The sequence below is a fragment of the Paenibacillus sp. NRS-1760 genome, from assembly GCF_050467785.1.
Taxonomy (GTDB): domain Bacteria; phylum Bacillota; class Bacilli; order Paenibacillales; family Paenibacillaceae; genus Pristimantibacillus.
This window is the reverse complement of sequence record NZ_JBITPK010000008.1, coordinates 519043-628693: the sequence shown is the minus strand read 5'-3', so window position 1 is coordinate 628693 and position 109651 is coordinate 519043. Positions and strand designations below refer to the sequence as shown.

Genomic DNA, 109651 nt, shown 5'->3' with positions numbered 1-109651 from the left:
AATTGGTGTTTGACTTGCTCAATACTTAACTAGCTATTTTAAAACATTATCGGATCGACGTGATCCATTTGTTCAGTTTTCAAAGAACTTGTTTGTCACATTTTGTCGTGACAAGAAATGATATTATCATCTTCGTCCAACGTTGTCAACCGTTTGTTTCACAAATGTTTGTGAGTCATTCAATTGTTTGTCCGTGTCTCAGAAGCGACAAGAAATAATATATCACTTACGCAAACAGAATACAAGTTGAAAAAAATGACAATTACAATTTATTTTAACGCACTCATTATTCTGGTTTATGGATAGTAATCCATCATCATTTAACTAAAAACAAAAGGAGCTATGCCTCAAGGTCTGTAACCTTAAGAGACAGCTCCTTCTTATTAAAGCATTCAAAACAATGCTTTGAATGACGTCTTATTACTATACGGTTTCACCCAAAAGTCGCAATAACTCAGTTTCTTCTTCTATAACCGTAATACCAAGCTCACGAGCTTTCGTCAGCTTGCTTCCTGCGCTTTCGCCAGCTACAACAAAATCTGTTTTCTTAGATACGCTGCCTGAGATTTTGGCTCCGCAAGCTTCGAGCAGCTTCGCAGCTTCATCCCTAGACATCGTCGGCAGCGTACCTGTAAGTACGACTGTCTTCCCGCTGAATACACTATCATTTCTCGCAACCAGCTGCTGTTCCGCTTCAGCTTTCACACCAAGCTCGCGCATTCTGGCAATACTCGCAATAATAATGGGATCTTGAAAAAATCCAACGATGCTCTCAGCAACAATACCGCCAACATCCGGAAGCGTAATAAGCTCGGCAGCTTCCGCTTGCATAATAGCATCTAAATTTCCATAATGATCAGCCAGCATTTTCGTTGTTGCTTTGCCCGTGTTCGGAATGCCAAGAGCAAATAAGAATGACGCAAGCTCTCTATCCTTGGACTTTTCAAATGCGGCAAGCAGCTTGAGCGCCTTCTTCTCACCGAATCGTTCGAGTCCAATCAGATCATCGTAAGCAAGAGCGTACAAATCAGCAGGATCACGTACTCCGCAATCTTTGTATAGCTGTTCTGCTGTCATGACGCTGAACGTATCGATATCCATTGCATCCCGAGACGCGAAATGAGTGATCCGACCGATAATTTGCGGCTGGCAGCCCAGCTTATTATTGCAGAATAGGTGAGCTCCCCGCTGCTCGAGCTCCGTTCCGCATGATGGACATACGGTTGGAAACACAATTTCTTCACCAGGCACATCATCGGCCTTGCCCAATATTTCTGGAATAACATCATTTGAGCGGCGAATCGTAACGAGTGTCCCTAGTGCGAACTTGAGGTTTTTGCGTTCAATATCGCCAATATTATTGAGGGTACAGTTTTGTACAGTAACACCAGCGAGCTCAACAGCCTCGACACGCGCGACTGGGGTTATTTTGCCGGTACGGCCAACCTCCCAAGACACGGCTTCGAGTACTGTTGCTGCTTCCTCCGCTTCGAACTTAAAGGCAACCGCCCAGCGAGGGAATTTATCCGTATAACCGAGTGCTTCCCGCGTCCGCATATCTACAACCTTGATTACAGCACCATCAATGAGGAAATCCAGCTGCTCCCGTTTTTCTGTTACACGCAGCAGCTCTTCTTGAACCTCTTCGATCGTGTTTTGATATGTTACATATGGATTCACCTTAAAGCGGTTGTCGTTAAGAAACTTCTGCATTTCATGATGATCTGCAAAAGAAACTCCGTCAGCGTAGCCGACATTATAGAAAAATGCGTTCAGCTTCCGCTCGGCTGTAACCCGCGGATTAAGATTGCGCAGTGCGCCTGCTGCGGCATTCCGTGCATTTTTGAGCGGTTCAGCTGCCGTTTCATTATATTTTGCCAGCACGGAAAGCTGCATAATGCCTTCTCCCTGCACTTCAACAATACCATCAGCCCATGGAATTGTGAGTGGAACAGAACGTATCGTTCGAACCTGCTGCAATATCCCTTCGCCAACTGCACCGTTACCGCGCGTAGCTGCTTGAACCAGCTGTCCATCCTCGTAGGTCAGATTCAGGGTTAAGCCGTCGAACTTCAGCTCAACGACATAAGTAGGCTGCGGCAAAGGCTCTTCTTCCGGATGTTTTGCATTATAATCAGCGACTGCTTTAAGCAATCTTGTATTCCACGAAAGCAGGTCTTCCGTATTTTGAGCTTTGTCCAAACTCCATAAACGAGCACGGTGTTTGTACGGCTCAAAACCTTTGAGCAAATCGCCGCCTACTCGCTGTGTCGGCGACTCAGGCAAAAGCACGCCCGTCTCCTTCTCCAAAGCGACAAGCTCATCATAGAGCTTGTCATAATCCGTATCATTTATTGTAGGCTGATCAAGCGTGTAGTAGCGATAATTATGCTCTGCAATGATCGCAACAAGCTGCTGCATTCTCTCTAATTGAGCGTTCACGGAAGGCTCCTCCTTCTAATCGTCAAAAATGGCTGATCAACCTTATACTTTTGTTATCGGGGCAAAGCCGGCAAGCAATCGCTTGATGCCAACCGGAGCTGGGAATGCGATGTTAAGCTCCATATCCTTGCCCGTCCCTTTGACGGAGACGATAACGCCAATTCCCCATTTGCCATGCGACACGCGATCGCCTGACGCAAATGTTCCAGGCGCGGCATCGCCCGCCGCGCTGCTGCCCTGAGCCGCCCGAGCGGCTTCCTGCAGCGGCGTGCTGACACGCACGCCGCCTCCTCTGCCGCCCATCGCGGCTGGGCCCGTTCCCCCCATACCTGGGGAACGGCTGCCTGCACCGGGCGCACCGCCAGCTGGCGCGCGACCGGCAAACCCGCGGCTCGCGCCTTGCGCAGCCGCACCAGTACCGCCCGTGACGCTAACGCCGCTGCGAGTGCCCACGCTTCCACGTGAATAACCGCCGCTGCCGCTAGAAGCGCCTTCTCTTACGCTCTCTGGTATTTCCTGCAGGAAACGCGAAGGCATGTTGCTGCTCGTACGGCCAAACAAAGTCCGCATCCGCGCACATGTCAGATAAAGCCGTTTCTCCGCGCGGGTAATCCCTACATATGCAAGACGCCGCTCCTCTTCAAGCTCTTCATTATCAGCAAGAGCACGGCTATGCGGAAATACGCTCTCCTCCATGCCGATAATGAAAACGACAGGGAACTCAAGTCCCTTAGCACTATGCATAGTCATCAGTGTAATCGCATCTTTGTTCTTCTCTGCTTCTTCTTCATCCTTGTTCAAGGAATCGATGTCGGCTATGAGTGCCAAATCAGTTAGGAACGCCACGAGCGTCCGATCCTCATTGCGCTTCTCAAAATCCATCGTCACCGACAGAAACTCATCGATATTCTCAAGACGCGCCTTCGACTCCAGCGTGTTCTCTTGGTGCAGCTCCATCCGGTACTGCGACAGCTCGAGCACCTTCTCTGTAAGCTCCGTTACCGATAGATATTCAACCATCCGTGTAAGATTGTCGATAATCTCATAAAACTCGCGCAATAGCGTCCGTGTCCGAGCATTCACCTCAACCTCGCCGAGGTTGTTCAATACACGGTAAATGGAAGTGCCTCTTCTCGCAGCTTCATCCGCAAGCTTGCCAACCGTTGTATCCCCGATCCCCCGCTTCGGCACATTAATGATACGCACCAAGCTTATATCGTCATCCGGGTTGGAAACGAGCTTCAAATATCCGAGCAAATCCTTAATCTCTTTGCGATCATAGAACTTAATGCCGCCAACGATTTGATAAGGAATATCCGATTTAATCAAAATTTCCTCTATAACCCGCGACTGAGCATTGGTACGGTATAATATCGCATGATTGGCAAATTTATAGCCGTTATTCACATTTTTGCGAATTTCCCCAGTTACAAAATATCCTTCATCATGTTCAGTATCTGCTTGATAGAGTGCAATGAGATCGCCCGCGCCTTGATCCGTCCACAGCTTCTTCGGCTTGCGCCCTGTATTCAGCTTAATAACCGCGTTTGCTGCATCGAGAATATTTGCTGTTGAACGATAGTTTTGCTCCAGCATGATCGTCCGCGCCTCTGGATAATCGCCCTCAAAATTCAAGATGTTCGTAATGTCAGCTCCACGCCAGCGGTAGATGGACTGATCGCTGTCACCTACTACGCATATATTATGATGTTTATCCGCAAGCATGCGGGTCAGCATATATTGTGCTCTGTTCGTATCCTGATACTCATCCACATGAATGTATCTGAACTTGTTCTGATAAAATTCAAGCACCTCTGGAACATCTTTAAACAGCTGAATCGTCATCATAATAAGATCATCAAAATCAAGTGAGTTATTGCTTCTCAGCTTTTTCTGGTATTTCGTAAACACTTGGGCAACGATGCCCTCAAAATAGTCGCCGACCTTTTGCTCGAATTGCTCCGGCGTAATCAGCTCATTTTTCGCTCCGCTTATTGCAGCTTGAACCGCCTTCGGCTCAACCTTCTTCGTATCGATGTTCATGTCCTTCATACAGCCGCGGATAACCGACAACTGGTCCGAAGAGTCCAAAATAGAGAAGCTGGATGTAAAACCGATCCGATCGATATCTCTTCTGAGGATACGCACGCACATCGAGTGGAAGGTAGATACCCAAATGTCCCGCCCTGATGGTCCAACAAGCGCACTGACCCGGTCCTGCATCTCCCTTGATGCTTTATTCGTAAAGGTGATGGCCAAAATACTCCATGGCGCCACACGCTTCTTTTCTATTAAGTAAGCAATTCGATGTGTCAGAACGCGAGTCTTGCCGCTGCCCGCTCCCGCCATAATCAAAAGCGGCCCGTCAGTCGCTTGAACAGCATCACGCTGCGGCGGGTTCAGCTTCTGTACCGCCTGCTCGATACTCATATAATTCAACATGCTCAGACTCCTTTGTTCGCATATGTTCGCCTCTCACCAGTGTAGACAACGGCTACCGCTGTGTCAATTTGAGAATATAGGAATTAGCTTGAATTATGACAGAAAGTATGTCAACGCTATAAACAAATAAAAGCATCAGCCGTTCTGTCCCATAGTCAATTAAGTGCAACAGGATCAGATACAGCGAATGCTTTTTTTCATTGAGACCATGGCTATAGGCAAAACAGGAACAAATCAGACATTCTTAACAGCTGCCACTGTCGATAACGCTGCTTCAAGATCGCTGTAAATAATGTTTCCTACAACGACGGTATGAGCAGCTTCAGCCGCTTGACGAGCTTTGTCTGCATTGTCAATTCCGCCGCCATAAAATACCCGTGCTTGCGTGGCTGTCATTCTTGCCCGTTTCACCAGCTGCATATCGCCGAATCGTCCGCTATATTCCAAGTAAACAACCGGCAGGCGCATCAGCCGATCAGCCATTCGCACATGTGCGGTGAGCTCTGCTTCTGTCAGCTCCGTTTGCGCACCCGTAACTTTTGCAGCAGTAGCCTCTTCATTCAAAATAATATACCCTTGCGCCGCCGTTTCCTCCCAAGGAACGAAGGAGCCATATTCTATTAGCCCCTCGGTTTGCCGTCCGGTAATCCACTCTGCTCTGCTCGTATTAAGGACAAGCGGTACAAAATAGCCGTCGAAGCCGGGAACCGCTCCCTCTAAAGTAGAAACCTCTAATGCACAGTCCACCGCATACCTGCGAATTCGTGCCATAAGATCCACTGTATTCTCAAAAGTAACGCCGCTGGAGCCTCCGACAATAATTGCGTCTGTACCCGAGGTACAAATCGCGTCAAGCTGCTCATCGGAAATTTCTCGATCAGGGTCGAGCTTAAACACATGCCTCCAGCTTGAAAACCAAACCTCATTCATGAATGATCACGCCTCGCTTTGTCATAAATCAATTGTCGCATAATTACTTTCCTTCTATGCTATGTCAGCGAGAAATCCGTGTCAAACAGTTACTTTCCTTCAAGCTCCTCTTTCATATGCTTCATCAGGTTCTTGTCGCTAGCATTGGGGACTCTTACCCGCTCTAAATAAGTCAAGGCTTCCGCAGGATCGCCGTCTGCCTTCGTAATGCCGTAATAAATCAGTCTAGCTAGCGGACGCAATGCGTCATCGTTATCCCCTTCTAACTTGTAAGACGCGATGGCTTCCTCATATTCCCCTTTAATGACCAGCCTGTCTCCAGCAAGCATCCCTTCCTCTGGCATCGTGAAAAACGGGGGTTTCTGGATTAGAGCCGTGTAATAGCCGCTAGAGCTCGATATTTTGCGCCCGCCCGCATCATAAGCATCAACTGACCATATGAAATCTCCCCCGGGATAAACCGCGCCAAGCACTCCGATATTAGACAAAGCAACATTTCCTCCCGAGTCCATGCTTTTGCCAAATCCCAGCGTATTTCCTCTCAATTCCTTCAAGCTGTACTCCGCTGTTGTTCCTTTAAAGCGCTCATCTGAAAGCTGTACCGTATTAGCGCCAACAGTATTCCCATCTTTAATGCGGAAAATGGACGTTATCGAAAGCGTATAGTAATCCGCACCCGGATAGGCATTCCATTCGAATTGCAATTTATCCCCGGTTAGCTGTTCTTTATTAACTGGTGATATAACACTTACTTGCGGTACAAATTGAAAATCGTATGTTTCTGTTTTGCCTTCTAGAGCGCTCACATACTCTCGGTCAGACTGCGTTAAGTAATATCCATTTACCTCAGCAGGGGTGACACCGACTCCAACCTCATACTCATTAGCATCGACGTCATAAAAACGATAAACACCATGCTCATCTGTAATGGCTACCGGGTAATGAAGATAAGGCGGCGTGCTCCATCCGCTTGCATCCTTGCGGTGCAATATAACAAACACATTCGCAGCCGGTTTTTCACCAACCTTAACTTTCCCTGTTATAGTAGCCTGCTTATCAGGTATCTCCGTTCTTGTACTTAAAATCGCTAGATAGGTTCGCAGCTCCTCATCCGCATGGAATGTACCGGTATTCACATTTGCGTCAAGCTCTGCAAAAAGCCGTTCTGCTTTATCCCACTCCTTGTTCCACATATAAAGCTTGCCCAAATTAAATTTAACCCCATAAATATATGACGACGTTGAATATTGCTCCACCAAATGTTCGAGTCGGTTTATCTCGCGCATACGTTCCTCTGCCGTTCGTTCTCCTCCGCTGGAGGAGCTGCTGCTCGGGAAAATAAATATACGATCGTCGCCGCTCGAATCCGTAACCAGCTCAGACGCCTCAGACGCTAATAAAAGTGCAGATTCCGCGCTCTCGGTTCTAGGAAACCACTTCCACAAAACTTCGTATTTCTCCGTATGAAAAAGGAAAAAGGGAATTAGAAAATAGCAACTTCCCGCTACAATCATAAGAAAAGCGAGCAGCATAGCCATCGTTTTCACTTTCATTCGTATCATTTTTCCTTCGGCCACCCTTCAAGCAGCTCTGATTCATAATAAACGCCGCCTGCAATCATAATTAACCGATCGCTGCTTTCAGGCTGGGGCTTGGCATCCATCGTTTGCGGAGAATATACAGATGACGTTAAACGCTGCCAGCCGATTACGGGTACAGCGATACACATGCATAGGACTAAAACGACAGCAATCCCAGGTATACGCAGCTCCCGATTCCAAAATGAAGGAGGGCATGCTCGGTCTAAAACAGTCTTTTGAAGCTGTTCAGTGAACTGAACGCCCGCCAGCTCTATATCCAAATTTTCACGAATGCTTTTTGTATCATGCTCTTGTTTCATCCTGCCAGTCTCCTTCCTCTAATTGCTGCCTGAGCTGTCGCCGTCCTCGCAGCAGCTTACTCTTAATGGTACTTTCCGGCTCACCGAGCACCTGCGCGATTTCTTTAATGGTCAGCTCTTGATAATAATAAAGAACGATGACCTCACGATATTTGAATGGCATAACTTCAATGGATTCACGAAGCGATGAGGCCAGCAGCCATTGTTCAACTCCCGTATCACTCGGCGCTTTAAACATCATGTTATGTACGCTCAATTCTTCTCCTGTTTCCGCTCGAAACAGCAGCCTTTTCCATGAAGCGAGCCTCATCTTGCTGCGGCAGCGATTAATTGTCATTTGCAGCAGCCAGCCGCGCAGGCTTCCATCGCCGCGGTATTGTTTTATTTTTTGAAAAGCAGTTATAAATACCTCCTGGCTCACATCCTCTGCCAAGTGATGATCCTTCAGCAGCAAGGCGGCTGTCCGCAAAATATCGTTGCCGTACTGCTCCATCAGCCACTTCAGGGCGGAGCCGTCACCGCCTTTCAGTCGTTCAATCGCTTGTTGCTCCGCACTCATCCATTCACCTGCTCTCTCTATAAGTAAAGATGCGGTTTGAAACGCAAAAGGTTGCAAATCCGTCTTTTTAAAATTTCACAGCAAAAAATACCGCCCTCCCATTCGCAGAGAAGACGGTATCGCTTGTAATTTCGTTAGATTTATTTGACCAGTTGACCACGCGTAACGCCAAGCTGGTTAATGGCTTTCAGGCTGCGCCATACTTGCGTGCCGCTAATGCGGCCATCAAGCGCATCACGGTAAAGAGACAACACTTCAAGCACTTTCTCCGGCGTTTCTTCTAGAAACTCGACACGGAAATTGGATACGCCCATTCCTACAAAATTGCGAATGTACTCAGCACCCGATTGCTCGATTGCATTGTACACGGTGTTGCGGCAGCCTTCGTCTACGCGAACAGGATGCGCCATGCCAATACGATCCTGCAGGGAAGCACGCTTCTCCTCACAAGGACGTCCGCAGTTTGTGAAGTCAGTTCCTTCACTCATAAAGGTGCAATATACGCAATGCTCCGTGTGGAACATCGGCAAATGCTGATGGATAACCATTTCCAGCATCGAAGTATCTGAGCTTTCCAGCAAATCAACCATCTGCTGAATGTTCAAATCATACGACGGTGTTATCAGATCAAGACCAACCTCGGTAAACAGCTTCACTGCCTTATGATTGGCTACGTTCAGTGAGAAATCGCCAATCAGCTTAGGAAATGGCTTGTCCGGATTAGCTGCACGAGCGCGCAAGTAGTAATAAAGCGCTCCAGTGTTCCGAACAAGTACGGCATCGGGCTGCAGCTTCAATATATTCGCATGGTAGCCATTTTCGCCAGGCATGTGAATGCGTGGCGTAGCCAGAGCAATCGGCTTGCCTGCTTCACGGGCAGCGGCTACCGCTGCTGGAAATTGTTTGATAAACTCAAAATCGGCGTATACATAAGCGACATCGGTTTTGACTGCTGCCTGCACCTGCTCCAAGGTGCGGCATAGTGCGATCAAGTTTGCATCTTTTCCGCTCTGAGGAGCCAAAATATCTTTTTTCGCCACATCAGCCAAAACAGCATCCTCGCTTGCGTAAATTGCATTCTTCACATAGACAGGCGGCTTCGGACGCTCGCCTGCAAGCAGCTCTACCGCTTCACGGCGCAGTCTGTTCAGCTCACGAATCGGTACGATCAAATCACCTTGCAGCTCTACCTCCAGCTTCTCAAGCTGATAAACCGTGCCGCCCAGACGGCCCAGTTGATCCTCAAGCAGCGCTGCATCCATCGGACGCTTCTGTGCCTGCTCCAAATCGATCTCTGACGCGACTTCAACCGTCGTCCCTTTCTGTACATCTGTCCACCAGGTACGCATCGGCTGACCAAGCGCGCCCGTCACTCGAACATGAAGCGGGAATACGCGATATGGCTTTTCTGTTTCAAAAGAAGCTCTGAGGCGTCTGTCCAGCGCCGGATCATTCGTTTTCCACACACGGTCGCCTACATGAACCTTGCGCAAATCAACATCATTGCGTCCAGCTACCAGCTCGATCAATATGCCTTCCTGCGCTTCGCCCTCGATTTTCACGCCTTGACGGCGAATATCGTAAACGCGGCCTCCCTCTTCCTTTTTCGTCGGGTCGCCTGCGTCAAACACAATGCCATCTCCGCGCTTAAGCGGCGCTTCGATCTTCAGCGTAACTGCATCGCGCATAATGCGCTCTACTCGGCCGAGGTAGACACCGCGGCTTTTCGGGAACGTACCCTCAACAAGCATCTTGTTGTTTGTTCCCGACAGGAAACCATGCGTGAAGCCGCGCGAGAAGCTTTGCTGCAGCTCACGCACATCCTCCACAGACGGCTTCGACAAGTCGCCGTCAAAATATTTATCGATCGCGCGTCGATATTTGCTCACGACATTCGCAACATACTCTGGGCTCTTAAGCCGCCCTTCGATTTTAAATGACGTTACGCCCGCTTGGATGAGCTCCGGCACAATATCAATCGCCGCCAAATCCTTCGGCGACAGCAAATACGCAATGTCTCCCATCGGCTGTACCTCGCCGTCGACCATCAAATCATACGGCAGCCGGCAAGCCTGCGCACATTCACCGCGATTGGCCGAGCGTCCTCCCCACATCTCGGACGTGAGACACTGACCCGAATACGATACACATAGCGCACCGTGCACGAACACCTCCATTGGCAGCTTCGCTTGCTCGCCAATGGTACGAATTTGCTTCAAATTATTTTCGCGGCCTAGCACGACCCGCTCAAGACCAAACGGCTTCGTAAACTCGACAGCCTCTGGCGATGTGATCGTCATCTGAGTAGAGCCGTGAATTGGAAAGTCTGGCGACAGCTCGCGAATCAGCTTCACTAGTCCCAAATCCTGTACGATTACCGCGTCCACGCCTGCATCGATACACATTTCGATTAACTTCTGCGCGTCTCTCAGCTCATCCTCGAATACGAGAATATTAAATGTGAGAAAACCCTTTACCCCGTACGTATGCAAAAATGCCATAATTTCCGGCAGTTCCTCACTGCGAAAATTGTTCGCGCGTGCGCGGGCATTAAATTTCTCCACGCCAAAAAATATCGCATCCGCGCCATTTGCTACGGCCGCTCTCATGCAATCCCAATCGCCAGCCGGAGCCAGCAGCTCTATGTCCGATCTCATTATTGTATCTGTCATTTTAACTATCAATCCCTCTCATTCTTGAAACCTGCTTCCACTATCTTAACAAACCACGGACATCTATACCACTACACAATACTGGCATCGCGCAAGCTTTCACGGTTGACGCCTCATTTAAATGAAAAAAAGACCGATTCCCCAATAAGGGAACCGGCCTTCTACTAATTAAAACGAATCGATTGCACTGCGTCGTTGATGATTTTGAGGTTGCTGTCTGAAGCACGCACATCGTAATAGTTTAAGCTAAATACTATCGTTCCTTGTGCAGAGTCAAAAATATAAAACTCTTCTGTATACGGAATATCATCTTGTGGCTTGGATGTATGGATAACGACATGCTGTGCCGTTTTTCCATTAATCGTAACCGTATTGGATTGCTTCGTCGTACTTCCCTGCGCGCTGCCTTCAGTTGAGTTCACATATTGCAAAAGCGAATTTACAACGGTAGCCGCTGGTGTATCCGACTCAAAAATATTTATGCTGCCTGCACTAAACGTATACAAAACATCATCTTCGTTAAAGTTTTTCTGAATACCATACCAGTAGGTTGGGAGTTCAATAGAATAACCATAAGTAGAGCTGCGTTTTGTTGTTTTTGTGCTGCGATCAGCCAAATCATAACTTTCCTCTACATTGCCAAATGTTTTCTCAATTAAAGCAGTATCAATATCGACCGAAGCCAAAACTTGGTTGTACGTAAGCTTGCTCTTCGCGCTATTAGCGGTAGGATACATATAAACTAATGAATAGCGGTAATTTCCTGAAAATAAAGCAATCTCATTATACGTAAACCATGCGTCCTCACCTAACGAAAGCTCATAGCTTAACGCTACCGCCTTGCCATCAATCAAAGTTACTGGTGTTGTAACGAAGTTGCGAACACTGGAGTTAACAAAATCCTCACGAATTCTCGCTTCCCTCTTTTGTGCCCAATTGTCCATCGTAACGCCTGCTGTTAATGAAGTGAGAGAAAAGAAGAAAAGTTCCTTATCGTTTTGGAACGATGGTGTCGTGCTCTCATAATCTTTGTTCCAATCCGTTGGAAGCTTAACCGTTAGCCCATAATCCTCGTCTTTGAAGGTGATTACGCCATCTTTTACCTTCGTAACATCCTTAAGCGATTTATCTGCTGTATTAAAGGAAGGAGTAAAGCTATTTAAGAATGTATCATAGCTAGTCAAAACGGACTTATTCGCACCCTTAGCGCCTACAATAACAATGTAATACTTATCGCCTTTTTGAATACCGCGATACTCGTAGTTCATTTTTGTTTGTTTAGCGTAGCTTATCACCTTCTCGAAGGTTAAACCGCCTACTGTAATCGTGCGTTTGTCTACTGTAATCTCATCTTGATCATAATAGGAAATCATAAGCTCTCTCTGCTCTTCGACAGACAGCTTGTCATCGCCTACACGTTCCGTAATCACATTCACTTGCGCAGCAACCTTGGAATCATCGGCAGTATCTGCCCAAGTAATAAATTCGCCGTTATCGCTTTGATCCACTTGAATCAAGCCTGCTGGATAATTTAATGACCAGCCATGGTAGCTGTCACCAATTTTTGTTTTACCAAATTCGGAATCAATAGATGTGCCGCCAGTACCAGACGATTGTGCACGTACACCAATAATTATGGTTTCTTTAGTTGCATTGTCAGCTGTAATTTTTGCGCCAAAAGCTTCTACAATAACGCGCAGCGGCACCATTGTTGAGCCTTTAACTGCAACTGGAGCAACTGCTACTGCTTTGGCTGCACCGTTCACTTTTACTGTTTTGCTGCCAAAAGTTAAAACAATCTTGCGGTCATTGTAAGTAAGTGTGATCACATTGCCGTTTTCCAATTTAAGTCCTGCGCCAAAAGCATTTGTAATGACTTTTAGCGGAACCATCGTTGTTCCGTTGCTTACAAAAGGAGCCTCTACCGTAGTAGCTTTCCCATTAATTTTGACCGTTTTGCTGCCCGCCTTCAAGCGTACTTCAACCTTATTGTCTGCCTCTGCTGCGAATGCAGCTACCGGCAGCATCGCTAAAACAAGCAAAACCGGCAAAAGCATGGTTAACATTCTTTTAAACATATTTAATCTCATAATCTATATCCCCTTATAATTAAATGATAACTTTGATCTTAATTTAACTTTGCCGCCTAACCTTCTACTAATGTCAGCTTGCGGGTAACAAGGTCACCGTCGATCTGCAGCATTACCTCCACTTGTTGACCCGGCAAATAACTTTTTAGCAGCTCATTAAGCTCCACCTTTGCGGATACTTGCTTGCCTGCAACTTTATAAAGCAAATCGCCAGGTTGGATACCTGCTTTTTTTGCGGCTGCCGATGTCACCGATTTGACTGTTAACGGGTCGGAGGTCGGGATTCCGATGAGCGCAGACCAGCTTTCCTCAAGTCCAAGGCCAAGCGAGGCGCGTTTCACATGTCCGTATTTGAAAAAATGACTCGTTACGTACTGCACGGTATCCGCAGGAATAGAGAATCCGAGATTATCGACTCCTACCTCTACAAATTTTAAAGAATTAATGCCGATGACCTCGCCTTTCATGTTAACAAGCGGCCCACCGCTGTTGCCTGGATTTATCGATGCATCCGTTTGGAGCAGGTTGTATGCCGAAGAAACACTCCGATTCATGCCGCTCAGGATACCGCTTGTTGCCGTATTGCGAAGGGAGAACGATACGGGTGTGCCGATGGCTACTACCGTCTCGCCTACTTGAACCTTAAGCGGTGACGGGGCAAGCTTCGCGATTGGGAGCTTCGATGCCTTAATCTTAACTAATGCAAGATCACTCGCCTCATCGTGATGCGTGCGTTCTGCATCGTATTTCTTGCCGTCTGCTGTAACGACAACCAGATTGGTCATATCCTCAACAACATGCGCATTCGTCACGATCCAGCCATCTGTGCGAATAATAACGCCGGTTCCATGCGCCAATGCATACCTTGGATCTGCCGAGCCGATATCCTTCGGCTTACCGATAATCGCGACAACGGAAGGCGATACCTTCTTTACAACCGATGGGATATCGACTGGCGTATACGCATACGTGTTTGTCTTGGAATCAAACGTACCTGTTCCGCCTAGCGCGCTTGTTAATGAGCTTGCTTTGACATAAACCTCGCCATTAATTTTCGCAGCATTCAGCGTATGTGTAGCTGTGTTGCCTGCACCAGCACCCCATACCGTTCCTGCTGCAACAATCGCTCCTAATACAATGAAGCTGCAGACACGTAGCAAGCTGCTTTTCATGAAGCCACTCTCCTAGTTTTTGTTCATGCATACCAATCTCTTAATGAAGAAACTATGATGCATGAAATAGTAGTAATCCGTTGTAATATAGCATAATTTCCCATATACAACAATGAAAATCGATAGAATTGTTCTCCCAAAAAAATACTAATTATTAATCTCGATTCCTCGTACTGCGCTAGTTTTGTTTAGTTATTATGCGATTTTGTCAAATATGATTTCGGTTATGTGTTCTGAGAATAGAAGTGTTATACTAGACGGGACTACTAAATCAATCCATATCGATGGATTCGGGAGGTAAATGAACAAATGAAATTAGGAGTATTTAGCGTACTTTTTGCACAAAAGCCGTTCGAGGAAGCACTTGACTACATCGCATCCAAAGGACTTGATGCCATTGAAATCGGAACTGGCGGATACCCTGGAAACGCACACTGCGACCTTGATGGTTTGCTTGCGGATGAAGGAAAACTGAAAGCGTTTAAACATGCGGTAGAATCACGTGGTTTGATGATCAGCGCACTTAGCTGCCACGGTAACCCATTGCACCCTCAGAAAGCCATTTCGTCAGAGCATGATGAAGTTATTCGTAAAACGATTGAACTTGCTAACCGTCTTGAAGTTTCCGTTGTAAATACTTTCTCTGGCTGCCCTGGCGATCACGAGGATGCAAAATATCCGAACTGGCCGGTTGCTCCTTGGCCAAACGATTTCCAAGAAATTTTGAACTGGCAATGGGAAGCAAAAGTTATTCCATATTGGTCTGAGATCGGCAAGCTTGCTACAGCTAGCGGTGTGAAGATGGGCCTTGAGCTGCATGGCGGTTTCTCCGTTCACAGCCCGGCTACTATGCTTCGCCTTCGCGAAGCGGCTGGCAATGCAATCGGCGCCAACCTAGATCCAAGCCACATGTGGTGGCAAGGAATTGACCCTGTTCAAGCGGTACATATCCTTGGACGCGCTGGAGCTATCCATCACTTCCATGCTAAGGATACGACAATCGATCCGATTAACGTAAATCACCACGGCGTAACGGACATGCAATCGTATGCTCTTATGCTTGACCGTGCTTGGCAGTTCCGTACAGTTGGTTATGGCCATGACCTCAAAACATGGGCAGACATCCTTAGCGCGCTTCGTCTAGTCGGCTACGACTATGTTGTGAGCATCGAGCATGAAGACGGCTTAATGTCCGTTGATGAAGGCTTCACAAAAGCTGTTCAAAATCTTCAACAAATTCTTATCCGCGAGCCGCTTGGCGAGATGTGGTGGGTTTAATTTCTAGCAACAAAGAAAAAGGTCTGCCGGACAAGTCCGGCAGACCTTTTTTCTATGTATGCTGTTACGCCATCCAAACCTTTGTGATCATAATGAAATCAATCAACAAAAACAATGCGAGTGAAACGGTTGTAAAACCGATTGCAAAAATGTTTTTCTTCGGACGAGCGGTCAGTAGTCGAACCAGTCCGATTGCGATCAATACGGTAAAGGCCAACATAAACCAATCGAAAGTTCCAATTTTACTTGCTGTTTGAGCTGCTGCTTCTGCCAAAAACATGAAGGGACCTCCTTTTTTTCGCACGTAACCTATTTTACTATATGTTAGCTTTTTGTGGCTCAAGGCGCAAGTCCGAATCTTCATTCGTAACAAGTTTGTCACGATTTCCTAAAAAAAATGAATCTTTAGCTTAGAGCCGGCATTCACTAATAAGCCCTCATCTATAAATTGTCCATCTCTACCAAGATCTATAACAGCATTTTGACGGTGCTGAATGAACCTACGCTCTTGATAAAATAATAAAATAACTAAAAAAAGAATCGGGAAGTATTTCACTCTTCCCGATTCCTAACGAGCTACTTGCTATTCAGCAATGCTAAAATTAAAGTTACCGCTTCTGCCCTTGTTGCCTGATCCGCAGGAGCGAATATGCCGCCATCCCTACCTTGAAGAAGTCCCGCTTTGAATGCTGCTGCCACATAAGGTTTTGCCCAATTTGGGATTTGATCAGCATCTTTAAATGATAGCTCGGCATTGTTCTCTAGAGGCAGCTTCTTCGCACGGACGATCATAGCTGCCACCTCTGTGCGCGTAATCGCTTGAGCCGGACGATACGTATTGTCTTCGAACCCGCTTGCTATACCTGCGTTCACGACACTTGCAATATAAGGTCTTGCCCATGCAGGAATCATGTCAATATCTGCAAAATCAGCGTCGCCTTTTTCTTCTAGATGCAGAGCTCTTGCCAGCATAGCAGCAAACTCTCCGCGCGTTACACTTGCATTTGGACGGAAGGAATTGTCCGTATAGCCATTAATAAATTTAAGCTTAATCGCTTGCTGAATGGCGTCTGATGCCCAGTGTCCTTCAATGTCCGTTAGTACAATGTCCGTTGTCGGTTTCTCAGGATCTTTTCCACCTGGATTCACCGGATCAGGATTGGTTGTTCCGCCTCCAGGTGTTCCACCGGGTGATGATGTATCCACGTTCGTTTTCACGATAACACTTGGACCATCCTCACTCCACTTGCCGCCTGCGTTGCCCGCTTCAATCTTAAACGTGTAAGACGTATCCGCAGATAGTCCGCTGGCTTGGTAGCTATACACACTGCCTGCAACGCTCGCCAGTTTGACGCCATCCTTGTAAATGGCATATTCTGTGATGCTTGGCGCATCGACAGCCGGTGTCCAGTTTAAGGTTGCTCCCGTCTGCGTCACATTCGAAGCGGTCACTACTGCGTTTTCCCATGCTGGCGCCTCTGGCTCTGGTTGTTTTACGTGAAGAGTCAGTGCTTTTGTCGGCAATGAAACTAATTCGCCAGTCGAAGAATATTTAATATTGTCGAAAGCAAATGTACGTCCATTTGCAGTATCCCATAAGTAACCGAGTACGATTCTGTCGAAGCTTGCAATCGCTGTCGTTGTTTTCACCAATTGCCCATCGATATACATCTTTAAATCTGTACCTGATGTGTAATCCCACTTCAGTTCATGCCATCCGACGCTTCGTTTCACCGGAGTGGCTTCCCATGCGGTTGAAGATCCGCTTGCCCTTACTGAATAATACTCCAGCGACCCATAGGTGCCGCCGTCATACAATAAGCCCATGCCTGCAAGCAGGCTGCTTCTTGCATTTCCGACATGTGCGACAACCCGCGTCTTCGAGCTTTCGGAGCCGTCATCATAAAGCATCATCGATACGACGCCCTGCTGCTTGCCGCCAAACACCTTTTGAATGGCGTTACTGCCATTTCCAACAACAAATAGCGCACTTTGATCGCCATGATAAGCGACCTTATCCGAAATGCTGCCCGTCGTAATACTCGTACCGGTCTCTGGCAGGAAGTCATTCCAGCCGTTCTCGAAGCTTTCCGAGTAGACCAAGTCCTTGTATTCCTGCACCTTAGCAGAAACCTCAACCTCAGTGACACCTGTTAGATCGCCGCTCACCTCAAGCTTGCCTGTCAACGAGTCTACAACGACATTCTCATTATTCGTTGCATATTCTACTTGATGATAATCCGCATATTCAATCGCATTTTGATCCTCTGTCACGCCGTCAATTCTTAGCTGCAGCGTAGTCTTCTCCTCCGATAACTCCGTTCCGTCTGAAGCAACAAGGTAGGATACAACCTTTGAAGGCGCATGAACAATGACTCGAGCTTCAGCTTTCACATTCGGATTAATAGTGCTTTCAGCTGTAATGATCGTTTCGCCCTCAAGCAGCGGGGATACAAAACCTTGCGCATTAATGGCGGCCACTGCAGGATTGCTGCTCGACCATTTGATTCCTTTAAACCATGCGTTGTCTGGACCAACCGTAGCCGTCATCTTCTCGCCTCTATGCTTTGCATGAAGCTCCAGCACAGGCTTGTCAATGACAATCGTTTGCGGCATTACCTCTGGTGCCTGCTCGCTTGGCGCATCATTCGAATATTCATGCGCTCCAATATCCACTTTAGCAGCAGATGTGATCGCATTATTAAAGAAGTCTTTTGTTGCAGGAGCCCATACCGATGGCGTCAAAGCTGACATATCCTGCCCTGCATCGATTGCCGGTGAGCCTGGCAGCAATTTGTATCCGTTCAATTTCTCTACATCAAATGTGCTTTGGCTAGCATTAATGATATCTTTTGGCTCTTCACCCGCTCTTGCGAATTGCGGACTTGCAAACAAGTTTTGATCCAATGATAATCCAGTCAGCTTTAAATCCTTGTACTCGCTGCCCGGATAAAAAATATTATTTTTCACTTCGCCGCCAGCAAAGCGGTCTTGTCCAATCGATGTATTAGCCTTGGAGTAAAAGATATTATTGTACATTCTTAAGTATTTTCCAGGATCGCTGATCAGCTTCGTCTGCACCTGCGCATCCGTAAAGAAAGTATTGTTATGAATTAATGGAGCATCTCCAAGTGTAGTAGGAAGATAATGGAATATATATCGACCATCTCCATCATTTACACTAATATTATAGCGAACGAGAGAGTTTGTTGAGCCGCTCATAAATAATATGAATCCACCACGGTTGCTGTGGCTGTAGTTATATTGATAGAGAGTTCCTTCGCAAAACATATCTACGTCAAAGGCCTGCCCATCATTGTAGCCATAAATACCGCCATACACTTCATTGTATTGAATGACCATATCCTTAACGCCAATGACCCATAGGCCTGCATAATTGACGTTGCCTACATTTTTCGCCGAATGCCTGACGACCGTATTGTATTCCATTCTGCCGTTGCTGCCCACGTTGCTCATAACGAAGCCGTCACCCTGCACATCGGCAACATAGTTATTATTGAACACTACATTTCGCAGAACTCTCGGGAAATTGGCTTTCGTATCGCCCTCTCGGTAAAGACCCGCATTTCGAATGCCTTCGATATCAACCCGCTCCACCGTATTTCCTTCAACGAGCACATCCTCAATATTGCCAAGGATCAGAATGCCGCCGCTGCCTACCTTCCAGCCTGTAGGGTTGCCATCGACATCGTGGATATAGTTGTTCTTAACTACGATTCCTCGGTGCGGGTTAGCTTCCCATTCCGTTACATTGGTTGAAGCTGTTCTAATGTTAATGCCTGCCCGCTGCGAGACAACGTCAGGGTTTTTATTCGTTAATTCAAAGTTGTGAAACTGCAGGTAGCTGCCGTCCACAACGTCGATCGTAGCGGATAATGTTTTATCCTTCACGCCAGTATAATTTTGAATAATAGCTGATTTCTCAGTCGTTGTTGTTCCATTGCCGTTAATGATTGGTCTTACAGAAGGATCATCACTGCCATATTTATCGAAGATGATCGGTGCTTCTTTGGTGCCTGATATTCCTCTTAGCTTCAATGAGCCATTCCATACATCGCCAGCCTTGAATAAAATGCGATCGCCAGGCTTCCAGCCTACGCTATTAACCTTCTCTAGCGATGCCCAAGCTTTATCCTCCGATTTGCCATCATTATCGTCATTGCCCTCATTGCTGACATAATATGTCGAGCCTGTTACCGACTGCTCTGCTATAGCAAGCGGCTGCGAGTCCTCCAGCGGTACGCCCGTTTCCTGTGCTGAAACAGCGGGAATCGCTATTGTCGTTAAGAGTGCGACTAATAGAACCATGGATACAAGCTTTTGCTGCATATAATGCTTCAAAAAAATCATCCTCCTATTATTTTTGATAGACTTACGACATGAACGTTATTTTAGGAAACACCTCCTTATTAAATTCAATCTTCGTCTGTTTCAAACGCTTGCTCACTTCTTCTTCTAGCCGCTCCTGCACATACAGTTGAATGACGGCGTTCTTAACATCCTCATACTTTTCCATGCCTTTATCTCGCTTTGCTAGAAGCCTATACCTATACATTCCCTCGCCTGATTGATCGATATCGCTATACTCGCCTTCCGAGAGTCCAAGAAATAGGGTGTAAAGATTTTGCGATAGTGTATCCTCTTTGGAGGTTTCCGCCAAATTCAATGTCAGCTCCTCCTTCATACCCGCTTTGCTATCCAAGGAAATTTTCTCGTAATCGAATTCATACCCTTTGTGAAAATACTGCTGCTTCACCCTGTCATAATAAAGTTTAAGCTCTTGGTCGGGCAGCGTACTTTGCGCTTCTTTCGCCCATTTATCGATGAGCTTCTGAACGTTCATGCTTTGATAATAGGAGTAGTACTCTGCTTTCCCATACTTCTTGGGGCCGTAAATAGGCTGATTGTTAGCTGCTTTTTTTGCTCTATCCTTATTTTCTTGATCATAGCTCTTCAAGAACGCTTCGTAAGAAATGTCACTGAGGATACCATTCTCCTTCAAAATAATTTGCTCCATTTTCACCTTCACAAGCTCATCCATAGCTTTTTGCTTTGCATACTCCAGCGGGTTTTCACCGTTGATAGAAGCTGTCCAAAAATCTTTGTCATAATCGGCATTGTAGGTTCGCTTGAAATAACTTGTCGTTAAAGCCTTGTTGCTTTGTAAAAAAGCTTGAAATTCACTCTCTGATACATCGTAATTATCGATAGTAAACGCAGTCTTATCCGCAGGGTTTAGAGCAGGCATGTTACCAAGCGATAATGCTCCTGCAATAATTACAATAATCATGCTGCATGCGACGAATAACAGCTTTTTTCCTTTCACGTTGTCCTTGCCTCCTCCTCTATGTAAGCACTTACAATTAAACTTTGTACTATTATAGACAGAAACCAAACTTCGCTATAATGAACAGATTTGACTGATATCGTATAATTTTTACCTATTGTTAAAAATGCAGCTAAACCTCTTTGTCAATGCATCAACATAACCAATCCATTTCCGCCCCTCCATAAAAAAGGAGCTGTCCCAAAAGAGATTAACTCGCTGTAGAGATAGCTCGATACGATAATTGAAAAGATGGCGTTACCGAGATTTATTCCTATGACGCCATTTTTCTCTTTTTGGTCTGTTGATGCTCGATTAAGCAAACGGTGGGCAAGCGAATTTTGGAGTATAGTTGAAGCTGGAGATGAAGCAATAAGCACACAAAGGTTCTTACAGCGTGTGAAATGGCTAGGGGTGCTGTCAATAAGCACATATATGCGCTTATTGCGGTGCTGAGGCGTCTGATCGAGGTGGGAATTGGGGCTGTAAGCACACATAGGTTCTTACAGCGTGTGAAATGGCTAGGCTTGCTGTCTGTAAGCACATATATGTGCTTATTGCGGTGCTGAGGCGTCTGATCGAGGTAGGAATTGGAGCTGTAAACACAAATAGCTTCTTACAGCGTGTGAAATGGCTAGGGGTGCTGTCTGTAAGCACATATATGCGCTTATAGAGTTGCGGCGGCGTCTGATCGAGGCGGGAAATGAAACAATAAACACGTATATGTTCTTACAGCGAGTAAATCGACTAGATTTGTTGGAGGGTGCCCCTGAAGCTTAACGCTTTTGGGACAACCTCTTATTTATCAATATATGAATGGAACTTCTACCAATACCCTTTAATGCCTTTATTCATGCGGATTAACGCTTCTAAATAATAATAATCGCCCCAAATCATATAATCATCCGGCGCACGATCACCCCGCACATGATAAGAGCCATGCTTCAGCAGCCCCTCCGCATTCGGAAGATCTGTTGTTGCATAATGCTGGACTAATGAATTCATGCTGCTATGAATGGCCTTCTCGAATATAGCAAGGTCAGCATCCTCTTCAGCAAGCAGCTCCATCAGCTCCAACATGCCGCAAACGGCAATAGCTGATGCTGAGCTGTCACGAGGCGTATCCCATTCCATCGGTACATCAAAATCCCAATAAGCAACATGATCCTCGGGCAAATGCTCAATGAAGTAATGAGCCAGCCGTTTGGACGTCTCCAAAAAAGCGGCATCCTTTGTATAGCGATATGCGAGTGCAAATCCATAAATGCCCCAAGCTTGCCCTCTTGTCCAAGTCGAGCCATCCTCATAACCTTGATGAGTCCCGCCTCGAAGCGCATGACCTGTCTTAGGATCGAAATAAAACGTATGATACGATGATCGGTCGCCACGAACCAAAAATTTTTGACTGGCACAAGCATGTTTGTAGGCAATATCATAATATTTTTGTTCGCCGGTCTGTTCATAAGCCCAGAACAACAGTGGAAGATTCATTAAACAATCAATGATCATTCGTCCCCCGTTTTCCGGGTCATCCTCTTTGCCCCAGGCTTGAATGATCCCTATCCTCGGCCGCCAGCGTGAATAGAGCCTTTCAGCAGCTTCAAGCGCCACCATCCGGGCCTCTTCACTTCCTGTCACTCGCCACTCTGCAACGGCTGACAACGAATATAGGAAACCAATATCATGATGATCGAGCGCCACATGGCGATCAAGCCGGTCTTTAAAGTTCGGCAAAAAGGACTCCGCTGCTTCCTTATAGAAAACATCTTCACTAGATTCATAGGCAAGCCACATCATGCCAATATAAAAGCCTTCGATCCAGTCATCATTCTCTCCCCACTCATAACGCTGCCCCTCCGAAATATGCGGCAGCTTGCCTGGATGTTTACCTATATTTTGCTTCACTTTAACTATCGCATCGTCAATTGCTGTTTGCCACATCACTATTTATCACCTCAGAAGAATGTCATTATGAAGTATATTTCCGATGATTACTTTCCCCGAGCTGTCCCGCTCAACAGTAGGAGGGTTTAACCACTCCAGCTCGTTCTCTTTGCTGTTCGTCGCACCAAAGACAGCGGATATGAGTATATGCTCACCTTGTGTCAAACGAGCGGTTAGCGTCGGTATCATCGTTCGAGGCTTAAGCACATTCGTATTCGCCTCTGGATAAACCATCATCGCTTGCTCGAAGCCGGAAATGTTAATCATTCCACTCATTCCGTCTGACATTTTTGCAAGCACACCTCCGGTTACCGTTAGGACAACTGCTTGATCCTTTCCGTCACCTGCTAACGTCTGAACCGCAAATCCGCCCTCGGCGACATCAAGCTCGCGCCCCGCCTTGATTCGATGTACACGAACATGCCACAAGCCCGCCGGGATAATCCATGTCTGTACCTCCACATTTGGCCATGGCAGCCAGCGGGAGTAGACCGATTTCTCCTGAATTCGGAATTCCTCACAAAATCGCCGGACACGGTAATGCTCATCGCATTCACTTAGCGCAAGCGTCGAATCATATGCCCCCTGCGTAAGCCCGTAGTAACCTTTTGGCACGCTGAAGCCGAATAAAGTCGAGTAGGCGAATTTCGAATATTTTGCCGCGCTATGCGACATATCGAAGTTAGCCATTTGACCTGAGCCATAGGCAATGACATGCTTATGGCCTTCCGGACGGCTAATGGTCATACGTGCATGCGGCTGAGCGACAAGCGGCTTAAGCTCAGGCAATGCCTCTTCCTCTGCCTGCCAGAAGGGATGCTCATCCGGCAAAGCTAAAATAAGAAATGCTTTATACGACCAATAAGGAGATCCTGGCGCATTATAGCCTTCGCCCATCAGTAAATTCGGATAAGCATATCCGATACTTAGCAAGCCATCAGGTGTAAAGATCGGCTGTGAGAACCACCAACGCAAATGGCGCATAATAATGCCTTTCATCACTCCCATGGAGTAAGGCAGCACATCCGCAAAAACTAACGCACTCCAGAAAGAAACTTGTGCAAAACGATACGTGAGGCTGCGCCCGAATGGGATGCTGCTTCCATCCTCCGCGAACCAATGTATGAAATCCTGAGCGAATAGACTTGCACGCTCACGGTAACGCGCAGCCCGCTCCGCATCCTCTTTCTCCATCAGCTTGGCATAGAGGAGTCCATAATAATGCATGGCGAACGGAATATAATAGTCCCGCTGATCCGTCTTCCCATCCGAATACCAGCCGTCGCTTAAGTAATAGGAATCAATAGTGTCCAGGTAGTTGTCCATTATGTCTTGATCGTGCGGCAAACCTACTTTTTGGAAGCCCACATTCACTAGTACCGTAAACATCAGCCAGTTATTCGGATTGGAACGATCAACGAGATTTATTTGATTAAGCCAGCGGTATACATTGTCTTTTTGCTTGTCTGTTAGCGGTTCCCATATTTTATGGGGAGCAAGCGCGAGTCCCAAGCCAAGAATAGATTGCTCTACCATTCTCTGATCTTTCGTTTCGAAACGACCCCAATACTCCTCATGATCCGGATCGGTTCCGTGAATGATGCCCTGTACATACATCGGCCACAGCTCCGATTCTCCCCCGCCGCAGGCATGCGGAACGAGTCCCCATAATGGACGCGCAAAAGCTTCCATCAAGGCAATAGCCTCACTATGAATCGCTCCTGTCGCACCGAGATCCAAACCAGCGCATCCGGGAGTGAAGCGCTCCTTCAACGGTTCAAAGGCCTCGCTAACCGCTTGCTGCAAATCTGCTTTCGATTGTAATCTCACCTGATCTAAAACTCTCGTTGCTGCCATAAAAGCTCTCTCCGTTTCACTCAAAATGACCTTTGCTCCAAACCGAATATTCGCTAGGTCTCATGCCCATCTCACGTTTGAACAACTTAATGAAATAGCTTTTGTTGGCATAACCCAAATAATCGGAAATCTCTTCAACACTTTTGCTAGATTGCTGGAGAAGCTCCTTCGCTTTCTGAAGCTTGACCATATTGACGTACTCGATGAAATTTTGATTTGTCTCTTTTTTAAACAAGCGGCTAAAATAACTGGAATTCAAGTTCAAATGGTTAGCCATATCCTCCAGCGTCATTTTCTCCGTTACATGCGACACGACAAATTGCTGTGCCTTGATTACTTCCGTACGTTTAGAGCTGATCGCATATATACTTAACCTTCTGGATAGCTCATTCAAATGCTGGATCATCCATTCTTCCAAATGATCTAATGTCTCAATCGCATTCACCGCGTCATACAGCTTCTCTTCCGATAAGAATGGGTGATACTGCAGTGTAACTTTTGTTTTCATTTGCAGGTCCATAAGCAGCTGCAGCACTAATTCCTTTACGTTGCTCGGATGAAACCTTCTTGATCGAACCTCATGCGTCCACTCCACAATCGTTTTCCGCAGCTCGTCTGGTTCATTTAAAGCGATGCTTTGATTGATGCTCGCAAACAATTGAGAATACTCCGTATACATATCATCTTTGGAGAATGACACCACTCCGAAATTGTGTACTGCCGATTCTTTGAGATAAAAGCAATGCTCCGGCTCTTTCAGCATCGGAAGCAGGACCCCTTGCATTTCTTTCGGCCCTCTCGTTTCTCTTCCTTGTATACAGGAGACGGATATTTTTAAATACTTGTAGATCACGGCAATAGCTTCCTGCATCGCATAATAAATCTCTTGCTGCTCTTTGGCTGGATCATTGCTGCCGTACAAAATAACTAACTGCTTATTGCTATAACGAAAGGTCACCCAACGTGAAGCATCCAATAAGTCGTGCAAGACGTTTTCAACGGAGAACGCAATCGTATAATCATTCAACTTCCTGTTGCTTGCAACGGTCGACATGCGATCAATAATAACGACTAGTGGAATATAGCTTTTGGCATCGAGTGAAATACCGTTCGTCCGAGCTTGCTCCAACCATGCTTCCTTTGTCCAATAGGATTGAAACAAGGTGTCTTTCAAAAACTTTTCTTTAAACGCGGATTGATTCTTTTGCTTGTACAACACCATATCCGTCGCTTTTTTGTTCTCTAATTGCAAATCGGTCACGATATTTTTCAATATGGCTTGTAGTTGCTCGACATCCAAGCTTTCTTTCAAAATATAATCTTTCACATTCAATTTCAGCGCTTGCTGTGCATATTTAAATTCATTGTGGCAGGACAGAACAACGGCTCTGCCTTTTGGATTAATTTCACAAAACTTCTCAAGCATCTCAAGCCCGCTCATTTTTGGCATGCCAATATCGGTTAGTATAATATCGGGCGGACTCTGGCATGCTGCCTCCCAAGCCTCAAGACCGTTTGAATAACAGCCGATCAAATTGATATCAAGTTCATGCCACAAAACAGTTTGAGAGAGATAACGTACTACCGGATAATCATCATCCACTAGAATTGCCGTCAACATGCTGCGCACCTGCTCTCTTACACTCGAATGGGAATATTAATGTTATCTTCGTTCCGACACCTGACTCGCTTTCAATTGTGGTTTTGACATACTCTCCATAAACGAGCCGCAACCTCTGAAACACATTTTTTACGCCGATGCCCGAAAAGCTTTTATTTTCGCTTTCCTGCGGGTCGCGTATATCCTCACTTTTCGCTTGAAGCTCTTTCAGCTTATCTTTAGTCATTCCAATTCCGTTATCTCGCACCACAATTCGAAGCAGCTCACGTCCATTGTCATGCTCTTTGTTCGCATCGATAAATATTTCACCGTCAAATTGTTCGAATCCATGAATGATCGCATTCTCTATTAACGGTTGAATCATGAATCGCGGAACCAATGCTTGCTCGCAGCCAGCCTCAAAGTTATAAGCGACTCTTACCTGATTGGCATGTCGGAAATTCATAAGCTTCACATAATGGAGCACGGTGTCTCCCTCTTCATCCAGAGGAATAAACTCATTATCCCGATTAATCGTCATTCGCAATAAAGAGGAAAGCGATTTGATTAATTCCGCATTCTCCTGATCCCCTTGAATCAATATATTGAGCCTTATCGAATTGAGCAGGTTAAACATAAAATGCGGATTAATTTGAGCCTGAAGCATTTCAAGCTCCGCTTTTCGTTTTTTTGCCTGTTCTAATGTAATTTGCTCAAACATCTCTTGAATGCGATCCAGCATAAAATCTATCGTCTTCGCTAAATGGCCAACTTCATTATGCCCGCGTATATTATTGCGCTCGTCGAGCTGGCCACGTCCAATTTTCGTAACAAACACGCTTAAATCACGAATAGGCTTCGTTAATGCAGATATTCGGATCGTCAACAGCACAAAAAATAACGAGAAGAACAAGGCTTGAACGATGAAGCTAACGAACAACACCTGTTTGTTCTTATCAATGGCTGCGGACATTGGAATAAGGCTAACGACTCGCCAATCGTTGCTCTCTAATTTTTGCTCGACATAAACGTATTTTTTTCTTTCGATTTCGATCGTTCGGCCCATCCCCTCCGGCTTCCACCAAAGCAGCTTTTCTCCTATTTTGGATGGGTTCGCTTGCGAGATCACGACGCCGTTTGAGTCTAACAAAAACATTTCCTGATTTTCGTTTGTTGTAAGATAGGGGCGTATTAAGCGCTCATTTATATTAACGATCATATAGCCAATTGGAATACTTGCCGTCTTCTTGATCGGTCTTCCCATCGTTACGTAATTTGTCGTCATCTTTTCTGTTTGAATTTGTTCGCCAAGCCAATAGGTAGAAAATATCGGCAGCTCATTTAATTGATGAAACCATTTTCTCTCATACCACAATCTCGGGTTCAAATCACTGTGTGAATAGTTTGTATAAAAGGGTTCCTTCACCCCTAAAATCGTAACTTGAAAATCATTTTTTTGAATAAAAAGATCATCCAAAATTCGTGACAGCTTACTGAAATTAACCGCATATTCCTGCTTTTGCTTCTGCAGCGCTAATTCAGCTTTGTTGACCATTAGCATTTGACGTATTTCAGCGTTCATTAACACAAAATTCGATAAATTCAATGTCTGCTCAAACACGCTGTTAATTTCTGATTTAGCAACCTTGAGCGAGTCTTCCGCATTCATGACCACTTTGTCCAAAATAATATCTTTCGTTAAATAGTTGGTGACGAGGTAAATAACAGCAAGCGGAATGACAAAACAAATCAATGCTGACCAAACTAATTTCATCCGTAATGAATCTTGTCGAATTAACACAAGTGCAGGCCTCATATCTGAATAGAATAGGGACAGAAATTGATGCTCTTTCTGTCCCAAAACATTGTAAGCCCTTTAATACGAAAGATCAATTTCAATAAAACTCGTCATTAATTTCCGTTATTCTTAACAACCTCTGCGATATTTTTATCAATGTTCGCAATCGTTGTATCCACGTCTTGTTTGCCTAAGATATACAATTCCGCTTCTGGAATAACTGTATTTTTAGCTTCATCTGCATATTTGGCAGGTACTGGCGCATTTCCTGGAACCGTAGTGCTCATCGTATATTTCAATGACTCTACATCGATTTTTGAAGGATCTTTTGCAGCCGCCACAATAGTATCGATAAGCTTGCTGGAATCAGACTTCGCCCAGCCGGAGAATACACGGCCGCTGACAGCAAGGCCTTCAGAGGTATACCATCTTACAAAGGTATAAGCCGCTTCTTTATTTTTCGATTTCGCTGCTACTCCCATATAAGTCGGTTGTACTGGGGAATAATGTTTGCTTTCGCCATCCAATTTCGGAAGCGGTGCGAATGCAGTTACGAAATTAGCTGGAATGGCATCCGTACCTCCGGACTCAGCTACCATCCAGTCACCCATCGGCAGCATTGCAGCTAGACCGTTGAAATATTGGTTGCGGTAAGCAAGCTTTTGCGAAATAATATCCTCGTACATATTAGCGCTCTTGTCTTCGTACATCATTTTTTTCATCATTTCCAAGTTTGCTTTAAGCACAGGGTCCGTCGCATTGGATGTGCCGTCCGCTTTCAGGAATGTATTTTCCGAAGGCTTGCTCATCATTTGCAGTTGGAAGTAATCCGGCCAGTTATGCAAATAAGCTCCATAACGTTTCGTTGTTCCTTCGCCCTTCGTTAGTTTTTGCGCATATTCCATAAACTCTTTCCAAGTCCAGTCCGTTGGAACAGGCAATCCAGCCTCGTCGAGCATTTCTTTATTTAGTAGCACGAACCAACGCTGCATGGAGGAAGGCAAAGCGTAAATTTTATCGTTTACCTTCGTGTCTACCAGGTACTCGTCTTCGTATTTATAGCCATCCTTTTCGATATAGCTATCCAAAGGCTCCAGCAATCCAATATCGGCGCGCTGTGAATAGTTCGTGTAAGGCAATTCGATAATATCAAGCTGATCATTGGATGCAGCCATTAGATCCAGCTTTTGCATTGAAGCAATGGAATCACCTTTTTCATTCAAGAGGTCAAGTTCTACCTTAATATTAGGATGTTTTTCTTCAAAAGCCGAAATAACCTCCGTCCACTTCGCCTTGCCGTCCGTTTGCCACGTGCTTAGCTTCAGTGTTACTTGCTCTGCTGCTGGCTCTTTTGGAGCATTAGTCGCGTTTGTCGCGCTGCCAGCATTTGAATTTCCACCATTATTGCCCCCGGAACAAGCCGATGCGAATACTGCTAACCCCAATAACATCATCGATAATCTCTTTTTCATCGTAACCCTCCTAATATTTATAACACGACTAGTTATGAAAACGTCTACAAACAAATCCTACCACGTTCATTTCTGATTCGAAGTTCCCATATTTTACTGAAGAGAAACTATTTTGACTTTGTTACCCTTTTACACCACCAAGAGAAATGCCTTCGATAACCTGTTTTTGACCAATCGCAAAAATAATGAGCAAAGGAACGATCGCCGATACAGCGCCAGCCATCATAAGGGAGTAGATATCACCATATTGGTCTCCAAAAAGCCTAATGCCCAGCTGAATCGTAAATAGATCCTTCGACTTCAAAAAGATAAGCGGATACTGGTAATCATTCCATGTCCATATAAATCGCAGAATCGCGTAGGTCGCTAGACCCGGACGAATGAGCGGCAGCGCAATTTGAAAAAAGGAACGAAAATGGCCTGCACCATCCATACGCGCCGATTCCATATATTCATTATTTACGCCCATAAAAAATTGTCTGAGCATAAACGCTCCAATAATACTAAAGCTGTTAATAAGAATAAGACCAATATGCGTATCGATGAGGTTCAACCAGTTGAACAATAAAAATTGCGGTACCAACGACGCTTGTGGCGGCACCATATATAAGGCAAGAACAAGAAGGAACATCGTGTCTCTGCCTCGGAAACGTAGTTTAGAGAAGCCGAACGCTGCCAATGCACATACGAATACATTGATCACGGTTGTCGTTAAAGTAATGTATATGGAGTTCGTGTAATACCGGAGAAACCCTCCTGTCCACACTTGTTTGTAATTTTCGATCAGATGCCACTTCGTTGGAATCCATTCAATTGGAAAGTTGAATACATCTGCTTCCGGTTTGAATGAGGTGGTCAGCATCCACAAGAATGGGAGCAGCGACATCATGCCGAAGGCTGCCATAATAATTGTCCATACGATTTTGGACACATTCACATTTTTCATTGCCAATTCCTCCTTCCTGAATTAATAGTTCACCCATTTTTTTTGTGCGAGCATTTGCAAGCCCGTTATAGCAAGACAAATGACAAAAAGTACGAGAGCCATACTCGATGCGTAGCCTGTTTTCAATTGATTGAATGCTGTGTCATATAATTCATATACGATAACGGTCGTTGAGTTGGCGGGACCGCCCTGTGTTAATACTTGAATCAAATCGAAAATTTTGAAAGTACCAATAATACCTGTTACGAGCAGGAAGAACGTAGTTGGCGATATGCAAGGCACCGTAATTTTACGGAATTTAGTCCAAGTATTCGCGCCGTCAATGTCAGCTGCTTCATAAAGATCTTTCGGTATGCCCTGCAAGCCAGCTATGAAAATAATAATGTTATAGCCGAGCAGAATCCAAATTTGAATCATCATCAACGATGGCATCGCATAGTCGATATCGGCCAGCCACTTTGGTGGATTCTCGAATCCGATCGAAATTAAGAAATTGTTTACCGGTCCATACGAAGGATGGAAGAGCACCTGCCATACCATAGCTACAGCAACAACACTAGAAATGTACGGTAAAAAGTAAACCACTTTAAACATATCCTTCAAGTACACATGCTTATCAATAATGATCGACAGCACCAATGCCAGTACGATCGTAATGGGCACCGTAATAATGAAGATGAGATTGTTTACTAAACTTTTCATAAAAACAGAGTCATTAAACAGCCGTTCAAAATTATCAAAACCTACAAATTTTATTGCATCAATTCCCGCAACAAAATTCCAACTCGTAAAGCTAAGCAGCAGTGATCCTAATACAGGAATCAATGTAAGTACAACGAGTCCGATCATTAAAGGAGCAACGAATAAATAGCCTGCAATTTGCTCCCTTGCTCCCATACTGAGCTGGACTAACGTTTTTTTCTGTCTCATGAAGCTCCTCCTTCAAACTTTGTTTATATGCTTCATTTTAGAAAAAAAACGGGAGGCTCATAAGAATTAGATCTTTGTATTTTGGAACATATTTTACTTTTTATCTGTTCACACGTTTTTTTGAGCTTAATCACTTTCATTTATTCTTAATCGTTGTTTCATTATATTTAGGTTGAAAATATGCAAAAAAAAGAGGGAGCAAACTGAGTAAATACTCAGCTTGTTCCCTCTTTTCACTTCATTATTCGGCTGCCGCAGCAACCTTTAGATTCTCTTTATGACGCGCTGTTGTACGTTCGCGATCACGCTCAAGAATTGGTTTTAAATATTTACCCGTATACGATTGCTCAACTTTGATAACCTGTTCCGGCGTGCCTGTTGCCACAATCATACCGCCGCCATTGCCGCCTTCTGGACCTAGATCTATCAAATAATCCGCCGTCTTAATGACGTCCAAATTATGCTCAATAACGAGTACGGATTCACCTGAATCAACCAAGCGGTGAAGAACGGTCAACAATCTGTCGATGTCATGTACGTGCAAGCCCGTTGTTGGTTCATCCAAAATGTAAAGCGTCTTGCCCGTGGAACGACGATAAAGCTCAGCAGCCAGCTTAACGCGCTGCGCTTCACCACCTGATAATGTGGTAGCTGGTTGACCCAGCTTCATATAACCAAGACCAACATCAAGCAGCGTCTGTACTTTCCGATGAATACGAGGAATGTTCTCGAAGAATGAACAGCCGTCCTCAATGGTCATTTCCAGCACTTCCGCAATATTTTTACCTTTGTATTTCACTTCCAGCGTCTCTCGATTATATCGTTTACCTTTGCAAATCTCACAAGGCACATAGACATCAGGAAGGAAGTGCATCTCAATTTTAATGATTCCATCTCCGCGACAGGCTTCACAGCGTCCGCCCTTCACATTGAAGCTGAATCTTCCCTTCTTGTAGCCGCGTACTTTCGATTCCGTCGTACTCGCATACAAATCACGGATATCATCAAATACCCCGGTATACGTAGCTGGATTAGATCTTGGCGTTCGGCCGATTGGCGATTGGTCAATATCGATGACCTTCTCCAAATGCTCGATGCCTCGCATTTCCTTGTACTGTCCAGGACGCGTCTTCGCTTTGTTCAAATCACGCGCTAACGTTTTGTACAAAATTTCATTAACGAAGGTCGACTTCCCTGAACCTGAAACACCGGTTACCGCTGAGAATACACCTAGTGGAATCTTCACATTTACGTTTCTTAAATTGTTTTCCTTCGCGCCACGAACCTCTAACCATTTGTCGCTCGTCTTGCGGCGCTCGGAAGGCACTTCAATAAACTTGCGTCCACTCAAATATTGGCCCGTCAATGAGTTTTCATTCGCCATCACTTCCTCTGGCGTACCTTCTGCAATGACCATGCCTCCGTGTATACCCGCTCCAGGCCCAATGTCGATAATATAGTCGGCTGCCAGCATCGTATCCTCGTCATGCTCAACGACGATGAGCGTATTTCCAAGGTTGCGCATATGCTCAAGCGTCTCAATTAAGCGATCATTATCTCTTTGGTGCAGCCCAATGCTTGGCTCGTCCAATATATAAAGGACGCCCATAAGACTTGAGCCGATTTGCGTTGCCAATCGAATACGCTGTGCTTCTCCGCCCGACAGTGTACCCGCTGCGCGGCTTAATGACAAATACTCTAATCCTACATTTACAAGGAAACCTAGTCGGCTGTTGATCTCTTTCAAGATCAAGTTTGCGATTGCTATTTCCTTCTGAGACAGTTTTAGCGAATCAAAATACCGCTGTGCATCTCCAATAGATAAGGAGGTGACTTGGGAAATGTGCTGCGCGTTGATCGTAACCGCTAATGTTTCCTTGCGAAGACGTTGTCCCTTACAGCCTGCACATGGCTTAGCGCTCATATAGTTCTCAATATGCTCGCGCATCATATCCGATGCGGTATCTCTATAACGCCGCTCAAGGTTATGAACGATGCCTTCGAATGGAACATAAGCCTCTTTGCGATGACCAAAATCGTTCTCATATAGGAATCGAACACGCTCTCCGCCTGTTCCATATAATATCTTCTTCATCTGCTCCGGCTCAAGCTCGGATACCGGAACATCCTGCGGTATGCCATAATGCACGCAAACCGCACTTAGAAACTGCGGATAATAATTTGACGTACTGCCCGCCCAAGCTAGGAAAGCAGCATCCGCAATCGACTTGCTCATATCAGGTACGAGCAAATCTGGATCAACGATCATTTTCATGCCTAAACCATCACAATCCGGGCATGCCCCGTAAGGACTATTGAACGAGAACATGCGCGGCTCCAGCTCTTCGATACTAAAACCGCATTCTGGACAAGCCAGATTTGAGCTGAATAGAAGCTCCTCCTGATCGATGATATCAACGAGCACGCGGCCCTCAGATATTTTCAGTGCAGTTTCGATTGAATCCGCCAGCCTCGTTTGAATATCTGATTTCACGACGATACGATCGACAACCACTTCAATGCTGTGCTTTTTATTTTTTTCCAGCTCAATCTTCTCGCTGAGCTCTCGCAATTCGCCATTCACGCGTACACGAACAAAACCTTGCTTCTGAATGTCAGCGAGCAGCTTGGTATGCTCGCCTTTGCGGCCTGAAATAAGCGGAGCCAAAATTTGCAGCTTCGTCTTCTCCGGGTATTCCATAATCCGGTCAACCATTTGCTCAACGGTCTGCGACGTTATTTCGATCCCATGCTCTGGACAATGCGGCTTGCCGATACGGGCAAATAAGAGCCGCAAATAATCATAAATTTCAGTAACTGTTCCGACCGTAGAACGCGGATTGCGGCTTGTTGTCTTCTGATCAATAGATATAGCTGGTGAAAGCCCATCAATAGAATCAACATCCGGCTTTTCCATTTGCCCAAGAAACTGGCGTGCATAAGCGGATAATGATTCAACGTAACGACGCTGTCCCTCTGCATAGATGGTATCGAATGCAAGGGAAGATTTACCGGAGCCGCTTAACCCCGTCAGTACCACAAATTTGTCGCGCGGTATCGTGACGTCAATGTTTTTTAGATTATGGGCGCGAGCGCCCTTCACAACTATTTTATCGCTAGCCAATCGTTTCTCCTCCTACTTCTTAGCCCATCTCGGCACGCAGTTCAAGCAGTGCATCCCGCAGCTCTGCTGCACGTTCGAACTGCAAGTTTTTTGCTGCGTCTTTCATTTCCGCTTCCAGCCTTTGAACAAGCGCCAGACGGTCTTTCTTCGTCATTTTGTCCACGCCGGCACCGGTTAAGTAGTCGGCTTTCTGCTCAGCTACCTTCGTCGCTTCAATTACATCGTGAACCTTTTTCTTTATCGTTTGCGGCGTAACGCCGTGTTTCTCGTTGTATGCAAGTTGAATTGTACGGCGGCGCTCTGTTTCTTTGATCGCGCGATCCATAGAATCGGTAATCTTATCACCGTACATGATGACGCGCCCCTCACTGTTTCTCGCCGCACGTCCAATCGTTTGAATAAGCGCGCGATCCGAGCGAAGAAAACCTTCTTTGTCCGCATCGAGAATCGTAACGAGCGATACCTCAGGCAAATCGAGGCCCTCTCGAAGCAGGTTGATTCCAATGAGCACGTGGAAAACGCCGAGCCTAAGGTCACGCAATATGGCCAATCGCTCCAACGTCTTAATATCGGAATGGAGATATCTTACCTTAATGCCTATCTCCTTCATATAATCAGTTAAATCCTCTGACATCTTCTTCGTCAGCGTTGTAACAAGAACCCGTTCATCCTTCGCAATGCGATCCCGAATCTCGTTCAGCAAGTCATCGATTTGTCCCTTCGTTGGGCGGACATCAATAATCGGATCAATCAGCCCAGTAGGACGAATAATTTGTTCGATCATTTTGTCGGTGTGCTCTATCTCGTATGGACCTGGCGTTGCGGATACATAAACGAGCTGCTTGGCCTTCGCCTCGAACTCCTCGAAGCGCAGCGGCCTGTTATCCATCGCTGACGGAAGGCGGAAGCCATGATTAACGAGCATCTCTTTACGCGCCCGGTCACCATTGTACATCGCTCGAATCTGTGGCAGCGACACATGGGACTCATCAATAACAATAACCATATCATCAGGGAAATAATCAAGCAGCGTATAAGGCGTTGCCCCGCGCTCTCTAAAAGTGAGCGGCCCCGAATAGTTCTCAATGCCTGAGCAAAAGCCCATCTCCGCCATCATTTCCAAGTCATAGCGCGTCCGCTGCTCCAGCCGCTGTGCTTCGAGCAGCTTACCTGCTTCGCGGAGCTCGGCGAGTCGTTCCTCCAGCTCCCTCTCAATATTGACGAGCGCTACCTTCATCGTCTCTTCTTGTGTAACGAAGTGAGAAGCAGGAAAAATGGCAATATGATCGCGTTCGCCAATGATTTCGCCGGTGAGCACATCAATTTCTGAAATGCGCTCAATCTCATCACCAAAGAGCTCTACACGAATAGCCCGCTCATTATTGGCGACTGGGAAGATCTCAACAATGTCGCCGCGAACACGGAACGTTCCGCGCGTAAAGCTGATATCGTTGCGCTGATATTGAATATCGACCAGCTTATGCAGAATCGCATCCCGCGACTTCTCCATCCCTACACGGAGCGAAAGCACGAGGCCGCCGTATTCCGTCGGAGATCCGAGACCGTAAATACAGGAAACGCTCGCTACGATGATCACATCACGGCGTTCAAACAAAGAGCTCGTCGCTGAATGTCGAAGCTTATCGATCTCATCGTTTATGCTGGAGTCCTTCTCTATAAAGGTATCGGTTGAAGGGATGTATGCTTCAGGCTGATAATAATCATAGTAGCTCACAAAATACTCTACTGCATTGTCAGGGAAAAAAGTTTTGAACTCACTGCACAGCTGTGCTGCCAGCGTCTTATTATGGGCAATTACAAGCGTTGGTCGGTTTAGCTCCTCGATCATGTTCGCGATTGTGTACGTCTTGCCTGTACCCGTTGCTCCCAGAAGCGTCTGATGTCTCTTACCTGCATGAATACCTTCTATAAGCTGTTCGATTGCCTTTGGTTGATCGCCTTGCGGCGTATAATCCGATTTCAACTCAAACAGCCTTGTTTCTTTTGCGAGCTCACTCACGCCTATCATCCACCCCCATCATTCCGAAATATATGCTCTTATCATTATAGTCAAATATAGTCAATTCATTTCATCTGATATTTCAAAATAAGAATGTTTGTTCCCATCTATTATAACGTTATCCTTAAAGTCGTGCAACGTCGGAAAACAAAAAAAGAATACGTACAGCATAGTCAGTTATTCACCTGCGCTGAAGTATTCTCATTTATGCCGTTGTTCCTCTTTCATAAAAGCATTTCCTTGCCGTTTTTCTTCTCCTGCCATTGCTTGTACCACTCCGTCACCTGCAAAGGAACGGTAAGTCCCAGATCATTTTCTAGCGTTTGAAGAAGACGCTCATAGTGGAAAATCACCTTATCGTAACAGCCCAGCTCATCATAAAGCCTCATCACGATCAGTCCCTCTTCCTCCTGGTAAGGATCCATCGTTTGTATTCTTTCATACAATTGCAATGCATCGCTTGTTCGATCGCCTTGCCCCAAATAATAAGCAGCTAACATCCTCGCCAAACTCAGCCATAACTGACGCAAACGCTCTCGCTCATACTCCGCCCATAGATATCCGTAATCCTGTAAATAGTCGCCCTCATATTCACCTAGCAGCCGCAAAGCCTGATCCTGATCCTCAGAAATCGAACCGCTAAGCTTAACCATTCCTTGCTCCCACCGCTCCAAATCTAGAACGACTTGTCCCATATCGAGAATATAACCTTCTTGAATACTGGAATTATGAATCGCTATGTTCATGTTCATTTTCTGAAGGCATTGCCTAATTTGATAGATAGCCGTGTATAGCTGTGTCATCGCACGCTTCATGTCCATCTCCGGAAAAAATAAATCGAGCAGTATCGACTTGTGTACAATTTGCCCGCGGTGATGCAGCAGATAACAAAAAAGCTCCTGGGCTTTAGCCGTACGCCATTTCGGCAGCTCTGGGAGCTGTCCATAGGAGGATTGAAAACGCAACGTTTTAAAACAATAAACGGTCTGCTCCTGCTTCTCGATTTCTTTTGACAACGGTTTTGTACTCCTGCGCTTCAATAAACGTTCGATAGTTATCTCCACGCGCGATTTCTGAAGCGGTTTTAACAGATAATCAACTGCATTCAGCTCAAATGCCTTTATTGCATACTCATCATGCGCCGTGACAAAAACAATATCTGTTTGCGGACATATTCCTTGAATAAGCTCGGCTGCTTGAATGCCAGATAATTCAGGCATATGGATATCTAGAAAAACAACATCAGGCTTCAGCTCGCTCGCCTGCTCCACTGCTTGCTTTGGATTTTGAAACACATCAATACTCGTTATTTCCATCGATTGGCGGAGCACCCGCTCCAGTTGAACGAGAGCCAGTCTTTCATCATCGATTACAAGAACCCTCATTTTTCTACACTCCTATCACATTCACAATCATCCAATTTTGTTTACAATTAGAAATTTTCGTTAATCTATTTCATATCGGCTTTTTTCCCAAAATCATTCATGATTTTGTAAGTATATATGAGTAAAAAGACCTAACTTGTTCAGAAATTGTATAGTACTGTTCTATAGAATAAGAATTATGTTGGAATAGATCGTAATATGCCGAAATCGTGTACGGTTACCATGCATTTTTAACCAAAAATGCCATCAAGTACTCCTACCTCTCTGTCAGGTCGGCGCTTTTCTCGCAAAGCACCCTTATATACATAACTCTCCCAACTAACAGCAGGCCGATCACTACATGAAGCTCATTTTAATAGAGAAAGGAATGATGTTTTGCTGCTAGCTCCAAATAACTAGAAATAAATGAATACTCGAGCATTTTAAGATGGAGGATACCAAGAAATGAGAAAAAAGACAACTGCACTCATGATCGCTTTTTTGCTAATTTTTCAATACGTAAACTTTGCCGGTATTTTGAAGCCGGTAGAGGCAGCAACTATTAGTGATAACATTATTACTAAAATGACTTTGACTGACAACGAAAAGCCAAGCACTGTCATTGCCTCGGTTTATAATTCAGTATACTATGTTAACCCTGATATTCGTGTAGAGCTTGGCCAGGTACTCATATTAAACTACGATTGGGAGCTTCCTGCAGGCCATTCCTATCATAAAGACGATACGTTCACGTTCGATCTGCCTGCAGAGTTTGAGATGTACACTATTGATACTAGAGAAAATCCTCTGTTAGGCAGTGATCCTAGTGTAGGAACTTTTCAGGTAATCGGGAATACCGTTACACTTAAGTTTAACAAAGAGATTAGGGATGGCAACGACGGCATACCTGTTTCTGGTACCCTGAGCTTCTGGAACTATTTCACGAAACAAAGCGTTGGCGGAAAAACAGAAGTACCTATTAAATTTAATATCGGAGATACCATCACCATTCCGATTGCACCTAAAGGTGTAACATCTCCAATTAGCAAAAAGGGAACACCGGATAAGAGCTTTAATGCTGAAAACATTACTTGGACAGTTGACGTGAACAAGGATCTCAAAAAAGTTAACGGAGCCGTTGTCACAGATACGATTCCTGCTGGTCTGACTTTCACGCCGGGCTCGCTCAAGGTTTACAAAATGACTTCAGACACCGATGGTGTCCTGTCTAATCCAATACTACAAAATGCACCTGCTGACTATCAAGTGACTGCGCCCGCTTCACCTGATAATAAATTGCAGCTAGACTTAGGAAATATAAATTCGGTTTATCGCATCGTATTTGATACAGCTGTTACCGACATTACCAAAGCTAACTTCAAAAATACCGCTACATTAAAAGGCAGCAATATTACCGATGTTTCTGCTTCAGACACGATAACGAACAGCCGCGGCAAACTGCTTGAGAAATCAGGTACATATAATGAAGCTGCTCAAGTCATCGATTGGACCATTAAATACAATTTTGGCGAAGATACGATAGCAAGCGCAGTTTTGACTGATTTGTTCGATAAAGGCCATGAGCTTGTACCAGGTTCCATAAAAGTATTCCCTGTAGCCGATCCGGTTGCTGGCACGCCAGGAACTGAAATACCGTCGACTGACTATACTCTGGACTATGATGTAAGCAGCCATCCCAAAAATCAAAACACCAAGAACGGCTTTAAGCTGTCCTTCAATAACCCCATCACTGGCGCATATAAAATAACATACCAAACCAAGCCAGTTGGCAATTTGTATGACGATAAAGCAATTAAAAATACGGTTTATTCGGATAATAAAGAATCCAATACGGTCACCGTAGATGTTAAGCAGCATTTTTTGCATAAAACAAATAGTAATGCTAACTACAAAGATAGAACGATAGACTGGAATGTTGAAATCAATAGAGACAAATATAATTTGTTTGGTCTGAAATTTGAAGATACTTTCGTTAGCGGCGGCTTAAAGCTTGTACCTGGCACCTTGGTCGTTAAGCAAAACGGTATTGTCGTGAATAGTCCGCTTTATACCATCACGTATGATCCAGCCGGTGCAACTGACACTACAAACGGCTTCAAAATCGATTTTCCAGATGGCAATTCTACTTACACTATCTCATATACAACGGAATACGACTATACGGACGGATCCTATTTTTCTAATACAAACTTCTCTTTCAAAAATACGGGCAAACTGATCTGGAAAGAGACTGCTGTAGGATCAGAGAAAAATCAATCCGAAACGTCAACTTTTACGCCTAATAAGAACACACAGGATAACGGCTATAAGAATGGCAGCTATAATGCCACAGACAAAAAAATTACATGGAACATCGGCATTAACTACAATAGCAAAACAATTGCCAATGCCGTCGTAACAGATACGCTGGAATCGGTACAACAGCTCGTGGCTGGATCGATTGAAGTACGCAAGCTGACTGTGAACAGCAATGGCTCTACGACCCCTGGTGCACTCGTTGCTCCAACAGGCAATTACAGCGTTGTACTTCCAACGACCGCCAACAATAACCAATGGCAGATTGCATTTACTAATCCAATTAGTGAGCCTTACCTCATCACATTCAAAACGGATGTGGATGGAAAAGTGCTTGGAGCAACGGAAAAAACAATTAACAATCATGCTTATTTAAGCGGCACTGGTTATACAACGAAGGATCTTACTGCTTCCGTGACGATACCAAAAGCCGGTGAATATGTATTCAAAGAAGGTCAGCAAAACGATGACTCCGTCAATTGGACGATTTATATTAACCGCGGTCAGTCCACTGTTGACGAAGCAAAAATTTATGATGTGCCTAGCAAAAAACAAACGCTTGTCAAAGAATCATTTAAGCTCTATCTTACAAGCGTAAATAGCAACGGCAATGTAACCAAAACCGGTTCGGCTATTAGCCCTACAGATCCGGTTCATGGCTATAAACTAACTTTCAAGGAAAATACGGATTCAGCTATTTCAAGTGATGAGACATTTGAGCTCAGCTTCAACAATGAAATATCCAAACCTTATATTCTTGAATACCAATCCATTATTGATGCTAAAGACAAAGAAACCATTTCAAATACGGTTACTTTCACTGGTGCTGGAGGTATTTCCAAGCCCGTTGACAATGCGACAGAGGTGAAAATAGCATTATCCGGCGGAGAAGGCACTGGCAGTATTTATAAAGGCGATTTAAAGGTAGTTAAAGTTGACAAAGATGATCCAACGCTCAAGCTGTCCGGCGCTGTTTTTGAACTCACTCGCAATTCGACCGGCGGTGTAATCGTACCATCTAAAAACGCTAATGGCGAGCTTGAATATAACGGCTTGCGTTACGGTAAATATACTTTGAAAGAGAAAAGTGCACCAGCTGGCTACGCAATTGATGGTACAGGCATCTACGAAGTAACGATCAATTCAACGACCGTTCCTGTCGTGAAGGAAATCAAAAACGCGAAGCTTTTAGGCAGCTTGGAAGTAACGAAAGTTGACTCCGCTAATGCAACAACTGTTCTTGCTGGAGCGACATTCGAGCTTTTCAATAGCGCTAATGTAAGCCAAGGTACACAAACAACAGCCGCAAACGGCAAAGCAACTTTCACTGGCCTTCCTTATGGCAGCTATGTACTGAAAGAAGTTTCAGCACCTGCCGGCTATAGCATCATCGGAAACGGTGAAGTGAATGTTACGATTAATGCTTCTGTTGTTACGAAACAAGTGGGAAATACAAAGCTATTTGGTACTTTGGAAGTCACTAAAGTAGACAGCGCAAATCCTGCAATCTTTCTTTCAGGAGCAACATTCGAGCTGTTCAACAGCGCCAATGTAAGCTTGGGTCAAAAGACGACAGACACTAGCGGCAAATTATCTTTTACTGGCCTTTCTTACGGCACTTATGTACTAAAAGAAGTCTCAGCTCCTACAGACTACAAAATAATGGGCAGCGGCGAAGTGAATGTGACCATTAACGCAGCTGTAGTATCTGAAAAAGTGAAAAATGAAAAGCTAGAAGGCAGCCTTGAAGTAACCAAGGTAGACAATGATCATACGTCAATCGTTCTTGCCGGAGCTACGTTCGAGCTTTTCAATAGCGCGAATGTAAGCATGGGAAAACAAACGACGGCTGCAAACGGAAAAGCAATATTCACGGCTCTTCCTTACGGCAGCTACGTGCTGAAGGAAATTTCGGCACCTCATGGCTACAGCATCATCGGCAAAGGTGAAGTAAATGTTACGATTAATGCGTCTACTGTATCAAAAGAAGTTAAAAATGTTCAGCTGCTCGGAACCTTGGAATTAACGAAAGTAGACAACGATAATACTGCCGTTGTTCTTGCTGGAGCTACATTTGAGCTATTCAACAGCGCCAATGTCAGCCTAGGCAAAAAGACAACTGATTCAGCAGGCAAACTATCTTTCACTGGTCTTCCTTATGGCAGCTACGTGCTGAAAGAAATCTCAGCACCTGTCAACTATGGCATCATCGGCAGCGGTGAATTAAGCGTTGTGATTAATGCCTCTACTGTAAGCAAAGAAGTGAAAAATGCTAAGCTGCTCGGAACCTTGGAAGTCACTAAAGTAGATTACGATAATACTACGGTCGTTCTTGCTGGGGCTACGTTTGAGCTATTCAACAGCGCAAATGTAAGCTTAGGCAAACAAACAACATCTTCTAGCGGTAAAATATCGTTCACAGATCTTCCTTACGGCAGCTATGTGCTGAAGGAAATCTCAGCTCCATCCGGCTACAGCATGATTGGCAACGGTGAAGTAAACGTAACGATTAATGCGCCATCTGTATCTAAAGAGATCAAAAATACAAGAGATCCTCTTGGCAGACTGGAAGTAACCAAAGTAGATAGTGCGAATACAACAATCGTTCTTGCTGGCGCTACATTTGAATTGTACAGCACCTCTAATGTGAGCTATGGCAAACAAACGACGGCTGCAAATGGTAAAGTATCCTTCACTGGACTTCCTCTTGGAAGCTATGTATTGAAGGAAATCTCAGCACCTGCTGGTTACAGCATAATCGGCAGCGGCGAAGTAAGTGTCACCATTAATTCTATATCGGGTAATTCGGTCACGGTTAAAAACAACAAAGTTATCGTGCCAACACCGACGCCAACGATCGTACCGACACCTACACCAAAACCAACGACAACGCCGAAGCCGACGACAACACCAGTTGCGACGCCTGCGCCGACTACTTCTACAGAAAAGGAAGTTACGGAAGTTGACAAGCCAGTTGAAGGTGAAGTGGAAGTCCCTGATGGCAGCGTGCCTGTTGGAGGCGTAAAGCCTGATCATGGTAAAGTTGTCATTACACCAGATGGCAAATGGGTTTACACTCCTGACCCTGGATTTAAAGGAAAAGATACATTCTCTATCATCGTTAAAGATAAAGATGGCAATGAAGAAGAAATCTTCTTTGAAATCGATGTAGAAGAACCGCCTCGCGGCGGAATCACAACACCAGACGTTCCTGTATTGCCTAAAACCGGCGAGAACAGCTACCTGCTCATGCAGCTGCTCGGACTAGCAATGATCGTTGTTGGTGTTTCGACAATTGTGGTCAAAAGAAGAACAAGACGCTAAGTGATTAAACAATGCAAAAAAGGTGAATCAGGAATATCCTGATTCACCTTTTTTTTATTTCGAGCCTTTTTATTTCGAGCTATAACTAACTATCCATTCTCTCCGCCTGCGCATCGCGCCGATTAGAAGCATGATAGCTGCGCAGCAGCTGCAGCAAGGACGCTGGCCCAGCCGATGCATAATAGTTGGCTTGTTCATCGGGAGCTAGAATGACCCCGAGCTGATGGTGCTCACCAGCAAATCGCGCCCGTTGCGCAAATTTTAATTCGCCTTCAAGATTTAATACTTCCAGCTTGCAAAATGCGGAGTTTTGAACAAGCGCTTCATAAAGGTCTTCTTTTGTCCGCACACGCACACCATTAACCTTGTGCAAAATCTCGCCTGTCAAAAGCCCCATTAATGCCGCTGGAGTGCCAGGCACGATTCCTAATATTCGCAGCCCGCGTGAGTCATGCACATATAATGGCGATAAAGCCGCTTCTCTCACCCGGCTTCTCCATATAATGGCCTCATGCAGCAGCAGTGAAACCAGTGCAGCAAGCGGCAGCAGCATTGGCTGCCACCAAGCCAGAATTGCTGCGCCAGCTAAGCATATGCTGTACAGCAGCAGCCCTTTCGAGGCATGCTTCGCTTTTTCACGCGGCAATAAAGAACGTGTCATTTCCGTAAATCCGATAATCATAGGCAACGCTACGAACGACCAGCCTTGCGACCAATCTGCTCCAAATAATGGTGTCCACGGCAATGCCGTCATAGATGATCCGCTCGCCCCTGACGGTACCAGCATAAGCAGCGGAACTGGCCAAAAGCCCTGCAGCATATAGCCGCCAACGAGCTTTCCACGTTTACCCTCAAGAAATAATGGCGTCGATAATCGATCACCTTGCCAGCGAACAAGAACGGCTTCTGCAAGATGAAGCAGCGCAACGAGCACAAGCAAACCAGCAGCATCAATTCCTGCAAGGGAGACAGCCAATGACCCGAGCCAATCCGTCCGCTCCGAAAGCGTTGTCCACCCGAGCAGCCACTGAAGAAGAGTAATGACTCCTGCACTGTACGCAAAACATAAGTATCTAATTCGAATCAGCATTAAGATAGCCGCAACTGCCCAAAGCCAAAGAACAGCTTCTCCTGTCAACGATACGCCAACGAATGCTCCTGCAATGGAAACCGCTACACCAATCAAAAGACCCGTTAACATCGCCTTAAAAACCAAGCTTGGCCAATGATGCAGCTTTACTGCAAACATCTGCCTCTCCACTCGTATTTGCCTTGTATACTGTAAAATGATGAATAACACCGCAATATAATAAAATGGCTGTGCAACTAATTGGACAGCCGCTTGCCCGAGCATTTCCAATAACTCGATCGCCGTTTCCAAAGCTAACACTCCTTCGCTCGTTCCCCATATCCTTATAAACATAAAAAAATAAAAGGCCGACCCTGTTAAACAGAGTCAACCTCTTATTCATTCGACATGCGCGTATTATTTCCTGCCTACAGCCTTAATTGCTTCAAGCAGCTGCTTATCATTCTTTTTATCTTGAATCCATTTAATGACTTCCTTCTCCAGCGTTTCACCCGTTTGCTTATCGACCTGTCCCGTGGCCGGCAAGCTATGCTCGGATTGGAATTTCTTAACGGCCTCTGCCGTCTCCGCTCCGAAGTAACCATCCTCACGCTTTGGTTGGTATCCAAGACCATGCAGCATAATTTGAACGCTCCGTACTTGTTCGCCCAGCATATCTTGCTTTAACGTCTCGGAAAGGGTAAGTCTTGCAACGGTATACAAATCCGGCGGCTGCACCGTAAGATCGGGTTTTATGCCATTTTCATGAATCCAATTGCCCTTAGGCGTTAACCATTTGGCTATGGTCATCTTGAGCAGGCTTCCGTCGCCAAGCGCTTTGTTGTAGCTTACTTGAACAGTGCCTTTGCCAAAGGAGGTTTCGCCAACGAGCTTCGCTCCCGCGCTTTCCTGCAAAGCTCCTGCCAATATTTCCGATGCGCTTGCGCTCCCTTTATTCATAAGAACCGCTATGGGGTACGTTTTTTCTTGTCCCTTCGACAGCGTTTTTTCCCGGTTTCCTTCACGATCCTCTACCTGTACGACTGTCGTACCTTTGGCTAGGAAGGTTTGGGCTATCTCTACAACAACAGGAAGAACGCCCCCAGGATTGTTGCGTACATCAAGAACAAGCCCCTTCATCCCTTGTTCCTCCAGCTTCGCGAGCTCCTGCTTAAACCGCTCTGCCGTATGCAGTGAGAATTGTCTGATTTCAATGACGCCTGTACCATCCGGCTGCAGGCTGCCATATACCGTTTCCACATCGATATCGTCGCGAATGAGCACGAGCTGGATCGGATCAGAAAAACCGACACGCTGTACTTGAATTTTCGCTTTGGTTCCTTTTGGACCACGAATCTTCGCTACCGCATCCTGCAAATTCAGTCCATCGAGCTTCGCACCGTTAACCGATAACAAAATATCCTTCGCTAATAGGCCGGAACGTTCTGCCGGAGAGCCTTTAATCGGAGAAACGACGACAACCCGTCCATTTTCAAGCGTAACCTCTGCTCCGATACCTGTAAACGAGCCTTCGATCGATTCCGAAAAGTGCTTAGCTACGTCCTTCTCCATGTAAACGGAATAGGGATCATCCAGCGACGACATCATTCCGCTTACAGCACCATCAAGCAGCTCCATGCGATCGACCTTCTGATAATATTTTGTTTCAATTAATTCCAGCACCGCATTAAGCTTCGTCAGCTCTTCTTTTTTAAGCATGAAGCGATCACCGTCATCAGCTGCCGCTGCTGAAAGAGCAGGCGCTGCTGGCTTGTCCGGTTTAATCATTTGGTCCGCGATCGTTAGCGTAACGAGTACGGATGCAATCATCGTTAGCATAACGAACGCGAATACTGTCCGTCCTTTGAAATGCACCTGTCTACACCACCTTCTCATCTTACACGGTCTTAGATTTAAGACCACACTAGTATATGACAAGCCGCTTACAATTATTTGCATTATTCGGTAAAAATGATCACTTTATCATTTATTTTATGTTTGATTTTAAACAAGGCAGCCACAGGGGCTGCCTCTTGATGTATTTTATGAAAGATTGCCTATTTTAAATATCCACCTGGATTAACAGGGGTTTGGTTTTTACGCACTTCAAAATGTAAATGTGGCCCCGTTGAATTTCCTGTACTGCCAACCTCAGCAATTTTCTGGCCTTTCTTGACGGTTTCGCCTTTTTCAACTTTGATTCCACCATTACGAATATGTCCGTAAAGCGTCCACAAGCCATTACCATGGTCAATAATGACACAATTTCCGTATGTGCTCCACTTTTGGGCAACGAGTACAACACCGTCTTCCGCTGCGAAAATATCTGTTCCCTGCGGTGCTGCAAAATCCGTTCCTGTATGGGTGTGTGTTTTACCTGTAATCGGATGAACCCGTGTGCCAAAGCTTGAGCTTACGCGATAGTTATCTCTAATCGGCATACCCAGCTTACCGCCCGTATACGGATTCGATATTTTGTTTTTCTCTGCGTTCAACTTCGATACTTTCGCAGCAAGCGCCATAAGCAGCTCCTCTTGCTCCTTGCTGATGCCCTCGAGCTCCTCTAACGTGGAGTCAATTTGTACAAGCTTATTATCCAGTTGTTTGATATTTGTATTGTAGCTGGCTATCATAACTTCTTTCTCTTGCTCTTTCTTCACTAGATGAGCTTCATACTGCTCCAGCTTCTCATAAATCTTTTTCACTTCAGCAAATTGTTTCTCTACTTCTATTTTCTTCTGAGCAACAAGCTCCTTCTCTTCTCTTTGCTCCGCCAAAATATCCCGATCCTGCGACAGAATCGATTGAAGAGCATCGAATCGATCAATAAAATCTGTAAAGCTAGTCGCACTCAGTAGTACGTCCATATAAGATACAAAACCGTTCGTATACATAAGACGCATACGAGATTGCAGCAGCTCATCGCGTGTCACTACACGCTCTTCAGCCTGCTCCAGCTCAAGGCCGGTTTGCAGCAGTTCTTCTTCCTTCGCATCGCTTTGTGCTTGCATCTTTGTTTTGTTGATGACGACATTATCGATCTCTGCCATCAAATTAGCGATAGAAGCTTCCGCTTCTGTTTTTTTCCCAAGGATAGTTACCTTCTCATTCTCTGCTGTCTTAGCCTGATTATGAGCATTAGCGGCTTGGCGCTCAGCTTTAGCTGCCCGTTGCTCCGCTTCCTTCATTTCCGCCTTAGCGGCTGCTATTTGTTTCTTTATTTCGCTAAGAGAAGCAGCTTCTCCACCTGTTGGTTGCATAACAAATACCGCAAGCATCATCGTAACTGTGAATAACAGCCATTTCCTCTTCTTCACTTTCGCATCCTCCTACACTTTCAAATACTTGCGTATCGAGATCGTGCTGCCCCAAATGCCGATTAATGTTCCGAGTACGATGAGCAGCGTGGCAGTCAGCATTCCTGACTCCTCTACCGTGACGAGCTTAATCATCATTAGTGATAATTCCATTTGCGTAAACTTCACAAGCTGTGAGTAACCTGCAAGCACAGCTACCGTTGTTATCACCGAGCTAATAATTCCAATCAGTGCACCTTCAATGAAAAACGGCCAGCGAATAAAAGAATTCGTCGCGCCAACCAGCTTCATAATGCCAATTTCTCTGCGTCTTGCGATAATGGTCATTTTGATCGTGTTCGAGATCAAGAACATTGCTGTTACGGATAGACCTACAACAACGACGATACCTATGTAACGCAAAGCATTCGTAATTTTGAAAAGAGTCTCGACCGTGCCTTGTCCATATTTGATTTTGGCAATCGGTATAAGTTCATCTGCTTTATTGATCGCATCGATCTGTTTTGCGGCATCCTCGATCGATTGCGGCTCATAAACCTCTACCGTAAATGAATCCGGCAGCGGATTTTTTTCCTTCTCATAACCATCCAGCAAATCCTTGTTCTCATCACCTAGGTTTTTACGAAGCAGCTCTAGTCCCTCTGCTTTAGACACAAATGTTACTTGCTTTACCTCTGTTAAATTGCCGATTTTGTTCTGAAGCTCTGTTATCTTCGCTTTGTCTACATTTAGCTGTAGGAACACACGAATTTGTACTTGACTCTCGATCTGTGCCGCCATGGAATTGACGTTGAGTGCGAGCAATAAAAACACGCCAAGAATGAACAAGGATATAAATATCGAGCTTACTGAAGCAAACGACATCCAGCCATTTCTAATGATGTTTTTGGCGCCTTCTCGCAGATGACGGAGTATAGTTCTAAGCTTCATAGCCGTACTCCCCTCTAGCCTCGTCACGTACGATATTGCCGTTCTCGATTGCAATGACGCGCTTGCGTATGGAGTTAACGATATCTTTATTGTGGGTAGCCATTACGATGGTTGCACCGCGGAAGTTGATTTCCTCAAGCAAGTTCATGATGCCAAGCGACGTTTCCGGGTCCAAGTTGCCTGTGGGCTCATCCGCTACGATAACAGATGGGTTATTTACAATCGCTCGTGCAATCGATACACGCTGCTGCTCACCGCCCGACAACTGTGCCGGCAGGCTTGCATGCTTATGCTTCAGTCCTACGAGCTCAAGCACTTCCATCGTTCGCCTCTTAATGACGCGGGTTGGGGCTTCTATAACCTCCATGGCAAATGCAACGTTTTCAAATACGGTTAATTTGGGTAATAGTCTAAAGTCCTGAAAAATAACGCCAATATTTCGTCGAACAAATGGGATTTTTCGCGGCTTCAACTTTCCTATATTAAATCCATTAACAGAAATCTGTCCTTTTGTCGGTACTTCCTCACGATAGATCAACTTCATAAATGTTGACTTACCTGCACCAGATGGTCCTACTAGATAAACAAACTCGTTGCGATCTATACGAACAGAGACGCCTTTTAACGCATGCGTTCCGTCGGTGTACGTTTTCCATATGTCTTGCATCTCAATCACATTATCACATCCTGTTTATAGTCAGTACTACTATTTCGACAGTTTGTGCTGAATTCCTTCATAAGGAGCTCGCTTTCCTCATTTTTCACAAATCTCATAATCGAAGCAATTGTCGAATCAACCTCTTAATACGCATTAGACAAAATTGCAGAGTAAGCAGCATATACATATAAGACTGCTTTTTTAACATATAAGCATTTATAAGTTTGTTAGCTTATAAAGGGCTTATATTTCTCCGTCAAAACCGCTTCAGCGCCCTGAGGTCGCCGAAGGCGTTTTTGCTTGACACGCAGAAAGGAGTGTTTCGTATCATAAAACGTATCCATATTGGCATTATCATCGCAGCATCGCTGCTTCTTATTGCAGCAGTAGGTTGGGGCTTTATTTGGAATTATGCACAGCAAAAAACAGTTCCTGATGGGGTTGATGCCGGCGGCATCGCTGTTGGCGGCATGCAAGTAACAGATGCCCTTAAGCTGCTTGAGGAATATGAGAGCTCGCTGCAGCTGCGTACCATTACCATTCATGCGGCTGCTAATGCTGGCGACAGCAAGCAGTGGACGGTAAACGAGCTTGGGTATAAAGCGGAATTCAAAACCATTCGCGAGGCATTATTGAAACTGGATGAAGGTGAAATATGGGATCGTGCCGTTTACCGCTATCAGTTCCCCAAGCAATATGAGCTCTCGCAAGCTTGGAATTCAGACGCCTTTGATGCCGCACTCCGCAAGCAGTGGAGCTGGATTGAAAAGAGTGCTACCAAAAATGCTGTCCGAAGGATCACAGATACCGACCAAGTCATCTACGAACCGCATGTCGATGCTTTTCGCTTGGATACTGGAAAGCTTACCGATCAGGTAAATGATTGGGTTATCATAAAAAGGGAGAAGATCGGAGCACCTGTTGAGAAGACTTTTGAAGCTGAGCTGCCAATTACCGTCATTCATCCGGAAGTGACACTTGAGAAATTGAAGGATGAAGGCATTGAACGAAAAATCATATCATTTTCCACTGATTTCAGGACGAGCGCAGAAGGACGTGCCCATAACGTGACTGTAACGGCAGAAACGCTCAATGATTGGGTGCTTGCGCCAGATGAAATATTTGATTATGACAAGCTCATTACGAGAGCAGAGGAATTATATGAGTATCGCGAGGCGCCCGTTATTTTGAACGGCAAGCTTGTTCCAGGTATCGGCGGCGGTATTTGCCAAGTCTCAAGTACACTTTATAACGCTGTTCTTCGAGCAGGGCTAGAAATTGTTGAACGGCGCAATCACTCTTTGCCGGTTGCTTATTTGCCTATTGGCCAAGATGCTACTTATGCAGGTGGTGCGATTAACTTTCGTTTCAAAAATACAACGGGCAAATATCTCATCATTCGCACCTCAGTAGATGATCGCAAACTGACGATCAAGCTGTTCGGTACGATGAAAGAAAACGAAAAATATGATATCGAATCGGTAACGCTCAAAACGATTGCCCCTGCCATTCAGGAGAAAACAAATTCTCGCCTATCGCCAGGCCAGAAGGTTACTGTGGAATCAGGAAAACAAGGTTATGTGGTAGAAACATTCCGTACGTTTACGCGTGACGGCAAGGTTATCTCCCGTGACCGATTGTCGCGCGATACGTACAAGGCTCAGCCAACCATCATCGAGGTTGGTCCAATGAAAGGCGGCAAGGGGCCGTCGGCAACACCGACTCCGCCACAGCAAACGACAGAGCCGCTGCTTGAGGACGGCGTTTTTTAGGAGAACGGTGCAAGCAAAGTGCGGGCTGTTAACGAATATAGCAAAAAAAGCAGTTCAGTTCGCTGCCTCCAAGGCAACGCTGAACTGCTTTTTATTTTATAAACCTAATTTCGCTAAAGAGCGAACTCCATTATCTGCTGCGTTCAAGATACTCAGTCACCCAAGCTGCAGTTTGCTCAAGAGCCACCTCTGCGCGACCAATCGCATCTTGCACTTGTGTTTTTGCTGTGCCGCCATAAACGTTACGAGCATTAACAACCTGTTCTGGTTGAAGCACGGCATAAATGCGATCATCGAACAATGATGAGAACTTTTTGAACTCTTCCAGCGTCAGGTCTAGCAAGTATTTGTTTTGCTCGATGCAATACAATACTGTTTTGCCGATAACCTCATGCGCTTGGCGGAAAGGCAAGCCTTTGCCAACAAGGAAGTCTGCAATATCTGTTGCGTTCGAGAAGTCCTGATTAACGGCTTGACGCATCCGTTCCTTGTTCACCTTCATCGTTGCGATCATTGGAGCGAACAGCTGAAGCGCGCCTTGCAGCGTCTTCACCGTATCGAACATGCCTTCTTTGTCTTCCTGCATGTCTTTGTTGTAAGCAAGAGGCAGTGACTTAAGAACCGTCAACAAGCCAACAAGATCTCCGTAAACGCGTCCCGTTTTACCGCGAACAAGCTCGGGTACGTCTGGGTTTTTCTTTTGCGGCATAATGCTGCTGCCTGTGCAGAATGCATCGTCCAGCTCAACAAAGTGGAATTCCGTGCTCGACCAAAGGATGAGCTCCTCGCTAAGGCGCGAAAGATGCATCATGATGATCGATGCGTCCGCAAGAAACTCAACAATGAAGTCACGGTCGCTTACCGCATCCAAGCTGTTCTCATAAACGCGGTCAAACTTAAGCTGGCTCGCCACATAATGGCGATCGATTGGGAAGGTTGTCCCTGCCAAAGCACCTGCTCCAAGTGGAAGTACATTGATTCGCTTGTAGCTGTCCTGCAAACGCTCAATATCGCGTCCAAACATCGATACGTAAGCCATTAAATGATGTGCAAACAGAATAGGCTGCGCACGCTGCAAATGCGTGTAACCAGGTACAATGGTATCAATGTTAGCTTTTGCTTGCTCGATAAGTGCAGATTGAAGCTTATAAAGCATATCTACGAACTCAACAACGCGCTTGCGAAGCCATAAATGCATATCCGTCGCCACTTGATCGTTCCGGCTGCGTCCTGTATGCAGCTTGCCGCCTACAGAGCCAACATCGTCGATTAGTGTCTTTTCGATATTCATATGGATATCTTCGTCTCCGATTGAGAACTCGATATCATCACGTTTGATGCGTTGAAGGACGCGGTGCAGCCCGTCCTTAATCTTCTCAACGTCATCCAGCGGAAGAATACCTTGCTTGCCCAGCATCGTTACATGCGCCAGACTTCCTTGAATATCCTCTTCAGCGAGTTCCTTGTCGAACATGATTGATGCTGTGTATTCCTCTACCAATTGGTCCGTTTTTTTTGTAAAACGACCGCCCCATAATTTACTCACTGGTTCGTAACACTCCCTTGTAAACCTTATTTAGTGCTAACTGCCGACGATACTTTTAGACGCAATGCGTTCAGACGGATGAAGCCAGTCGCATCCCCTTGATCGTATGCTTGTGAAGGATCAGCTTCCATCGTTGCAATATCAGGGTTGTACAAGCTCACTGGGCTTTGTACGCCTGCTCCGATAACGTTTCCTTTGTACAGCTTCAAGCGAACAACGCCGCTCACATTTTTTTGCGATTCTGTCACAAGTGCTTGCAAAGCAAGACGCTCCGGCGCGAACCAGAAGCCGTTGTATACGAGCTGGCTATATTTTGCAATCAACGAATCACGAAGATGCATAACCTCGCGGTCCATTGTTAATGATTCCATTTTGCGGTGAGCTGTGAACAAGATTGTGCCGCCCGGTGTTTCGTACACGCCGCGGCTCTTCATGCCGACGAAACGGTTCTCAACCATATCAACGCGTCCGATGCCGTGCTTGCCGCCAAGCTCATTCAGCGTATCCATAATTTCTAGCGGGCTAAGCTCTTTGCCGTTAATAGCTGTGCAATTGCCCTCTGCAAAAGTAAGCTCAACATATTCTGCTTTATCCGGCGCGTTCTCAGGAGATACGCTTAGCACATACATGCTTTCGTTTTCTTCAGAGCTAGGATCGAACCAAGGATCTTCCAGCATGCCGCTCTCGAAGCTGATATGCAGCAGGTTGCGGTCTGTCGAATAAGGCTTCGCAGCAGACGCTGTAACTGGAATGTTGTGTTTCTCTGCATAAGCGATCATTTCCGCACGACCCGGGAATTCTTCACGGAATGCTTCAAGGCGCCATGGCGCGATAACGCCGATCTCAGGAGCTAGTGCAGCAGCAGTCAGCTCAAAACGAACCTGATCGTTGCCTTTGCCTGTAGCGCCGTGTGCGATATAAGCTGCGCCTTCTGCGCGAGCGATATCAACCATACGCTTAGCGATAAGCGGACGGGCAATAGAAGTACCGAGCAAATATTGACCTTCATAAAGCGTTCCTGCTTGGAACATCGGGTAGATGAAGTCTTTGGCAAATTCATCGCGAAGATCGTCGATGTACACTTTAGAAGCGCCCGTTGCCAGTGCTTTTGCTTCCAAGCCGTCCAGCTCATCCTTTTGACCGATATCTGCTGTAAATGCGATGATTTCTGCGTCATAAGTTTCTTTCAACCATTTGAGGATAACCGAAGTATCCAAGCCTCCGGAGTAGGCGAGTACGATTTTTTCTTTTGCCATAGTATTGTTTTACTTCCCTTCGAATAAATTCATATATTTATAGCTTTTAAGCTAGGACATAATTGCTGCCATAATCGCTTTTTGTGCATGAAGACGGTTCTCTGCCTGGTCGAAAATAATCGAACGATCGCCGTCGATTACGCCTTCGCTCACTTCTTCGCCGCGGTGTGCAGGCAAGCAGTGCATGAAGAGATAGTCTTTCTTCGCATATTTTGTAATCGCCTCATTGACCTGATACGCCGCAAAAGCAATCTCGCGTTCCTTCTGCTCTGCTTCTTGACCCATGCTCGCCCACACATCTGTGTACACGATATCAGCGTCAGCAATAGCTTCCTTCGGATCGCGGCAAATGTGAATTTGCGAGCCTGTTTCAGCAGCATGATCCTTCGTTTGTTGAATAATATCTGCATCCGGCTCGTAACCCTCAGGAGTCGCAACAGACATATGAAGGCCAAGCTTCGCAGCGCCCATCAACAGGGAATGAGTCATATTGTTGCCATCGCCGATATAGGCAATTTTCAAGCCTTCCAAACGACCCTTTTGCTCAAGAATGGTTTGGTAATCCGCAAGCGCTTGGCATGGATGTGAAAGATCCGTCAAACCGTTAATAACCGGAATCGTCGCTCCACGAGCAAGCTCAACCACTTTGCGATGCGCAAATGTACGAATCATAATACCATCTAGATAACGGGACAACGTTTGGGCTGTATCCCAGATCGTTTCGCCGCGACCGATTTGCAGGTCATTTCCACTTAGGAATAGACCTTGACCGCCAAGCTGGTACATCCCAACTTCGAACGAAACGCGCGTACGTGTAGACGATTTTTCAAAGATCATGCCAAGCGTCTTACCTTTTAGAATATGGTGAGTTTCGCCTGCTTTTTGTTTTTGCTTCAAATCAATCGCTAGGTCGATCAAGTAACGAATTTCCTCTGGCTTAAAATCAACCAGCATGAGAAAGTCGCGCCCCTTCAAGCTTTGCGCCAAATCCTCGTTTACTATTCCTTGCATGGTAGAGCCCTCCTTCAGCTTAAAACAATGTTCTAGCATTTATGATTTAACGACTGGTCGCTTCGCTTCCAATAGTTCGACTAATAACGCAACAGCAATATCTATTTCTTCATCCGTAACGAGTAAATTAGGCAATAGGCGGATGACATTTGGTCCTGCCGAAATCGCGATCAGGCCACGTGTCTGAGCCTCGTTCAAAATATCAGCAATCGGCTCCGCGCATGCAATTCCTACTAGCAGGCCAAGTCCACGAACCTCATGAACAAATTCATTTCCCGCAAGCTTCTCGCGAAGCTGCGAAATGAGATATTCACCCTTTTGCGCTGCGCGCTCCGATAAATTGTCACCAACAATTGTCTCTAGAGTTGCCTTTACAACTGCTGTTGCAATCGGCGTTCCACCGAATGTTGAGCCATGACTTCCTGCGGTAAAGCCTTCACGAAGCTTTTCCTTTGCTGCCATCGCGCCAACAGGAAACCCGCTTCCAAGACCTTTCGCCATCGTGAAAATATCAGGCTCAATGCCGTAGTGCTCATATGCAAACAGCTTGCCTGTACGTCCCATTCCTGTTTGAATCTCATCCACAATAAGAAGGATGCCTTGCTTCTCGCATAACGCGACAAGCTCCTTCATATAGTCTGGATCAACCGGATAAATACCGCCCTCCGCTTGCACCATCTCCAGCATGACCGCTGCTGTCTGATCAGACACAGCCGCTTCAAGCGCAGCAAGGTCGTTCAGCGGGATGGTTTTGAAGCCAGCCGGCAGCGGCGCAAAACCTTCCTTCACCTTATCCTGGCCAGTTGCCGTAAGCGTAGCTAGCGTACGTCCATGAAACGATTGCTCAAAAGTAATAATTTCGAACCGACCATTGTTCAGTACCTTCTGATTGTAACGGCGTGCAAGCTTGATAGCCGCTTCGTTAGCTTCAGCACCCGAGTTGCAGAAAAATACAGCATCCGCGCAGCTATTGTCGGTAATGAGCTTGCCTGCATCCGCTTGGTTCGGAATATGGAACAGATTTGATACATGCCACAATTCATCGAGCTGTTTAACAAGCGCCGCTTTGATTTGTTTAGGAGCATGCCCTAGATTTGTAACGGCAATACCGCTCATAAAATCAAGATATTTATTTCCTTTATCATCCCATAACCAGCTGCCTTCACCTTTTACCAATGCCATTGGATATCTTGCATAGGTTGGAAAAAGAGATTGGTCAGCTGCAGCTGTTGCATTCGTTTCACTCATCGACCTTACACCCGCCCTTCATGGATTTGAACAATTCGTGTACCAACGCCGCCTTCGCGTACCGCTCTCGTCAGCACCCCTGGCTCCTCGCCGCTTACGATCACAACTTCACGCACACGTCCTTGAATGCACTGAATGGCTGCGCGAACTTTTGGAATCATGCCGCCGTAAATCTCACCGCTCGTTATCATCTCTTCGATCTCAGCAACGGAGACAACAGGAAGCACCTGCTTCTGTCCATCTACTGTTTTGAGAATGCCTGGCACATCCGTTACAACGATCATTCGCTCTACTCCGAGATGGGACGCAACAGCGCCTGCAGCCGTATCCGCATTAATGTTGTAGCGCTGCCCTTGATCATCAATACCGATAGGTGCAATAACCGGAATGTAACCCATGCCCATGACACCTTCAATAATCTCAGCATTTACATCGGTTACGTCGCCAACAAAACCAATCTCGGCAGCATTCGCAACTGGCTGCGCTTGGATGAGCTTGCCGTCCACCCCGGATAGTCCGAGTGCCTTCGCGCCGTTGATTTGAATTTTACGCACAATTTCTTTATTGATACGTCCTGCTAGCACCATCTCAACGACGTCGAGCACAGCATCGTTCGTTACACGCAGACCATTAACAAATCCCGTCTCGATTCCCAGCTTGCCAAGCGTTTCCGATATTGCTGGGCCACCGCCGTGTACGATGACCGGAAGAACGCCAGAGAGCTGAAGCTCCCGCAACTCGTCAAAAAAGCTGTTAGGAAGCGCCGCTAGCGTACTGCCTCCGCATTTCATTACAAATCGTTGCTCCGTCACTGTTCCATACCCTCCAAGCATCTACTTTGCTTATGTCCGATATGCCGCATTAATGCGAACATAGTCATAGGTCAAATCGCAGCCCCATGCGGTTGCCGTTCCTTCGCCATTATGTAAGTCAACGCGAATAACAACGGTATCGCCTTTCAAATATTCCAAGGCAACCTCTTCATCAAATACAACAGGACGGGATTGCTCAAGCGTCAAAATATCGCCAAGTCGAATGTCCACTGTCTCCGGATTAACCGGCTGGCCTGCACGGCCTACTGCCGCAATAATACGTCCCCAGTTCGCGTCCGCTCCAAACACGGCCGATTTCACAAGTGACGATCCGATAACCGTCTTTGCAATCGCTTGTGCTGAATCGTCGCTTACTGCACCGTTCACCCGCACCTCAACGAGCTTAGTTGCGCCTTCGCCATCACGGGCGATCGCTTTGGCAAGCACCTCACATACATGACGGATAGCCGCTACAAAAGCTGCCCAGCCTTCGTGAGCTTCTGTCAGCTCCGAGTTGCCAGCAAGTCCACTCGCCATAGCAACCAGCATATCGTTTGTGCTTGTATCTCCATCAACGGTAATCATATTGAAAGTCAGATCCGTCGCAAGGCGCAGCACCTTCTGAAGCGCTTCGCTTCCAATGGCTGCATCTGTCGTTACGAATCCAAGCATCGTCGCCATATTCGGATGAATCATGCCGGATCCTTTGGCTGCACCTGAGACATATACACGTTTGCCGTCTAGCTCAAGCTCGACACATACCATCTTTTGAACCAAATCTGTCGTTAAAATCGCTTGGCAAAAATCATCCGCGCCTGTACGATTTCCATCCAGCTTAGCAGGCAGTCCATCGATGCCAGCGCGTACTTTGTCCATTTTCAAAAGCTCGCCAATAACGCCTGTAGATGCTACGGCTACCTGTTCAGAAGATACGCCGATTGATTCCGCAAATCTAGAACGCATTTCGTATGCGTCCGCTTCGCCTTGCTTACCTGTGCACGCATTCGCATTGCCGCTATTTACAAGCACAGCACGCAGGACGCCGCCAGCGCCGATACTCTCACGAGTTACTTGAAGCGGAGCAGCTTGAAATACATTCGTTGTATATACGCCCGCTGCTGCTGCTGGAACCTCGCATACGATTGCGCCAAGATCGTGACGCGTCGTTTTTTTGAGACCACAGTGCAATCCACCTGCTTTGAAGCCTTGAGGCGTTGTTATCGAGCCGTCAGCGACGACCGAGAACAAGGCTGTTTTATCCTGTCCCATCGTAAAATCGTATCTCCTTCACCTGTATGAGTATGGTTATAAGATCAGTAGGAATGTCTTCGTTATTGATTAAGGATAAACGGGAACGAATTGCAAGCCGAGCGTCTCGTCCCAGCCCATCATCAGGTTCAAGTTTTGAATCGCTTGACCCGCAGCGCCTTTAACCAGGTTGTCGATAACAGAAACGATAGTTACACGATTCGTACGCTCATCAACGGCAAAGCCGATATCGCAATAGTTGGAGCCCCAAACTTCTTTAGTAGACGGCCATTGTCCTTCTGGACGAATACGTACAAACTTACGTCCTTCATAGTAGGAACGATAGAGATCAATAAAATCGCTAGTGCTCCGCTCGCCTCGAACGACAGCATACATCGTAGACATAATGCCGCGCGTCATTGGCACGAGATGTGTCGTAAAGGTAGTTACGACTGGTTTATTAGCCATATTAGATAAAACCATTTCAATTTCCGGAATATGTTGATGCTGATTTAGCTTATATGCTTTTAAATTTTCATTAAGTTCTGAATAATGAGTGCCTAGTGAAGCGCCGCGGCCTGCACCAGAAACGCCTGATTTGGCGTCAATGATGATCGTGGATGGATCAATCCAGCCCTCTTTGACAGCTGGGAGAAGCCCTAACAGCGTCGCAGTCGGGTAACAACCTGGATTAGAGATAAATGGAGCATCCTTCACTTGATCGCCGTATATTTCAGCAAGGCCAAACACGGCTTGCTGCAAGTAAGCCTCATTTGCTGCTGGCTTCTTATACCACTGCTCATATAAAGCTGGCGATTTCAAGCGGAAATCTCCTGATAGATCAATAATTTTCAAACCAACTTCAAGCAAAGCTGGAACCAGCTTAGCTGCTACGCCAGCAGGTGTAGCTAGAAATACAACATCTGCCTTTGCTTTTATCGCAGCAGGATCGACATCATCAAGAAGCTCTTCACTAATGCCGATGAGGTGTGGATATCCTTCTGTTATTGACGTACCTGCGCTGGATGACGAAATGACCGATGTCACCTCTGCCAGCGGATGGGATGCGAGCAATCGAATGAGTTCTACACCGCCATAGCCAGTTGAACCGATAATCGCTATTTTCACCTTTATGCTCATGTTAATCTCTCCCCGAAACTAGATGCTGCAAGCTATCTTTTCCCCTGCTATGCAGCTTCATCTATTGCTCTTTCCGCACGCGGAAAGGATGTTTTCTTCCACAACTTATAATTGTACAACATTCGGAAGTTGATGGAAATACGCACATTGTTTCGTATTATTATACATTCGAATTCATATTAATACAACGAACAAATGATGATAATTTTGCTCAATTAATGAATTGTTTGAGAGATGCCTTCAACATAACAGGAACAAATGTTCCTGTTTCATTTTAGCACATAAAACTCGTTATTGGTATCGTTTGGATATTATTTTGTTAGCTGTCCAGCTTGAAGCCCTGACCAATTACCTCTGCTGTATTGCTAATTATCACAAAGCTGCCAGGATCAATGGACTTCACAATTTGCTTTAGCTTCGGCACTTCATTTTGACCGACTACTACCATTAATACCGTACGTCCCACGCCAGTATATCCGCCATGACCATCAAGCCGCGTCAAACCACGGTCTAAATCATTAAGAATCGCTTCGGCAACATCATCCGAATGGTCGCTGATTATAAAAGCTACCTTAGATAGCTGCAATCCGCTTTGTACAAAATCAATCGTCTTGCTTGTCACGAATAAACCAATCAAAGCGTATAGCGCAACCTCAGGAGAAATGATTATTCCAGCCGCAATAATGACGCAGCCGTCGAAACAAACGATCGCTAAGCTAAGCGGAAGGCCTGTGTAGCGATGTAAAATTTGGGCAGCTAAATCCAAGCCGCCTGTCGAAGCCCCTCCCCGAAAAACAAGGCCAAGCCCCAGACCAACCCCGATACCGCCATAAATAGCCGCAAGCAGCGGATTGTCCGTAGGTGATGGCCAGCCATTTGACAGCAGCACAAATAGCGGCAAAATAATCGATCCTAGCGCTGTTTTTGCGCCAAACCGTTTGCCAAGCAGCCACAAACCCGCGATAAACAGCGGTATATTAATCGCCCATTGCGTGACAGCAGGTGTAATGCCTGCTGCTCTTTGGACGAGAATAGATATACCCGATACGCCCCCAGAAGCGATTCCATTGGGTACCATGAACATATTGAAGCTAATCGCTACAATAGCTGAACCAATCAGAAGCTGAACAATATTCCATACGGATTGGGTTCGCGGACTATAACTGCGTCCACCTTTTCTCCGCTTCGCCGTGCTTTCTTTCATCCCTTTTTATCTCCTCGCAAGCCGATTATCGCAAAAAGAAGAGTTCCACACGTTTACCGTGTTGGAACTCTTCACTGAAGCTATCCATTTGTATATGGTCGCAAATTACTCGTGACGAATCTGATGACGCAAATATCCATCGATAAAAGGGTCGATGTCGCCATCCATAACCGCGCCGACATTACCTGTCTCTACAGAAGTACGGTGATCCTTCACCATGCTATAGGGATGGAAAACATAAGAACGAATTTGGCTTCCCCACGCGATTTCCGATTGATCGCCGCGTATTTCCGCCAAATGCTTCATCTGCTCCTCGATCTTCCGATCATACAGCTTAGAACGAAGCATCTTCATCGCACGTTCCCGGTTCTGAATTTGTGAACGCTCCTGCTGGCAAGCAACCACAATGCCTGAAGGGATGTGGGTAATACGTATAGCCGACTCCGTCTTATTGACGTGCTGTCCGCCTGCTCCACTCGCGCGGTACGTATCCACCTTCAGATCTTCAGTTCGGATTTCGATCTCAATGCTGTCATCGATTTCTGGGACTACATCACAGGAAGCAAACGACGTGTGACGACGACCCGCAGAATCAAACGGAGAAATGCGAACCAAACGGTGTACGCCTTTCTCTGCCTTCAAATACCCGTAAGCATTAAAGCCCTTCACCAAAATGGTAACACTTTTAATGCCTGCCTCATCACCGGGCAAGTAATCAAGAAGCTCAACCTTGAAGCCACTCTTCTCCGCCCAGCGCGTGTACATCCTGTAAAGCATTAAACCCCAGTCCTGAGACTCCGTACCGCCAGCGCCAGGATGAAGCTCAAGAATCGCATTAAGCTTATCGTAAGGCTGATTAAGCAGCAGTTGAAGCTCGAACTCGCTAATCTTGCGCATGAGCTTCTCCACGCCGCTCACGACGTCTGATGCAAGCGATTCATCGCCTTCATCTTCCGCCAGCTCCAGCATCATCTGAAGATCTTCCTGCTCGCTGTTCAACCCGTCGTAATGATCCACAACTGACTTCACCGCATTAAGCTCAGAAATAACGCTTTGCGCTTTGTCATTATCATCCCAAAAATCAGGGAATGTCATCTTCTCCTCGAAATTAGCAATCATTTCTTGCTTAAGATCTAAGTCAAAGGGACCCCCTAAGCTCTTGGAGCCGCTTGGCCATTTCACGCAGGTCTTGTTTAACCGTTATGTCTATCATAGCTTCCGCTTCACCTCAAAATAATGGTTCATTCTTTATTTTATGCCATGCTGTTTGATGCCGTTCCTTACTTGCCGTGGCACTGCTTGTATTTCTTGCCACTGCCGCATGGACATGCATCATTACGACCTACACGATCCTCACGCTTAGCAGGGCGCTTCTCCATAGCTTCTCCGCCGCCGCTTGTTGTAGTCGTTTGGCCTTGAGCTACTTCTTGACGCTCCAGGTTGCTCTCTACGCGTGCCTTCATAATGTATCTTGCAACTTCCTCGTGGATGCTCTCGATCATTTCCTTGAACATCTCGAAGCCTTCAAATTGATATTCACGAAGCGGATCCGTACCGCCGTATGCACGCAGGTGGATACCTTGACGGAGCTGATCCATCGCATCGATGTGATCCATCCATTTGCTATCTACCGCACGAAGCACAACGACCTTCTCGAATTCGCGCATCGTTTCTTCCCCAAGCTCTGCTTCACGCTCATCATAGGAAGCAACGACTTCAGCATAAATGTAGTCGATGATTTCTTCCTTCTCTTTGCCCCAAATCTCTTCCTTGGTCAAAGATCCTTCTTGCAGGAAGTTCGCTTGCGCATAATCAACGATTGCTTGAAGATCCCACTCCTCCGGAATATCCTCCGAACAGTGAGCTTCAACAATGCGTTCGATGACAGGCTTAAGCATTTCCATAACTTCTTGGCGGATGTTCTCCGAACCAAGAATATCACGGCGCTGCTTATAGATAACCTCACGCTGCTGGTTCATGACATCATCATATTGTAGAACAACTTTCCGAATATCAAAGTTATTGCCCTCAACGCGTTTCTGCGCAGATTCAATCGCTCTAGAAATCATCCGGCTCTCAATCGGTTGATCCTCATCCAGTCCTAGCTTATCCATCATGCCCATAATATTCTCAGAACCGAAGCGGCGCATCAGCTCATCTTCAAGCGATAGATAAAACTGTGATGAACCTGGATCGCCTTGACGTCCAGCACGACCACGCAGCTGGTTATCGATCCGACGGCTTTCATGGCGCTCTGTACCAATGATATGCAAGCCGCCCAGTTCAGCAACCTCATCACCTAGCAAAATATCGGTACCACGACCAGCCATGTTCGTTGCGATCGTTACGGAGCCTGCTTGACCAGCGCGCGAAATAATTTCTGCCTCTTCCGCATGGAACTTCGCGTTGAGCACTTTGTGCGTAACGCCTCTGCGCTTCAGCATATCTGATAATTTCTCCGAGTTCTCGATAGAAATTGTACCTACGAGCACTGGTTGATTTTTACTGTGGCGTTCTACGATCTCTTCTACGACCGCTTTGAATTTACCGAGTTCGGATTTGTAGACAACATCTGCAATATCCTTACGAATCATGGAACGGTTAGTAGGCACTTGAATAACGTCGAGTCCATAAATACGCTTGAACTCTTCTTCCTCTGTCTTCGCAGTACCCGTCATACCAGCAAGCTTGCGATACATACGGAAGTAGTTTTGGAATGTAATTGTCGCAAGGGTCATGCTCTCGTTCTGAACCTTCAGATCTTCCTTCGCTTCAATCGCTTGGTGAAGACCATCGCTATAACGACGTCCAGACATTAGACGACCAGTAAATTCATCAACGATGACAACTTCTTCTTCTTCCACAACATAATCCACATCGCGCTTCATAATGAAGTTCGCTTTCAGCGCTTGCTGTATGTGGTGGTTGAGCGTTACATTCGCATGATCGAATAGGTTCTCGATTTGGAATGCCTTCTCCGTCTTCTCAACGCCTGCCTCAGTCAGCATAACGCTGCGAAGCTTAATATCGATCGTGAAATCCTCTTCAGGCTTCAAACGGCTAATAAAGCGGTCTGCGGCGAAGTAGAGCTCTGTTGATTTAGCAGCCTGTCCTGAAATAATAAGCGGAGTCCGCGCTTCATCGACAAGAATGGAATCCACTTCATCGATAATGGAGAAATAAAGAGGACGCTGAACCATTTGTTCTTTGTATAGCACCATGTTGTCACGCAGATAATCAAAACCAAATTCATTATTTGTACCATACGTAATATCGCATGCATATGCTTCTTGCTTCTCGTCATGCGACAAGCCGTGAAGATTACATCCGACAGTCATGCCTAGGAAGCCATACAGCTGTCCCATAAGCTCGCTATCACGTTGCGCTAGATAATTATTGACCGTGATAACATGTACGCCTTTGCCAAGCAACGCGTTTAAATAAACAGGAAGTGTCGCAACGAGCGTTTTACCTTCACCCGTTCTCATCTCCGCAATTTTACCTTCATGAAGAACGATACCGCCGAGCAGCTGCACATCAAAGTGACGCATGCCAAGCGTACGCTTGGATGCTTCTCTAACTGTTGCAAAGGCTTCAGGCAATATTTTATCTAATGACTCGCCTTTTTCAATTCTTGCTTTGAATTCCTCAGTTTTCGCGCGAAGCGCATCGTCAGATAAAGCAGTGAATTTTGACTCAATCGCATTTATTTCATCTACCGTCCGTTGGATCCGCTTTACCTCGCGCTCGTTATGGTCACCAAATATCTTTTTCACTAATCCGAGCATGGAATTCCCCTTTCGTAGTAACGCCTCTTTGCATTAAATTGTATCAGTTTGTCGACACCGCCGCAACGAGGATGATTGTAAAAGAAAAAGCCTCTCTCCATAAAGGAGAAAAGGCTCTTCAAAGTTGTGTATAATGATTGCTAGCCTTGCTCAATTAAACCGTATTTCCCGTCACTTCGTTTGTACACAACACTGACCTCTTTGTTGTCCACATTCGAGAAGACGAAGAAATTATGTCCGACCATATTCATTTGCAAAATCGCTTCTTCCACATCCATTGGCTTAAGTGCAAAACGCTTCGTACGTACAAGCTCCAAATCATCTTCTTCCTCTAGAACGCCTACTGCTGAGCCTTCTTCCTTGAATAAGACGCGTACACCGCTACCTTGGCGGAACTTTCGATTCATTTTTGTTTTATGTTTACGTATTTGTCGTTCGAGTTTGTCCGCAACCAGATCGATCGATGCGTACATATCCTCGCTTTTCTCCTCGGCTCTTAGCATGACACCGGTGAGCGGTATGGTCACCTCAACTGCATGTTTACCTTTGGTGACGGATAGTGTTACGTTAATATCGGAGGTGATTGGTGCTTCAAAATATTTATCCAATCGGCTGAGTTTCTTTTCGACGTAGTCTCTCAATGCGTCTGTCACTTGAAAGTGTTGACCTCGAATGTTGTAGTTCATGGGGAACTCCTCCTTTACATAGTCTTATTATAGCATATGTAGGCGTTCAAATCAAAATAGTTTTTTATCAATTTAGAATATTCAGATAAATAAAACTGTAGAACTACTAGACTTGTCACAACTTAGTCACGGACACCTATTTCACTCTTCAGACAACAAAAAAAAGCCCCGGTTTCCCGGAGCTTGGTGTAAGTTACTTGTTTAATGATCCAAATTATAGGTTGGCTGGATCAGCCGGATAATTACAGTTTAACTACGTTAGCTGCTTGTGGACCACGAGCGCCTTCAACAATATCGAATTCGACGGATTGGCCTTCTTCAAGAGTTTTGAAACCTTCAGTTTGGATAGCGGAGAAATGAACAAATACGTCGCCGCCTTGCTCAGTCTCGATAAATCCATAACCTTTTTCTGCGTTAAACCATTTAACTTTACCTTGCATGTGCAAACATTCCCTTCATCTTCAAATACTGTGAGGCATCGCTTTGTATAACCCACAATTTGACTATAACACCCACTTTATTGAATTGTCAAACAATTTATTGTAAGCGAATACATTTTGGTTTTGAGCTGTTTATTCCGTTTATCGGATCGTGTCGAAAGTTAGATTTTATTGCCAGGGCATGGGATATGAAGAAAAAAATAAAGCCACCCATTGGGCGGCTCTCAAGCGTTATTTTAATTAAACAACCGTTGATTGTGTTTGTTTGAATGTGTTGCCATTCGCTTGAGCAGCTAATTGATTGTACTGTTTAGCAGCCTGCATCCAAGTTTCTTTTAAATCAATCAGATGGGCAAGCACTTCTTCTGCTGGCTCTATATCTTTCTTCATATTCGCTTCAATTAGGCGAGTGTTAAAATATTCGTATAATTTAAGCAAGTTTTCTGAAATAGGGTTAGAGCGATCAATCGTAATGATGAACTCACTTATAATGTCCTGTACTTTTAAAAGGCTTATATTTGCGTCTTCATAGCGTTGTTCCTTGATCGCTTCAATTCCTTGACGGCAAAAACGGATAGCGCCATCGTAGAGCATAATAAGTAGTTGTCCTGGGGTAGCTGTTTGAATCGTACTTTGAAGATACTTATTACGTTGTTGAAGTTGCATTGTTTATCCTCCTAGAACTAAATTAAAATGTCATTTATGTGCTGTGTGAGTTCATCATCTTACAATAATGAATTAGCCTTTCTTATCGATAAGTATACCAGCCATTTCCCACATTTTAGCGACAAAATCCAACGTTTTCTCTGGAGGAATTTCACGAATGACTTCACCCGATGTACTGTCTAATACTTTCACTGAAATGATATTCGTTTGTTTATGCACAGAAAACTCTAGATTTGTGCTTTTCCCTTCGATGGCCTTTATTGCTCTATCGATGGCCTTAACTAGCTGTTCTTCGCTAATAGCGACATGCTCACCGCGTGCCTCTGCCTTTTTCAATTCTGCTGAGCTAGTAAATTTAGATAGATTTTGCGAGTCGCTTGTCCCGTTAACACTTACTTTTTCTACTACAGAATTACTACTTTCAATACTAGCAGTACTTCGACTCAACGAGTTAATCGCCCCTGTTGACGGTATATTAGTGTTCATTACCTATCATTCCTTCCGCATCAATAGTCCTAATTTATATATCGGCAACTATTCACTTTTGTGTTAGATGAAAACTTGTGTTTTGTTAGGGTCATTTTTCCTAATTTTATGAAATATAAATAGGCTTCTCCAAGGAGAAGCCCATGATTGCTTTATTTCTTTTTATCAAAAAATGCACCATATGCCGAATAGGAACTGCCGTATTCGCCATACTGCTGATTTACCGCTTGTGTTTTCTTCATATTGACCATGTCTGATTCAAGGTCTCGTTTCCTGATATCCATGAGCGGAGAAATTTTCTTATCCGTTTCATAGGCAGGCTGAAGATACACCCTTTTTTGCGTATCTGTGAAAGAAACACCTTGCTCTAACAATTCTGAAATATGATCTATAAGCTCTTGTCTCTTACTTAGAAGTTCAAGCCACTCTTCGGGTTCACTATATTGGTCTAATACTCTCTTCTCTAATGAAAGCGTGTATATTAAAAAATCGTTGAGCAGAGAATCTAGAGGGGCATTCATAAGCACTAACCCTCTCTTTCTGAAGCTTCTATAAACTGAATACTTCTTTATGACTTAGCTAACTCAACCTTGTTGTTGTGATAACCAGTTTCCTTGAGCATTTGCTTTATTCATTGCAGTCTCCATCGCAGTGAACTTCTTCCAATATCTATTTTCTTTATCCTGTAACCGACTTTCCCATCTGCTTATATCCGAATTAATTCTTTTCAAGCCCTCACCAAGAATGCTCTTATCTACAAGCGAAGCATTACTGCCTGCTTTTTCAGTAAGCTTGGTCATCGTACTATTAAGTTGATTATATAAGCGCTCCGCTAGCCCACTCTCATTAAATTTTGTAGCAGGATCTGTGGAGCTGCTCGTCTTCGTAAACAGGTCCATTACAGCATTCCCATTTTTGGAAATAGCTTCACGTAACTTTGTTTCACTAATATATAGTTTACCATTCTCGTTATACGCACCCGTAGTAATTCCAATTTCAGTGAGACTATCAAGCTTCGTATCCATACCGCTGCCTTTTACATTAGACATCAAAGCCTGACGCATTTGAGATAGTCCAGTTGAAATCAGTGTGTCTTGTCGTAATAAACCACTCTTAGCCTTCTCTTCCCATTGCTCAACTTGCTTGTCAGAAAGGGATTGTTTCTCTTCTGCTAATAAAGGCTTAAAATCTTTGTAGGTACGTTCATCGACCTTTTTGTTAATTTTCTCAATTATTTCATTATATTTATCTACATAATCCTTGATCGATTTGAACATAGCATCTTCATCGGGTTTCAAATCGATCTTAGTGGTTCCTTTGTTTTTGATATTAAATTCCACACCGTCAAACGTGAAGGTTGTACTATTAACAGAATAGGATATACCATTAATCTTTACAGTTTGTGCTAGAGCATCAGCGGAGGATTGGAAACCTTTATTTGTAGAAAACCCTGTTATTGCCGCATTACTATTTACCGTTCCTGTTGATAAACCGAGTTTGTTATTAGCTGGCAAATCAGTACTGTTAATCGTGATAGCCGCAGTTGCCCCAGTAGCCTTTGTTGTAAATGTAATGGATTTATCATCCTGCAAATAACTTGCAGTGACACCTGTTTTCGAAGAAAGAGCATTAACTTTTGCCAATATACTATTAATGGAATCCCCTTTTTCCACTTTAATAATATCATTAGGATCTGAACCAATATTAAAAGAATACTCTTCATTAAGTGCAGTAGTACCATCTTTCAAACTATTATCTGCAGAAAATTTCACAGTCGCAGCCTTAGCTGCTGTTGGAAGCACATCTACTTCTACATTATATACAGTAGCGGTTGGATTACCTTTTTGTTTTGCTGATACGATTGTATCATTGTCAGATGCCAAAACCTTTTTTTGATAGGTTCCTTGTAGTTTCATATCAAATGTTTTGTTCTTTAGGTCAGACAAAAGAGCGTTCATCTCTCTATATTGGTCACGTCTCCATTCCTCAGTTTGCTTCTTCTGAAGAAGTTTATTTAACGGAGCGCTCTCTGCCTTCATTAGTTTCTTTAGCATAGATTCTGTATCAAGTCCGGAGACTAAGCCTCCCATACGAATTGAGTTAATCATGATAATCCTCCTTTTTCTTTGCATCTAAGATAATTTATTTGTATGATGTTCTTAACTTCATCCACTACACCATTTTAATCTGCTACTAGTAGTATCGGATCGAAATAGAATATAGTTTAGGGTTAATTCTGTGATAATGAGTTTCATTAGATTTTTAAATTGATAAATACTATTTCAAGATTATTGAAATAAAAGAGGGGTTACTCTATAGAGAAACCCCAAATGTCTGTAAACATCATATCTTAAATGTGACTCCTGTTTTATTTAACGATAGTTCCCATTTCAGATAGAAATCTAATAATCGGCATAGCTTCGTGATCTTTTCCTACTTTTATTAAATCAGCTGCTGTATCATCAAGTCTTTGTAGATATGTTTCAGAATAGAGAATACTCCTTAAAGTATCTTTTTCCTCTTCTCTAACCTGAATTGTTATACCCAGAGATTCCAATATAGAAATAAAATAATTAGAATCAGGAAACGTATCAACGGCTATCTTTGCAACTTCTATTATTCGTTCATTAAACTTTAAACCCATTAGGATTTTTAACCAAAGTGAATAAATAAAATAATCCTTTTGACTAATAGAATATGCATTTTCTATATATTTCTCTGCGATTTCCAATTCACCAATTTGATACAAACTATCGCTTGATTTACACAAAATATTTAGATATAGTTCATCTTCCACCTCGGTCTTATTCTGCAAATATTCATCGAAGAAATGAAGAGCTAAACCAAAGTTTTTATTTTGATAAAACAATTCTGCTGTTGCTAGTAATATTTCATCATTCTTAATTTTTTTCAGTACTTTGTCTATCTCCTCGTATTTAGATAAACGATAAAATTCCTTGATTATATCTAATACTAATTCTAACTCTTCTTGACTGTACTGGTTATTTTTTGGTTCATCAAGGAGTTCTTTAAGATCTATGCCAGTATTCTTATAGGCCGTTTGGAATACCTTATTCTTCGTAGTTTCATCTTTAGAAAGAAGAGAAGATATAATTGCCTTTTTCAAATATTGGAGTTCACTATCCTTCATATGAAATAGACTTAAAAATTGCTGAGAGGCTATAACATAATCTTCATTTAATATTGCGAGCTCTAATTCTTCCTCCTGTAATTCACTTGAAAAAGAGCGCAGCAAAGACATAAAGTAGTTTGCTAATATATAAGATCCATTATTAATGGCAGATTTCGATAAATATATCAAATCTTTTGCTACATCCACTCTGTAGATTTTCTCCAGAAAGTTTATTATGTTTGTTTCATCTTCTCGATTAATTAATAGTATTTTCATTAAGTAATTTAATAGAGAAAAATCATAACGATCCGTATTTAAAATCAAGGTAATCACATGAACCGTCTTTGAAGTGTCATTGGTATGATAATACAAATTAGATAACTGTTTATAAATAGACAGCAATAATCCTGATGTTTGGGTTTCACCCTGTGAAATATTATTTATTAAAAATAGTGCTTTCTCATACATATATATTGCATCCAAAAACTGTTGAGAAAATCTATTGTAATCGCCTATATAAACATAATAGTCTGGATATGAAGGATATTTATAACTTGCCTCTTGGATTATTCTTATCACTTGTTCGCTAGGATACTCTAGTTTCCTCAGATACCTTATAATATTCAAGTAATTTTTTTCTTTAGTCCCTAATAACTCTGTTTCCTTCACAGTATGGGCTTTTAAAGCATAAAATAGGGCTAATTCGTATTCCTTTATAAGATTGTATGTCTCAGAAAGATAAAAATTAATATCATGATTATTCATGTTCTTTTTTTCTTCAGCTAACAACAATAATAAATTCCTCTGTCCTTTTTGTTTCCTTTCAATTTCATTGCTTGAGTACCCTGTATGAATTAATGAAATTTGCTTACTGAAATCAATTACTTTAAGCTGCTTAGTGACATGCTTAATGGTTTCATGAATGGCTCCGAAATATTTTATTTTTGAATCTCTTCTAAATATTCTTAAATTTTGTACTGTACTTTGAATTTCAGTTGTTTCTGGATTGTAATTAATAAGAGATGATATGATTCCATCGTATCCATTAGTATTGGCAATCCTTACACAATTCTTTATTTCTATTAAACTATGTTGTTCGATATACTCGTCTGCATCGAGAAAAATAATCCAATCCCCTGTTGCCTTTGATAAGGCATAGTTTTTTGCTTTAGAGAAATCATTTTCCCACTCAAAATGATAAATAAAAGCACCCAAATCCCGCGCTATTTGAACTGTATTATCAGAAGACCCTGTATCGACTACGATGATTTCTGAAGTGATTTCCTTTAAACTATTTAAACATTTCTCAATGTTAGTTTCCTCGTCTTTTGTTATAACGCAACCTGTTATATTCATGTTCTGTCATTCCTTTTCGAAAAGACCTCGCAATTATTAGGTGTATAAATAAAAAAAGAGAGAGCAAGTTGCTCTCTCTCTTTAATTGATTATTAACGAAGCAATTGAAGAACGCCTTGTGGTTGTTGGTTAGCTTGTGCAAGCATAGCTTGAGCAGCTTGTGCAAGGATATTGTTCTTCGTTTGGTTCATCATTTCTTTTGCCATGTCTACGTCACGTACACGGGACTCAGCAGCAGTCAAGTTCTCGGAAGAAGTATTCAAGTTGTTAATTGTGTGCTCAAGACGGTTTTGGTAAGCACCAAGTTTCGAACGCTCGCCAGAAACTTTCTCGATAGCATTGTTAATCGTTGTAATTGCTGAGTTTGCAGTAGTAGCGCTGCTTACATCAACTTGGTTAACTCCCAAAGCAGTCGCACGCATGTCACCTACAGATACATACATGTTTTGGCCTTCGTTAGCGCCGATTTGGAAGTTTAGTCCACCATTTGCTGTAACTGCAACATCAGCAGCACCAGCAGTAATAGCAGCATTCACTTGTAGCTCCAAACCTTTTTGAGCACCACTTTGGATCGTAATTTTATTGCCTTCAGCAGTGTAAGATACTCCACCCGCACCGGTAATAGTAGCGTCTACGCCTTGAGCTAGACCAGCTGCTAGACCAGCGAAAGCACCAGTTTCTCCAGAAATAGTTAGTTCGGATTTGCTACCAACTGTTGAAGCTGTTAGTTTCAATGCGCCGCCAACAAGTTCAGCTTTAACACCAATGTTTGCATCGTTAATTTTATCAAGAATGTTCTGACCTGTGTCAGTAGTGCCGAATGAGAATGTAACCCCATTAAGTGTTACTGCACTAGCAGCAGCAAGTGTTGCACTTGTAGTAAATGTAGTCGCAGTCGTCGTAGCATTATCAGCTGTAGCTACAGTTGCAGCTGTGATTGTTGCTAACGAACCAACTTTTGTTTCGCCAGAGCCACCAATGATACTAATACCAGCAGCGTTTGCACCAGTTACAGTACCTGTTACAGAAGCTCCACCATTCAGAAGTTTCTTAGTATTGAACTCAGTAGTAGTACCAATACGATCGATTTCAGCTGTAAGCTGGTTGATCTCTTTTTGAAGCTCACCACGGTCAGAAGCAGTGTTAGTGTCATTGGAAGATTGAACTGCCAATTCACGCATACGTTGCAAGATCGAGTGAGTTTCGTTCAAAGCGCCTTCAGCAGTTTGAATTAGAGAGATACCATCTTGTCCGTTTTTGGAAGCCATGTCCAAACCACGGATTTGACCACGCATTTTTTCGGAAATTGCTAGACCAGCTGCATCGTCACCTGCACGGTTGATGCGAAGACCAGAAGACAATTTCTCGATGGATTTGCTAGTTGCTGCAGTGTTAGTAGACAACTGACGGTGTGTGTTAAGAGCTGCGATATTGTGGTTAATAATCATTAGTATTTCCTCCTTGAAATTTTCGTATTTCCGCATCCTTGCGGAAGCTTACGATAATAGTTCGGCCGTCCTATTATCGCGCTATTATATTTATCGGATTTCTCCATCAATTGTTTATAGCTTATATTTAAAAAAATAATTATTTTTTAAAAAATTTTGAAACATCCTCTATGGATACCGCACTAGTTGCTGCCGCACGATTTTCTGCTTGTATCGCCATATATATTTCTTTGCGGTAGATGTCCACTTCCTTCGGTGCCCGTATGCCTAGTTTAACATTATCGCCTTCTACGCCGAGTACGATGATTTCAACATTCGCACCGATCATGATAGACTCATTACTTTTGCGTGATAAAACGAGCATGGCTTTTCATCCTCCTTAGGTTCGATTGAGTGGAGCGCGCGAACTGTATGTATTATCGTGAAGAATTAGCTGTTTGCCTGCTAATGTTCTTTTATTCAAAATGATCGGAGCAAGCAAATTAATTGTTGCATTAGCAAAATCTGTGGATATAGTTATAACAGACCAAACCTCGACATCCTCTTCACCGTTAATACTTAGTTCTTGTTTCACGGTTTCAGGGAGTTCCCATTCATAATCTGGATAAAATAAAAATGGACTCGCAACCAGCAACGATATCGTTTCGTCCTCAGAAGCCTTCATAAGCTTCATTGGAAGTTCGTTTCCTACTTCTTCGAATACAAAGTCATTCAAATGCTCGAAACCTGGAATACCTTGTTCAAATTGATAAGTTAACTGTTCTGTATTCACTTCATAACCCCCTATTAGGATTCCTCATTTATTAAAAATAAAAACTATAGATCTCATGCGTCGTGCGCAAATGATCTATAGTCTAAAAAACAGTAACGTCTAAATAAGCTGATCGAGCTGTGGTGGAATAATCTCCACTTTAGGGTATTGGCTCATATAAATATCCAGCTTGCCGCGCTCATATTCATGAATAGGCTTGTTCACTTGAACATTAAGGTCGACTCGACCTGGAGTGGTATCAATCGTGAGTTCACCTGGAATATACTCGATATCAATATTATCATAGGAGGCTTCCCCGCGGAAATCATATTCAGGAAAAGTTCGTTTCCAATCCCTTGCCATTTCTGCAATGGGATTTCCGCCTAAATGAATCGAGGCCATTTGATCGCCCTTCTCCACAATCCGTGCAATGCCTTGCAATGCAATATCAGCAGCCATTGAATATATTTTGCTCATCGTTTGCAAATTGTTTCCAAGTGCTAACGCATCCCATACTCGATCTTGATTAATTTCAAGTCGTCCTTTGGTGGTTTGAAAATGTTGCTCTGGCCTGATTTGCTCCATATCTACAGTAGCAGCGGGCTGCTCAAGACGCTGTTTACCCATATCCGCATCAATAAAGAGCGCGGCATCCTGCGTACGAATCTGAATCTGCGGAATTTGCATGTTAATCTCCACCTATCTCAAGAAATCAACCAAGCTTGGACGTATAAGCTGTGCTCCAACAGATAGGGAAGCCTGATATACATTTTCCTCTGTCTTCATATTCGTAATCACTTCTGCCATATCTGCATCTTCCGTTTTTGCCTGTACCGTTTTTAAGTTAATTTCAATATCAGAAAGCCGGTTTTGTACAATATCGATCCGATTTACTTTTGCCCCAACTTCAGCCCGTTTCGTAAGCATCGTATTCATACGGCTTTCTACCTGTCCAATCAATTTAGAAATTCCATTTTGATCGCCGGAACTAAGCATATCATTCGCTCGTTGAAGCAGTAAAAAGACATTGTCACTGCTCTCTATTTCCGCTTTTGTTGCCGTAGGAGATATACCCGCCCCAAAAACTTCGTTGCCTGTAATATTAATTCCCAGCTTCATTCCTGCGGATAGTTCATATTTAATTGAACCGTTATCCGAGTTGACTTGATATGCTTTTAACAAAGGAGGATCAACTGTTAAATCAGCTGTACCTTCTACACCCATCGTTGGATAAGGCTTCTCACCTGTCATTTCACCATTAAATACTTGTTTACCGTTAAATTGACTATTTCCGATTTCCACCATTTGGTTATACATTTGTGACATTTCAACTTTAATCGCATCAAGGCTTGTTTGTTCGAGAGTTCCATTGGCACCCTTGACTAAAAGCTCCCTAACGCGCTGCATAATATCTCCTGCTTGACCAATAGCAGTATCCGTATATTCCAGCATAGATAATGCAGAACTTACATTTTTAGAATATTGGTCATTAGAATCAAGTTCACTGCGATAGCGCAGTGCAAAAGTGATACCAACTGGATCATCTGATGGTTTATTAATCTTCATACCCGTAGACAGCTGGTTTTGCAAATTATTCATACGTCCCATATTGCTTGTAATATTACGAAGCAACTGCGTATTCATCATTGATTGTGTTACACGAAACGACATAATGTCTCACCTCCGCTTTAAAAATTATAGTCCTACTCGGCCCATCCCATTAATAACTCTATCTAAAATTTCATCAATCATCGTCATATTTCGAGCAGCTGCATTGTATGCATGCTGGAACTTAATCATGTTGGACATTTCTTCATCTAGTGAAACTCCGCTAACCGATTGTCTGCGGGATTCAACTTGGTCGACGATAATTTGTTGATTCGATTGCATACGAGTGGCTTCCGCAGCTTGTACACCTAACTGGCCCACAACAGAACGGAAATAAGCATCCACCGTGTTTTTATTTTCACCTGTCCCCGCGTCGAAGTCGAAACGAGTATCTCTCATTTGTGAGAAAAGGACGGCCAAGGAGTTGTTGCCGCTTATAACTGACTCTGAACCATCTGCATTCGTAGCTACTCGCATAGATGTCGCAATCAAGTTAGAATTTGCAACAATTGCAGGATTAAGCGTGATGTTGCCGGCATTCAATCCAGCAGTACTGCCGTTTGCATCTGTAAAGAAAGGTAAACCCGCTTCTTGTCCAGCCAACGAGTATCCAAGCTGATGCAAACCATTCAAACCTTTTACCGTTACTTTTGTATCTTCGTTCAGTGTACGATTTGTGCCTGTATAGGTTACGTTATTCAGTACTGTTCCTTCTGGCAAAACAGATCCTTTAGGCAGCGTAACCTCAAACTCGCCATTCGCCATCGTTTGAACGAGATTATTAAGTTCTCCGATGTACCCATCGACGTAATGATCTCTTGCATATATCGTTCCATAAATAGCACCGCTATTTAAATCACCATTAGCAACCGCTGTAGTAATTGCTGCTGAATCCAGAGAAGCAGTAGCTGTTCCTTGCACCAGCTCCGTACCGCCCATCGTAATGCGGTATCCGCTCTCTTGGTCTTCTACGCGAATATTGATTAATCCCGAAAGCTGATCTGTAATTAGGTCACGCTGATCCCGCAAATCATTTGCGTTATCACCTAAGCTTTCAACCCGTCTAATCTCGCCATTTAACTGGGCGATGCTTGTTGTAATCGAGTTAACCGTATTTAAGTTAATCTCTACATTTTCCGTCAAATCAGCTTTTAAATCGCTGAGCTGCTTAGCAGTGTAATTAAAAGAATCCACAAGTGCCATCGTTTGTTCCATAACGACTTTGCGGCCATCCGCATTCTCAGGGTTTTTGCTGAGGTCTGACCACGAATTCCAAAAATTCGAGATCACCGTTCTAAGACCCGTGTCGCTTGGTTCATTAACGATACCCTCTAGTTTAGAGAGCGTGTCGAGCTGAACTGAGAAGTTACCCAGTGATTTATATTCATTGCGATACTGATTATCCAGAAACTTCTCTCTAATCCGAGTGATAGAAGACGCCTCAACGCCTGTACCCAGCTGACCAGCTGCTGTTGATTTGGAGAAACCAACCGCGTCTATCGGTCTTGATGCAGTCATATTCACCACTTGCCGTGAGTAGCCTGCTGTATTCGCGTTTGAAATGTTATGTCCAGTAGTATTCAGAGCAGACTGAGTGGTAAATAAGCTGCGCCTTGCCGTTTCTAAGCCATGAAAAGTGGATGCCATCGTATATTGTCCTCTCTTGTTACGTTTTCATATTAAAGCGGCCATTACGATTTAAGGCCATGCCTTGAACAGCACGATGATAGGTCGCTTCTTCCTCAGTCGGACCAAGCAGCAAATCTTGCGTAAAATGCAAATGCTCCAGAGTCATCCTTACGAGCTGTTGATTGAATTCGTTAATATCTTGAAGTTTCTTAAGTGCTGCCGATAGCTCATTCCATATCGCCTGAAGCTGCTGCTTCTCATTCGCTTGGTATACAGCTTGTATGAGCTTCTCCATTTTGAACGAACGATGGGCAGTCAGCTTCTGATCAAGCATATATTTCCCTATCAAAAAGATACGCTGCTGCTCCAGATCCATGATCCGCTGAAGACTCTTCTTCTCTTTGCTGGAAATATACGAGAGCGTCTCTACTTGGTTCACAGTAATAGCCGAAGTCTTCGCGTTGCCGTATTCAATAAGCTGCAGGTGCTCGTCTAAAAGCTCTTGCAAAATCACGATGATTTGCTGGATGTACTCATTCATTTAGAGGATTACTCCTTCAGGAAGGGAAGCAGCTTCTCGGCAATCTTGCCAGCTTCCACATGATAGTTGCCTGTTGCTACCGAACGCTTCAGCTGCTCAATATGTTCAGTTCTGTCCGCTCCGCTTGCTTTGCTTGTCGATAGCAATTCCTTAGCTGCAGCAGAGATTTGAACCGCGTCCTTCTGCTTTGCCTTGTCTGTCCCGCCTACTCTGGCTTCCGAATGCTTCTGGTAAGGATTAAGCGCTCCGATACGATTCGTCTCATTTATTTTCATTGTTTACCCACCTCATTATTTACAGGAACTAAAAAAGCCGATTACCTTTACAAGTATTATCGGCTTCAGTCAAGTGAAATTTTATAGTCAACAAAATATTAACTTAAATCATTTATCATTGTATCTTTCTAAGCCTTTATAAACACCCGTTTGCTTGTAAGCACTTTTTAAATCTTCTTTTCGCGATATGTCTTGGAACATCTGCTTCTTGTCCTTCTCAATTCGATTGCGACAATTGTCGCAAAGTTGATTATCACGAATTAGAGTTCCGCAAGATTCACAGGGGTATGACATATTAGGTGCATTCATAATGGAGATGCGTCCCTCGCGTATGAACTTCGTAATTTGTTTAATCGAAACACCCGTAGCATCAGATACCTCAGTAATAATTGAGCCTCTAAATTCACGCAAATAGTTTGCACAAAGCTCATATTCTTTATCAATTTCTCGCATGCATGCCGGGCACACGTCTCTAAAGTTTTTTGCAAAAAGCTTACCGCAGCGAGGACAATTATCTAGGTTCATCGCTCTGAGCCCTCCTTTTTTTGTAAAACCATACTAGCTATTAGTTACATTCTAATCGATAGCACTAACTTTTTCACTATGAATCTAATTATTAGATCTATCAGCCTAGCTGGATTATGAACGAGCCCATGTCAAAATATAGATATCGAGCGGAAGCTCCACATAACGGTGCAGAGCCTTAGAGCAGGCTTCTGCCGTGCTTCCAGTTGTGTAGATATCATCGATTAAAAGTATACGAATAGCTCTATCGTTTAGATGCTTTTTGCTATGGGATTCAGAGGCTAATAAGCTCAAATTGTTCGTATTCACTTCAAAAAGAGATTGCGTATCGCGCAATCTTTCGGAACGCGTTTTGAAGCTTTGCTTCTCTGAATGTCGCGAACGAATGAGTAATTCCAAAAGCGGCAACTGAAAACGCCTCGCGATATGGCTGGCGAGCTGCTCCGCTTGGTTGAACCCCCGATCAGCTGCTCGTTCTTCACTTACAGGAACGTAGGTAACAGCATCCCAACAGTCTGCTATCGATATTTTTGGTTTGCGGCTGTTGCTTCTTGCCTCGGTAGCCTGTTGAATAATTTCAAAGGTCATCGCCTCGAATGCAGGCAGAAGCATATCTCCGAGCAAAGGAGCAAGCTGCTCATTGCCCCTATATTTGTACAAGGCGAGCATGGCTCGCATGGCTTGATTATAATGAACCGCGCTGCGGTTGCATATGAATGCGCCATGCGGACGACGTATGCAGTCTTCGCATGGGATGCCGCGCCCGCATCTACGACAGGCGATGCGGGTCAGCCATGGTATTGCGGAGAGGCACGCTCCGCAAAGGGAATTGCGAAGCTGGGTCGTCAGCTTCGCGTGGTTGTAGCTGCTCGCGCTGCGAGCCTCGCTTTGCGGTTTGCCGCATAGGAGACATGCGGCAGACGTTGGAGCGAGCAGCTGCGCGGATGTGGTGAAAGCGGATTGCAGACGCTGCAGCCATGCTCTTGGCGAGACGTTCATTTTGGCGAGCCTCCTTTGGGAGTGGGGAGCAAGTAGCCTTGCTTGCGAGCCATGCGATTCATCGTTTGAATATGGCGTACCGCCTGCAGCTGTGGGCGATTGCGATCATGGCTGCAGAAGTACACTCGACCGAATGGATCATCCGCAGAGCGGCCTGCTCTTCCAGCCATTTGAACCAGTGAAGCCTCGTCAAATAACCTTCCATCTGCGTCGAGAATATAGACATCGCTTTTAGGAATCGTTACGCCTCTCTCTAAAATGGTAGTTGTGACTAGTACTCGTATATCCCGCGAGCGAAAATGCTGAACCTTCTCTGTTCGTTCTTCATCCTGTGAAGAGGTTGCCCCAACAGCAGCATGTGAAAGAGCAGCACGCAATAAAGCCGCCATAGGCTCGGTTTGAGCAATTTGCTGCACGAATACAAACAGCTGAGCGTCTCGATCAAGGGATGACCGCATGGCTGCTAAGAGCTTTGACGGCAGCTTGCGGTGCTGGAGCATCTGCTTTACTGTAGGCGTTTGTAGAAGCTTGGGCACTGGAAGAGGATGACGATGATAACGAACAGGTACTCTTGCATGAGGCAGCTTCCCTCGTTTTGCTGCTCTTTGCAGCTCACTAGGCGGCGTAGCGGACAGCAGCAAGCGAGCAGCACCTGGCGCACAACTTTTGTCTGCTGCAAAATGCAGCAGTGGATCGCCCGCAAAAGGAAACGCATCTAGTTCATCAACTACAACGAGATCAAAGCCTTGATAAAACCGCATCAGCTGATGCGTTGTCGCAAGTGTAATATCTCCACTTTCCCAGCGCTGCTCACTGCCACCGTATAATGTTACGACTGAAGCTTTAGGAAAAGCTTTCCGAATACGCGGGTCAAGCTCGATCACCACGTCACGGCGCGGTGTGGCAATAAGTGCCTTTCCGCCGCGCAGCAGGACAGACTCCACAAGCGGAAAAATCATCTCCGTTTTGCCCGCTCCTGTTACAGCCCAAAGAAGAAACTCTCTCATCTGGCGCTGCTTGTCCCGCTTTGACAATGCCGCATCTATCGGCGGCTCTTCCACAAACTGCAGCGCCTTGGCTGCTGCAGCTGTCTGCGCAGGGCTAAGCCCCCATTTATCAAGCCGCTGTTCATACGTCAGCGGCCTCAACCCCTTACCAGAGCCGCGAACCGTCGTCTCTGCCCAGTTCAACCCCGCGCGCTGCCCCGTAATAAGCAGCTCACATTCCCGGCTTCGCCCCATCCCAATGCACGCCATGCAGTAGGCGCAGTGCCTCCCGCACGCTGCACATGCCGTGCGGTGCATTTGCGCCTCGCCGCTCCCACAGCGCAAACAGCTGCGCTCCCGCCTGCGGCGCCCTAAAGCTTCCAATCGCCCGCCACCCACGGCGGCGATTGATCCGCTCAGGCGCAACTGCCCGAGCAGCGAAGCAAGCTGGAGCAATTCTCTCCAGCTTGACGCGGCCCCGGGACAGCTTGCGCTAGACAACAGGGCGTGCGCCTCGCTTCGCAAAAGCGCACGTCCCTGCAGCATACCCGCGGCAAGCTTCGCTCCTGCCGCGATCTCTCCCAGCTCTTCAGCGTTATAAGCTCCCGCTTCCTCGCCACCCACACGCTTAGCGTTGCTACGCTTTTCACCATTATTCGCAAGCGCTGCTCCTCCGATTTCCCCAACCACAGCTCCCCTTACCTTCTCCCACCTCTCCACTAAACCAAAAAGCCTCTCTATCGCCAACGCTCCTTTCCGCTTCCCTCGACTACCCAAAAAGCGCCAACGCCCCCCCAAACTAATCTTGCCATTATGAACTGCTTGCTCTACTCCTCCACTGTATTTCCGATAATTTCTCTCCAGCTCGCTAGAATTCTGATTACTACTATTCAACCCGCCAGTCGCTGCATCTCCACCCGCCCCATCAGCTTTTGCTTCCTCCGCACATGCCACCAACAGCTCAATCGCCTCATAATCAGCATTCCGTCCCCCCTCATTTAAGCTTTTACTCGCGTTATTTCTGCCGCCACTGCCACGTTTTATAGCCGCATCCCAAAGCTCCACTGCAACGCACGCATCCCCGAGCGGCAGTTCTTCTTTCAGCAGCCATCCCTCCTCTGCGATCTCGTTGTTCAAGAATCCCACTTCACCAAACGCTCCATGCATCCAGAAGTATTTATCCACCATTGCCTTGATAGTCAGTCGAGCCTGCCAGCAGCCTTTCACTTTCACAACATACAATTGTGCCTTCATCTCTATTCGCTCCCTCGACACTTTATAGAACTGACTTCATTATTCATCTGTTAAGTTAACTACGGCCTCTCCCTTACCTGACAAAAGGAGAATGATGTTGGCAAGCACGGTAAACAAAAAAAAGCACACCCAACAACGCATTTGCGTTATTGAGTGTGCTTCACTCCGACTATTTCATTACCGTAGAGTATATACTAAAATGGCATTTTCGACAAATCTGTCGGATTTTGCAAATCAATTAGCACCGCATGATCGGAAAGCGACACAACTCCTTCTGCCTGGAGCAGCCATAGCAGCTGAGTTCCATCCACACCCTCTGTTTGAGAGCGCTTACTGTCTTCGCTTCCAGACAATGAATTAGATCCATTAGAGTGAATCCTGACCTCATCACCCTTTCTAGCTAATCGTTCAACAATAGCCAATGTCTCCTCTGTAACCCCTTGATCTACGATCGTCAAACGAACGTTTTTCCCCATTCGCCGAGAGAAAGAAAACAGTGAACGTACATACCATTCCATATTGTTTTGCTGGACATCAGCAACGAGCACATAATGCTTGCTGGATTGCTGGCGCCCTCGCCAAATTCGATACGCCAGATGCACCGACAATGCAGCCAAAGCATAACAGCCAATAACAAGAAGTAGAAGTTCAAACATGGCGGCCACCTCCTCTTTGTGACACTATATGCCATGAAGAGCCCACTGGTTCCGCAATCAAGGGACAAGGTGACAAAATGTGTGTTATGCCAAAAATATATCCTGCTTTATGATGATTATTAGTCATTTTCTGACAAAGAAACACCCTTGAGCAATTTCCAATACATGTTATCATTTTAATATGAAAGCATGCATATCTAACCGGTGCACGCATATAGAAAGGGAGAGTGGATTTTCACAATCAAAATAACTAGGGAAGCGATGAAGTATAATCTACAATTGGACACTTGGATTATATGGAGCTAGTAGTGTAACCGGCCCTCTTGGAACCCCACTACGTATCTAAGAGGAGAGTGAAAGATGCGTTATTTTAGGAAAAAAATCAGTTTAGCCCTGGCTCTGTTATTAATTTTTTCGTTGTCGCTTAGTTCCCTTGCCATGGCGGAAGGTGATAGCAATCAAAGTACGAATGCTGCGGCACTCGGAGATGAGAATAGCTGTCCACAGTATTCATCGGATCGCAAGGATGTCATTGCCAAGCATTCCAATATCGTAGTCAATAATAACGGAACAGCTACCGCTACGTTCCAGACGTTAAAAGATTGTGTTAGAGTCAGCTTCTCCGGCTATGAAGGCCCTGCTGACTGGGCACCTGGACCCGGCGATACAACCATTCCATACAACAAGCAAACATTTTTTGAGGGACAGTCTATTATATATCCAAAAGCAGGTACTTACTCCGTTACGATTAACATTCCAAGATGCTTGCCTTATCAATTAGATATCTATAGCGGAGATTTAATTAAGACATTGGGTCCCGGCGCTCACGGTGACAAAATTTTAGCATGGAATCTAAAGCTTTCGAACAGCTGTACGGGCAATATCATCATCAACAAATTTTTAAATAATGTCGAAGGGGCTCCTCATGTCGACATTACCTTCGAGCTTTGGAAAGACGGTAAATTAGTCAAAAGCGGTGTTACCAATAGTGACGGTATTTTGCAATTCAACGAATTGCCTATCGGCACCTACACATTAAAAGAATTAACCTTAGATGGCTTTACCACCGATTTAGTGGCTACCCAGCAGATCGTAGTAACCACAGATAACTCTGTGCGAAAAGCAGTTATCAATACGGCTAAGCTCAAACTTGAAACGGCCTGCTCCGCCGACCCGAATAAAACAAGAGCTTGGAAAGTAACCAATGAGAGTAACATTGAGGTTTCTTATTCATGGGAAATTCCAAATTCCACTCAAACAGGAAACGGTGTAATTCCTGGAAAAGGTTCCGTAAGCTTTTCAACAAATACGGAGCTCGTCAACCCAACTGATCCACAAGCTGTACCTAATACGCTGAAGATCCATTGGGGCAAGGAGAAAGAGCTTTCACTTGTGAACGCAGGCGAAACCTGCTCTACGCCTACTCCAACACCATCATCGACACCTACTGCTACTCCAACTTCTACACCGGAGACTACGCCTACAGTTACACCAACTTCTACACCTGAGAGCACGCCTACAGCTACACCAACTCCTACACCTGAGAGCACGCCTACAGCTACACCAACTCCTACACCTGAGAATACACCTACCACTACACCAATTTCCACACCTGTGATCACACCTAACTCGACACCTGCTATCACGCCTAGCAGCACACCTACTGCTACAACTACGGTAACGACAACACCTACATCGTCACCTGAAGCAACACCAATCGTCGAAATTGATGATGAAGATCCACCTGTTGGAGGAGTTAATGAAGGTGGGGAAGGCCAGCCGCCAATCGATCCTGTTGTTGCTGTAGATGAAGATCAAGTCCCACTTGCTACTCTGCCAAAAACAGGCGAAAGCAGTCCAGTTCCTTATTATCTCATCGGGGCATTTGCCCTTTCAGCGGGATTCATTTCTCTTCGCAGACAAAAACAAAGAAAATAGTTAAGATTGTATGTTTCACCACGCACTTTTAGGCTGGTTTTATACAGCTTAGGAGTGTTTTTCTTTTACACAACCATCACAAGGCAACATTATATGCAAACAAAAAACCCCGCATCAACCGATACGGGGTTTTGTTCGATATGTAAGTAATGATCAAAAAGGCTACTACAGGGTAACCCATCCATATTTGATCGATTGGATAACAGCTTGCGTACGGTCATCAACTTCCATCTTTTGCAAAATACTGCTCACATGGTTTTTAACCGTCTTTTCGCTAATGAATAAAAACTCTCCAATGAGCTTATTGCTCTTGCCCTCTGCCATAAGCCTTAAAACCTCTGCCTCACGGCGTGTTAATGGGCTCTCATCGCCAGCAACGAACTTAACTCCCGGTTCCTGAGCAGCTGCAGCACCTGAGACAATTCCCATCTCATCCAAATACGTCATACGGCGAAGCTGGTTAATGAGCTTGCCTGTCACTTTAGGATGGATATAGGCATGACCTTGGACAACGGAACGAATGGCGTTAATTAGCGATTCTGCCTCCATATCCTTCAGAAGGTAACCTGTAGCCCCTTTACGAAGGGTTTCGAATACATAGCTCTCATCGTCGTGGATAGATAAAATGATAACCTTAACATCAGGAAACATACTTTTTAATCGTTCAGTCGTCACGACACCGTTCTCTATAGGCATATTAATATCCATCAGGACAATCTCAGGAATGGTATGATTGCAAAACTCCAAAACTTGAATGCCGTCACCACACTCGCCGATAACTTCAAGATCGTCTTCCATATTTAGAATCCGCTTAAGTCCTTCACGAAACAGCTGGTGGTCATCCGCAAGTAAAATTTTGATTGTATTCATATTGCTTGCAGCTCTTTGGATCATCATCATCTTACTCCTTTCTAGATTCGGCAGTAGTAGGTATATCTATTATAATTTTCGTCCCTCTACCGGGATTTGAGTCTATATCCATCCTTCCCTCTATTAGCTCAATGCGTTCTCTCATCCCTACCAATCCAAAATGTGCGTTTCGAGTAGCATCCTGCTCGATTAAATCGCTGTTAAATCCAACGCCGTTGTCTTGAATTACGAGTGAAATATGCTGTGGCTGATAGTTAATCTCGAGCATTACATGTGAAGCGCTCGCATGTTTTAGTGCATTGGTAAAAGCTTCCTGAACTAAGCGGTATATCGCCGCTTCCATTGCAGAGGGCATCCGAGCTTCTTTACCTATTAGCTCGAATATGGTATGTATTTTTGTTTTCTCTTCAAAATCCTGAGTGAATTTTCGAAGAGTCGGCACAAGCCCCAAATCATCCAACGCCATCGGGCGCAAATTAAATATAATTTTGCGAATTTCCTCTAGGCCGGAGCGCACTTGTCCTTTTAAATCTACTAATTCTTCCTGCACCATCACAAATTCCTGCTTGATTAGCATACGTTCTGCAATTTCTGTTCGAAGAACGATATTTGCGAGTGATTGCGCTGGACCATCATGGATTTCTCGAGCGATCCGTTTACGCTCTTCCTCTTGCGCCAAAATAATTTTCAATCCCAGCAGCTGCCTGGTTTTGGCAGACTCAAGAATACGAGTAACCTGATTAAGATCACCCGATAAATATTCAAGTACGACATTTATTTGCGAAGCAATCGTTTCAGCACGCTCGATTGAATTTTCTACATTTCGAACACGTTTTTGCAGATCGTCTCGACGTGCTTTCAAGTAGGATTCCTTCTCGCGGTACACCATCAAATCCAGCTGGATTTGTGTAGCCTTTTCATAAGCAGACTTAATGTCATCTTCCTTGTAGCGTACGAAATCTCGGCTCACTTCTGTCAGCCTTATACGCGCACGGCGATAGTCTTGCTCCAGCTGGTCAACCTTGTCAATTGTCTTCACCGTTTCTTGAAGGACAATTTCAAGCTCCTGCTCGAGTGATTCTAGCTCCGTACGCGCGGATTCACATATTTCATAAATCTGGTATTTGCTGTCTTCCATCACTTCGATTGCGTTTTTAATGACTCGATTTATATCGACTGTAAGGTGGTCCACTGTAGATCGGCAACCTTTCTATATTAAAGGTTAATCTACTCTATCATACCACAGATTGGATATATTTCGTCCATCGTTAATCGATGGTAATCTTTTTTGCTTTCCCGTCATACCCGACCTTTAGGCCTAGTTTCTCTGAAAATAAACGGACCGGAATAAGCGTCCGATTATTACGAACGATAGGCGTAATATCTGACGATTGCAGTGCGCCATTTAAAATTAGATCCTTTTTGCCAAGTGTCATTTCCATCAGCTTATTGCCGCGAAGAACGGTGACTTGTCCCGTTTTTCCGTCAAATAACAGCTTCGCTCCCATAGCATCGGATACGAACCGGACAGGTACAAATGTCGTTCCATTCAAAACGATGGGTGCTGAATCAAGTGTAATCGCTTTTCCATTAACCGTCGCAGCTGATTTGCCTACAGTCATTACGACCTTAGTTTGTGAATCAACCGTTACGGAAGGCGGATATTGCAGCTTCATATTATCTAGTCCAATAGAACCTGTTGCAGAACGCTCATCCTGCCCTTCGGCGATCGTCACAACGTAAATTCTTTTTAGTTTAACAGGGAATTTCATCCCGACAGAGGATAAATTCATCTTCACATTCTTCCAGCCGCTCCAATCAAGCTGTTTTGCAAGATCGACAAGATGTGCTTTGCCATCCGCATCAATGAACTCTGCGCGCACCCAGTTCAGGCTGTTATCGCCATAAAGATCAACCGTCATAGAAGTAGGTGAACCCTCAATCGCACGACCGTTTGTATTAAATACTACATACGATGCCTTAGTTCCGGTGCCGTTTGTGAAATCATAATCCAGCTTTAATGCTTTCGAAGAAGCTTGACCTTGGAAATCGGATACTAAGCTTACGCTTCCTGTCGTTGTCGCAGGAGTGACTTGTGATGTAATGGGGTAGGTCGATTTTTCAAAATCCTCAAAGGTGCTCACTGCTTCCCCTTGTGTGAATGGAATCATTGTCGGAAAACCATCATAACGAGCAATGGCATACCCGGTGCTTGTACCTGCGTTAACCGACTGAACAGTTAGGTTGTCGCCACTTCTAGATGCGGTAAATCCAACAAACTCCCACTTCACGGAGTCGGCGCTAAGCTTATATGAATTTCCGTTTTTAAGCTTTACAGTAAGCGGAACAGAAACCGTTGCTCCTTTTGCCAGCACACCGGCACTCGTATCAATGGAGAGCGATGCAATTTGGTCCTGTCCAATCACTTCAATTTCTTGTTTGGTAGAGATCGCTCCTGATTTCACAGTGAGATTCGTTTTACCCGCCTTTGTGGCAGTGAATTCATTGCCTTTGAACGTGCCAATGGCTTTCTCGGTACTCCATACGGCAGATGAATTGTCTACTTCAAACGGGTTATAGTACGTGTCATAGCCTTTTAATGAATACGACGATTTTTGACCGATAAACATAACATTAGCGCCACTCACAGAAATGCCTTTCAGCGAACCTGCTGGAGCAGTTGTGAATACACCTATGCCGTTTGCAACACTTCTTTGGGTGGTGCCGTATTGCGTAGGATGCGACAGCTTCAAATCATTTGTTCCCAGTGGACGCTCGATCATCGTTGTAGAACCGCCGCCATCCAGATTGACGCCTTTATATACGCCCAGCTGCAGCATAATTTGCTGAAGCTCCTTCAAGTTTACGCCCGTATTCCCGCCGCTGCGCTCACTCGTGATCAGATATACTTTAGTGCCATCCTGTGAATAGCCAACCGCTGAACGAGATGTATAGGAAGAGCCGCTTACTCCTGTAATATCGCGTGAGAATGGAGCTACTGCGCCCGCATTGACTAATAGCGTATGACCGCCTGCCATCATTTCAAATGAGTTCGGATCAACCTTCGCTCCTGTCGTTTGCGAAACGAGCGCATAATCCGCATTGATCGTTTGCCCAACCTGTAAATGCTCCTTCACATAATTAGCAGCAAGGCCATGCGACCGGAGTATGTATCCATCAGCAGGTGCTTGACCTGCGATTGCTTTATCGATTGAAATCTCCTCAATTACGCCATTGCGAACTAATACTTCGGTAGGCGTGGAGCCTGAGTTTTTCGGGCGTTCTGTACCGCCCCAAGCACTTGTATAGATATACATCATATTGACATGGCTATAATTTGAGCCCGTTGTCTCCGGAATATAAGCAGATTGGTTAAGCCCTTCCAGCGGGAAGGTAGAGCCATCTGCTGCCGTTACTTGGCCATTGAAGCTATAGTTGTCAATCATCGGTTTGCGGTCTTTAGAAACCGAGAATGCGTACATCCCCTTCAGCTTTGCAGGACTAGACATAAACATGCCGCTTGCGATTTGCCCTCCAAGCGGGGCACCCTCATTACCCATTACGAATACGTCTGCATTAATGCCAGCTACGGCTCCGTTTTCTTTTGTCATATTAAGTATTGTATTTAATTGACCTATGCTATTATTTTTTCCACTCATCGCATTTATGGATACGTAGGGATTTGTAAGATCGATTTCAATGACATGCACATCGGTTTGCACCTTTGAGCTGCCGCGCGTCGTTTGGAATACGTAGTCAAGGCGCTTAGCACCTGCTGTGATAAATGATTGCTGTGAAAGCTTAAGCGTAGGGTCAGCAGCAGCCTCTGCTGATTGAATGACTGCCGTCTGCCAGCTGCTAGGCAAGATTGAAGCTAAAGGCTGTACGAGCAGTGCTCCACCTAATACGACGATTATAACCCGTTTTCCTATGCCTTCTGACTGCCGATCTATGATTTTTTGAAACTTACTCATTAGATTTACAACTCTCCCATCCATTAATCTATTAGTTATAGACTACAAGAGTAGTAGAAAAGTTACGCATGATAGAAGACTGCTATCGCTTTCTATAGGGTGATAGATATCAGCTATGTACATCGTGGAAATGAATGACATAAAAAAAGCAGCTCGCCGTTTAGGCGAGCTGCTCTGCTTTGGTTCATTTATTATGACGAAAGAAATTTCACCTTCTGCAGTAAACGAAGAAGCATAACCGTTCCTTCTGCGCGAGTTGCATTGGTTTGAGGGCTCAATGTTGTTGCTGTTTTACCGCTAATCACACCAATGTACACTGATTTCGCCATGTCTGTCTGCGCCCAAGCGCCAACCTTGCCTCGATCCGTATACTTCTTGAGATAAGTTGCGGCCGATTCTGGCAGCTGCACCGTTAGACCAGCAACCTTCGCTGCTCTAATCATCATAACGGCCATTTCCTGACGTGTAATCGGGTTGTTTGGCTTGAAGGTGCCGTCCGTATTGCCAGCGACGATACCAGCCGCTGAGGCGGCTCCAATATACGCCCCCATCGCTGTGTTTGCATTTACATCCTTGAACTTAGCTGCTGCACTCCTGTCGCTGCTGAGGCCAAGCCCTTTAGCGATATAGGTCGCAAATTCACCTCGTGTAATAGCCTTCTCTGGTTCAAACTTCGTTGCCGAGCGCCCTTCCACGATGAATTTGCGCGACATGATATGGATAGCAGAAGCTGCCCAATGCTTCGATAGATCGGAGAAGCTGGATGAATTGCTAACAAGCGCATAAGCGCTGTTTCCTTTTCTTTTAAAAGTTGCAGTCGTCTTCCCGCCGCTTGTCGTAAGATCGGTCGGAACATAGGAGAGCCCTCCTGTTGTTGGATCGAACCATACTACGGCAGTATTTTTAAAATCCGCATTTTGATACGTCTGAATTGTTCTTGAAACATAACCGCTAAAATCATTGAATGGTTTTTGAATCGACCCACTCACAGCATTAATATCAAAATGATAAGGACCTGCAAGCAAGCTTGTATTTGAGCTATTAATTTTTGTGCTGATACTTCCAGTTAGCGTTGATAACCCTTGGTCAATCCGAATGATTAATTGACCAGTCGCGCTATTACCGTTTAGTAACGTATTGATTTTCATATAATCTGCTGCATTTAATTGCAGCTCATATGTGACATCTCCATATTGAACAGCAAATATCGAGTTCGAATTCAAGCGATACGCTGCGTCAAGCGCATTGATTGGAACAGCTACAATAGCAGATCTCTCTGATGCTGGCACTTTAAAGGCTACACGGGGACTAGTTAAGCCAGCTGCGCGTGCCGTCTGGAAAGCAGTAAGGAGCTTATCATTCGATAAGGTATATCGGTTGGCTTGAACACCAGCAGGCGATACGTCAAACATTGTCGTTGCTGCCGTTGTTTTCAAGCCGATGCCGCCGCCATCAGACGTTTCAAAGTCACCTGATAACCCATCAAGTATCGTCGTTTGGTTCGCAGCGTTTATGTTCGTAAAGCTATTGATCGTTGAACCGCTGTTTGTTCGAAGCCCTGACGCAGATGAATAGTAAGTTACTGAAACCGTCTCTCCTATGGCAAAAGGAGAGGTTAACGTTAGTATAACGGACGATCCGCTAACATCTACCCTCGATATCGATTTAACAGAATTACTTGCGTTAACAGCAAACTGAACAGTAGAAGGTACGTAGCTTGTATTTAATGATTCTGCAAAATTAATCGTAAGTGTAGAGCCTTTTGCAATGACGCCATAAATGTTGCCATTTTGCCCTCCGCTGCCTCCACCACCTGTGGTTACATTGTTAAAGGAAGGTGCTGCATTGCCTGCAAGATCTGTTATTAACGTTACTGATGCCAAGTAGGAAACTGCCGTAATTTGGCTTCCTGTTACTGCTGATGAAAGAGTCAACAAAACTGTGCTTCCAGAAATCCGAACCTGAATAACAGAGCGCGCAATATTATCTACCAGAACATAAAATTGCCCCACTGATGGAACGCTTTGTGGATTTAAACTTTTATTATAGCTCAGCGTAACAATATTACTGCTCACACTAATGGACTGAAGATTAGGTGTACCTGTGTCTGGCGTACTATAGAGGCTGTAGTTATTAAATGCAGCCAAATAATTGCCTGCCGTATCACGGATGGGATACGTGCCCGGAGCATAGGTCACATAGACGTTCTGGTAATTTTGTATCGAGCCATTAATCGTTAACAAAATATTGCCGCCTGTGCTTGAGATCGAGGTTGTACTGTAATTTACTCCGCCCGCATTAACCGTAAATTGCAAATAGGCGTAGCTGTTCACGGTCGCTAGATCCTTGTTAAAAGATAAAGTAATCGCTGTACCCGAAGCATTCCCGCTTACAATGGTTGGTGCAGAGACATCCTTAGCACCTGATACGTCCTGATTTGCAATACTAATCGCTTCATTTCCTGAAGTATCTTGAATTGGGCTAACTGCTGCTTTGGAATAAGAGAGCTTCACCACTTGTCCGGCCACAATAGGGCTCGATAACGTTAGAATGACTGTTTCTCCGCGAACTTGAACACCGACAACAGAACGAGGCGCTCCATTAACTGTCGCATAAAAGCTTCCTGTCGAAGGCACCGCGTGCACATTCAGATCTTCATTATAGGTCATCGTAATCGTTGATCCGCTCCACTCGAGCTTGCTTAATGTAGGAGCTGTCGTATCAGAACCAAATGATTGAAAAGTCCATTGATATTCATTTAATATTCCAGCAAAACTATTGCCAGCCAAATCGGTTACTGCACTCGCATCAATCGTTACATAATAAGAAGTTTTTGCAGTGAATGGCTGTGTTGGCGCTATGACTAACACATTATTATTGTTGCCATCTACATAATAGTTTGCCATGATCGGCTGCAGTGATTTGTCCCCAATTGGGTTAAAAAGGATTGAACCCGTTGCACCCTTTTTTATCGGTTCGCTAAACGTCGCTGTAAAAGCTTGATTTAGCCCTACTGAAACCGCATTGTTAAGCGGGTTCAATAAAGAAAGCGTTGGTCTTACCGTGTCTTGAGAAACCGTAAAAGACCAATACGTCGATGAGGATATTCCTGCAAAATGATTTCCTGCTGCATCACGAATAGCCCGGTTTCCAATCGTTATATAGTATTTCGTATTGTTGACGAAAGCTTTCTCAGACTCTCCGTTTATCGCTTTATTGGGGTCTATCGTTATCTGATAGGTACCGCCGCCAGTCACGCGTTCCGAAGTAATTGGAATAGTTCGGAACAAGGATCCTGTTGCAGTTTCTCTTATTTCAATGACTCCGCTGCTTGGGAAGACCGGTTCATTAAAATTAATTTTGAGTACAGAATTTAAGCTGGTGATAGATCCATTCGCAACCGGCAGTAATTCTGTTGCAAGAGGCGGAGTAGTTTCATAACCCGGGTCTGTACTAAAATTCCAAACGGATGCTCCAGCAATACCGTGATACCATTGAGATCCATTCGGATCTGTCTGGGTGAAGGCTCCAGCATCAATTAATACATAATAAGCTGTATTCGGTTCAAAGTTAGAGCTTGGCGTTATTTTTACTTGATTTTTGGTAACTGTAATTCTCGAAGAAAGAGCACTAAAACGCTCAAAAGTAGTATTATTGCTAATTCTGCGTATTTCAATATATTTGTCCGCACGTGCTTGTATAGCTTTATCAAAAGTTATGAACAGCTCTGAGTTGACCGGAACAGAGGTAGCATTATCTGCCGGAACAAATGGTGCAGATACGTTGACCGGTGCTGCGTCCGTTGTAAAAACCCATGATGTGCCGTAATACAGGTTCCCCGCTGCATCTTGAAATGCAGTATCTGGAATTGTAACGGTGTATGCTGTATTAGGCTGCAGCGCAGCAGGTGGTTGAATGACGATTAGGTTCGTTCCGCTTCCTCTTACCGCGTTAGATGTAACAGCAATGGTACGGCTGTCCTCAACCGAGCTAATTTGAATGTTGCCACTTGCAACATAAACAGGCTCATTAAATGAAATCGTAATCGGTGTAGTCACCGCAATTGGAGCGACTGTTGGCGACAAGCCCGTATGAGAAGGCCTGGTTACATCAACTTCAGCAACAGTACGAAAATTCCAGCTGCTAGCACTTTTTATACCGGCATAACCAACACCATTGGATTGATTAACAAAAGCACCGGCATCTACCAATATGTAATAATTCGTGTTCAAAGCAAAATTATTAGACGGATCTATTGTCACGACACGCTGTGATGAATCAATAGTAATTCGATTAGACGATAGAGGTATACTCTCTACCAAATTGCTTGTTGCATAGTCATAAATATTAATAGACGTTGAACTAGAGCCTTTGCTTACATTTTCATCAAAGGTCATCTTTAAATCAGCGGAGATCGATACGTTAATTAGATCGTCGGCTGGGCTCAAACTAAGTACGACGGGACCGGAAGCCGCTGCCGCCGCTTGCTGCGGAGCCGATGACCAGCCTGCTAGGCTTAATTGGAGCAACAGCATAACAGCGATAAACGAAGATAGCTTGCTCGTTCGATTCATTTCAATTCACTCCTCAAAAAATTACACTCGTACCTTATTTGTCGGTTACTAAGCATGAAAAATTTAGGTTAAACTACTTTTTTGTACCGAATGAATAACAAAAAAGCCGTCCATGAAGTAGTCATACTACTTTGTGGACAGCTTTTTTAGCCTAGAAAGGCTTTTATATTGTATATCGAATCTTAAACTCCGCTTTGAACGCCAGCGTCTGCTTTAAGCTTCTCCGCTTTATCAACGCGTTCCCAAGGAAGATCAACATCTGTACGGCCGAAGTGACCATAAGCAGCTGTTTGTCTGTAAATTGGGCGACGTAGATCAAGCATTTTGATAATGCCTGCAGGGCGAAGGTCAAAGTTGCTAGTGATGATATCAACAAGTTTATCTTCACCAATTTTGCCTGTTCCATACGTATCTACGTTAATTGATACCGGTTGAGCAACACCAATTGCGTAAGCCAGTTGGATTTCGCATTTGTCTGCAAGTCCTGCAGCTACGATATTCTTAGCTACATAACGGGCAGCATAAGCTGCTGAACGGTCAACTTTTGTAGGATCCTTGCCGGAGAATGCGCCGCCGCCATGACGAGCGTAGCCGCCATACGTGTCAACGATAATTTTACGGCCAGTTAGACCAGCATCACCTTGAGGTCCGCCAATTACGAAGCGGCCAGTTGGATTAATGAAGTATTTTGTATCAGCATCAAGCCATTCCACTGGAACAACCGGCTTAATAACATGCTCAAGAATATCTTTTTGGATTTGCTCAAGCGTGATTTCTTCCGCATGTTGTGTAGAAACGACAATGGTATCTACGCGAACAGGTTTACCGTCTGCGTATTCAATTGTAACTTGCGTTTTACCGTCTGGACGAAGGTAAGCAAGCGTCTCGTTTTTACGTACTTCAGACAAGCGGCGAGCGATACGGTGAGATAGCGCAATTGGAAGCGGCATAAGCTCAGGTGTTTCGTTTGTAGCAAAACCAAACATTAGACCTTGGTCGCCTGCACCAATATCTTCGTTTTCTTGCTTCATATCTTTGCCATCACGAGTTTCTAGTGCAGCGTTAACGCCTTGCGCAATGTCAGCGGACTGCTCATTGAGCGAAGTCAAAACTGCACATGTACTGGAGTCAAAGCCGTATTTGGCACGTGTATAACCGATTTCTTTAATCGTACGGCGTGCAATTGAAGAAATATCAATAAAATCAGCACGGCTGCTAATTTCACCAATAACAAGTACAAGACCTGTTGCTACAGAAACCTCACAAGCTACACGCGCGTATGGATCTGCTTCTAGAAATGCATCTAAGACAGCATCGGATATTTGATCACAGATCTTATCCGGATGGCCTTCAGTAACTGATTCTGATGTAAACAAATGGCGTCCTTTAACCGACATCCGTATCAACCTCCTACAACCTTAGTATGATATAAGTGCGGACATTCTACACAAAAAATGAACCTTTTCCCGTAGGAAAAGGTTGTTTTACAACTCTTCTAAAACAGTATGATACCGAAAATGTCGCTTTGTGTCAATGGACGCCGGAATTTCCAATAATTATTGATAACCGCCAAGCACCGATTCTGCTTGAGCTATCAGCCTTTTGGTGATCTCTCCGCCCACTGAACCAGCTTGCCTCGTTGACAATGCTGACCAGTGTACGCTGTGGCCTCCGGCTCCAGAGGATGCTCCTAGTTCGCCAGCAAACTCAGTGTCCGCTCCTTCGCTTGCATAGCCGCCTGAGGTTAAACCAAATTCTGCAGCAATTTCATATTTCAGTTGATTTAATGCTGCTTTACTTGTTGGTACTACTACTTTATTCGAACGACTCATAAATGACACCTCCAAAGAATGTAGGAACACAATTGTATTGTGCATCCTTTCATGTTCTTTAAAGCGTATAATCTATTGTCATTTCGGGTAAAATGTTGAACATCCATCCATATTATTGCAAGCTGTATTTCCCTTTAACCAATACCGTCAAGCCATTCTTTTGATTAGGATCTGGCAATATGCCGCGGCCCTCACGTGGGAAAAGCAATAAATGGTTGGTTGGAACAGCTTTCCCTTTAGTTAAATCCGTACCGCCAGTTAGATCAGCTATACCGCTTGCGTCAGAGCTGTAAGCAATTGCCTTGCCTACACGTACAATGACCTCTGTGCCTTGGCCAGCCATTAGCGTCTTGCCAGCTGGCACTGTGACAACTTCTAGCGCGGTGTCCGCGACAGGAGTCGTCGTACCGCCTCCAGGAGTGCCTCCGCCTAGCTTGGCTAGTTGTTCATCCACATAACTTTTGGTGACAACAGGATCTTCTACAGAGCCCGGAGTCAGCGCATTCGATTCCGCTTCAAGCGGTGATGCAAAGTTTACGCCGACCCACACACCAGCTCCTACTAAAACAACTGCAATTAAACCGCGTATTACCTTTTTCTTCACTTTTGGAAGTCTCCTCTCTATCTCTCATCTCCTATAAAGATACTAGATTTACTTAGGAGAAACCAGTTTTTTATAAGTTTAGTGCTTTCCGTCTAGCCAGTTAATTGATGAAGAGAATGAAATAGGCATTGTAGCTAATTTTTTTCTATTACCGTTAAAAGTCTCATAGATATTCAATTGATAGTTCTCCCAAAGCAATGTATCTCCCATTTCTTTATCAGGATCGCTATAATTGGCTCCAACTTTCCACTTCACGCTTTTTTCAGCTTTTCCATCAAGATCTATCACTTGTGAAATAAGAACTTGTTTTGTTTCCTCATGTTCAATTTCAAATAACAATTGTGATTGTGTGTATCCATCAAAATTAACATCCTTTTGAACATTGCCTCCAACCTTGATATCCATTCTCGTACCGTTCATCCATACATTAAAGAAATTCATATCCACGGTATACGGTCCAACCTTCAATCCCGTAAAGTTGCTACTAGCTGACTTCTCTTCTGGCAAAGTAAATTGCGCTGCTCGCAAGAATCCCTTTGCGGTTGCAGTTCCTTGCAATAAACCATTATCATCAAATGCTTCACCCATTAATAGTTGAATACCTGAGCGATCTACATTTTGCGGTAATTCTGTCCATACGATGAGCTGATCTTTACTTTCTGATTTAATCGTGTTTGTTGCTTTCGTGAATTTGGCTTCATAAAGATTTCCATCTGTAGTTTTAAAGTACCCTGCTAGTAATGGAAGTGATCCAATTCTTTTTTGTTTATTTGTCAACTCAACGAATACGGCGAACATATCCGCTTTGTCTCCACTATATGTTTTAACATCAGTAACAAGGGCATTATATGGAGCCCCGTTATTTTGCTGAACAAATACAGAACCTAAATCTACTTGCTTAACAGGTACGATCGTTGATTTTGTAAGCTCTCCAATTTCCGTAATCGTTTCTCCCGTTTTCTGTGATAGTTTCAGTTTAAACTTCTTCCATGAATAGTTGTACGGAATCGATCCAACATAACTAATCGTTGTCGATGCGCCTGGAGCTAGTCCAATGTCGCCGACTTTCTTAATCGCTTTGCCATTCAACTTAATATTGTCATCAACAAGGAGCAAACCTGATAATTCAGGTAATGGTAAATACACAGATCCATTGTTTCTCACAATTAAATCAGCAATGACATTGTCATCATTATTCCAAGGAAATCTCTGTACTGCATTTAATTCCACTTCATATGTACCATCATCATTGGTAAATGTTGTTTTGGTTGAAGTAGACGTTGTTGTAGTTACTTTGAATGGAGTATCAAACACGACAACCGGTATTTCAACTTTATTAGTTTCAACGCCAACATTATTAGTAACAATAAGTTTCCAGCCAGTTTTCGCAACAGACAAAGGGATGGATCCCGTCAACTGAACGGCATTAAGTACGGATGGTTCTAATGTCAGTGTTTCATCTGTTTTATTTCTTAAAGCCAGCTTATATAAGCCTTTAGGCGTTTGGGCATAATAGTTATATTGCGGTAATGGTACACCGAATTTCCCTGTATTTCGTGCTACATAAGTCAAATTAACATTATAGTTTTTTGCAGACTTTGTTATATTAATTTGATCAATGCGCAAGTTGACTAAAGAGTTATTAACTAGCACACCCTGATAGCCACCTGCTTTAACAAAGTTAGAGTATCCTTTTGGAAAAGTATACTGCCCAATCGTTTTTTCATATCCAGAAACGCTAAAATCAAATTTTATAATATTTACAACGAGTTGATCTAATGTAACTTTTGATCCAACTTCACTATAGTAAGTTAAAGTTGTTGTTGTTTTGGGTAAAGCCTTCTTTTTTTTGTCGGCTTCAAGTAAGGTCAACGTATATTTTGTTCCTCCCGTTGTCTTTAATCGGGCCCAATAATCGACCAAGTTAATTGCGCTGCTGTCGCCATTATAAATGGTAAAAGTAAAGCTAGCGGTTGCTCCGGTTGCACTTGGAATTAAATTCGCATCTGTTAATTGAATATAGGATGACTTTGTAATACTTACCCTCTTAAAAACATTGGAAGCCGTTGCAGCCTCAACTGACTTTGGTACAGGTACTGCGCTTACCAGTACCACTAATGCAAGAAAGAACGATAGTATCATAGACATTCTTTTTAAACTCTTCTGCATTTTCATTTCACTCCGTATCTTTTGGTATACATATCTAGACGCAAACATTTACCAATAAGTTTCGCATAAAAATAAATTCCTTCATATTCTCCTTTCGCAACAATAATGAATATATCCTAATTAAAATATAACCTTTTATTATGAACGATGTATGAACAAAAAAAAGGCTGAGAGACGAGCTCTCAGCCTTCTTCCATCATGCGAACATGATTACTATTTTCTTTTTACTACGATTACAGCAGCTTCTTTATGATTTACATCATAAACGCTACCAGTTTCAGCTACAGTTACGCTAGCAACTGTTGTGCTGTTTGCAATAGTACCATTTTGCTCTTTAACATCTGTGTAGTTACCTGTGTAAATCTTGTTGCCATCTGCAGACACTACGTATACAACAGTGTTAGGAGTAATGATGTAGTTACCGTTGTTGCTACCAAATGTGTTTTCATTTTGGTTAGCTGCAATGGATACTGAAGTTAATGAAGTTCCAACCACAGCTGCAGTATCATAAAGTTTGCTTGTGTTAGGAAGATCAGTCAATTTAACGATTGTGTTTTTAAGAGTACCATCAATGCTAGTGAAAGCATCGCCAGTTACTTCAGTTGTAACATCTTGACCATTTACGTTCAATACAACATTGTACGTAGAAGTAGTTGCTGAAGTAGCAGTTTTGTTAGCTGATACGAACAAGCCGTAGATTGCTGGAGCTGTTTCTGCGTTTGCATCTGTATCAGTTTTCAAAATGATGTAGTTAGCAGTAGCACCTGAAGCATTTACATATACTTTATCTGCTTTTGTTACTTGTGCAAGTGTACCAACTACCAATTTACGATCTTCAAGTTTAGTTGCATTAAGCTTAGTAGCATCAATTACAACAGTGTTTGCATTGACGATGTATTTAGTAGTTTCAGTTGAAGTAGTATCAAGAACGATTTCTGTAGCAGATGCTTTAGAAACATTGAATCCAGCACCTTCTACATCAGTTTTAGCAGTAACACCAGTAAGCTTAGCATCAGTGAATACCAATTCTACCAATTGGTACTCAAGTGGAGCAAATGTTGTAAGAGCAACATCAGTGTACTTCACTTCGTTTTTGTTAGCTTTAACGTCAAAGTAAGTTACTTTAGTTTTGCTAACAATCGCTTCGTTTTCAAGGATTTGAGCTGTTTTAGCTTCAAGGATTACTACGTATGGTTTGTTTACAGCTGCTTCTGGAGCAGTTGCTTTAACGATTTTGCCGTCTGCGCTAAGTAGAAGAGTAAACTCTTTACCAATGTTTGCAGCGATCAATGTAGCTGTGTTATCAGATGCAGCTTTGTCCGCTTTCTCATACACTTTACCAGCAACAGTGTATTTAGCAGTACCATTTGTAGTACCTACAGCTTCAAGTTTACCTGTAGCTGTGCTACGAACTGCATTAACTTTGATAGCAACGTTACCGGATTTGGAAACAGCGCTGATTACATCGTCTTTTTTCAGGTCAGTAACTTTAGCTACTTTACCGTCAATAGTTACAGATGTAGCATCATTGATGAATGCGCTAGTTTGGTTCGTGTTAACACGAGCATCACGGTAAGCATTTTTCTCTTCAACCGAAGTTACAAGAGCATCTTTGATAGACCATTTTTCAGCAGTTGCAACGCGAACTTGATCGTTAACCAAGTACAATGTTACAGTGTCGCCTGTGCTTGCAGATGTAATTGCTGTTTCTTCACCGTTTACGAAGTAAACTGTGCTAGCAACAGTAGCTTTTGTTTTAACTTCTGAACCTACTTTGATTTTAACGGAACCAGCAACTTGGCCAGCTTCCAAAGTACCAGTCAATGTAGCAGAAGTATCTTGTGCATCAGTGATTGCAAGAACTTTACCGTCTTTGTTCTTAACAACTGTTACGTTGTGACCAAGCAAATCAACTAGTGATTTACCGCCAGTAACGATGAAGTTAGAAGCAGTTGCGATAGTGTCAGTTTTCAACTCGTCGTTACCTGCAGTGTTTTTCTGAGTCCAGCGAAGTTTAACTTTGCCGTCAACTACAGAACCTGCAAGAAGCTCAGCTGAAGATGAGTTACCAAGTTTGGAAATCAATGTGCTGTTGGAAAGTACTTCGTTACCATCAACATTGTATGAAACCAATTTAGCGTTAAGAGTGTTAGAAGTCAGTTGAGCTACAACACCACGAAGTGCTTTTGCACCAACGTTAAGATCAACGTTGTTGAACAAGCTAAGGTCTTGTGCTTTCAATAGGTAGTTATAAGGCCATACGCCTGACAACTTCTTCTCTTGGTAACCAAGGGAACGAACCAATACCGCAACAACTTCTTCAAACTTAACTGCATCACTTGGACGGAAGTTTTTAGTACCTGCGTCACCCAAGATGAAACCTTTAGTTGCAGCTGCGTTGATGTAGCCTGTGTACCAAACGTTTGCTTTAACATCTTTGAACGTTGGTTTAACATTTTGCATCAATTTAGCTGCGCCTTCGTTACCAGAACCGATAACGATTACTTTTGCCAATTCAGCGCGAGTAATTGTGTTGTCTGGTTTAAATGTACCATCTTCATAACCTGCAATGATTCCTAGTGCAGTTAGTTCTTCAACTGCTGATTGTACCGGTTTGCCAACAACATCAGATGGTGTTGCTGCAAAAGCTGGAACTGATAATGGTAGTACTAGCGCAGTAGCTAGCACAAATGCTGCTATTTTTTTCTTCATAACCTTTATTTCTCCTCCTCTAAATACGTGCGGTTGTTGAGAGTTTTGTTTAAATAGTGAATTGCTCTTTTCCCTCATAGCCGATTCACCCCCTTTCCAGAGTTGAGCACAGATTTGATATAAATGATGTCTACAATCATGATAAACCCATTTGTAAAATCATGTCGTAGAAACTTGTAAAAAATGCGAGAACATTGCTAGAGTCACGGCACCACTTTAACATTATACAATGGGCAGGTCGTACCGTAAAGAGGAAGTTGAGAATTCATTCCAATTTGTTTCCAGCATGAGTAGGTCTCGCGCATCAAATCATGTGTTTGTTACAACGTCATGTATTTAAACGCACGTGACAATGAAAAGTTGCGATGTTCTTAAAAAAACTTTAAAAGTTTTTTCTTTTTCCGTTTTTTCTTAATTATGTACATCTAACTGTAATCTACTCCCTGCTTTGTTAGTATAGCTTGTTTTCATAGAGCTCGTCGATGCTAAACATTTTCCATGGATAAAGTTTCTCATGGGATGCAAATGCTTTGATGCCGTAAAAAAACTGGCCGCAGAAAAAATCCTGCGACCAGATTTTTCTAACTTATACTTTTAACCGATCTTAGGAAGCTTACCTAAATCCGCCAAAATTCGAGCTACGATAATCGCAGCATCAGAGCGCAACAAATTCGAACGCGGTTCAAACACTGAACCACCTTTTGGATTGCTTGGATCTACAGGAGATCCCTGAATATATTTTTTCTTTGCAATAGCAAGTACAGAACTTTTCGCATAGAAATTGACGTTGCCAGCATCTTTAAATGTTTTCTCAAGATCTTTATCGATCTTCGAGGAATCAGTAGCTAGTTTCATGTCCAGTGCTCTTGCAATAATAACAGATGCCTCTTCCCTAGTCAGAGCAGCGCTTGGCTGGAACGTACGTGGACCCGTTCCTCGTATGATACCTTCCCTCGCTGCTGTCTCTACATATCTATAATCCCATAATGCATCAGGATTAACGATAGCCGGTACATCATCAAAATGCGGCTTGCTAAGCTCATAGTTTAGCGGAATATCGAGTGCCTTAACCATCATTCTTGCAAATTCACCGCGAGAAATATAAATGTTGGAGCCAAAATCATCAAAACCTGCTGCATTCATAATTCCTTTGGCATATATTGCTTCAAGGAAGTTTCTGGCATATGGATGCGACGTCATATCTGTATAGGAATAAACCATTTTACCAACTACATAATATCCAAATTTATTGAACGGAACCGTAATTGTGTTTTTCTTCACATCTACTTTACCGCCAATATTTTCCCAATACTTTGCTTTAACATCGTAACGATAAACGGTGATAATCGTTCCAATGCTGTCCTTCATGTTAGGATCGAATCCAAGCGTCAAGGTTCCCGTCTTAGAAGTTACCAACTCACGATTGTCAGGGCGATCATCATAAGTAGGAATTTTTGTTCCGCCCGTGCCTTTAGCGTTCGGGAATTGATAAGGGTCTACACCCATTTTCAAAGGATCGTATGCACCCGTAGCAGGATCATCTGCCAAACCTGCATCAATCCAGTAAACTGGGCTTGCCTTTGTAAACCTTGTCGGGTAAGACAATCTGAATCTTGTCCCGAAGCTTTCCATAATAATATTAAAATTCGGCGGCCACGCTTCTAATTCACGGCGATCAACAACCCCATCCTCTGGATTGGCAATTGCAAACAATAAATTATGACCACTAAATACTTGGTTCTTTAGATTTGCAGGCACGTTAAAATCTGTACGGATCAACGTTGTACCCTTTTCGAATTTTAACGAAAGCGCTCCGTCAAAAATTTTGTGACTGCTATCCATTGGCTCCATGAATTGAGCGCCCGGAATATTCGTTGGAGCATACGTTATCTCAATGCTGCTTTGCACCTTATCATTTGCACTTGAAATAATAAAGTCAATTTTGTTTTTGCCGACTTTTAGCTTATTTACATAGACACGATAGGTGTTTTTATAAAGCTCTTCAATAGTTGCTGGATTATTATCCGAATCATAATCAATTTTCTCAGCAATTTGCTTGTTGATGGTAACCGAGCTTGCACCTGGAGCATCAATAATAACCTCAATGAAATTTTGGTTTACGATCGCTTTATTTGGCAAAATCGGACGCAAAATCGTATATGGAAGCGAGGTTGGATCCACTTCAAGACGATAAGAAGCTTTAGGACCAGTCTCTCCATTGTTGTATGCTGTGAAAGTATACACACTCGAACTGCCGTCAGGATTTAGAGCTTGTGAATTTAATACAAAAGAGAACGTCTTGGTGTCTATATCATAACGTACAGCTAGGTTAGCAATATTGTTGGTCGTACTTTCATTAACTTTACCTAGAACTGTTGCGCCCTTCATAATGACTAACTCATTGCTCAAATTCCAACGAATTGGCGTTTTAAGTGAGCTGCTCTCAATCTTCAAAATGTATTTATCTGGATCTGTAAGTTCTGTACTATCTTTCATCAATTTAATATTAGCTTGAATATTAGCCAAAATATCCGTGTTCGTGCTGCCAGTGGCTATCAGATCGATAAAATCGAATGTACCAAAAATATTCATGTTCGCTTCGTTAGTCGTGAAAATTGCGCCGCGCTTCACGAAGTTTGGATCATTCGGAACTGGTTCCGTATATTTGCTGCTGTAAGGATATATACTTGTTCCTTCTACTGGTATAACCGGCAGGTTTGTTGGAATCAAATACAATTTGATCTTTTTCTCATAAGAGTTCTTACTTCCTTGGAAAACGAATTTGATCTCATTCTCGCCGCTAAACAATGCATTGAATGCATTTGTCCTTTGGCCTGGAACAATTTCAAAATTAGTTACAGGCTTGCCCGCTTGCTGCTGCAGCTGAATCGGCGTGTTATTCACGTAGAAAAATACTGTTTGAGCTTCATTTGCTTGAAAAGTGTAACGAACCTCAGAAGTATTATTAATATTATTCATAATACCTTTAAAGTCACTCAAAGCGCCTGAAATAGCCGCTGTGATTCGTTCAGATTGCAGCTTATTCGTGTCATCATATACAGTCATGTTGTCAAATACACTTGTATAGCTTACATAAGGTCCGAAGAGCATTGTAAACTTAACATCTTTCGTCACGCCGCCAACTTTAAGCGTTACCGTTTGAGTACCTTCAAACGGGAGTTTGTGAAATACAAGAATTTCACGCTTATATACTTTTCCATTAATGTTTACAAATTTATTGATCAAATCACTCGATACATTTTTTATGTTGCTTACGTCATCGAAATCGTAGCTGCTCGGTGCAGCTGCATTGGAAACATTTTTGATCCCTGTAACTGAAACTAGATTAGCCGTCTTCGATACATCAGCATTACCAACCAACACTTCCATCGCGAAAGGAACACTATAGATATTGGCTCCTTCAAGCGGAGTACCTGTGAGTGATTCACCTGTCCCTGTTTTATAACCATTTAAATAATTAATATTGTCGATGAACTGAGCTGCTCCGTTACGAAGCGAGAAACTCATTAGCCCCGTACCTTCACTGCCATTTTGGCCGAGCGATTCTGTTTTTGCATTTTTTGCTGTTAATTGAATATTATAGACCTTATTATAATCTAGTTTACCCGTATGATCCGTACCGATTGGTCGAGTAAAATTATAAATAAAGAATGCTTCCTGACCCGTATATGTACCTAATGGTGCTGGTGTAGCAGTAGCACCTGCTGGTTGTGTCAATTTAAAAGAACTGTCTCCATTTTGCGTAATCGTATATTCGATAGGTATGCTCTTCGTTGGATCTGGATGAGGATCAAGCTTACCGTCACCGTTATCGTCCTTTAAAAAGTTAGGCACGATAATTCTACCTGTGACACTTGCTGAATTCAAATCCGTTACTAGTAGATTTGGATTGTACTCTAATGGCTCCGCCGTATCAACCGCACCATTTTTACCATTAAGATTCACATCTAAAAAGGTCACTTGTCCGTTATAAAAAGCGATCTCGCGTGTTGTCTCAACTGTCTGATTCGCATTTTTCACTTTAATAGTAACCAAGTTTTTTCCTTTGTTCACCGTAATCGGAGAAGCGGCAAACTGATAATTGTTGGAGCTGTTAACCGAATAGGTTTTGCTGCTCCCGTTCACATCCACCGTTACCTGCTGCGCATTTGGAGCGAAACCAGTAATACTGATATCAGCGGATTGTCTGCCAGCGGAAGTCGTTGAATGCACAACCGTTGTTCCAGCTTCTTCAATTGCAAATTTGTTACCGTCTAATTGGGCAACTAAATCGTAAAATACAGGCCCGTTGTGATACTCAATATAGATCGAGCTTGTTACTTCGCCGCCGCCTTGAATACCTCTGAACGTAATGCGGTTCAAGCCAGGAAATAATTCTACGTTATATACCTGAATATTAAATCCGCTAATATAAATATTGCTCGTTATGTTCTCACGTTTAGAGCCAAGATCGTCATCTGTAGGGTCAGCAGTGCCCTTGTTATTAATAACTTGAACAATACTGTAAGAAACCGAAGTAGGATCTACACCAGTGATTGATCCATTCAATGTAAAACGCGGATCGGTTGTGACTCTTGCTTCCGTAGATAGTTCCTTTTCCGTTGGAAAGCTGAAGCTTCCTGTTGCAGCTGTTACCGTTTGTGAAGCTCCGAACGGCGGCAACAATGTAATCAACAGTGCCAGCGTTAGCGCTAATGATAGTAATCTTTTCAAAACAATGTTCCTCCTTTATGTATATGACGAGCATGGGTATTTGAATGATAAATGGCCTGACGACTATGCGGCTTACCTTTGAATAAATCTTCCTCCCTTTTCCTCTTTAGTCAGCTTTGATGCAATTGCAGTTAGGCGCACTGACCGCAGAAAAGTTCTGTACAGTTGTTATCGGCTTTTGGCTCCCAATTTTTTAGCTATTTGGTCGATTTTCAACAAAAAAAGAGCCCTGATTCCGTTAAAGGATTCAGAGCTCTTGTTTATTTGGAACGGGATTCAGCATCCAGCTTGAGTCGAAGTCTCATTCGAGCTAGGAAATTAATAAGCGGCCTGCGTGTTTTGTCCACGATACCGGTTACTTCTGCCCCGATCTGCAAGAAAAACATTAGCATACATATGACGGCAAAAGTGATCCAGTTCGCCGCGCTCGACTGTACGACAGCCGATTGCACGATTGCGAGTCCGCCGAATATAGCAGCTACTCCCCAAATGATAAGTACGGTACGACGGTGGCTGAAGCCAAGGTCGCGCAGACGATGGTGCAAATGCCCTTTGTCTGGAGCAAATATCGGTTTCTTGTTTACCCAGCGGCGAACGATTGCGAAGAAGGTATCCGAAAGCGGAACGCCGATAATGAGCAGCGGTGTTACAAACGATACCATCGTTACCTGCTTGAAGCCAAGCATCGAAAGCGTTGCTAGACTGAAGCCGAGAAACAGTGAGCCTGAGTCACCCATAAATATTTTTGCAGGATGAAAGTTGAAAACGAGAAAGCCGACAATTCCGCCCAGCAGCAATGTGCTCAGTAAGATAACTGGTTGGAAGCCCATCAGTGATGCCATCACAACAATCGTTGCAATCGCGATGCCTGACACGCCGGCTGCAAGCCCGTCCAAGCCGTCGATCAAATTAATGGCATTCGTTACACCGACGATCCAGAGAATCGTAAGTGGAATGCTGATCCATCCAGCAATTGGCTGCATCGTTTCACCGAACGGAATGTTCAGCAAGTCGATCTTTACGTCGAAGACGAAAACGACTACGCATGCCGCCGCGATTTGACCGAGCAGCTTCACTTTAGCTGAAAGCTCGAAGCGGTCATCGAAAGCACCTAAAATAATAATCATCGTACCGCCGACTAGCAGCGCGTTGATCATATTGGAATCTTGCGGACGGAGCAAGCCGTCTGGTATAAATGGCGATAAAATAAAGAATGCGCCAACGAATGCAATATAAATAGCTAGACCGCCAAGACGCGGCATAATGCGCGTGTGTACCTTGCGGTGATTTGGTTTGTCTATTGCGCCTACTTTGAAAGCAAATTTCTTAACAAGCGGCGTCATCGCAATGGCTAGAACAAGAGCGATTATGAACCCAATTGAATACAGCAAGCCTACCGGCATGTGTGCAACTCCCCTTTTCTTTCTACCGAAGTGAATTATACTCCGATTGGAAAGGAAACTCCAACCCCGTTTTCAACCAATTTTCATGGTTTTAACGAGAATTTCACGGTGTAGGTCGAGGTTTTGTAACGTTTTCTTTGTCGCGAACCACTTTCACTACGAATTTCGGCAAAACAAGCATTCTTTTGTAGCGTTTAGGCTCTTGCAGCAAGCGATAAAACCATTCGAGCCGAAGTTTTTGGAAAATATTCGGAGCCCGCTTTAGTTTACCCGAAACAACATCGAAGCTTCCGCCAACGCCCATAATCAATGGTACGCCCAGCTTTTGCTTGTATTTCACAATCCACGGCTCCTGTGTATCCGCACCTCGTGCCACAAACAATAAATCAGGAGCAGCCGCACGGATTTCTTCGATGACTTCCTCATCCTGATCAGGGCCAAAAAATCCGTTCCGATAACCTACAATTTTCACTTGAGGATATTGCAGCTGCAGCTTCTCTGCCGCCGCTTCAATAATTTCCTGTGAGGTGCCAAGCAGGTAGGCCTTCCATCTACGCTTTTCACCCTCATGCAGCAAGCGGTGAAGGAGATCAAACCCCGTCACACGTTCTGCAACAGGCTGTCCTACGTATTTGGCCGCCCATACAACTCCTGCACCATCAGGCACAATAAGGTCTGCACGCCGCATCATCGCACTATACTTGGGGTCCTCGACGGCAGACATAATCATGATCGGATTAGCGGTAATCACATGGGTTACGCGTCTTTCTTCGATCGCTTCTATTAAGTAATTGACTGTGTCATCCATGCCCACTTTGGAGAATGGTATGCCGTATAACGGCACAGTTGGTAGTTGTTTCGACAAGAGGAACTCACCTCGATAATGTATGACGCAGCAAATGTACAATTTGTTGCGCCGGTCTTTGCGATTGTTGTTTTAAAAGGTCGATTGCTGGCTTGTGCTTTGCCTGCCATCCTTCTTTGTCAGACAGCAGAAAACCTGCTGCATCTGCGAATTTTTCGGCATCGAGCTGCTCCGTCGTGCCGATGGCTTTGATGCCAAGACGACCCAGAAATTGGTCGATCTTCGGGTCGTACGAGAGGCCAAGCATAGGAACCCTTTGGCCGGCGGCATAAATAAGCGCATGGAGGCGCATGCCGAACAAAGCGTCGCACCGGCTGACCTCAAGCAGCATTTGCTGGGGGTCGTCGCCGGGCGCGGCCAGCTCGGCGGTGGAACCGTCGCCGAGCCTGCCGCGCAGCCGTTCCAGCACCTGCTCCGACGCTACAGTGTCGGAGGGTGTGTGGAACGGCAGGAAGCGCAGCCGGACAGGCATGCGCTTCGACAGCGCGACTAGCGCATCGGCGGCGCGTTCAAGATCGGCCCCGTCACTGCGCCAGGGGCGCAGCGATACACCGACCAGCGGCGCAGAAGCAGGGTCGGAAGCTTGTCCAGCCGCTGATGAACCTGCAGGGAGCGGCAAGCCCATGACCGGATCAGGAACAACATCGATCCGATCACTAGGCACGCCGATTCGTCCAAGCAAAGCAGCGGATTCCTCATCCCTAACGGATACATAAGCGCTTTGCTTCATCACTCCGCGAATCATAGGGTCCATCCAGCGCCGAATCACAGGGCCAATCCCTTGCGAATAAGCGAATGTAGGCTTACCCAGCAATTGGGCCAGCTTCATGACGCCAGTATAGTAAGGAATCGTTTTGGCGCCTGTAACATCCTGCAGGAGGCTTCCGCCTCCGCTTATTAGACCATCGCTGCCTTTCAATGCTCTCCATAGATCTCCTGGATGCATGCGGCGGACAGCTTCAACGCCGTACATACGGCTTGTCCAATCTGGATCACCTGATAAAACGATCGGCTGAATTTGTACGCCCTGCGCTTTGCCTTCTTCTTCTAGTGCTAGCAATATCGATTTGAGTACCGCTTCATCACCGCTGTTGTAGAAGCCATAATAGCCTGAAATTACTATTCGACGAACTTGCGGATGATGGCTGGTGCCCATTTACGAATTGCTCCTTCCACGATCTGCCATGCCAAAATCAAGATACATCCGATTATGATACCTGTACCCAAGCCGAGCGCTACACGAATCATCGAAATGTGAAGTGGTGTATGAAGATGTGCAAACGTATCAACCATCGTCAACTGACCAATCGAACCAATGATAACAAGCAGCCATGCCGCACGATAACGAAGTGCAAGGAACAAGCCAAGCAGCAGCGGCGGATGACCAAGCATGAACTCTTTAAAGCGCGGTCGTACGCCGAATGTATTTTCCAGCCAGCCGCGAATTAGCAGCTCAATAGCAGGTGCTTGTCCACCATTCCCTGTACGAGATAAGTAATAGAAGCCGATTATGCCAATGACTCCAGCTACTATAATCCACGTTAAGGTAATAGGTTGAGAAAGCAGCTTGCGCAGCTTTCCGATTGATGTTTGACCGTTATAGAAAAACACATAAATGGCCACAAGGATAATCGGAGCCAAATGCAGCACACTCACGCCGCGGAATTGTTCCAATACAAGATTGTACGTAATATTGTTCAACAATCCGAATATCATCGGCGCTCCCATAAGAGAGATGAGCGTCGCCACAATAAACCAATTCAGAGCAAGGCCAAAACGCCTTCCCGTAGATATGGCAGGGAATATCCATTTCATACGATTGCCGTTCTCATATACAGCACCTGGCTGCTGAGGAGTCTGCCCTTGCTGGCTTCTTCCTACTGACCAATTCGTTCCGCCAATAACACGACGCTCGCCAACGGTACGGGAATAAATCCGATTCATTACCCATATAAGAGCCAGCGTAGGAGCTGCAATTGAAGCACCTAATGCAAGTCCTTGCTCCATAAGC

General features: G+C 44.5%; 74 protein-coding genes and 1 riboswitch (1 of these 75 cut by a window edge). Of the genes, 4 read left to right on the top strand and 70 right to left on the bottom strand.

Translation table 11 applies throughout. The features are described from left to right. Window positions 1-423: 423 nt before the first annotated feature. The 9 genes from ligA to ACIFSR_RS09765 all read right to left on the bottom strand — a co-directional run bounded on the left by ligA (window position 424) and on the right by ACIFSR_RS09765 (window position 14207). A complete protein-coding gene (ligA, locus tag ACIFSR_RS09805; protein WP_430057101.1) occupies window positions 424-2421 on the bottom strand; it encodes an NAD-dependent DNA ligase LigA in 1998 nt (665 codons plus the stop codon). 63 nt (window positions 2422-2484) lie between these two features. Beyond that, complete coding sequence (gene pcrA, locus ACIFSR_RS09800; protein ID WP_430057045.1) at window positions 2485-4884, bottom strand: DNA helicase PcrA; 2400 nt, start codon at window positions 4882-4884, stop codon at window positions 2485-2487. Between the two features lie 234 nt (window positions 4885-5118). Then, window positions 5119-5814, bottom strand: a complete 696-nt coding sequence (locus ACIFSR_RS09795) for a heptaprenylglyceryl phosphate synthase (protein WP_430057042.1) — start codon at window positions 5812-5814, stop codon at window positions 5119-5121. 89 nt (window positions 5815-5903) lie between these two features. Continuing rightward, window positions 5904-7376 (bottom strand): hypothetical protein, encoded by a 1473-nt coding sequence (locus tag ACIFSR_RS09790; protein WP_339205310.1) that lies wholly within the window; start codon window positions 7374-7376, stop codon window positions 5904-5906. Beyond that, entirely contained in the window at window positions 7373-7714 is a 342-nt protein-coding gene (locus ACIFSR_RS09785) for a hypothetical protein (protein ID WP_339205311.1), read from the bottom strand. Before ACIFSR_RS09785 ends, ACIFSR_RS09790 begins: the two co-directional genes overlap by 4 nt. Further along, window positions 7698-8273 (bottom strand): RNA polymerase sigma factor, encoded by a 576-nt coding sequence (locus ACIFSR_RS09780; protein WP_430057039.1) that lies wholly within the window; start codon window positions 8271-8273, stop codon window positions 7698-7700. The genes ACIFSR_RS09785 and ACIFSR_RS09780 overlap by 17 nt, the downstream gene beginning before the upstream one ends. 140 nt (window positions 8274-8413) lie before the next feature. Beyond that, window positions 8414-10945: a U32 family peptidase gene (locus ACIFSR_RS09775; protein ID WP_339205313.1), complete on the bottom strand. Its 2532-nt coding sequence runs from the start codon at window positions 10943-10945 to the stop codon at window positions 8414-8416. Window positions 10946-11109: 164 nt separating this feature from the next. Continuing rightward, on the bottom strand, window positions 11110-13035 hold the full coding sequence (locus ACIFSR_RS09770; protein ID WP_430057036.1) for a stalk domain-containing protein: 1926 nt from the start codon (window positions 13033-13035) through the stop codon (window positions 11110-11112). Between the two features lie 56 nt (window positions 13036-13091). Then, window positions 13092-14207 (bottom strand): S1C family serine protease, encoded by a 1116-nt coding sequence (locus tag ACIFSR_RS09765; protein ID WP_339205316.1) that lies wholly within the window; start codon window positions 14205-14207, stop codon window positions 13092-13094. Between the two features lie 309 nt (window positions 14208-14516). Between ACIFSR_RS09765 and ACIFSR_RS09760 the strand changes: the two genes are divergently transcribed. After that, window positions 14517-15485 carry a sugar phosphate isomerase/epimerase family protein gene (locus ACIFSR_RS09760; protein WP_076266150.1) on the top strand — a complete coding sequence of 323 codons (969 nt, stop codon included), beginning with the start codon at window positions 14517-14519 and terminating at the stop codon, window positions 15483-15485. Window positions 15486-15549: 64 nt separating this feature from the next. Here the strand turns inward: ACIFSR_RS09760 and ACIFSR_RS09755 are convergent, their stop codons facing one another. From ACIFSR_RS09755 to ACIFSR_RS09695, 13 genes are all read right to left on the bottom strand, one after another. Next, entirely contained in the window at window positions 15550-15765 is a 216-nt protein-coding gene (locus ACIFSR_RS09755; RefSeq protein ID WP_076266151.1) for a hypothetical protein, read from the bottom strand. 296 nt (window positions 15766-16061) lie between these two features. Then, on the bottom strand, window positions 16062-19847 hold the full coding sequence (locus ACIFSR_RS09750; RefSeq protein WP_430057033.1) for an S-layer homology domain-containing protein: 3786 nt from the start codon (window positions 19845-19847) through the stop codon (window positions 16062-16064). A gap of 31 nt (window positions 19848-19878) precedes the next feature. Next, on the bottom strand, window positions 19879-20832 hold the full coding sequence (locus tag ACIFSR_RS09745; protein WP_430057031.1) for a hypothetical protein: 954 nt from the start codon (window positions 20830-20832) through the stop codon (window positions 19879-19881). Between the two features lie 825 nt (window positions 20833-21657). Continuing rightward, window positions 21658-22773: a glycoside hydrolase family 88 protein gene (locus ACIFSR_RS09740; RefSeq protein WP_339205319.1), complete on the bottom strand. Its 1116-nt coding sequence runs from the start codon at window positions 22771-22773 to the stop codon at window positions 21658-21660. 9 nt (window positions 22774-22782) lie between these two features. Continuing rightward, complete coding sequence (locus tag ACIFSR_RS09735) at window positions 22783-24633, bottom strand: DUF2264 domain-containing protein (protein ID WP_430057028.1); 1851 nt, start codon at window positions 24631-24633, stop codon at window positions 22783-22785. Window positions 24634-24649: 16 nt separating this feature from the next. Beyond that, window positions 24650-26254: a response regulator transcription factor gene (locus tag ACIFSR_RS09730; RefSeq protein WP_339205321.1), complete on the bottom strand. Its 1605-nt coding sequence runs from the start codon at window positions 26252-26254 to the stop codon at window positions 24650-24652. Next, window positions 26229-28034: a cache domain-containing sensor histidine kinase gene (locus tag ACIFSR_RS09725; protein ID WP_430057025.1), complete on the bottom strand. Its 1806-nt coding sequence runs from the start codon at window positions 28032-28034 to the stop codon at window positions 26229-26231. The genes ACIFSR_RS09730 and ACIFSR_RS09725 overlap by 26 nt, the downstream gene beginning before the upstream one ends. Window positions 28035-28144: 110 nt before the next feature. Continuing rightward, on the bottom strand, window positions 28145-29503 hold the full coding sequence (locus ACIFSR_RS09720; protein WP_430057022.1) for an ABC transporter substrate-binding protein: 1359 nt from the start codon (window positions 29501-29503) through the stop codon (window positions 28145-28147). 121 nt (window positions 29504-29624) lie between these two features. Continuing rightward, window positions 29625-30449, bottom strand: a complete 825-nt coding sequence (locus tag ACIFSR_RS09715; RefSeq protein WP_339205323.1) for a carbohydrate ABC transporter permease — start codon at window positions 30447-30449, stop codon at window positions 29625-29627. A gap of 21 nt (window positions 30450-30470) precedes the next feature. Beyond that, window positions 30471-31379, bottom strand: coding sequence for a carbohydrate ABC transporter permease (locus tag ACIFSR_RS09710; protein WP_076266160.1), 909 nt, complete (start codon window positions 31377-31379; stop codon window positions 30471-30473). 241 nt (window positions 31380-31620) lie between these two features. Further along, window positions 31621-34503 (bottom strand): excinuclease ABC subunit UvrA, encoded by a 2883-nt coding sequence (gene uvrA / locus ACIFSR_RS09705; RefSeq protein ID WP_339205325.1) that lies wholly within the window; start codon window positions 34501-34503, stop codon window positions 31621-31623. A 19-nt stretch (window positions 34504-34522) separates the two neighbouring features. After that, the gene (gene uvrB / locus ACIFSR_RS09700) at window positions 34523-36523 is read right to left on the bottom strand and encodes an excinuclease ABC subunit UvrB (RefSeq protein WP_430057018.1); all 2001 of its coding nucleotides are present in this window, start codon (window positions 36521-36523) and stop codon (window positions 34523-34525) included. Between the two features lie 224 nt (window positions 36524-36747). Continuing rightward, the gene (locus tag ACIFSR_RS09695; protein WP_430057016.1) at window positions 36748-37908 is read right to left on the bottom strand and encodes a response regulator; all 1161 of its coding nucleotides are present in this window, start codon (window positions 37906-37908) and stop codon (window positions 36748-36750) included. A gap of 444 nt (window positions 37909-38352) precedes the next feature. Here ACIFSR_RS09695 and ACIFSR_RS09690 point away from each other — a divergent pair, with 444 nt between their 5' ends. Next, window positions 38353-43527, top strand: coding sequence for a SpaA isopeptide-forming pilin-related protein (locus tag ACIFSR_RS09690; RefSeq protein WP_430057013.1), 5175 nt, complete (start codon window positions 38353-38355; stop codon window positions 43525-43527). A gap of 85 nt (window positions 43528-43612) precedes the next feature. On the opposite strand, the gene ACIFSR_RS09685 is transcribed toward ACIFSR_RS09690, so the two are convergent. The 5 genes from ACIFSR_RS09685 to ftsE all read right to left on the bottom strand — a co-directional run bounded on the left by ACIFSR_RS09685 (window position 43613) and on the right by ftsE (window position 49519). Next, entirely contained in the window at window positions 43613-44908 is a 1296-nt protein-coding gene (locus tag ACIFSR_RS09685) for a PDZ domain-containing protein (protein ID WP_430057010.1), read from the bottom strand. Between the two features lie 105 nt (window positions 44909-45013). Continuing rightward, window positions 45014-46471: a S41 family peptidase gene (locus tag ACIFSR_RS09680; RefSeq protein WP_430057007.1), complete on the bottom strand. Its 1458-nt coding sequence runs from the start codon at window positions 46469-46471 to the stop codon at window positions 45014-45016. A 182-nt stretch (window positions 46472-46653) separates the two neighbouring features. Further along, window positions 46654-47913: a murein hydrolase activator EnvC family protein gene (locus tag ACIFSR_RS09675; protein ID WP_256710788.1), complete on the bottom strand. Its 1260-nt coding sequence runs from the start codon at window positions 47911-47913 to the stop codon at window positions 46654-46656. A 12-nt stretch (window positions 47914-47925) separates the two neighbouring features. Beyond that, window positions 47926-48843, bottom strand: coding sequence for a permease-like cell division protein FtsX (gene ftsX / locus ACIFSR_RS09670; protein WP_076266166.1), 918 nt, complete (start codon window positions 48841-48843; stop codon window positions 47926-47928). After that, a complete protein-coding gene (ftsE, locus tag ACIFSR_RS09665; protein ID WP_076266167.1) occupies window positions 48833-49519 on the bottom strand; it encodes a cell division ATP-binding protein FtsE in 687 nt (228 codons plus the stop codon). The genes ftsX and ftsE overlap by 11 nt, the downstream gene beginning before the upstream one ends. A gap of 299 nt (window positions 49520-49818) precedes the next feature. Here ftsE and ACIFSR_RS09660 point away from each other — a divergent pair, with 299 nt between their 5' ends. Further along, entirely contained in the window at window positions 49819-51273 is a 1455-nt protein-coding gene (locus ACIFSR_RS09660; RefSeq protein ID WP_430057004.1) for a VanW family protein, read from the top strand. 130 nt (window positions 51274-51403) lie between these two features. On the opposite strand, the gene argH is transcribed toward ACIFSR_RS09660, so the two are convergent. The 29 genes from argH to ACIFSR_RS09515 all read right to left on the bottom strand — a co-directional run bounded on the left by argH (window position 51404) and on the right by ACIFSR_RS09515 (window position 81965). Then, entirely contained in the window at window positions 51404-52819 is a 1416-nt protein-coding gene (gene argH, locus ACIFSR_RS09655) for an argininosuccinate lyase (RefSeq protein WP_339205331.1), read from the bottom strand. A gap of 26 nt (window positions 52820-52845) precedes the next feature. Next, window positions 52846-54075, bottom strand: coding sequence for an argininosuccinate synthase (locus ACIFSR_RS09650; protein ID WP_430057001.1), 1230 nt, complete (start codon window positions 54073-54075; stop codon window positions 52846-52848). Window positions 54076-54126: 51 nt separating this feature from the next. Further along, a complete protein-coding gene (gene argF, locus ACIFSR_RS09645) occupies window positions 54127-55086 on the bottom strand; it encodes an ornithine carbamoyltransferase (protein WP_339205333.1) in 960 nt (319 codons plus the stop codon). A 39-nt stretch (window positions 55087-55125) separates the two neighbouring features. Continuing rightward, complete coding sequence (locus ACIFSR_RS09640) at window positions 55126-56334, bottom strand: acetylornithine transaminase (protein WP_430056998.1); 1209 nt, start codon at window positions 56332-56334, stop codon at window positions 55126-55128. A 5-nt stretch (window positions 56335-56339) separates the two neighbouring features. Further along, window positions 56340-57167 (bottom strand): acetylglutamate kinase, encoded by an 828-nt coding sequence (argB, locus tag ACIFSR_RS09635; protein ID WP_076266172.1) that lies wholly within the window; start codon window positions 57165-57167, stop codon window positions 56340-56342. Window positions 57168-57176: 9 nt separating this feature from the next. Next, window positions 57177-58415 (bottom strand): bifunctional ornithine acetyltransferase/N-acetylglutamate synthase, encoded by a 1239-nt coding sequence (gene argJ / locus ACIFSR_RS09630; RefSeq protein ID WP_430056996.1) that lies wholly within the window; start codon window positions 58413-58415, stop codon window positions 57177-57179. A 69-nt stretch (window positions 58416-58484) separates the two neighbouring features. Then, window positions 58485-59534 carry an N-acetyl-gamma-glutamyl-phosphate reductase gene (gene argC / locus ACIFSR_RS09625; protein ID WP_430056993.1) on the bottom strand — a complete coding sequence of 350 codons (1050 nt, stop codon included), beginning with the start codon at window positions 59532-59534 and terminating at the stop codon, window positions 58485-58487. A 319-nt stretch (window positions 59535-59853) separates the two neighbouring features. Next, on the bottom strand, window positions 59854-60738 hold the full coding sequence (locus ACIFSR_RS09620; protein ID WP_076266175.1) for a YitT family protein: 885 nt from the start codon (window positions 60736-60738) through the stop codon (window positions 59854-59856). Window positions 60739-60843: 105 nt separating this feature from the next. Then, window positions 60844-61951, bottom strand: a protein-coding gene (prfB, locus tag ACIFSR_RS09615; protein ID WP_339205338.1) for a peptide chain release factor 2 whose coding sequence is annotated in 2 segments (ribosomal slippage) — window positions 60844-61878 and window positions 61880-61951 — 1107 coding nt in all. Because the reading frame shifts where the segments join, the coding sequence is not laid out codon by codon here. 67 nt (window positions 61952-62018) lie between these two features. Continuing rightward, window positions 62019-64526 (bottom strand): preprotein translocase subunit SecA, encoded by a 2508-nt coding sequence (secA, locus tag ACIFSR_RS09610; protein ID WP_339205339.1) that lies wholly within the window; start codon window positions 64524-64526, stop codon window positions 62019-62021. Between the two features lie 140 nt (window positions 64527-64666). After that, window positions 64667-65212, bottom strand: a complete 546-nt coding sequence (gene hpf / locus ACIFSR_RS09605; RefSeq protein ID WP_339205340.1) for a ribosome hibernation-promoting factor, HPF/YfiA family — start codon at window positions 65210-65212, stop codon at window positions 64667-64669. Window positions 65213-65454: 242 nt separating this feature from the next. Continuing rightward, window positions 65455-65652 (bottom strand): cold-shock protein, encoded by a 198-nt coding sequence (locus ACIFSR_RS09600; protein WP_028608231.1) that lies wholly within the window; start codon window positions 65650-65652, stop codon window positions 65455-65457. Window positions 65653-65892: 240 nt separating this feature from the next. After that, window positions 65893-66318 carry a flagellar export chaperone FliS gene (gene fliS, locus ACIFSR_RS09595; RefSeq protein ID WP_430056987.1) on the bottom strand — a complete coding sequence of 142 codons (426 nt, stop codon included), beginning with the start codon at window positions 66316-66318 and terminating at the stop codon, window positions 65893-65895. 72 nt (window positions 66319-66390) lie between these two features. Continuing rightward, window positions 66391-66765 carry a flagellar protein FlaG gene (locus tag ACIFSR_RS09590; RefSeq protein WP_430056984.1) on the bottom strand — a complete coding sequence of 125 codons (375 nt, stop codon included), beginning with the start codon at window positions 66763-66765 and terminating at the stop codon, window positions 66391-66393. Between the two features lie 191 nt (window positions 66766-66956). Continuing rightward, window positions 66957-67325 (bottom strand): hypothetical protein, encoded by a 369-nt coding sequence (locus tag ACIFSR_RS09585; protein WP_430056981.1) that lies wholly within the window; start codon window positions 67323-67325, stop codon window positions 66957-66959. Between the two features lie 63 nt (window positions 67326-67388). Further along, window positions 67389-68912, bottom strand: a complete 1524-nt coding sequence (fliD, locus tag ACIFSR_RS09580) for a flagellar filament capping protein FliD (protein WP_430056979.1) — start codon at window positions 68910-68912, stop codon at window positions 67389-67391. A 260-nt stretch (window positions 68913-69172) separates the two neighbouring features. Further along, the gene (locus ACIFSR_RS09575) at window positions 69173-71293 is read right to left on the bottom strand and encodes a glycosyltransferase family 2 protein (protein ID WP_430056976.1); all 2121 of its coding nucleotides are present in this window, start codon (window positions 71291-71293) and stop codon (window positions 69173-69175) included. Window positions 71294-71385: 92 nt separating this feature from the next. Further along, a complete protein-coding gene (locus ACIFSR_RS09570; protein ID WP_430056975.1) occupies window positions 71386-72741 on the bottom strand; it encodes a flagellin in 1356 nt (451 codons plus the stop codon). A gap of 139 nt (window positions 72742-72880) precedes the next feature. Next, window positions 72881-73105 carry a carbon storage regulator CsrA gene (gene csrA / locus ACIFSR_RS09565; protein WP_430056973.1) on the bottom strand — a complete coding sequence of 75 codons (225 nt, stop codon included), beginning with the start codon at window positions 73103-73105 and terminating at the stop codon, window positions 72881-72883. Between the two features lie 15 nt (window positions 73106-73120). Next, on the bottom strand, window positions 73121-73513 hold the full coding sequence (locus tag ACIFSR_RS09560) for a flagellar assembly protein FliW (RefSeq protein ID WP_430056971.1): 393 nt from the start codon (window positions 73511-73513) through the stop codon (window positions 73121-73123). Between the two features lie 99 nt (window positions 73514-73612). Then, a complete protein-coding gene (locus tag ACIFSR_RS09555) occupies window positions 73613-74179 on the bottom strand; it encodes a DUF6470 family protein (protein WP_430056968.1) in 567 nt (188 codons plus the stop codon). Between the two features lie 12 nt (window positions 74180-74191). After that, window positions 74192-75163 carry a flagellar hook-associated protein FlgL gene (gene flgL / locus ACIFSR_RS09550; RefSeq protein WP_430056966.1) on the bottom strand — a complete coding sequence of 324 codons (972 nt, stop codon included), beginning with the start codon at window positions 75161-75163 and terminating at the stop codon, window positions 74192-74194. A 24-nt stretch (window positions 75164-75187) separates the two neighbouring features. Continuing rightward, the gene (gene flgK / locus ACIFSR_RS09545) at window positions 75188-76747 is read right to left on the bottom strand and encodes a flagellar hook-associated protein FlgK (RefSeq protein WP_430056962.1); all 1560 of its coding nucleotides are present in this window, start codon (window positions 76745-76747) and stop codon (window positions 75188-75190) included. A 19-nt stretch (window positions 76748-76766) separates the two neighbouring features. Further along, window positions 76767-77270: a flagellar protein FlgN gene (locus tag ACIFSR_RS09540; protein WP_076266198.1), complete on the bottom strand. Its 504-nt coding sequence runs from the start codon at window positions 77268-77270 to the stop codon at window positions 76767-76769. 8 nt (window positions 77271-77278) lie between these two features. Next, entirely contained in the window at window positions 77279-77545 is a 267-nt protein-coding gene (flgM, locus tag ACIFSR_RS09535; RefSeq protein ID WP_430056959.1) for a flagellar biosynthesis anti-sigma factor FlgM, read from the bottom strand. Between the two features lie 108 nt (window positions 77546-77653). Next, window positions 77654-78070 carry a TIGR03826 family flagellar region protein gene (locus ACIFSR_RS09530; RefSeq protein ID WP_339205364.1) on the bottom strand — a complete coding sequence of 139 codons (417 nt, stop codon included), beginning with the start codon at window positions 78068-78070 and terminating at the stop codon, window positions 77654-77656. 114 nt (window positions 78071-78184) lie between these two features. Further along, window positions 78185-79069: a ComF family protein gene (locus tag ACIFSR_RS09525; protein ID WP_430056956.1), complete on the bottom strand. Its 885-nt coding sequence runs from the start codon at window positions 79067-79069 to the stop codon at window positions 78185-78187. Then, window positions 79066-81309 (bottom strand): DEAD/DEAH box helicase, encoded by a 2244-nt coding sequence (locus tag ACIFSR_RS09520; RefSeq protein WP_430056953.1) that lies wholly within the window; start codon window positions 81307-81309, stop codon window positions 79066-79068. The genes ACIFSR_RS09525 and ACIFSR_RS09520 overlap by 4 nt, the downstream gene beginning before the upstream one ends. A 194-nt stretch (window positions 81310-81503) precedes the next feature. Then, window positions 81504-81965: a hypothetical protein gene (locus ACIFSR_RS09515; RefSeq protein WP_430056949.1), complete on the bottom strand. Its 462-nt coding sequence runs from the start codon at window positions 81963-81965 to the stop codon at window positions 81504-81506. 245 nt (window positions 81966-82210) lie between these two features. Further along, window positions 82211-82294, top strand: a riboswitch (cyclic di-GMP riboswitch). A 31-nt stretch (window positions 82295-82325) separates the two neighbouring features. Here ACIFSR_RS09515 and ACIFSR_RS09510 point away from each other — a divergent pair. After that, on the top strand, window positions 82326-83903 hold the full coding sequence (locus tag ACIFSR_RS09510) for a SpaA isopeptide-forming pilin-related protein (protein ID WP_430056947.1): 1578 nt from the start codon (window positions 82326-82328) through the stop codon (window positions 83901-83903). A gap of 165 nt (window positions 83904-84068) precedes the next feature. Here the strand turns inward: ACIFSR_RS09510 and ACIFSR_RS09505 are convergent, their stop codons facing one another. The 14 genes from ACIFSR_RS09505 to ACIFSR_RS09440 form a co-directional block, all read right to left on the bottom strand. Then, window positions 84069-84797: a response regulator gene (locus ACIFSR_RS09505; protein ID WP_430057098.1), complete on the bottom strand. Its 729-nt coding sequence runs from the start codon at window positions 84795-84797 to the stop codon at window positions 84069-84071. A gap of 7 nt (window positions 84798-84804) precedes the next feature. Further along, the gene (locus tag ACIFSR_RS09500) at window positions 84805-85965 is read right to left on the bottom strand and encodes a sensor histidine kinase (protein WP_339205370.1); all 1161 of its coding nucleotides are present in this window, start codon (window positions 85963-85965) and stop codon (window positions 84805-84807) included. 76 nt (window positions 85966-86041) lie between these two features. Beyond that, on the bottom strand, window positions 86042-88747 hold the full coding sequence (locus tag ACIFSR_RS09495; RefSeq protein WP_430056944.1) for a stalk domain-containing protein: 2706 nt from the start codon (window positions 88745-88747) through the stop codon (window positions 86042-86044). A 191-nt stretch (window positions 88748-88938) separates the two neighbouring features. Then, a complete protein-coding gene (locus ACIFSR_RS09490) occupies window positions 88939-93321 on the bottom strand; it encodes an Ig-like domain-containing protein (protein ID WP_430056942.1) in 4383 nt (1460 codons plus the stop codon). 182 nt (window positions 93322-93503) lie between these two features. Further along, on the bottom strand, window positions 93504-94718 hold the full coding sequence (gene metK, locus ACIFSR_RS09485) for a methionine adenosyltransferase (RefSeq protein ID WP_430056938.1): 1215 nt from the start codon (window positions 94716-94718) through the stop codon (window positions 93504-93506). 159 nt (window positions 94719-94877) lie between these two features. Beyond that, the gene (locus tag ACIFSR_RS09480; RefSeq protein WP_430056936.1) at window positions 94878-95153 is read right to left on the bottom strand and encodes a small, acid-soluble spore protein, alpha/beta type; all 276 of its coding nucleotides are present in this window, start codon (window positions 95151-95153) and stop codon (window positions 94878-94880) included. Between the two features lie 112 nt (window positions 95154-95265). Further along, window positions 95266-95757 carry a hypothetical protein gene (locus ACIFSR_RS09475; RefSeq protein WP_430056933.1) on the bottom strand — a complete coding sequence of 164 codons (492 nt, stop codon included), beginning with the start codon at window positions 95755-95757 and terminating at the stop codon, window positions 95266-95268. 78 nt (window positions 95758-95835) lie between these two features. After that, complete coding sequence (locus tag ACIFSR_RS09470; RefSeq protein ID WP_430056930.1) at window positions 95836-97926, bottom strand: hypothetical protein; 2091 nt, start codon at window positions 97924-97926, stop codon at window positions 95836-95838. Window positions 97927-98139: 213 nt separating this feature from the next. After that, window positions 98140-100716 (bottom strand): S-layer homology domain-containing protein, encoded by a 2577-nt coding sequence (locus tag ACIFSR_RS09465; RefSeq protein WP_430056928.1) that lies wholly within the window; start codon window positions 100714-100716, stop codon window positions 98140-98142. A gap of 516 nt (window positions 100717-101232) precedes the next feature. Beyond that, window positions 101233-105372 (bottom strand): S-layer homology domain-containing protein, encoded by a 4140-nt coding sequence (locus tag ACIFSR_RS09460; protein WP_430056925.1) that lies wholly within the window; start codon window positions 105370-105372, stop codon window positions 101233-101235. A 260-nt stretch (window positions 105373-105632) separates the two neighbouring features. Then, window positions 105633-106775: a glycosyltransferase family 4 protein gene (locus ACIFSR_RS09455; protein ID WP_339205378.1), complete on the bottom strand. Its 1143-nt coding sequence runs from the start codon at window positions 106773-106775 to the stop codon at window positions 105633-105635. Window positions 106776-106878: 103 nt separating this feature from the next. After that, window positions 106879-107583, bottom strand: coding sequence for a WecB/TagA/CpsF family glycosyltransferase (locus ACIFSR_RS09450; protein WP_339209776.1), 705 nt, complete (start codon window positions 107581-107583; stop codon window positions 106879-106881). A 64-nt stretch (window positions 107584-107647) separates the two neighbouring features. Continuing rightward, entirely contained in the window at window positions 107648-108796 is a 1149-nt protein-coding gene (csaB, locus tag ACIFSR_RS09445) for a polysaccharide pyruvyl transferase CsaB (protein WP_430056922.1), read from the bottom strand. Continuing rightward, window positions 108760-109651 carry the final stretch of a DUF5693 family protein gene (locus tag ACIFSR_RS09440; RefSeq protein ID WP_430056919.1) on the bottom strand. The gene runs 1253 nt beyond the window's last position, so only the last 892 of its 2145 coding nucleotides appear in the window; its start codon lies beyond the right edge, outside the window; it ends in the stop codon at window positions 108760-108762. Before ACIFSR_RS09440 ends, csaB begins: the two co-directional genes overlap by 37 nt.

Excerpts from the sequence above, each read along its gene's own strand:
- ACIFSR_RS09575 (WP_430056976.1), bottom strand. The coding sequence starts at position 71,293 with ATGAATATAACAGGTTGCGTTATAACAAAAGACGAGGAAACTAACATT.
- ACIFSR_RS09690 (WP_430057013.1), top strand. The coding sequence starts at position 38,353 with ATGAGAAAAAAGACAACTGCACTCATGATCGCTTTTTTGCTAATTTTT.
- ACIFSR_RS09795 (WP_430057042.1), bottom strand. The coding sequence starts at position 5,814 with ATGAATGAGGTTTGGTTTTCAAGCTGGAGGCATGTGTTTAAGCTCGAC.
- ACIFSR_RS09715 (WP_339205323.1), bottom strand. The coding sequence starts at position 30,449 with ATGAAAAATGTGAATGTGTCCAAAATCGTATGGACAATTATTATGGCA.
- ACIFSR_RS09480 (WP_430056936.1), bottom strand. The coding sequence starts at position 95,153 with ATGAGTCGTTCGAATAAAGTAGTAGTACCAACAAGTAAAGCAGCATTA.
- ACIFSR_RS09490 (WP_430056942.1), bottom strand. The coding sequence starts at position 93,321 with ATGAATCGAACGAGCAAGCTATCTTCGTTTATCGCTGTTATGCTGTTG.
- ACIFSR_RS09790 (WP_339205310.1), bottom strand. The coding sequence starts at position 7,376 with ATGATACGAATGAAAGTGAAAACGATGGCTATGCTGCTCGCTTTTCTT.
- ACIFSR_RS09760 (WP_076266150.1), top strand. The coding sequence starts at position 14,517 with ATGAAATTAGGAGTATTTAGCGTACTTTTTGCACAAAAGCCGTTCGAG.
- ACIFSR_RS09780 (WP_430057039.1), bottom strand. The coding sequence starts at position 8,273 with ATGAGTGCGGAGCAACAAGCGATTGAACGACTGAAAGGCGGTGACGGC.
- ACIFSR_RS09540 (WP_076266198.1), bottom strand. The coding sequence starts at position 77,270 with ATGAATGAGTACATCCAGCAAATCATCGTGATTTTGCAAGAGCTTTTA.
- ACIFSR_RS09765 (WP_339205316.1), bottom strand. The coding sequence starts at position 14,207 with ATGAAAAGCAGCTTGCTACGTGTCTGCAGCTTCATTGTATTAGGAGCG.
- ACIFSR_RS09730 (WP_339205321.1), bottom strand. The coding sequence starts at position 26,254 with ATGTTGACGGCAATTCTAGTGGATGATGATTATCCGGTAGTACGTTAT.
- ACIFSR_RS09650 (WP_430057001.1), bottom strand. The coding sequence starts at position 54,075 with ATGGCAAAAGAAAAAATCGTACTCGCCTACTCCGGAGGCTTGGATACT.
- ftsX (WP_076266166.1), bottom strand. The coding sequence starts at position 48,843 with ATGAAGCTTAGAACTATACTCCGTCATCTGCGAGAAGGCGCCAAAAAC.
- ACIFSR_RS09455 (WP_339205378.1), bottom strand. The coding sequence starts at position 106,775 with ATGCCGGTAGGCTTGCTGTATTCAATTGGGTTCATAATCGCTCTTGTT.
- ACIFSR_RS09775 (WP_339205313.1), bottom strand. The coding sequence starts at position 10,945 with ATGACAGATACAATAATGAGATCGGACATAGAGCTGCTGGCTCCGGCT.
- ACIFSR_RS09570 (WP_430056975.1), bottom strand. The coding sequence starts at position 72,741 with ATGATTATTAACCACAATATCGCAGCTCTTAACACACACCGTCAGTTG.
- ACIFSR_RS09585 (WP_430056981.1), bottom strand. The coding sequence starts at position 67,325 with ATGAATGCCCCTCTAGATTCTCTGCTCAACGATTTTTTAATATACACG.
- ACIFSR_RS09495 (WP_430056944.1), bottom strand. The coding sequence starts at position 88,747 with ATGAGTAAGTTTCAAAAAATCATAGATCGGCAGTCAGAAGGCATAGGA.
- ACIFSR_RS09520 (WP_430056953.1), bottom strand. The coding sequence starts at position 81,309 with ATGAAGGCACAATTGTATGTTGTGAAAGTGAAAGGCTGCTGGCAGGCT.
- hpf (WP_339205340.1), bottom strand. The coding sequence starts at position 65,212 with ATGAACTACAACATTCGAGGTCAACACTTTCAAGTGACAGACGCATTG.
- secA (WP_339205339.1), bottom strand. The coding sequence starts at position 64,526 with ATGCTCGGATTAGTGAAAAAGATATTTGGTGACCATAACGAGCGCGAG.
- ACIFSR_RS09620 (WP_076266175.1), bottom strand. The coding sequence starts at position 60,738 with ATGAAAGAAAGCACGGCGAAGCGGAGAAAAGGTGGACGCAGTTATAGT.
- argC (WP_430056993.1), bottom strand. The coding sequence starts at position 59,534 with ATGAGCATAAAGGTGAAAATAGCGATTATCGGTTCAACTGGCTATGGC.
- fliS (WP_430056987.1), bottom strand. The coding sequence starts at position 66,318 with ATGCAACTTCAACAACGTAATAAGTATCTTCAAAGTACGATTCAAACA.
- argF (WP_339205333.1), bottom strand. The coding sequence starts at position 55,086 with ATGCAAGGAATAGTAAACGAGGATTTGGCGCAAAGCTTGAAGGGGCGC.
- ACIFSR_RS09755 (WP_076266151.1), bottom strand. The coding sequence starts at position 15,765 with ATGTTTTTGGCAGAAGCAGCAGCTCAAACAGCAAGTAAAATTGGAACT.
- ACIFSR_RS09515 (WP_430056949.1), bottom strand. The coding sequence starts at position 81,965 with ATGTTTGAACTTCTACTTCTTGTTATTGGCTGTTATGCTTTGGCTGCA.
- argB (WP_076266172.1), bottom strand. The coding sequence starts at position 57,167 with ATGCTTGGAGGGTATGGAACAGTGACGGAGCAACGATTTGTAATGAAA.
- fliD (WP_430056979.1), bottom strand. The coding sequence starts at position 68,912 with ATGATTAACTCAATTCGTATGGGAGGCTTAGTCTCCGGACTTGATACA.
- ACIFSR_RS09720 (WP_430057022.1), bottom strand. The coding sequence starts at position 29,503 with ATGAAAAAGAGATTATCGATGATGTTATTGGGGTTAGCAGTATTCGCA.
- ligA (WP_430057101.1), bottom strand. The coding sequence starts at position 2,421 with ATGCAGCAGCTTGTTGCGATCATTGCAGAGCATAATTATCGCTACTAC.
- ACIFSR_RS09770 (WP_430057036.1), bottom strand. The coding sequence starts at position 13,035 with ATGAGATTAAATATGTTTAAAAGAATGTTAACCATGCTTTTGCCGGTT.
- ACIFSR_RS09640 (WP_430056998.1), bottom strand. The coding sequence starts at position 56,334 with ATGAGTGAAACGAATGCAACAGCTGCAGCTGACCAATCTCTTTTTCCA.
- ACIFSR_RS09510 (WP_430056947.1), top strand. The coding sequence starts at position 82,326 with ATGCGTTATTTTAGGAAAAAAATCAGTTTAGCCCTGGCTCTGTTATTA.
- ACIFSR_RS09525 (WP_430056956.1), bottom strand. The coding sequence starts at position 79,069 with ATGAACGTCTCGCCAAGAGCATGGCTGCAGCGTCTGCAATCCGCTTTC.
- pcrA (WP_430057045.1), bottom strand. The coding sequence starts at position 4,884 with ATGTTGAATTATATGAGTATCGAGCAGGCGGTACAGAAGCTGAACCCG.
- argJ (WP_430056996.1), bottom strand. The coding sequence starts at position 58,415 with ATGGGACAGGATAAAACAGCCTTGTTCTCGGTCGTCGCTGACGGCTCG.
- ACIFSR_RS09735 (WP_430057028.1), bottom strand. The coding sequence starts at position 24,633 with ATGGCAGCAACGAGAGTTTTAGATCAGGTGAGATTACAATCGAAAGCA.
- flgL (WP_430056966.1), bottom strand. The coding sequence starts at position 75,163 with ATGTCGTTTCGTGTAACACAATCAATGATGAATACGCAGTTGCTTCGT.
- flgK (WP_430056962.1), bottom strand. The coding sequence starts at position 76,747 with ATGGCATCCACTTTTCATGGCTTAGAAACGGCAAGGCGCAGCTTATTT.
- ACIFSR_RS09505 (WP_430057098.1), bottom strand. The coding sequence starts at position 84,797 with ATGATCCAAAGAGCTGCAAGCAATATGAATACAATCAAAATTTTACTT.
- metK (WP_430056938.1), bottom strand. The coding sequence starts at position 94,718 with ATGTCGGTTAAAGGACGCCATTTGTTTACATCAGAATCAGTTACTGAA.
- ACIFSR_RS09785 (WP_339205311.1), bottom strand. The coding sequence starts at position 7,714 with ATGAAACAAGAGCATGATACAAAAAGCATTCGTGAAAATTTGGATATA.
- csrA (WP_430056973.1), bottom strand. The coding sequence starts at position 73,105 with ATGCTCGTTTTATCACGCAAAAGTAATGAGTCTATCATGATCGGTGCG.
- ACIFSR_RS09710 (WP_076266160.1), bottom strand. The coding sequence starts at position 31,379 with ATGAGACAGAAAAAAACGTTAGTCCAGCTCAGTATGGGAGCAAGGGAG.
- ACIFSR_RS09530 (WP_339205364.1), bottom strand. The coding sequence starts at position 78,070 with ATGAACCTAGATAATTGTCCTCGCTGCGGTAAGCTTTTTGCAAAAAAC.
- ACIFSR_RS09555 (WP_430056968.1), bottom strand. The coding sequence starts at position 74,179 with ATGCAAATTCCGCAGATTCAGATTCGTACGCAGGATGCCGCGCTCTTT.
- ACIFSR_RS09465 (WP_430056928.1), bottom strand. The coding sequence starts at position 100,716 with ATGAGGGAAAAGAGCAATTCACTATTTAAACAAAACTCTCAACAACCG.
- flgM (WP_430056959.1), bottom strand. The coding sequence starts at position 77,545 with ATGAAAATAAATGAGACGAATCGTATCGGAGCGCTTAATCCTTACCAG.
- ACIFSR_RS09740 (WP_339205319.1), bottom strand. The coding sequence starts at position 22,773 with ATGTGGCAAACAGCAATTGACGATGCGATAGTTAAAGTGAAGCAAAAT.
- ACIFSR_RS09600 (WP_028608231.1), bottom strand. The coding sequence starts at position 65,652 with ATGCAAGGTAAAGTTAAATGGTTTAACGCAGAAAAAGGTTATGGATTT.
- ACIFSR_RS09450 (WP_339209776.1), bottom strand. The coding sequence starts at position 107,583 with ATGGATGACACAGTCAATTACTTAATAGAAGCGATCGAAGAAAGACGC.
- ACIFSR_RS09470 (WP_430056930.1), bottom strand. The coding sequence starts at position 97,926 with ATGCAGAAGAGTTTAAAAAGAATGTCTATGATACTATCGTTCTTTCTT.
- csaB (WP_430056922.1), bottom strand. The coding sequence starts at position 108,796 with ATGGGCACCAGCCATCATCCGCAAGTTCGTCGAATAGTAATTTCAGGC.
- ACIFSR_RS09695 (WP_430057016.1), bottom strand. The coding sequence starts at position 37,908 with ATGAGGGTTCTTGTAATCGATGATGAAAGACTGGCTCTCGTTCAACTG.